This is a genomic window from Streptomyces sp. NPDC088246 (genome assembly GCF_044741025.1).
Lineage (GTDB): Bacteria > Actinomycetota > Actinomycetes > Streptomycetales > Streptomycetaceae > Streptomyces.
The window spans coordinates 1-114,010 of sequence record NZ_JBIURV010000002.1; the positions used below are offsets into that span (position 1 = coordinate 1).

General features: G+C 69.8%; 99 protein-coding genes, 12 pseudogenes and 1 riboswitch (1 of these 112 cut by a window edge). Of the genes and pseudogenes, 33 read left to right on the forward strand and 78 right to left on the reverse strand.

Annotation, left to right across the window (positions count from 1 at the left end; genetic code table 11):
• Positions 1-459: 459 nt before the first annotated feature.
• The 3 genes from ACIPEK_RS02555 to thyX all read right to left on the reverse strand — a co-directional run bounded on the left by ACIPEK_RS02555 (position 460) and on the right by thyX (position 4,063).
• Positions 460-2,145, reverse strand: coding sequence for a ribonuclease J (locus tag ACIPEK_RS02555; RefSeq protein WP_401989816.1), 1,686 nt, complete (start codon positions 2,143-2,145; stop codon positions 460-462).
• Between the two features lie 129 nt (positions 2,146-2,274).
• On the reverse strand, positions 2,275-3,174 hold the full coding sequence (gene dapA, locus ACIPEK_RS02560) for a 4-hydroxy-tetrahydrodipicolinate synthase (protein WP_327272565.1): 900 nt from the start codon (positions 3,172-3,174) through the stop codon (positions 2,275-2,277).
• A gap of 151 nt (positions 3,175-3,325) precedes the next feature.
• Positions 3,326-4,063, reverse strand: a complete 738-nt coding sequence (thyX, locus tag ACIPEK_RS02565) for an FAD-dependent thymidylate synthase (protein WP_351084661.1) — start codon at positions 4,061-4,063, stop codon at positions 3,326-3,328.
• Between the two features lie 186 nt (positions 4,064-4,249).
• Between thyX and ACIPEK_RS02570 the strand changes: the two genes are divergently transcribed.
• The gene (locus tag ACIPEK_RS02570) at positions 4,250-4,489 is read left to right on the forward strand and encodes a hypothetical protein (RefSeq protein WP_383978006.1); all 240 of its coding nucleotides are present in this window, start codon (positions 4,250-4,252) and stop codon (positions 4,487-4,489) included.
• 94 nt (positions 4,490-4,583) lie between these two features.
• Positions 4,584-5,135, forward strand: coding sequence for a hypothetical protein (locus tag ACIPEK_RS02575; RefSeq protein WP_401989819.1), 552 nt, complete (start codon positions 4,584-4,586; stop codon positions 5,133-5,135).
• Between the two features lie 110 nt (positions 5,136-5,245).
• Here ACIPEK_RS02575 and ACIPEK_RS02580 read toward each other — a convergent pair whose 3' ends face one another.
• The 7 genes and pseudogenes from ACIPEK_RS02580 to ACIPEK_RS02610 all read right to left on the reverse strand — a co-directional run.
• Positions 5,246-5,704 carry a hypothetical protein gene (locus ACIPEK_RS02580; protein ID WP_401989821.1) on the reverse strand — a complete coding sequence of 153 codons (459 nt, stop codon included), beginning with the start codon at positions 5,702-5,704 and terminating at the stop codon, positions 5,246-5,248.
• A gap of 12 nt (positions 5,705-5,716) precedes the next feature.
• Positions 5,717-6,469 carry a 4-hydroxy-tetrahydrodipicolinate reductase gene (dapB, locus tag ACIPEK_RS02585; protein ID WP_383079535.1) on the reverse strand — a complete coding sequence of 251 codons (753 nt, stop codon included), beginning with the start codon at positions 6,467-6,469 and terminating at the stop codon, positions 5,717-5,719.
• 24 nt (positions 6,470-6,493) lie between these two features.
• The gene (locus ACIPEK_RS02590) at positions 6,494-7,873 is read right to left on the reverse strand and encodes a M16 family metallopeptidase (protein ID WP_401989823.1); all 1,380 of its coding nucleotides are present in this window, start codon (positions 7,871-7,873) and stop codon (positions 6,494-6,496) included.
• Positions 7,870-10,083 carry a polyribonucleotide nucleotidyltransferase gene (locus ACIPEK_RS02595; protein WP_093898769.1) on the reverse strand — a complete coding sequence of 738 codons (2,214 nt, stop codon included), beginning with the start codon at positions 10,081-10,083 and terminating at the stop codon, positions 7,870-7,872. Before ACIPEK_RS02595 ends, ACIPEK_RS02590 begins: the two co-directional genes overlap by 4 nt.
• Before the next feature lie 333 nt (positions 10,084-10,416).
• The gene (gene rpsO / locus ACIPEK_RS02600) at positions 10,417-10,707 is read right to left on the reverse strand and encodes a 30S ribosomal protein S15 (RefSeq protein ID WP_003965855.1); all 291 of its coding nucleotides are present in this window, start codon (positions 10,705-10,707) and stop codon (positions 10,417-10,419) included.
• 278 nt (positions 10,708-10,985) lie between these two features.
• Positions 10,986-11,045: a hypothetical protein gene (locus ACIPEK_RS02605; RefSeq protein ID WP_401990752.1), complete on the reverse strand. Its 60-nt coding sequence runs from the start codon at positions 11,043-11,045 to the stop codon at positions 10,986-10,988.
• Positions 11,046-11,087: 42 nt separating this feature from the next.
• A pseudogene (locus ACIPEK_RS02610) lies at positions 11,088-11,406 on the reverse strand (type VII secretion integral membrane protein EccD); the annotation flags it as partial.
• 271 nt (positions 11,407-11,677) lie between these two features.
• On the opposite strand from ACIPEK_RS02610, the pseudogene ACIPEK_RS02615 reads away from it, so the two are divergent.
• Positions 11,678-11,938: pseudogene (locus tag ACIPEK_RS02615) on the forward strand (hypothetical protein); the annotation flags it as partial.
• 45 nt (positions 11,939-11,983) lie between these two features.
• On the opposite strand, the pseudogene ACIPEK_RS02620 reads toward ACIPEK_RS02615, so the two are convergent.
• From ACIPEK_RS02620 to ACIPEK_RS02630, 3 genes and pseudogenes are all read right to left on the reverse strand, one after another.
• A pseudogene (locus ACIPEK_RS02620) lies at positions 11,984-12,667 on the reverse strand (transposase).
• Positions 12,668-12,952: 285 nt separating this feature from the next.
• Entirely contained in the window at positions 12,953-13,264 is a 312-nt protein-coding gene (locus tag ACIPEK_RS02625; protein WP_401989825.1) for a zinc ribbon domain-containing protein, read from the reverse strand.
• 154 nt (positions 13,265-13,418) lie between these two features.
• Positions 13,419-13,862: pseudogene (locus ACIPEK_RS02630) on the reverse strand (hypothetical protein); the annotation flags it as partial.
• Here ACIPEK_RS02630 and ACIPEK_RS02635 point away from each other — a divergent pair.
• The 7 genes from ACIPEK_RS02635 (at position 13,861) to ACIPEK_RS02665 (ending at position 23,439) form a co-directional block, all read left to right on the forward strand.
• Entirely contained in the window at positions 13,861-14,094 is a 234-nt protein-coding gene (locus ACIPEK_RS02635; RefSeq protein WP_327272584.1) for a DUF397 domain-containing protein, read from the forward strand. The pseudogene ACIPEK_RS02630 and the gene ACIPEK_RS02635 overlap by 2 nt on opposite strands.
• 329 nt (positions 14,095-14,423) lie before the next feature.
• Complete coding sequence (locus tag ACIPEK_RS02640; protein WP_401989827.1) at positions 14,424-17,246, forward strand: SCO5717 family growth-regulating ATPase; 2,823 nt, start codon at positions 14,424-14,426, stop codon at positions 17,244-17,246.
• 197 nt (positions 17,247-17,443) lie between these two features.
• On the forward strand, positions 17,444-19,315 hold the full coding sequence (locus tag ACIPEK_RS02645; protein ID WP_401989829.1) for an ABC transporter substrate-binding protein: 1,872 nt from the start codon (positions 17,444-17,446) through the stop codon (positions 19,313-19,315).
• Between the two features lie 92 nt (positions 19,316-19,407).
• Entirely contained in the window at positions 19,408-20,490 is a 1,083-nt protein-coding gene (locus ACIPEK_RS02650; protein ID WP_401989831.1) for an ABC transporter permease, read from the forward strand.
• Positions 20,487-21,422 (forward strand): ABC transporter permease, encoded by a 936-nt coding sequence (locus tag ACIPEK_RS02655; protein WP_401989833.1) that lies wholly within the window; start codon positions 20,487-20,489, stop codon positions 21,420-21,422. The genes ACIPEK_RS02650 and ACIPEK_RS02655 overlap by 4 nt, the downstream gene beginning before the upstream one ends.
• Positions 21,419-22,447: an ABC transporter ATP-binding protein gene (locus tag ACIPEK_RS02660; protein WP_401989835.1), complete on the forward strand. Its 1,029-nt coding sequence runs from the start codon at positions 21,419-21,421 to the stop codon at positions 22,445-22,447. The genes ACIPEK_RS02655 and ACIPEK_RS02660 overlap by 4 nt, the downstream gene beginning before the upstream one ends.
• Positions 22,444-23,439, forward strand: a complete 996-nt coding sequence (locus tag ACIPEK_RS02665; RefSeq protein WP_401989837.1) for an oligopeptide/dipeptide ABC transporter ATP-binding protein — start codon at positions 22,444-22,446, stop codon at positions 23,437-23,439. Before ACIPEK_RS02660 ends, ACIPEK_RS02665 begins: the two co-directional genes overlap by 4 nt.
• Before the next feature lie 66 nt (positions 23,440-23,505).
• On the opposite strand, the pseudogene ACIPEK_RS02670 reads toward ACIPEK_RS02665, so the two are convergent.
• From ACIPEK_RS02670 to rimP, 10 genes and pseudogenes are all read right to left on the reverse strand, one after another.
• A pseudogene (locus ACIPEK_RS02670) lies at positions 23,506-23,778 on the reverse strand (XdhC family protein); the annotation flags it as partial.
• 2 nt (positions 23,779-23,780) lie between these two features.
• Positions 23,781-24,734, reverse strand: a complete 954-nt coding sequence (locus ACIPEK_RS02675; RefSeq protein WP_383079545.1) for a bifunctional riboflavin kinase/FAD synthetase — start codon at positions 24,732-24,734, stop codon at positions 23,781-23,783.
• A 43-nt stretch (positions 24,735-24,777) separates the two neighbouring features.
• Complete coding sequence (locus tag ACIPEK_RS02680) at positions 24,778-28,479, reverse strand: trypsin-like peptidase domain-containing protein (RefSeq protein WP_401989839.1); 3,702 nt, start codon at positions 28,477-28,479, stop codon at positions 24,778-24,780.
• A gap of 202 nt (positions 28,480-28,681) precedes the next feature.
• Positions 28,682-29,581, reverse strand: coding sequence for a tRNA pseudouridine(55) synthase TruB (gene truB, locus ACIPEK_RS02685; protein WP_401989841.1), 900 nt, complete (start codon positions 29,579-29,581; stop codon positions 28,682-28,684).
• Positions 29,578-30,030 (reverse strand): 30S ribosome-binding factor RbfA, encoded by a 453-nt coding sequence (gene rbfA / locus ACIPEK_RS02690; RefSeq protein WP_093894187.1) that lies wholly within the window; start codon positions 30,028-30,030, stop codon positions 29,578-29,580. Before rbfA ends, truB begins: the two co-directional genes overlap by 4 nt.
• Positions 30,031-30,055: 25 nt before the next feature.
• Positions 30,056-30,352, reverse strand: coding sequence for a DUF503 domain-containing protein (locus ACIPEK_RS02695; RefSeq protein WP_093894188.1), 297 nt, complete (start codon positions 30,350-30,352; stop codon positions 30,056-30,058).
• 137 nt (positions 30,353-30,489) lie between these two features.
• Entirely contained in the window at positions 30,490-33,597 is a 3,108-nt protein-coding gene (gene infB, locus ACIPEK_RS02700; protein ID WP_401989843.1) for a translation initiation factor IF-2, read from the reverse strand.
• Between the two features lie 147 nt (positions 33,598-33,744).
• Positions 33,745-34,023 carry a YlxR family protein gene (locus tag ACIPEK_RS02705; protein WP_401989845.1) on the reverse strand — a complete coding sequence of 93 codons (279 nt, stop codon included), beginning with the start codon at positions 34,021-34,023 and terminating at the stop codon, positions 33,745-33,747.
• A gap of 187 nt (positions 34,024-34,210) precedes the next feature.
• The gene (gene nusA / locus ACIPEK_RS02710; RefSeq protein WP_093896129.1) at positions 34,211-35,251 is read right to left on the reverse strand and encodes a transcription termination factor NusA; all 1,041 of its coding nucleotides are present in this window, start codon (positions 35,249-35,251) and stop codon (positions 34,211-34,213) included.
• A 2-nt stretch (positions 35,252-35,253) separates the two neighbouring features.
• A complete protein-coding gene (gene rimP / locus ACIPEK_RS02715; protein ID WP_401989847.1) occupies positions 35,254-35,751 on the reverse strand; it encodes a ribosome maturation factor RimP in 498 nt (165 codons plus the stop codon).
• A gap of 176 nt (positions 35,752-35,927) precedes the next feature.
• Here rimP and ACIPEK_RS02720 point away from each other — a divergent pair, with 176 nt between their 5' ends.
• From ACIPEK_RS02720 to ACIPEK_RS02730, 3 genes are read left to right on the forward strand one after another with little or no spacing between them, the layout of a single operon-like run.
• A complete protein-coding gene (locus ACIPEK_RS02720; protein ID WP_401989849.1) occupies positions 35,928-36,455 on the forward strand; it encodes a hypothetical protein in 528 nt (175 codons plus the stop codon).
• Positions 36,452-36,970 (forward strand): ferritin-like domain-containing protein, encoded by a 519-nt coding sequence (locus ACIPEK_RS02725; protein ID WP_401989851.1) that lies wholly within the window; start codon positions 36,452-36,454, stop codon positions 36,968-36,970. The genes ACIPEK_RS02720 and ACIPEK_RS02725 overlap by 4 nt, the downstream gene beginning before the upstream one ends.
• 28 nt (positions 36,971-36,998) lie before the next feature.
• On the forward strand, positions 36,999-37,904 hold the full coding sequence (locus ACIPEK_RS02730; RefSeq protein WP_401989853.1) for an aminoglycoside phosphotransferase family protein: 906 nt from the start codon (positions 36,999-37,001) through the stop codon (positions 37,902-37,904).
• Positions 37,905-37,966: 62 nt separating this feature from the next.
• On the opposite strand, the gene ACIPEK_RS02735 is transcribed toward ACIPEK_RS02730, so the two are convergent.
• From ACIPEK_RS02735 to ACIPEK_RS02775, 9 genes are all read right to left on the reverse strand, one after another.
• On the reverse strand, positions 37,967-39,667 hold the full coding sequence (locus ACIPEK_RS02735) for a proline--tRNA ligase (protein WP_401989855.1): 1,701 nt from the start codon (positions 39,665-39,667) through the stop codon (positions 37,967-37,969).
• An 80-nt stretch (positions 39,668-39,747) separates the two neighbouring features.
• On the reverse strand, positions 39,748-40,317 hold the full coding sequence (locus ACIPEK_RS02740) for a GNAT family N-acetyltransferase (RefSeq protein WP_383079553.1): 570 nt from the start codon (positions 40,315-40,317) through the stop codon (positions 39,748-39,750).
• A 64-nt stretch (positions 40,318-40,381) separates the two neighbouring features.
• On the reverse strand, positions 40,382-41,227 hold the full coding sequence (locus ACIPEK_RS02745) for a GNAT family N-acetyltransferase (RefSeq protein ID WP_401989857.1): 846 nt from the start codon (positions 41,225-41,227) through the stop codon (positions 40,382-40,384).
• A 167-nt stretch (positions 41,228-41,394) separates the two neighbouring features.
• Positions 41,395-42,549, reverse strand: coding sequence for a flavodoxin-dependent (E)-4-hydroxy-3-methylbut-2-enyl-diphosphate synthase (gene ispG, locus ACIPEK_RS02750; protein WP_401989859.1), 1,155 nt, complete (start codon positions 42,547-42,549; stop codon positions 41,395-41,397).
• A 181-nt stretch (positions 42,550-42,730) separates the two neighbouring features.
• Positions 42,731-44,041, reverse strand: a complete 1,311-nt coding sequence (locus ACIPEK_RS02755; RefSeq protein WP_383077381.1) for a M50 family metallopeptidase — start codon at positions 44,039-44,041, stop codon at positions 42,731-42,733.
• Complete coding sequence (gene dxr / locus ACIPEK_RS02760; protein WP_401990755.1) at positions 44,038-45,300, reverse strand: 1-deoxy-D-xylulose-5-phosphate reductoisomerase; 1,263 nt, start codon at positions 45,298-45,300, stop codon at positions 44,038-44,040. The genes ACIPEK_RS02755 and dxr overlap by 4 nt, the downstream gene beginning before the upstream one ends.
• 137 nt (positions 45,301-45,437) lie before the next feature.
• Positions 45,438-46,067, reverse strand: coding sequence for a hypothetical protein (locus tag ACIPEK_RS02765; RefSeq protein WP_401989861.1), 630 nt, complete (start codon positions 46,065-46,067; stop codon positions 45,438-45,440).
• A 34-nt stretch (positions 46,068-46,101) separates the two neighbouring features.
• Complete coding sequence (gene aroA / locus ACIPEK_RS02770; protein ID WP_401989863.1) at positions 46,102-47,349, reverse strand: 3-phosphoshikimate 1-carboxyvinyltransferase; 1,248 nt, start codon at positions 47,347-47,349, stop codon at positions 46,102-46,104.
• Between the two features lie 82 nt (positions 47,350-47,431).
• Entirely contained in the window at positions 47,432-49,378 is a 1,947-nt protein-coding gene (locus ACIPEK_RS02775) for an acyl-CoA dehydrogenase family protein (RefSeq protein ID WP_401989865.1), read from the reverse strand.
• A 776-nt stretch (positions 49,379-50,154) separates the two neighbouring features.
• On the opposite strand from ACIPEK_RS02775, the gene ACIPEK_RS02780 reads away from it, so the two are divergent.
• Positions 50,155-51,309: a PP2C family protein-serine/threonine phosphatase gene (locus ACIPEK_RS02780; protein ID WP_401989867.1), complete on the forward strand. Its 1,155-nt coding sequence runs from the start codon at positions 50,155-50,157 to the stop codon at positions 51,307-51,309.
• A 47-nt stretch (positions 51,310-51,356) separates the two neighbouring features.
• Here the strand turns inward: ACIPEK_RS02780 and ACIPEK_RS02785 are convergent, their stop codons facing one another.
• Positions 51,357-51,653 carry a hypothetical protein gene (locus tag ACIPEK_RS02785; RefSeq protein WP_401990826.1) on the reverse strand — a complete coding sequence of 99 codons (297 nt, stop codon included), beginning with the start codon at positions 51,651-51,653 and terminating at the stop codon, positions 51,357-51,359.
• 277 nt (positions 51,654-51,930) lie between these two features.
• Between ACIPEK_RS02785 and ACIPEK_RS02790 the strand changes: the two are divergent.
• Positions 51,931-52,399: pseudogene (locus tag ACIPEK_RS02790) on the forward strand (FAD-dependent monooxygenase); the annotation flags it as partial.
• Positions 52,400-52,428: 29 nt separating this feature from the next.
• Here ACIPEK_RS02790 and ACIPEK_RS02795 read toward each other — a convergent pair.
• Positions 52,429-52,587 (reverse strand): annotated as a pseudogene (locus ACIPEK_RS02795) (N-acetylmuramoyl-L-alanine amidase); the annotation flags it as partial.
• A gap of 165 nt (positions 52,588-52,752) precedes the next feature.
• On the opposite strand from ACIPEK_RS02795, the gene ACIPEK_RS02800 reads away from it, so the two are divergent.
• Positions 52,753-53,388 carry a GNAT family N-acetyltransferase gene (locus ACIPEK_RS02800; RefSeq protein ID WP_401989869.1) on the forward strand — a complete coding sequence of 212 codons (636 nt, stop codon included), beginning with the start codon at positions 52,753-52,755 and terminating at the stop codon, positions 53,386-53,388.
• A gap of 227 nt (positions 53,389-53,615) precedes the next feature.
• Here the strand turns inward: ACIPEK_RS02800 and ACIPEK_RS02805 are convergent, their stop codons facing one another.
• The gene (locus ACIPEK_RS02805) at positions 53,616-54,557 is read right to left on the reverse strand and encodes an N-acetylmuramoyl-L-alanine amidase (RefSeq protein WP_401989871.1); all 942 of its coding nucleotides are present in this window, start codon (positions 54,555-54,557) and stop codon (positions 53,616-53,618) included.
• Between the two features lie 210 nt (positions 54,558-54,767).
• Between ACIPEK_RS02805 and ACIPEK_RS02810 the strand changes: the two are divergent.
• A pseudogene (locus ACIPEK_RS02810) lies at positions 54,768-54,899 on the forward strand (helix-turn-helix domain-containing protein); the annotation flags it as partial.
• Between the two features lie 85 nt (positions 54,900-54,984).
• A pseudogene (locus ACIPEK_RS02815) lies at positions 54,985-55,320 on the forward strand (transposase); the annotation flags it as partial.
• Between the two features lie 186 nt (positions 55,321-55,506).
• Here the strand turns inward: ACIPEK_RS02815 and ACIPEK_RS02820 are convergent.
• From ACIPEK_RS02820 to ACIPEK_RS02830, 3 genes are all read right to left on the reverse strand, one after another.
• Entirely contained in the window at positions 55,507-56,952 is a 1,446-nt protein-coding gene (locus ACIPEK_RS02820) for an aldehyde dehydrogenase family protein (RefSeq protein WP_401989873.1), read from the reverse strand.
• 210 nt (positions 56,953-57,162) lie between these two features.
• Entirely contained in the window at positions 57,163-58,749 is a 1,587-nt protein-coding gene (locus ACIPEK_RS02825; protein ID WP_401989875.1) for a PucR family transcriptional regulator, read from the reverse strand.
• A gap of 123 nt (positions 58,750-58,872) precedes the next feature.
• Complete coding sequence (locus ACIPEK_RS02830; protein ID WP_401989877.1) at positions 58,873-61,266, reverse strand: ATP/GTP-binding protein; 2,394 nt, start codon at positions 61,264-61,266, stop codon at positions 58,873-58,875.
• 301 nt (positions 61,267-61,567) lie between these two features.
• On the opposite strand from ACIPEK_RS02830, the gene gabT reads away from it, so the two are divergent.
• Positions 61,568-62,908, forward strand: coding sequence for a 4-aminobutyrate--2-oxoglutarate transaminase (gene gabT, locus ACIPEK_RS02835; protein WP_383077345.1), 1,341 nt, complete (start codon positions 61,568-61,570; stop codon positions 62,906-62,908).
• Between the two features lie 147 nt (positions 62,909-63,055).
• Complete coding sequence (locus ACIPEK_RS02840; RefSeq protein ID WP_401989879.1) at positions 63,056-63,871, forward strand: phosphatase PAP2 family protein; 816 nt, start codon at positions 63,056-63,058, stop codon at positions 63,869-63,871.
• Positions 63,872-63,905: 34 nt separating this feature from the next.
• On the opposite strand, the pseudogene ACIPEK_RS02845 reads toward ACIPEK_RS02840, so the two are convergent.
• The 8 genes and pseudogenes from ACIPEK_RS02845 to ACIPEK_RS02880 form a co-directional block, all read right to left on the reverse strand.
• Positions 63,906-64,179: pseudogene (locus ACIPEK_RS02845) on the reverse strand (carbohydrate binding domain-containing protein); the annotation flags it as partial.
• Positions 64,180-64,348: 169 nt separating this feature from the next.
• Positions 64,349-64,811: pseudogene (locus ACIPEK_RS02850) on the reverse strand (hypothetical protein).
• A 146-nt stretch (positions 64,812-64,957) separates the two neighbouring features.
• Positions 64,958-66,373: an NAD(P)/FAD-dependent oxidoreductase gene (locus ACIPEK_RS02855; protein ID WP_383077343.1), complete on the reverse strand. Its 1,416-nt coding sequence runs from the start codon at positions 66,371-66,373 to the stop codon at positions 64,958-64,960.
• A 24-nt stretch (positions 66,374-66,397) separates the two neighbouring features.
• Positions 66,398-67,198: an ABC transporter permease gene (locus ACIPEK_RS02860; RefSeq protein ID WP_383077341.1), complete on the reverse strand. Its 801-nt coding sequence runs from the start codon at positions 67,196-67,198 to the stop codon at positions 66,398-66,400.
• Positions 67,198-68,124: an ABC transporter permease gene (locus ACIPEK_RS02865; RefSeq protein WP_383077339.1), complete on the reverse strand. Its 927-nt coding sequence runs from the start codon at positions 68,122-68,124 to the stop codon at positions 67,198-67,200. Before ACIPEK_RS02865 ends, ACIPEK_RS02860 begins: the two co-directional genes overlap by 1 nt.
• The gene (locus ACIPEK_RS02870) at positions 68,121-69,269 is read right to left on the reverse strand and encodes an ABC transporter ATP-binding protein (protein ID WP_383077337.1); all 1,149 of its coding nucleotides are present in this window, start codon (positions 69,267-69,269) and stop codon (positions 68,121-68,123) included. The genes ACIPEK_RS02865 and ACIPEK_RS02870 overlap by 4 nt, the downstream gene beginning before the upstream one ends.
• A 55-nt stretch (positions 69,270-69,324) precedes the next feature.
• Positions 69,325-70,575: a spermidine/putrescine ABC transporter substrate-binding protein gene (locus ACIPEK_RS02875; protein WP_383077335.1), complete on the reverse strand. Its 1,251-nt coding sequence runs from the start codon at positions 70,573-70,575 to the stop codon at positions 69,325-69,327.
• A gap of 42 nt (positions 70,576-70,617) precedes the next feature.
• A complete protein-coding gene (locus tag ACIPEK_RS02880) occupies positions 70,618-72,132 on the reverse strand; it encodes a gamma-aminobutyraldehyde dehydrogenase (protein WP_401989883.1) in 1,515 nt (504 codons plus the stop codon).
• 215 nt (positions 72,133-72,347) lie between these two features.
• Between ACIPEK_RS02880 and ACIPEK_RS02885 the strand changes: the two genes are divergently transcribed.
• Positions 72,348-72,887, forward strand: a complete 540-nt coding sequence (locus ACIPEK_RS02885) for an NADAR family protein (protein WP_401990757.1) — start codon at positions 72,348-72,350, stop codon at positions 72,885-72,887.
• A gap of 107 nt (positions 72,888-72,994) precedes the next feature.
• Here the strand turns inward: ACIPEK_RS02885 and ACIPEK_RS02890 are convergent, their stop codons facing one another.
• Positions 72,995-73,708: a DUF4190 domain-containing protein gene (locus tag ACIPEK_RS02890; RefSeq protein WP_401989885.1), complete on the reverse strand. Its 714-nt coding sequence runs from the start codon at positions 73,706-73,708 to the stop codon at positions 72,995-72,997.
• A gap of 134 nt (positions 73,709-73,842) precedes the next feature.
• Here ACIPEK_RS02890 and ACIPEK_RS02895 point away from each other — a divergent pair, with 134 nt between their 5' ends.
• From ACIPEK_RS02895 to ACIPEK_RS02920, 6 genes are all read left to right on the forward strand, one after another.
• Positions 73,843-74,877: an adenosine deaminase gene (locus tag ACIPEK_RS02895; protein ID WP_383077330.1), complete on the forward strand. Its 1,035-nt coding sequence runs from the start codon at positions 73,843-73,845 to the stop codon at positions 74,875-74,877.
• A 22-nt stretch (positions 74,878-74,899) separates the two neighbouring features.
• A complete protein-coding gene (locus ACIPEK_RS02900) occupies positions 74,900-75,604 on the forward strand; it encodes a glycerophosphodiester phosphodiesterase (RefSeq protein WP_401989887.1) in 705 nt (234 codons plus the stop codon).
• A 68-nt stretch (positions 75,605-75,672) separates the two neighbouring features.
• Positions 75,673-76,473, forward strand: a complete 801-nt coding sequence (locus ACIPEK_RS02905; protein WP_401989888.1) for an SAM-dependent methyltransferase — start codon at positions 75,673-75,675, stop codon at positions 76,471-76,473.
• The gene (locus ACIPEK_RS02910; protein ID WP_401989890.1) at positions 76,473-77,669 is read left to right on the forward strand and encodes a sensor histidine kinase; all 1,197 of its coding nucleotides are present in this window, start codon (positions 76,473-76,475) and stop codon (positions 77,667-77,669) included. The genes ACIPEK_RS02905 and ACIPEK_RS02910 overlap by 1 nt, the downstream gene beginning before the upstream one ends.
• A complete protein-coding gene (locus ACIPEK_RS02915; RefSeq protein ID WP_401989892.1) occupies positions 77,666-78,490 on the forward strand; it encodes a response regulator in 825 nt (274 codons plus the stop codon). The genes ACIPEK_RS02910 and ACIPEK_RS02915 overlap by 4 nt, the downstream gene beginning before the upstream one ends.
• Entirely contained in the window at positions 78,487-79,692 is a 1,206-nt protein-coding gene (locus ACIPEK_RS02920) for a serine hydrolase domain-containing protein (RefSeq protein ID WP_401989894.1), read from the forward strand. Before ACIPEK_RS02915 ends, ACIPEK_RS02920 begins: the two co-directional genes overlap by 4 nt.
• Here ACIPEK_RS02920 and ACIPEK_RS02925 read toward each other — a convergent pair.
• The 3 genes from ACIPEK_RS02925 to ACIPEK_RS02935 all read right to left on the reverse strand — a co-directional run bounded on the left by ACIPEK_RS02925 (position 79,661) and on the right by ACIPEK_RS02935 (position 83,133).
• Positions 79,661-80,236 (reverse strand): hypothetical protein, encoded by a 576-nt coding sequence (locus tag ACIPEK_RS02925; protein ID WP_383077319.1) that lies wholly within the window; start codon positions 80,234-80,236, stop codon positions 79,661-79,663. The two genes, ACIPEK_RS02920 and ACIPEK_RS02925, sit on opposite strands and share 32 nt — an antisense overlap.
• Before the next feature lie 54 nt (positions 80,237-80,290).
• Positions 80,291-81,454 carry a PotD/PotF family extracellular solute-binding protein gene (locus ACIPEK_RS02930; RefSeq protein WP_401990760.1) on the reverse strand — a complete coding sequence of 388 codons (1,164 nt, stop codon included), beginning with the start codon at positions 81,452-81,454 and terminating at the stop codon, positions 80,291-80,293.
• 239 nt (positions 81,455-81,693) lie between these two features.
• Positions 81,694-83,133 (reverse strand): gamma-aminobutyraldehyde dehydrogenase, encoded by a 1,440-nt coding sequence (locus ACIPEK_RS02935; protein WP_383077318.1) that lies wholly within the window; start codon positions 83,131-83,133, stop codon positions 81,694-81,696.
• Positions 83,134-83,311: 178 nt separating this feature from the next.
• Here ACIPEK_RS02935 and ACIPEK_RS02940 point away from each other — a divergent pair, with 178 nt between their 5' ends.
• From ACIPEK_RS02940 to ACIPEK_RS02960, 5 genes are all read left to right on the forward strand, one after another.
• Positions 83,312-83,803, forward strand: a complete 492-nt coding sequence (locus ACIPEK_RS02940; RefSeq protein ID WP_176740396.1) for an Lrp/AsnC family transcriptional regulator — start codon at positions 83,312-83,314, stop codon at positions 83,801-83,803.
• Positions 83,788-85,167: an aspartate aminotransferase family protein gene (locus ACIPEK_RS02945; protein WP_401989896.1), complete on the forward strand. Its 1,380-nt coding sequence runs from the start codon at positions 83,788-83,790 to the stop codon at positions 85,165-85,167. The genes ACIPEK_RS02940 and ACIPEK_RS02945 overlap by 16 nt, the downstream gene beginning before the upstream one ends.
• A 326-nt stretch (positions 85,168-85,493) precedes the next feature.
• Complete coding sequence (locus ACIPEK_RS02950; protein WP_401989898.1) at positions 85,494-86,231, forward strand: ABC transporter ATP-binding protein; 738 nt, start codon at positions 85,494-85,496, stop codon at positions 86,229-86,231.
• On the forward strand, positions 86,213-87,397 hold the full coding sequence (locus tag ACIPEK_RS02955; protein WP_401989900.1) for a hypothetical protein: 1,185 nt from the start codon (positions 86,213-86,215) through the stop codon (positions 87,395-87,397). The genes ACIPEK_RS02950 and ACIPEK_RS02955 overlap by 19 nt, the downstream gene beginning before the upstream one ends.
• A 55-nt stretch (positions 87,398-87,452) precedes the next feature.
• A complete protein-coding gene (locus tag ACIPEK_RS02960; RefSeq protein ID WP_401989902.1) occupies positions 87,453-88,577 on the forward strand; it encodes an LOG family protein in 1,125 nt (374 codons plus the stop codon).
• A 12-nt stretch (positions 88,578-88,589) separates the two neighbouring features.
• Here the strand turns inward: ACIPEK_RS02960 and ACIPEK_RS02965 are convergent, their stop codons facing one another.
• The 10 genes from ACIPEK_RS02965 to rpsB all read right to left on the reverse strand — a co-directional run bounded on the left by ACIPEK_RS02965 (position 88,590) and on the right by rpsB (position 99,243).
• Positions 88,590-89,042 carry an SRPBCC domain-containing protein gene (locus ACIPEK_RS02965; RefSeq protein WP_401989904.1) on the reverse strand — a complete coding sequence of 151 codons (453 nt, stop codon included), beginning with the start codon at positions 89,040-89,042 and terminating at the stop codon, positions 88,590-88,592.
• Between the two features lie 207 nt (positions 89,043-89,249).
• Positions 89,250-90,275 (reverse strand): ABC transporter ATP-binding protein, encoded by a 1,026-nt coding sequence (locus ACIPEK_RS02970; protein WP_401989906.1) that lies wholly within the window; start codon positions 90,273-90,275, stop codon positions 89,250-89,252.
• A 2-nt stretch (positions 90,276-90,277) separates the two neighbouring features.
• Positions 90,278-91,891, reverse strand: coding sequence for an ABC transporter permease (locus ACIPEK_RS02975; RefSeq protein WP_401990763.1), 1,614 nt, complete (start codon positions 91,889-91,891; stop codon positions 90,278-90,280).
• Positions 91,892-92,067: 176 nt separating this feature from the next.
• Positions 92,068-93,177 carry a thiamine ABC transporter substrate binding subunit gene (locus ACIPEK_RS02980; RefSeq protein ID WP_401989908.1) on the reverse strand — a complete coding sequence of 370 codons (1,110 nt, stop codon included), beginning with the start codon at positions 93,175-93,177 and terminating at the stop codon, positions 92,068-92,070.
• 74 nt (positions 93,178-93,251) lie between these two features.
• Positions 93,252-93,368: riboswitch (TPP riboswitch) on the reverse strand.
• Positions 93,369-93,409: 41 nt separating this feature from the next.
• The gene (gene rlmN, locus ACIPEK_RS02985) at positions 93,410-94,516 is read right to left on the reverse strand and encodes a 23S rRNA (adenine(2503)-C(2))-methyltransferase RlmN (RefSeq protein ID WP_093899078.1); all 1,107 of its coding nucleotides are present in this window, start codon (positions 94,514-94,516) and stop codon (positions 93,410-93,412) included.
• Between the two features lie 101 nt (positions 94,517-94,617).
• Entirely contained in the window at positions 94,618-95,703 is a 1,086-nt protein-coding gene (locus ACIPEK_RS02990) for a phosphatidate cytidylyltransferase (protein WP_401989909.1), read from the reverse strand.
• Positions 95,703-96,260 (reverse strand): ribosome recycling factor, encoded by a 558-nt coding sequence (gene frr, locus ACIPEK_RS02995; RefSeq protein WP_093899080.1) that lies wholly within the window; start codon positions 96,258-96,260, stop codon positions 95,703-95,705. The genes ACIPEK_RS02990 and frr overlap by 1 nt, the downstream gene beginning before the upstream one ends.
• Positions 96,261-96,440: 180 nt before the next feature.
• Entirely contained in the window at positions 96,441-97,217 is a 777-nt protein-coding gene (gene pyrH, locus ACIPEK_RS03000) for a UMP kinase (RefSeq protein ID WP_266357511.1), read from the reverse strand.
• A 160-nt stretch (positions 97,218-97,377) separates the two neighbouring features.
• On the reverse strand, positions 97,378-98,232 hold the full coding sequence (gene tsf, locus ACIPEK_RS03005) for a translation elongation factor Ts (protein ID WP_401989912.1): 855 nt from the start codon (positions 98,230-98,232) through the stop codon (positions 97,378-97,380).
• Between the two features lie 102 nt (positions 98,233-98,334).
• Positions 98,335-99,243 (reverse strand): 30S ribosomal protein S2, encoded by a 909-nt coding sequence (gene rpsB, locus ACIPEK_RS03010; RefSeq protein ID WP_401989914.1) that lies wholly within the window; start codon positions 99,241-99,243, stop codon positions 98,335-98,337.
• A 277-nt stretch (positions 99,244-99,520) separates the two neighbouring features.
• On the opposite strand from rpsB, the pseudogene ACIPEK_RS03015 reads away from it, so the two are divergent.
• Positions 99,521-100,033: pseudogene (locus tag ACIPEK_RS03015) on the forward strand (peptidoglycan DD-metalloendopeptidase family protein); the annotation flags it as partial.
• A gap of 215 nt (positions 100,034-100,248) precedes the next feature.
• On the opposite strand, the gene ACIPEK_RS03020 reads toward ACIPEK_RS03015, so the two are convergent.
• From ACIPEK_RS03020 to proS, 18 genes are all read right to left on the reverse strand, one after another.
• A complete protein-coding gene (locus ACIPEK_RS03020; protein WP_383076467.1) occupies positions 100,249-100,815 on the reverse strand; it encodes a TetR/AcrR family transcriptional regulator in 567 nt (188 codons plus the stop codon).
• A gap of 117 nt (positions 100,816-100,932) precedes the next feature.
• Complete coding sequence (gene whiG / locus ACIPEK_RS03025) at positions 100,933-101,769, reverse strand: RNA polymerase sigma factor WhiG (protein ID WP_093899085.1); 837 nt, start codon at positions 101,767-101,769, stop codon at positions 100,933-100,935.
• Between the two features lie 242 nt (positions 101,770-102,011).
• A complete protein-coding gene (gene dprA / locus ACIPEK_RS03030; RefSeq protein ID WP_401989916.1) occupies positions 102,012-103,250 on the reverse strand; it encodes a DNA-processing protein DprA in 1,239 nt (412 codons plus the stop codon).
• Entirely contained in the window at positions 103,247-104,872 is a 1,626-nt protein-coding gene (locus ACIPEK_RS03035) for a YifB family Mg chelatase-like AAA ATPase (RefSeq protein ID WP_401989918.1), read from the reverse strand. The genes dprA and ACIPEK_RS03035 overlap by 4 nt, the downstream gene beginning before the upstream one ends.
• Positions 104,872-105,231: a YraN family protein gene (locus ACIPEK_RS03040; protein WP_093899088.1), complete on the reverse strand. Its 360-nt coding sequence runs from the start codon at positions 105,229-105,231 to the stop codon at positions 104,872-104,874. Before ACIPEK_RS03040 ends, ACIPEK_RS03035 begins: the two co-directional genes overlap by 1 nt.
• A gap of 136 nt (positions 105,232-105,367) precedes the next feature.
• Positions 105,368-105,676, reverse strand: coding sequence for a DUF2469 domain-containing protein (locus ACIPEK_RS03045; protein WP_003965949.1), 309 nt, complete (start codon positions 105,674-105,676; stop codon positions 105,368-105,370).
• Positions 105,677-105,740: 64 nt separating this feature from the next.
• Positions 105,741-106,229 carry an NUDIX hydrolase gene (locus tag ACIPEK_RS03050; protein WP_401989920.1) on the reverse strand — a complete coding sequence of 163 codons (489 nt, stop codon included), beginning with the start codon at positions 106,227-106,229 and terminating at the stop codon, positions 105,741-105,743.
• Positions 106,219-106,965 carry a signal peptidase I gene (gene lepB, locus ACIPEK_RS03055; protein ID WP_401989922.1) on the reverse strand — a complete coding sequence of 249 codons (747 nt, stop codon included), beginning with the start codon at positions 106,963-106,965 and terminating at the stop codon, positions 106,219-106,221. Before lepB (ACIPEK_RS03055) ends, ACIPEK_RS03050 begins: the two co-directional genes overlap by 11 nt.
• Positions 106,966-107,016: 51 nt before the next feature.
• On the reverse strand, positions 107,017-107,931 hold the full coding sequence (gene lepB / locus ACIPEK_RS03060; RefSeq protein WP_401990766.1) for a signal peptidase I: 915 nt from the start codon (positions 107,929-107,931) through the stop codon (positions 107,017-107,019).
• The gene (lepB, locus tag ACIPEK_RS03065) at positions 107,831-108,907 is read right to left on the reverse strand and encodes a signal peptidase I (RefSeq protein WP_401989924.1); all 1,077 of its coding nucleotides are present in this window, start codon (positions 108,905-108,907) and stop codon (positions 107,831-107,833) included. The genes lepB (ACIPEK_RS03060) and lepB (ACIPEK_RS03065) overlap by 101 nt, the downstream gene beginning before the upstream one ends.
• A complete protein-coding gene (gene lepB / locus ACIPEK_RS03070; RefSeq protein WP_401989925.1) occupies positions 108,900-109,670 on the reverse strand; it encodes a signal peptidase I in 771 nt (256 codons plus the stop codon). Before lepB (ACIPEK_RS03070) ends, lepB (ACIPEK_RS03065) begins: the two co-directional genes overlap by 8 nt.
• 45 nt (positions 109,671-109,715) lie before the next feature.
• The gene (rplS, locus tag ACIPEK_RS03075; RefSeq protein WP_093899094.1) at positions 109,716-110,066 is read right to left on the reverse strand and encodes a 50S ribosomal protein L19; all 351 of its coding nucleotides are present in this window, start codon (positions 110,064-110,066) and stop codon (positions 109,716-109,718) included.
• A 129-nt stretch (positions 110,067-110,195) separates the two neighbouring features.
• Positions 110,196-111,017, reverse strand: coding sequence for a tRNA (guanosine(37)-N1)-methyltransferase TrmD (gene trmD / locus ACIPEK_RS03080; RefSeq protein ID WP_189279057.1), 822 nt, complete (start codon positions 111,015-111,017; stop codon positions 110,196-110,198).
• Complete coding sequence (rimM, locus tag ACIPEK_RS03085; RefSeq protein WP_401989928.1) at positions 111,017-111,601, reverse strand: ribosome maturation factor RimM; 585 nt, start codon at positions 111,599-111,601, stop codon at positions 111,017-111,019. The genes trmD and rimM overlap by 1 nt, the downstream gene beginning before the upstream one ends.
• Positions 111,602-111,680: 79 nt before the next feature.
• Positions 111,681-111,920 carry an RNA-binding protein gene (locus ACIPEK_RS03090; RefSeq protein WP_005311361.1) on the reverse strand — a complete coding sequence of 80 codons (240 nt, stop codon included), beginning with the start codon at positions 111,918-111,920 and terminating at the stop codon, positions 111,681-111,683.
• A gap of 2 nt (positions 111,921-111,922) precedes the next feature.
• Complete coding sequence (gene rpsP, locus ACIPEK_RS03095; RefSeq protein ID WP_030928571.1) at positions 111,923-112,366, reverse strand: 30S ribosomal protein S16; 444 nt, start codon at positions 112,364-112,366, stop codon at positions 111,923-111,925.
• Positions 112,367-112,523: 157 nt separating this feature from the next.
• Positions 112,524-113,117, reverse strand: a complete 594-nt coding sequence (locus ACIPEK_RS03100) for a hypothetical protein (protein WP_383076446.1) — start codon at positions 113,115-113,117, stop codon at positions 112,524-112,526.
• Between the two features lie 215 nt (positions 113,118-113,332).
• Positions 113,333-114,010 carry the 3' end of a proline--tRNA ligase gene (gene proS / locus ACIPEK_RS03105; protein ID WP_401989930.1) on the reverse strand. It continues 738 nt past the right edge of the window, so the window shows 678 of its 1,416 coding nt (coding positions 739-1,416); its start codon lies beyond the right edge, outside the window — the gene reads right to left on this strand; its stop codon occupies positions 113,333-113,335.

A 114,010-nucleotide genomic window follows, 5' to 3' on the forward strand; every position in this document is an offset into this window, starting at 1 on the left:
CAACATATCTGGCGTTGACTTTTGGCACGCTGTTGAGTTCTCAAGGAACGGACGCTTCCTTTGTACTCACCCTCTCGGGCTTTCCTCCGGGCTTTTCCCTTCGGTCTTGCGTTTCCGACTCTATCAGACTCTTTCGTGTCCGATTCCCGGTCGAAGCGGGGTCGCTTTCCAGTTCTTCGCTTTCGCGTTTCCCTTTCCGGCGGTTCCAACCTTACCAGACTTCTTTTCCGTTCCGTTTCCGGTCCGAATTTGAATTCTGGTGGCCTTTGGAGTGGCCTTTGCCTTTCGGCGGATCCGACTTTATCAGAAGTTCTGAGTCGGAATTCCCGCTCCGTTCGGAATGCCCACTGCACATGAGCGTGCGCGGTGCTTCCCGGTCAGGCGGAGCCGTAAACGTACTGGAGCGGGGCGCCCCGATGCAAATCGGGGGCCCCGCTCCGGAGTTCGCGACTGTCGGGGTCAGACCTCGACGACGACGGGAAGGATCATCGGTCGCCGGCGGTAGGTGTCGGAGACCCACTTGCCCACCGTGCGGCGGACCAGCTGCTGGAGCTGGTGGGGCTCCATCACGCCGTTCTGGGCGGACCTGTTGATCGCTTCCTCGATCTTCGGCACGACGGCGCTGAATGCCGAGTCGTCGATGCCGGAGCCGCGGGCATGGATGTCCGGCCCACCCGTGATCTTGCCGGAGGAGCTGTCGACCACGATGAAGACGGAGATGATGCCCTCCTCGCCGAGGATGCGGCGGTCCTTGAGGGAGGTCTCGGTGACGTCCCCGACCGAGAGACCGTCGACGTATACGTAACCCGCCTGGACCTTGCCGACGATCTTGGCCTTGCCGTCGATGAGGTCGACGACCACGCCGTCCTCGGCGATGACGATGTGGTCCTTGGGTACACCGGTGAGGGCGCCCAGTTCGGCGTTGGCCCTGAGGTGACGCCATTCGCCGTGGACCGGCATCAGGTTCTTCGGCTTACAGATGTTGTAGAAGTACAGCAGCTCACCGGCCGAGGCATGGCCCGAGACGTGGACCTTGGCGTTGCCCTTGTGAACGACGTTGGCGCCCCAGCGGGTCAGGCCGTTGATCACGCGGTACACCGCGTTCTCGTTGCCCGGGATCAGGGACGACGCAAGGATCACCGTGTCGCCCTGGACGATGCGGATCTGGTGGTCGCGGTTGGCCATACGGGACAGTGCGGCCATCGGCTCGCCCTGGGATCCCGTGCAGACCAGCACGACCTCGTCGTCCGGCAGGTCGTCGAGGGTCTTGACATCGACCACCAGGCCCGCGGGCACCTTCAGATAGCCGAGATCACGGGCAATGCCCATGTTGCGGACCATCGAGCGTCCGACGAAGGCGACCCGGCGGCCGTATTCGTGTGCCGCGTCGAGGATCTGCTGGATGCGGTGCACATGGCTGGCGAAGCTCGCCACGATGATGCGCTTCTGGGCGTTGGCGAAGACCGTGCGCAGAACGTTGGAGATGTCCCGCTCGGGCGGTACGAAACCGGGAACCTCCGCATTGGTCGAGTCGGAGAGGAGAAGGTCGATGCCTTCCTCGCTCAGCCGGGCGAACGCGTGCAGGTCGGTGAGCCGGCCGTCCAGCGGGAGCTGGTCCATCTTGAAGTCACCGGTCGCGACGGCCATGCCCGCAGGTGTGCGGATGGCTACCGCGAGAGCGTCCGGGATGGAGTGGTTGACCGCGATGAACTCGCAGTCGAAGACGCCGATGCGCTCGCGCTGGCCTTCCGCGACTTCGAGGGTGTACGGGCGGATGCGGTGCTCCTGAAGCTTCGCCTCGATCAGCGCGAGGGTCAGCTTGGAGCCGATGAGGGGGATGTCCGGCTTCAGCCGCAGCAGATAGGGGACACCACCGATGTGGTCCTCGTGGCCGTGCGTGAGGACAATGCCCTCGATGTCGTCGAGACGGTCCCGGATCGTGGTGAAGTCCGGCAGGATCAGGTCGATTCCGGGCTGCTCTTCCTCCGGGAAGAGAACTCCGCAGTCGACGATGAGCAGGCGGCCGCCGTACTCGAAGACCGTCATGTTGCGGCCGATTTCGCCGAGGCCGCCGAGCGGGGTGACCCGGAGGCCGCCCTTCGGGAGCTTCGGCGGGGTGCCGAGTTCGGGATGCGGATGACTCAAAAGACTCTCCTTACCATGCGCGCCACGTACCGCTTGGGCACGTGGCGCGCATGTCATTCGTGCACTTGCTGTTGTCTGTGTTGTCACTCTTGCGAGTGTTCTTCGCATATTCAGTTGTGAAGTCTGTGGTTACAGCTCTACCCCACCGGCGGCAAGATCGATCTTGAGCTGCGCCGTTTCCTGTGCGGTGAGTTCCACCAGGGGAAGGCGCAGGGGGCCTGCGGGGAGGCCCTGGAGGGCCAGCGCGGCCTTGGTGGTGATGACGCCCTGGGTACGGAACATGCCGGTGAAGACCGGCAGGAGCTTCTGGTGGATCTCCGTGGCCTTCTGGACGTCGCCGCCGAGGTACGCCTCGATGAGGGCGCGCAGGTCGGGGGTGACGACATGGCCGACGACGGAGACGAATCCGATGGCCCCGACCGAGAGGAGCGGCAGGTTCAGCATGTCGTCGCCGGAGTACCAGGCGAGACCGGACCGGGCGATGGCCCAGCTGGCGCGTCCGAGGTCGCCCTTGGCGTCCTTGTTGGCGACGATGCGCGGGTGCTCGGCGAGCCGTACCAGCGTCTCTGTGTCGATCGGCACACCGCTGCGGCCCGGAATGTCGTAGAGCATCACCGGCAGACCGGTGGCGTCGGCGATGGCCGTGAAGTGGCGGAAGATGCCTTCCTGCGGCGGCTTGTTGTAATACGGCGTCACCGCGAGGAGACCGTGGGCACCGGAGCGTTCGGCCGTGCGGGCGAGCTCGATGCTGTGACGGGTGTCGTTGGTGCCGATGCCGGCGACGACGTGGGCCCTGTCTCCCACTGCTTCCAGTACAGCCCTTACGAGCTGGTCTTTCTCCGCGTCGCTGGTGGTCGGGGACTCGCCGGTGGTGCCGTTGATGATCAGGCCGTCATTGCCTGCGTCCACCAGGTGGGCGGCGAGCCGCTGGGCACCGTCGAGGTCGAGTGCACCGTCCGCCGTGAAGGGCGTGACCATAGCGGTGAGGACCCGCCCGAAGGGGGTCTGCGGAGTGGAGATCGGAGCCATGGGTAACACGCTACTCGTTGCTCAGCGCTCAATGCCCCCTCGGGGGACACACAGTAGGAGCCCGGCACTGCCTGCTCGGGGGTTCAAGCAGTGCCGGGTCCGTTTGATCAGCCTAGATGAACTTCACGAAACGCCGCAATACGGACACCGCTTACGGGGCTACACGTCCGTTCTTGTTGAAGGCTGCATGGGTGAGCGGCATGAGCCGGGCCCAGTGCTCCTCCATCTGCTGGCCGACCATCTCGATTTCCCGCTGCGGGAACGACGGCACCTTCGCCAGCTCGTGCTGGGTGCGCAGGCCGAGGAAGTGCATCAGCGAGCGGGCGTTGCATGTGGCGTACATCGAGGAGAACAGGCCGACGGGGAGTACCGCGCGGGCGACCTCACGGGCCACTCCTGCGGCGAGCATCTCCTGGTACGCCTCGTACGCCTGGCGGTAGGAGTCCTCCATGATGCGGCCGGTGAGCTCCTGCTGGGCCTGGGTGCCCTCGACGAATTCGTACTTGCCGGGGCGGCCCTGCTGGACGAGCTTGCGGGACTCCCCCGGAACGTAGAAGACCGGTTCCAGCTCCCTGTAGCGGCCCGATTCCTCGTTGTACGACCAGCCGACGCGGTGGCGCATGAACTCGCGGAACACGAAGATCGGGGCGCTGATGAAGAAGGTCATCGAGTTGTGCTCGAACGGGCTGCCGTGCCGGTCACGCATCAGGAAGTTGATGAGCCCCTTGGAGCGCTCAGGGTCCTTGGTGACCTCCTCCAGGGACTGCTCACCGGCCGTGGAGACACGGGCCGCGAACAGGACGTCGGAGTCGCCTGCGGCGTGTTTCACCAGGTCAACGGTGACATCACTGCGGAAGCTGGGCTTTGCGGGCTCGGGGGTCTCGGTCACCGGCGGGGTCCTTCCAATTGCGTCGCTCGGGCGGCGCCCACTCTACGGGCCGCCGCTGACAACGAGGGCCGGAAGGGTCGTGCAGGGATTTCTTCGACGAATTCGGCAATTCGGGGCACCGAACGGGTCTGCCGTACGTCTGACCCAGTAGCAGCATCCGTAACAGAGTTCAAGGAGAGCTTCCTCATGTTCCGCCGGCGTGAATCCGTCCCGTTCTCGTTCGTAGCCGAGGCCGACCGATTCCGCAGTAACGTCACCCCGCCCCCGCGGGAGCGCACCACCGTCTCCCAGCTGGCCGGCCGTTCCCTTGTCGGGCTGACGGTCGTCGCAGGTCTCGTCGGTTCGCTGATCCTCGGCCTGCCCGCCCTGAGCCCCGCCCAGGGGCCGTCGCACGCCCAGCAGACCGAAGCTGCCCACGGGCGCTGACTCCTACGGGCCCCCTGGGGTGGTCTGGTCGGCGGCCTCCTCGGTAGCCTCACCGGGCACAGCAATCGAGCGTGCTTGTGAGTGAGGATCAGTCGTGCCCCTGCCCTTTCTGACGGCCGAACGCGCGTTTGACGCGAGCGCTGAGGACATCGCGCTGCCGTTCGACGACCACGACAGCTGGCGGCGTCCGTACCGCCCAGGACCCTGGCGGGTCGTGGCTGCGGCCTCCCTGCTGCTGCTCGCGTCGTTCATCCTGCTCGCGGGGATGATCACCGTGTTCGCCGGGGCGGTGCCGGGTGCCGCCGTATGTCTGGCGCTCGCCGTCGTGGTCATCGGCTGCGCCCTGCGGCTGTTGCGGGTCGGCGCCTGGGTGAGCCGTCACGGCGTGCGCCGGGTCTCCTTCTTCACGACGACGACCGTGCCGTGGAACCACGTCGCGGCCGTCCGTACGGTGCAGCAGCCGGTGAAGTGGCTCGGGTTTCCGCGCACGGTGCAGGGGCAGGCGTTGATCGTCGTACGCCAGGGGGGTGAGGCGATTTCGCCCCTGCTCACCGACAGCAACGCGGATTTTCTGGCGCGGGGTGAGGCGTTCGACCGTGCGGCCGACACGGTCGAGGCGTGGGGGGACGAGTATCGGCGGGGCTGAGGCGTCCGGCTACCGGGGCCGCCCGGTAGCCGTTTTGTCCTCAGGCGCCGGCCAGGCTTGATCCGGCTGGACGGGCTCGATGATTCGGTCGGACAGCCCGTCGGCCCGGTTCAGGGCGTGCTGGGCTGGGTGGGCTTCGTATGCAGGGCGATGGCGCGCTGCATGGCCTTTCGGGCGCGGGGGGTGTCCCTGGCGTCCTGGTAGGCGACGGCCAGGCGGAACCAGCAGCGCCAGTCGTCCGGCGAGTCCTCGGTCTCCTCGCGGCGGCGTGCGAACACGGCGTCGGCCGAGGCGCGGTCGATGCGGCCGGACGGAGTGCGGACCAGCTCGTCGACCGGCAGGCCGCCCTCCACGTCCAGTTCCGCGGCCAGCGCATTGGCCCGCGCCACGAACTGGGTGTTCTTCCAGAGGAACCAGATACCGATCACCGGCAGGATCAGCACCGCGACCCCGAAGGTGACCGTCAGCAGCGTGCCGTGCCGGATGAGCAGGACGCCACGGCTGCCGACCAGGGCGAAGTAGAAGACCAGGACGGCAGCGGTGACGAAGTAAGTGATTTTTGCGCGCATGACAGGGCTCAGTCAGTTCAGGTCGAGGAAGTGTTCCAGGCCGAACGTGAGGCCGGGAGTGGTCACCACGCGGCGTGTGCCGAGCAGGATGCCGGGCATGAAGCTGCTGTGGTGCAGGGAGTCGTGGCGGATGGTGAGCGTCTCGCCCTCACCGCCGAGCAGCACTTCCTGGTGGGCCAGGAGACCTCGGAGCCGGATCGCGTGGACCGGGACTCCGTCCACGTCCGCGCCGCGGGCGCCGTCCAGGGCTGTGGTGGTGGCGTCCGGCTGCGGGGCGCAGCCGGCCTTCCTCCGGGCCTCCGCGATCACCTGGGCAGTGCGGGTGGCGGTGCCCGAGGGGGCGTCGGCCTTGTTGGGGTGGTGCAGTTCGACGACCTCGACGGACTCGAAGTAGCGGGCGGCCTGCTCCGCGAACTTCATCGTGAGGACCGCGCCGATGGAGAAGTTCGGCGCGATGAGCACACCGGTCTCCGGAGAGCCGGAGAGCCAGGTGTTCAGCTGCGCGAGCCGTTCGTCGGACCAGCCCGTCGTACCGACGACGGCGTGGATGCCGTGCCGGATACAGAAGTCGAGATTGCCCATCACCGACGCGGGGGTGGTGAGCTCGACGACGACCTGGACGCCGGATTCCGCGAGGGTCTCCAGCTTGTCGCCACGCCCCAGGGCGGCCACCAGCTCCATGTCGTCGGCGGCCTCGACGGCTCGTACCGCCTCGGATCCGATACGGCCCTTGGCGCCGAGAACGGCCACGCGCAGCTTGCTCATTGCTCTGCTTCCTTAACGGTGGAGTTAGGAGACCGCTTCGTCGAGGCGGTCGGCCTGCTTGTCCTTGAGCGGGCCGATGACGGAGAGCGAGGGGCGGTGTCCGAGGACCTCGCCCGCCACCGCGCGGATGTCATCGGGGGTGACCTGCGCTATCCGGGCCAGCATGTCGTCGACCGACATCTGGTCGCCCCAGCACAGTTCGCTCTTGCCGATACGGTTCATCAGCGCGCCGGTGTCCTCCAGGCCGAGGACCGTGGAGCCGGAGAGCTGCCCGATGGCGCGGCTGATCTCCTCGTCGCTCAGCCCTTCGGACGCTACCCGGTCGAGTTCGTCCCGGCAGATCTTGAGGACGTCGTGGACCTGGCTGGGACGACAGCCCGCGTACACGCCGAAGAGTCCGCAGTCGGCGAAGCCCGAGGTGTACGAGTAGACGCTGTAGGCGAGGCCGCGCTTCTCCCGTACCTCCTGGAAAAGGCGTGAGCTCATGCCGCCGCCGAGGGCGGTGTTGAGTACGCCGAGCGCCCAGCGGCGGTCGTCGGTGCGGGCCAGGCCTGGAACGCCGAGAACGACATGGGCCTGCTCGGTCCTGCGGTTCAGCAGCTCGACGCGGCCCGCGGTGCGCAGGGTGCGGGAGCCATGGCGTGGGGCGACCGGGACGGCTTCGGTGCGGGCCAGGGCGCCCGCGCGCTCGAAGGCCTTGCGGACCTGGCGTACGACCGTGGCGTGGTCGATGTTGCCCGCGGCGGCGACGACCAGGTGCGTGGGGTCGTAGTGCTTCTTGTAGAAGCGGGCGATCCGGCCGCGGTCGAGCGCGTTGATGGTGTCGACGGTGCCGAGGACCGGGCGGCCGAGAGGGATGTCGCCGAGCAGCGTGTGCGCGAACAGGTCGTGCACGCAGTCGCCCGGGTCGTCCTCGGTCATCGCGATCTCTTCGAGGATGACGCCGCGCTCGGCGTCGACGTCCTCGGCGGTGATGAGCGAGCCGGTCAGCATGTCGCAGACGACGTCGATGGCCAGCGGCAGGTCGGTGTCGAGGACCCGCGCGTAGTAGCAGGTGTACTCCTTCGCCGTGAAGGCGTTCATCTCGCCGCCGACCGCGTCGATGGCGGCTGAGATGTCGAGGGCGCTGCGCCTGGCGGTGCCCTTGAAGAGGAGGTGTTCGAGGTAGTGCGTCGCACCGTTCAGGGCGGGGGTCTCATCGCGTGATCCGACGTTGGCCCAGATCCCGAAGGTGGCGGAGCGGACGGAGGGCAGCGTCTCGGTGACGACCCGGAGACCGCCGGGAAGGACGGTGCGGCGGACCGTACCGATGCCGTTGGTGCCCTTGAGAAGCGTTTGGGTACGGGCGACGGCCCGCGCCTTCGAGGAGGCGCGGGCCGTCGTCACGGAACTACGGGACGTCACTTGGCGGCGTCGTCCTTCTTCTCGTCCTCTTCACCCTCGATGACGGGGATCAGGGAGAGCTTGCCGCGGGAGTCGATCTCGGCGATCTCGACCTGGACCTTGGCTCCGACGCCGACCACGTCCTCGACGTTCTCCACGCGCTTGCCACCGGCGAGCTTGCGGATCTGCGAGATGTGCAGCAGGCCGTCCTTGCCCGGCATGAGGGACACGAACGCACCGAAGGTGGTGGTCTTGACGACCGTACCCAGGTAGCGCTCGCCGACCTCCGGCATGGTCGGGTTGGCGATCGAGTTGATCGTGGCGCGGGCGGCCTCGGCGGCCGGTCCGTCGGCGGCACCGATGTAGATGGTGCCGTCGTCCTCGATCGTGATGTCGGCGCCGGTGTCCTCCTGGATCTGGTTGATCATCTTGCCCTTGGGGCCGATGACCTCACCGATCTTGTCCACCGGGATCTTGACGGTGATGATCCGGGGGGCGTTCGGGGACATCTCGTCCGGGACGTCGATGGCCTCGTTCATCACATCGAGGATGTGGAGGCGGGCGTCGCGGGCCTGCTTCAGCGCGGCGGCCAGGACCGAGGCGGGGATGCCGTCGAGCTTGGTGTCGAGCTGGAGCGCGGTGACGAACTGCTTCGTACCGGCGACCTTGAAGTCCATGTCGCCGAAGGCGTCCTCCGCACCGAGGATGTCGGTGAGGGCGACGTAGTGGGTCTTGCCGTCGATCTCCTGGGAGATCAGGCCCATGGCGATACCGGCGACAGCGGCCTTGAGCGGCACACCGGCGTTCAGCAGCGACATGGTGGAGGCGCAGACCGAGCCCATGGACGTCGAGCCGTTGGAGCCCAGCGCCTCGGAGACCTGGCGGATCGCGTAGGGGAACTCCTCGCGCGTCGGCAGCACCGGCACGATGGCGCGCTCGGCGAGCGCGCCGTGGCCGATCTCGCGGCGCTTGGGCGAGCCCACGCGGCCGGTCTCACCGACGGAGTACGGCGGGAAGTTGTAGTTGTGCATGTAGCGCTTGCGGGTCACCGGGGAGAGGGTGTCCAGCTGCTGCTCCATACGGAGCATGTTGAGGGTGGTGACGCCCAGGATCTGGGTCTCGCCACGCTCGAACAGCGCCGAGCCGTGCACGCGCGGGATGGCCTCGACCTCGGCGGCGAGCGTACGGATGTCCGTGACGCCACGGCCGTCGATGCGGACCTTGTCCTTGATGACGCGCTCGCGGACCAGCTTCTTGGTCAGCGAACGGTACGCGGCGGAGATCTCCTTCTCGCGGCCTTCGAAGGCCGGGAGAAGCTTCTCGGCGGCGATCTCCTTGACGCGGTCCAGCTCGGCCTCGCGGTCCTGCTTCCCGGCGATGGTGAGCGCCTGGGCCAGCTCGGACGTGACGGCGGCGGCGAGCGCCTCGAAGACGTCGTCCTGGTAGTCCAGGAAGACCGGGAAGTCGCCGGTGGGCTTGGCAGCCTTGGCGGCGAGGTCCGACTGGGCCTTGCAGAGGACCTTGATGAAGGGCTTCGCGGCCTCGAGACCGGCGGCGACGACCTCTTCGGTCGGGGCCTCGGCGCCGTCCTTGACGAGCTGGATGGTCTTCTCGGTGGCCTCGGCCTCGACCATCATGATCGCGACGTCGCCGTCCTCCAGGACGCGACCGGCGACGACCATGTCGAAGACGGCGTCCTCGAGCTCGGTGTGCGTCGGGAAGGCGACCCACTGGCCCTTGATCAGGGCGACACGGGTGCCGCCGACCGGGCCGGAGAAGGGCAGGCCGGCCAGCTGCGTGGAGCAGGAGGCGGCGTTGATCGCGACCACGTCGTACAGGTGGTCGGGGTTGAGCGCCATGATCGTCTCGACGATCTGGATCTCGTTGCGCAGGCCCTTCTTGAAGGAGGGGCGCAGCGGGCGGTCGATCAGGCGGCAGGTGAGGATCGCGTCCTCGGAGGGCCGGCCCTCACGACGGAAGAAGGAGCCGGGGATCTTGCCCGCGGCGTACTGCCGCTCCTCGACGTCCACCGTCAGGGGGAAGAAGTCGAGCTGGTCCTTGGGCTTCTTGGAAGCCGTGGTGGCCGACAGCACCATGGTGTCGTCGTCCAGGTACGCAACGGCGGAGCCGGCGGCCTGCTTGGCCAGGCGGCCCGTCTCGAAGCGGATGGTGCGGGTGCCGAAGGTTCCGTTGTCGATAACGGCCTCGGCGTAGTGGGTCTCGTTCTCCACTAGCGTTTTCTCCGATACATATCGTCTTCTCGCCCCCACGCCCGTGTGGCGGGGGACAGTTGCGGAGAAGCGCTCCATCGGCGGGCCGGTCTTCGATCGAAGCACCCGGGTTGCTGTGTCCGGGGGCCACTACCGAGGACCGGCGGCGGGGAGTCTTCCTCTCGCTCGTCTGTGGGACGTTCTGCGACCAGGTTACTGAGATTCGGCTCAGCTTGGCATTCCGGCCGTGCGGGCGGGCCCGCCACATCCCGTACATGCATACGTACGCACAATCGTACGTACAACAAAGGGAGCGGCCCCCTCAGTCGTGGGAACCGCTCCCTTCACGGCGTTTTACTTGGCGCCGCCGGCCGCACCGCGGCGGATGCCGAGGCGGTCGACCAGGGCACGGAAGCGCTGGATGTCCTTCTTGGCCAGGTACTGCAGGAGGCGGCGACGCTGGCCGACCAGGATCAGCAGACCACGACGGGAGTGGTGGTCGTGCTTGTGCGTCTTGAGGTGCTCCGTCAGGTCCGAGATCCGGCGGGAGAGCATCGCGACCTGGACCTCGGGGGATCCGGTGTCACCCTCCTTCTGGGCGAACTCGGACATGATCTGCTTCTTCGTAGCGGCGTCGAGCGGCACGCGTACTCCTCTTTGATGTTCGATGCGTCCACGAGTGCCCCTGGTCTTGTTCGCAGGGGTTCTTCCGTTACTCGGGGGCGAAGGTCCGATGAGCGCAGATCCCAGGATGATCCGGGAGCGCGTACACAAACGGCCGTCACACAGCGTACCAGTCCGGCGGAGCCGGTTCGGTCGGGGGTGCGGTGGCCCGGGAGCGGCCGGGGAGCCGCTTTGTCCTCAATCGCCGGACGGGCGCTGCTGCCCGGCTGAGCCGGGTTCGGCCGGGCGGGCCACCAGGGTCAGCTGGTGAGGGCGCGGATCGAGTGGTAAAGATCGAAAACGGCGAGGCACAGGGGCATCAGCGTCAGGAGCACACACGCCTCGGCGATCTCCAGGAAGCGCCCCCAGAACCGCCGCGGTCTCGGCAGGCTCCATGCCGGTCGATATCGCGACGAAGGTCACCAGCAGGCCGATGGCGGCGGCGAACACGAACGCGACGAAGAGACCCTCCCCGCCGGGGGCGGCGATCATGAGGGTCTCCGCCGCGACCAGCACGGCGGCGCAGGCGAGCAGGAACTGGAGCCTGCCGATGCCCTGCCCCTCGCCAAACAACAGCAGCCCGGCACCGGAGACCGCGGCGTTCGCGAGCGCACCGATCCCCAGAGCCGTGGACGATCCCCGGTCGTCGTACACGCGCGCACGTACGCAGGCGAGCGCGAGCGGGTGCCGGCCTTGAGTGCGTCTCCCTCCATGACGTGGGCCGGGTTCCGCCGACCGGAGCGACCGCGGGCAGCCCGGTGGTGGTGCGCGACTGTGGCATGCGCCCGCCTGAGAGCCTGTCGGGTGACCTTCGATCGGATAGCGGACGCGGTCTGGTGCGTGCGATTCCAAGGCGCCGGGATGTCCTCGTAGCGGAGCTACTAGGGCATTTCGGCAACGCGGGAAGCGTGCGTGCCAGGGCGTGGCTGCCCGGTCAGAGGTCATCCGACAGGCTCTGAGCCCTGTGGCGCCCCGGTTGATGCGGGCGTCGACACTCGTGGGTATCCAGCGGGTCTCGCCCGCCGAGGCGGACCAGATCGGCCGGATCCTGGGGCTCGCGCGGGCCGAGAGCGAGGCCCTGCCCACCCTGGCGGACGGTGTCACGCTCTGGGTGGCGGGCCGCGAGCGCCACTGGGCGATGACCAGTGCGACGGATATCGAGAGCGGCCTGCTGGGCGCTGCTCGCCGGATGGAGTCAACGACCCGGGACTGAAGGACTTCGTTGGGAAATCCACAAACCGGTTGTGTGTCTGCGGTTTCAAGTGGTGAGTTCGAGGCGGGCCATGTGGGAGGTTCTGGTCGTGCCGAGCGGGGTGCCGGTGAGCCAGGCGTCGAGGCGGATGATGTTGATCCTGGTGGCGGCGAGGACGTTGCCGAGGTGCGTTTTGGGTCGTCCGGTGCAGCGGGTGCGGCGGATGCCGGTGCGGCGGACGGCTTGCGAGATGGTGCCTTCGCCGCCTGCCCGGATGTCGTACCGCTTATTCCGCTGTTCGGTTTGCTGTTCCTGGCGGCGCTGGTCCAGAGTTTCTCACTGCTCGCGGTTGAGCAGCGTCAGACTGCGTCCGTAGCGGCCCTTCTCGGAGGCCCGGGTGCAGGCCGGCCGAAGAGGGCAGGGACGGCAGTCGGTGGCGGCGAACTGGACCCGGGTGATCGGGGTGCCGCTGGATTTGACCTGGCCGGACCAACTGATGCTGACGGCGCCGCGTGGGCAGGTCACCTTGCGCCGGCCCCAGTCGACGGTGAACGCGCTCTGGGAGAGATCGGGGGCATCGCCGTCCGGCTCGCCGTGGTGGGCGTCCAGGCCGACCGGTCCCAGCAGGTCGATGCCGTGCTCGTCGCGGGCGGTGACGATGCGCGCGGCCGTGACATAGCCGGCGTCCATATCGTGCTCGCCTGGCCTCAACTCCCGTTCTGCCAGGCCCTGGTGGATGATCTCGGTCATCTCGGTGTCCGTGACCGTGGCGTCGGTGGTGGCCACGTGGGTGATCAGGTGTGGGGCGTCCGGGTCGCAGGTCTCGCTCAGGTGGGTCTTGTAGCCGCACCAGCCAGAGCCCCGCTTGGTCCCGTAACGGGCGTCACCCCACCCTTCGCTCCGACGAACAGAACGATCACGAAACCTCAGCGAGTTCAGCGAAGCCGGTTTGCGGATTTCCCAACGGAATCCTGAAGTCCTGGGCTTGCTGCTCGGGTCATCGATGGCTTCGATGAGTCCGGCTGCGTCCAGCTCTCACGCGATCAGCGTGAGGGCAGGGGCCGTTGACTCGGCCCCGCAGACCCACACGTACCACCCTCTGTGGGCGATGTCGTGGGACGAGTTGTGGTCTGCGTGCTCCACGAAGCCGCAGGACCGGCAGGCGAACACCGCCGGGGAGGACCGGTTGCCGCGTTCGGCATGATGACAGCGCGAGCACTCCTGGCTGGTGTACGCCGGATCGACATACACCACCGGCACCCCGGCCCTCTTGGCCTTGTAACCGATGAACACGCCGAGCTGCGCGAACGGCCAGGAGTGGAGCGTGGTGCTCGCCCAAGCTCTCAACTTCGTTCGAGCAGGGAGGTACCCCCTCGGGCTTGCTCAGCCGGGCCCGCTCGCGAATGCCCGTGAGTGTCTCCAGGGCGATTCCGCGACCGGTGCGTGCAGCCTCCACCACGATCCGCTTGCTGATCTCGTGGTTGATGTCCTTGTTACGGCGGGCCTCTCGGCCCGCGCACTTCTTCGCCCGCCGCTTCGCGGACTTTGTGCCCTTCTTCTGCAGCTTGGAGCTCAGCTTCCGGTCGTTGGCCCGCCTTCGGTTGACCCGGCGCCCCGAGTATTTGACGCCGTCACTCGTGGCGGCGATGTTCACGATCCCGAGGTCCACACCGATGAACGCGGTCAGGGTCGCTTCAAGCACCGACGCCCGCATGGGCGTCGGCAGCAGCTTGACCCGCACCACCAGGCGGCTATGTGGACACTCCGCGCCCGCAGGCACGACGCTGCGGCGCTCCGCGCCACCCACCAAGCACGCGATTCCTCCCGGGATCCCGGGGTTCATCGCGAGAATCCGCTGAATACTGTTTCGTTCGCGACCCCGGGCCTGCCGCTTCCAGGGAGGATGACCGGGAACGACACGGTTCGATCGAAGGGACGCCGACATGGGCACCCAGCAGGAAAAGGAAGAGCTCTACGCTCTCGACATCTCGGATGTGGAGTGGCTGAGCGCACCGGGAACCGAGAACGTCGAGGAACGGGTCGAGATCGCGCATCTGCCCGGCGGTGCAGTCGCCATGCGCTCGTCACTGGAACCGGAGACCGTGTTGCGGTACACGGAGGCCGAATGGCGCGCCTTCGTACTGGGCGCACGGGACGGTGAGTTCGACCTCACGTAGGCAAAGGTCAGGTGAAAGGGTGGCTGTCCGATACACGGCAGCCACCCTTTCACCACGCCTGGACATGTATCGAATTGGCCGCTTCGGTCTGTGTGCTCTGCCGTATTCCGTTCACTTGAGGGCAGTACGTGATGTACGGGACAGCTCTTGCAGTGCCGTACGGCCTGCCGGAGCGGGCCCCATGACGATTAGGGTGGGTCCGGGCGCGGCAGCAGAACCTGCGGGCAGGCGATGCGTGTCCCGGGGGGAGAGCCGGGCGGTTAGGAAGACGGAAACGGTCGCCCCCACCCACCACGGCACAAGGGTGCTCGACCACACCAGGAGGCAAAGTGAACGGCGATCGGGACGAGATCCGCGGGGGCTGGAACAAGCCCGTCGACGAGTCGTCCGACGCGGAGCCCGCCGAGATGACGGGTGAGTTCACCATCGACTACACCCCGCCCGCCTGGTACACGCAGAACGCGCCGGGGGACTCGTCGGGCGGTGCCGGATCGCACCTGGCGCCGCCTCCGCCACCCAACGGTGCGCCGTTGTCCGTGCCCGCGCAGCCGGTCGGGGGCGGCTTCGACCCCAACTGGGCTCCGGCGCCGCCCGCGCCGGCTCCGATTCCGGCTCCGGCTCCTGTTCCGGCTCCGGCTCCGGCTCCTGTTCCGGCTCCGGCTCCGGCTCCTGTTCATTCCGCGGCGGGGGACTCCGCTCCTTCTCCTGCTCCTGCGGAGGGGGCAGGGACGGCGGCTCCCGACGGGATGACGGACCCGTTCGGGGGCGGTGATGTGGAGAGTGGCGCGACCATGCGGTTCTCACCGGCCGCGCTGAAGCGGGAGATCGCGGAGCGCGAGGAGGCGTCGAGGAACGCGGACGGGGACGTCTCGGGTTCGGGATCCGGTTCCGTGGGGGCCGGTGCCGACGGTGCGGACGAGGGCGAGACCCCCAGTTCCGGTTCCGCGCAGGCGACGGACTCGGCCGGCGAGCCGAACGGCGCTGCCGCCACGGATTCCAGTGCCGATGCAGAGGCGACTGCCGAGACTCCGGACGACGCCACGAGCGGTGCCGCCGACGGACCGGAGGGCGCCGCGCCCTCGGACGCCGTCACGGACGCGGCACCCCGGGACGTACCGCCCTCCAACGCACCGCAGGACGCCCCGGCGTCCGCCATGCCGACCCCCTGGACCCCGGCGCCGCCGCAGGGCGGTCTGCCGCCGCTGCCACCCACCTTCCAGCCCGCCACGCCGCAGCCGTCCGCGCCCCAGTCGGCGCCGCAGTGGCCCGCCCGGACTCCGGCCGACCAGGCGTCCGGCGGCTACGGATTCCCGAACGCCGGAGCGCCTCAGCCTCCTCAGGCACCACAGCCGCCGCACGGTGGTTATGGATTCCCGCAGCAGCCCGCTCCCCCGCAGCAGCAGGGACCGGCGCAGGGCGGCTATGGATTCCCGCAGCAGCCCGCTCCCCCGCAGCAGCAGGGACCGGCGCAGGGTGGCTACGGGTTCCCGCAGCCACCCCAGACGCCGCACACACCACAAGCACCCCAGCCGCCGCAGGCTCCCCGGCAGCCCCAGGGTGCTTACGGCTTCCCCCAGCCGCCGCAGGCCCCCCAGCAGCCCCAGGCGCCCCAGTGGCCCGCGCAGCAGGGCGTTCCGCTGCCGCCGCAGGTCCCCCAGGCGCCCCAGCAGCCGGTCCAGGGCACGCCCGATCTGCCCGCTCAGGTCGCCCCGCAGCCGCCCGCGCACCAGCAGCCGGCCCACCCCCAGCCGCAGCAGCAGCCACAGGGACAGCCCGTCGACCCGCGGACCGGCGCCGCCTGGCCGACCCCGGTCACCCACGACCAGCGCGAGCGCTCCGTGCCCGGCGCCCCGCTCGGGTACACGGCGGCCGTGGAGCTCTCCTCCGACCGGCTGCTCCGGAACAAGCAGAAGGCGAAGAGCAGCCGTACGCCGTCCAGCGCGGCCCGCTTCAAGCTGGGCGGCAAGAAGGAGGAGGCCGAGCGGCAGCGCAAGCTCGACCTGATCCGTACGCCCGTGCTGTCCTGTTACCGGATCGCGGTCATCAGCCTCAAGGGCGGCGTCGGCAAGACCACGACGACCACCGCCCTCGGCTCGACCCTGGCCACCGAGCGTCAGGACAAGATCCTCGCCATCGACGCCAACCCGGACGCGGGCACGCTCGGCCGCCGGGTGCGCCGGGAGACCGGGGCCACCATCCGTGACCTGGTCCAGGCGATCCCGTACCTCAACTCGTACATGGACATCCGCCGCTTCACCTCGCAGGCGCCCTCCGGCCTGGAGATCATCGCCAACGACGTGGACCCGGCGGTCTCCACGGCGTTCAACGACGAGGACTACCGGCGCGCGATCGATGTGCTGGGCAAGCAGTACCCGATCATCCTGACCGACTCGGGCACCGGCCTGCTCTACAGCGCGATGCGCGGAGTGCTGGACCTCGCCGACCAGCTGATCATCATCTCGACGCCGTCGGTCGACGGTGCGTCAAGCGCGTCCACCACGCTGGACTGGCTGTCGGCGCACGGATACGCGGAGCTCGTGCAGCGCTCCATCACCGTCATCTCGGGGGTCCGCGAGACCGGCAAGATGATCAAGGTCGATGACATCGTGCAGCACTTCGAGACGCGCTGCCGCGGCGTGGTCGTCGTACCGTTCGACGAGCACCTGGCGGCCGGCGCGGAGGTCGATCTCGACATGATGCGGCCCAAGACCCGCGAGTCGTACTTCAACCTCTCCGCGATGGTCGCGGAGGACTTCGCGCGCGCCCAGCAGCAGCAGGGGCTCTGGACGTCGAGCGGCTCCAACCCGCCCCCGCAGTACGCCCCGCCGATGCCCGGCCAGCAGCAGTACTCCCCGCAGCAGCCGTACCCGCCGCAGCAACAGCCGTACCCGCCGCAGCAACAGCTGTACGGCGGGCAGCAGCATGCGCAGCCGTACCCCCCTCAGCCCGGTCCCGGAGTGCAACAGAACGGCTGGCAGCAGTCGTTGCCCTCCCAGGCGCAGTCCGCGGCGAGCCCGGCCGGACCGCCGCCGCCTCACCAGCAGCAGCCGGGTCAGCCGGGTCAACCCGGACAGCCGATCCCGCCCGAGCTGCAGGGTCCCGTACCGCCCGCGGGTTGGCCGCAGCAGCCGCCGCCAGCGCCTCAGCAGTAAGGCAACAGAGGTCTAAACCAATGAGGGCCCGCACCGTCTCCACGGTGCGGGCCCTCTGCGCATTCCCGCAGACCACACGCCGTTTCGGTGACCGTTGACGCGGCTCGACCCCCGCTGATAAACCTTCGCTTCACCAGCTGGCGAACCACAGATCAACCCGCCTTCTCCGTGCGAGTCATGACGCGAGGTCCCTGACGATGGTCGAAAGAGTTCCACCACCCTCTGCCCAGCCACGCTCACGTCTGCGTGTCCTCCTGGCCTCCGGGGCCGCTGCTCTGGCGCTGGCCGCCGGGTCCATCGTCCCGGGCGTGCCCCTCGGTGCCGCGCCGCAGCAGGCGCAGGCCGCCGACAGCGGCAACTCGACGCTGACCGTCGCCGTCGCACAGAGCGTCGACTCCCTGAGCCCGTTCCTCGCTCAGAAGCTGATGAGCACGAGCGTCAGCCGGCTCATGTACGACTTCCTGACGAACTACGACCCCAAGGACAACCACGCGGTCCCCGCCCTCGCCACCAAGTGGGAGCCGTCCGCGGACAAGTTGACCTGGACGTACACCATCCGGTCCGACTCCAAGTGGTCGGACGGCCGGCAGGCCACCGCCGAGGACGCGGCGTGGACGTTCAACAAGATGATGACCGACGAGGGCGCCGCGCAGGCCAACGGCAACTTCGTCGCGAACTTCAAGAAGGTGACGGCTCCGAGCCCGACACAGCTGGTCATCGAGCTCAAGGAGCCGCAGGCCACCATGGCCGCGCTCGATGTGCCGATAGTCCCGAAGCACATCTGGGAGAAGGTCGGTGACTTCTCCAAGTTCAACAACGACACGAAGTTCCCGATCGTCGGCAACGGGCCGTTCATCCTGACGGACTACAAGGTCGACCAGTACGTGAAGCTCAAGGCCAACAAGAGCTTCTGGCGCGGTGCGCCGAAGTTCGACGAGCTGGTCTTCAAGACGTACAAGGACCAGGACGCAGCGGTCGCCGCGCTGCGCAAGGGCGAGGTCTCCTTCGTCGCCGGCTCCCCCGCACTGACGCCCGCTCAGGCCGCGTCCCTCAAGGGCGAGAAGAACGTCAAGGTCAACGAGGGTCCGGGACGCCGCTTCTTCGCGCTGGCCACCAACCCGGGCGCTCAGACCAAGGACGGCAAGAAGTTCGGCGACGGCAACAAGGCCCTTCTCGATCAGAGGGTTCGCCAGGCCCTCTTCCTGTCCATCGACCGCAAGACCATCATCGACAAGGTCTTCCAGGGCCACGCCGTCGAGGGCCAGGGCTACATCCCGCCGCGCTTCTCCACGTACTTCTGGCAGCCCTCCGCCGACCAGAGCCTCGCGTACGACCCGGCCAAGGCCGCGAAGCTCCTCGACGAGGCGGGCTACCCGCTCAAGGGCGACCAGCGCGTCGGCAAGGACGGCAAGCCGCTCGACCTGCGCATCCTGTGCCACGCCACGGATCCGAACGACAAGGCGATCGGCAAGTACCTCAAGGAGTGGTGGGGCAAGCTCGGCATCGGGCTCAAGGTCGACTGTCTCGACGACGTCTCGGTGCCGTGGTACGCCGGTGAGTACGACCTCGCCTTCGACGGCTGGTCGGTCAACCCGGACCCGGACTTCGTCCTCGGCATCCACACCTGTGACGCCCTGCCGGCGAAGGCCAAGGAGAGCGCCACCACCGACAACTTCATCTGCGACAAGACGTACGACGAGCTCTACAAGAAGCAACTCGCCGAGTACGACCCGGCCAAGCGCGCGGACATCGTCAAGCAGATGCAGTCGTGGATGTACGACTCGGGGTACATGAACATCATCGCGTACCCGAACGCGGTCGAGGCCTACCGCACCGACCAGATCAAGTCGATCAAGACCATGCCCGAGGCGGCGGGCAACATCTACGGCCAGGACGGGTACTGGAGCTGGTGGTCGGCCGTTCCGGCGGGCAGCAGCAGTTCGGACAGCTCCGGCGGGTCCGGCTCCACCGGAGTCGTCGTAGGCATCATCGTGGTGGTCGTGGTACTCGCCGGTGGCGGACTGTTCATCGCGATGCGCCGCCGCACCACCGCGGACGACCGCGAGTAGTCACGCGGACGGGTTGAGAGGGGCCGGCCGGGGCGGCGTGCAGCCGCCCCGCCGGTTCCCTCTAAGTGCAGCACGAGTAACGAGAGTTCCCCATGACAGCTGAAAGCACTCCGGCGCTCGTGCAGATCGCGGATGCGGACACCGAAGGACCGGTTCAGGCCGGCCCGGCGGCCGCCCGCGGCCCACGGGCGCGTAACACCAAGGCCTACCTCCAGTACGTGGCGGCCAAGATCGTGGGAGCGGCCGTCTCCCTGTTCGCGGTCCTGGTCACCAGCTTCTTCCTGTTCCGGCTCATTCCCAGCGATCCGGTGAAGCAGATGACGGGCGGCCGTCCCGTCTCCGCCGAACAACTCCAGTCGTTGCGTCACCAGTTCGGCCTCGACCAGCCGATGTGGCGGCAGTTCACCAGCTACGTCGGCGACGCCCTCACGGGCGACTTCGGCACTTCGTTCCAGTTCCACGCGCCCGTCATCGACAAGATCACCGAGGCGCTCCCCGCGACCCTGCTCCTCACCGGCACGTCGTACGTCCTGTACACCGCGCTCGGCATCTGGCTCGGCACCCGTACCGCGTGGCGCAACGGCTCCACGAGCGACCGCTTCAACACCGCCTTCGCGCTGACGCTCTACTCGGTGCCGTCGTTCTGGCTGGGCCTGCTCCTGATCATCGTCTTCTCGGTGGGCATCGGACCGATCCCCGGGATGTTCCCGACCGGCGGAATGCAATCGGGCGGCGAGAGCGGATTCGCGTACATCCTCGATGTGGCGCATCACCTGGTCCTCCCGGTGATCACGCTGGTCGCGGTCGGGTACGCGCAGACGCTTCTGGTAATGCGCTCCTCGCTGCTGGACGAGATGGGCAGCGACTATCTGACCACGGCCCGCGCGAAGGGGCTGCGGGACGATGTCGTACGCCGCAAGCACGCCGTGCCGAACGCGATGCTGCCGACGTTCACGCTGATGTTCGTGAACCTCGGCACTGTGGTCGCCGGGCAGATCCTGGTCGAGACGGTGTTCTCCTGGCCGGGCCTCGGCGGTCTCTTCTACCAGGCGCTGAGCGTGCCTGATCTCCCCCTCGTGCAAGGGCTGTTCTTCACCTTCGCCACCGCGGTGATCCTGGCGAACACCCTTGCCGACGTGCTGTATCCGCTGCTCGATCCCCGGGTGGGCCGATGACGACCGAATCCATGCCCACGCCGACGAAGGCCGAACCGGCCGGGAACCCGCGCGCGCTCGCCCGCGCCCGCAAGCGGCAGTCCGCCGCCCGGTTCTGGCGGGAGTACCGCAAGCACAGGAGCGGACTGTGGGGGCTGGGCGCCCTCGTCCTGATCGCGCTGATCGCCGTCTTCGCGCCGCAGCTCGTCGGCGCCGATTCGCAGAGCGTCACCGGCGCGCCCGGTGGCGCGCTGGAGTCGCCGAGCGGTGAATTCCCGCTCGGTACGGACCAGTTCGGACGCAGCGTGCTGGCCCTGCTGGTCTGGGGCACCCGTGTCTCGTTGACGGTGGGCCTGCTCGCCGCGTTCCTGTGCGTCGCCATCGGCACGGTCGTCGGCATCGTCGCGGGGCACTTCCACGGCTGGTACTCGACGGTCCTGATGCGGATCACCGACTGGTTCCTGGTGATGCCGACCCTGGTCCTCGCGATCGCGCTCGCCACCGTGATGGACCGCTCGATGTGGACGGTCATCATCGCGATCGGCGTCACGACCTGGCCGACCACGGCCCGGCTGGTCCGCGCCCAGACCCTCGCCGTGGAGTCCCGCCCGTACATCGAGCGCGCCCGCGCCCTGGGCGGCGGCCACGGACACGTCATGGTCCGGCACGTGCTGCCGAACGTGATGCCGCTGGTGCTCGCGCAGACCACACTGGTGATCTCCAGCGCGATCCTCACGGAGGCCACCCTGGCCTTCCTCGGCCTCAGCGACCCGACCACCACCTCCTGGGGCGGCATGCTCCAGGACGCCCGCGAGGCGGGCGCGGTGAGCGCGGGCGACTGGTGGTACCTGGCACCGCCCGGGATCGCCATCGCCGTGGTGGCCCTGGCGTTCACGCTGTGCGGCCGCGCCATCGAGTCCGTCCTCAATCCCAAGCTGGGGGTGGCCCGTTGAGTACGACGAGCATCCAGAAGACGCCACTTCTCGACGTACGGGACCTCACGGTGACGTACGCCGGTGGAGCGCAGGCCGTCCGTGGCGTGAACCTCACCGTGAACGCGGGGCAGAAGCTCGGCATCGCCGGTGAGTCCGGCTGCGGGAAGTCCACGCTGGCGCTCGCGCTGCTGCGGCTGCTGCCCGCCGGGACGAAGGTCTCCGGCCAGATCCTGCTGAACGGCGAGGACGTCCTCACCATGAAGTGGGGGCAGGTCAGGGCGGTGCGCTGGGCGGGGGCCTCGATCGTGTTCCAGGGCGCGATGCACTCGCTCAACGCGGTGCACCGCATCGGGGAGCAGATCGCCGAGCCGATCCTGCTGCACAAGAAGGCGACGCAGGCCGGGGCCGCGAAGAAGGCCGGTGAACTCCTGGAACAGGTGGGTCTGCCGGCCGCCCGCGCGGACGCCTATCCGCACGAGCTCTCCGGCGGGCAGCGGCAGCGCGTGATGATCGCGATGGCGCTGGCCTGCGATCCGGGCCTGATCATCGCGGACGAACCGACCACGGCTCTCGATGTGATGATCCAGGCCCAGATCCTTCGGCTGATCGAGCAGTTGGTGTCCGAGCAGGACCTCGGCCTGATCATGATCAGCCATGACCTCGCGGTGCTGTCGGACACCTGCGACCGACTCGCGGTGATGTACGCGGGCCGGGTCGTGGAGGAGGGCCCGGCGTCCGAGGTCTACGAGAACGCGCACCACCCGTACGGCAAAGCCCTGTCCGGCGCCTTTCCGCGCATCGGCGACCCGGCCTCCCGGTTCGCGCCCCGCGGGCTGCCCGGCGATCCGCCGGACCCGTCGGCGCTGCCCGGCGGCTGCACCTTCCACCCGCGCTGCCCGGTGGCCCTGGACTCCTGCACGACGCAGGATCAGGAGCTGCGGGACGCGGGGCCACAGCGGCGGGCCGCCTGTGTGCTGGTGGAGCCGGGGGCGGCCGCGGCCGGGGCCCGGCCGGGTGCCGAGGAAGCAAGGAGCACATCATGACCACCACCACTCCCCTGCTCAGCGCCCAGGGGCTGAAGGTCACCTTCCCCGGCCGGCGCGGGGCTGCCCCGGCGCGTGCGGTGGACAGCGTCGACCTGGACATCCGGCCCGGCGAGATCGTCGCCCTGGTCGGCGAGTCGGGCTGCGGCAAGACGACGCTGGCGCGTTCGCTGCTGGGCCTCGTCCCGCCGACGTCCGGGCAGGTGACCTTCGGCGGGCAGCCGCTCGACTATGCGAGCCGGGCGCTGAAGGCGTACCGCAAGCGGGTCCAGCTGGTGCTCCAGGACCCCAGCGGTTCGCTCAACCCGAGGCACACGGTGTACGACGCCGTCGCCGAGGGTCTGCGGATCCACGGGTACGCGGGTGACGAGCGGGCGGCGGTGGCCGGGGCGCTGGCACGGGCGGGGCTGCGGCCCCCGGAGCGGTTCTTCCTGCGCTATCCGCACGAGCTGTCGGGCGGTCAGCGCCAGCGGGTCGTGATCGCGGGCGCGCTCGTGCTGGAGCCGGAACTCATCGTGGCCGACGAGCCGGTGGCCTCGCTGGACGCTTCGGTGCGCGGCGAGATCCTGGCCCTGCTGCTGCGGCTGCGGGACGAACTGGGTCTGTCCGCTCTGGTGGTCACGCACGACCTCGGCCTGGCGTGGAACATCGCCGACCGGGTCGCGGTGATGTACCTCGGGCGGATCGTGGAGACGGGCGAGGTGGAGCAGATCCTGACGGCTCCGCAGCACCCGTACACCCAGGCACTGTTGTCGGTGCTGCCGGAGGCCGCGGGCGATCCGGTGATTCTGACCGGTGAGCCGCCGGACCCGTCCAGGGTGCCGTCCGGGTGCCGGTTCCATGCCCGCTGCCAGGTGCTGGCCTCGGGCGAGGCCGAGCGGGCGGGTGTCGCGGACGCGTGCCGTACGAAGGACCTGCCGGTGCTCGCGGGCGGCGGGCAGACACAGGTGGCGTGCCACTGGGCGGGCGCGGCTGCGAAGGCGCGGGCGTAGCGGGGTGGCCTGGGCCTGTCCGGCGGATCGCCCTCGGACGGGCCCCGGCCGGCGGACGCCGCGCCGTCAGGCGCCGGGCGGACTGCCGGTTGCCCGGCCGTGGATCGCCCCGGTCAGCTCGCCGAGCGGCCTGCCCGTCCCGCCCCACCGGTGCTGGATGATCTCCGCGTCGATCGAGACGGCGGTCTCCTCCGGGGTGCGCGCACCGAGGTCCAGCCCGACGGGCGAGGCGAGCCGCGCCAGTTCGGCCGCGTCGACCCCGGCCTCCCGCAGCCGCACGGCCCGGTCCAGGTGGGTGCGCCGGCTGCCCATGACCCCGATGTACGCGGCAGGGGTGCGGTTCAGCCGCGCTCGTACGCGGAGATCAGCTCGCTGCACCGCTTCACATCGGCGGCCATGGCCACGAGCAGGTCGTCGATCGAGTCGAACTTCAGCATCCCGCGTACGTACGCGAGGAAGTCCACCGAGACGTGGAGCCCGTACAGGTCGAGGCCGACGCGGTCGATCGCGTACGCCTCCACCGTCCGCTCCGTACCGTCGAACTGCGGGTTCGTGCCGACCGAGATCGCGGCGGGCATCGCCTCGCCATTCACATTGAGCCAGCCCGCGTAGACGCCGTCGGCGGGGATCGCGGTGTGCGGCAGGGTCTCCACGTTGGCCGTGGGGAAGCCCATCTCACGGCCGCGCTGTGCGCCGCGGACCACGATGCCCTCGACCCGGTGCGGCCGGCCCAGGATCTCGGCGGCGCCCGCGACATCGCCCTCGGCGACCAGCCGTCGGGTGAGGGTGGAGGAGAACGGCCGGCCGCCGCCCGCCGCACCGCTCACATACAGGTCGATGACCTCGACGCCGTAGTCGTACGTCTCGCCGAACTCGGTGAGCAGCTGCACATTCCCGGCTGCCTTGTGACCGAAGCGGAAGTTGGGGCCCTCGATGACCAGCTGCGCGTGCAGCTTGTCGACAAGCACCTTCACGATGAAGTCGGCCGGCGCGAGCTTGGAGAACTCGGTGGTGAACGGCAGGATCAGCACCGCGTCCACCCCCAGCTCCGCCATCAGCTCGGCGCGCCGGTGGTGCGGGGCGAGCAGCGGCGGGTGGCTGCCGGGCCGTACGACCTCGCTGGGATGCGGGTCGAAGGTCACCACGACCGACGGCACACCCAGCTCGCGTGCCCGCTCCACGGCCCGCCCGATAATCAGCTGGTGTCCGCGGTGCACCCCGTCATAGGAGCCGATGGTGACGACGCTGCGTCCCCAGTCCTGGGGGATGTCCTCCAAGCCACGCCAGCGCTGCACTGTGACCGCTCCTCGCCCGAACCCGTGTACGTGAGATTGCCTGTTACGCAGGTCTAAGACTGCCATGCTCACGCCCCGCGGCCTGCATCGGCATCGTCTTGGGGCTTCCCAGCGCCTCCACCGTCCGCCGCGCGGCCGGGCCGACGAGCGCCGCCCACTCCTGCGGGGCGTCTGCCAGCCACCCGGTGACCAGGGCCGCGAATCCTGGCACGTCACGAGCGAGTTCGACCAGTCGGCGGTCGAAGCGGACCGCGCCCTCGGGGGTACGGACCAGCAGCATCCCGGTGCGGTGGACCAGGGCGCGGGTGCGGGCCGGTGCACGTCCGCCGGAGCCCGTCGCGGCAGCCCGCAGCAGGGCGTCGAGCACGGCCGGGTCGCGGTGGGCGTCCTGTTCGAATTCCAGCAGGACCTCCAGCAGCTCGCCCCTCAGCTGCCCGGAGGCGGGGCTGCCGGGCGCCGCGAGCACACCGGCGAGCCCGCCGCGCACCGGCGGTGGCACGGGACGGTCCCGCAGCAGTCCGGTCACCAGGGGCAGCAGCAGGGCGCGGGCGGCGGGTCCGTGCTCCAGCCTCCGGTCGATGTACGAGGCGGCGTGCACGGCGTCGTCCGGGTGGCTGTCGATGTACGCCCGCACGAGCCCGGCGGCGTGCAGGGCCAGCGCGGGGGCGTCGATCCCGGCGAGCGAGCACAGCACCTCGCCCGCCCCCTCGTCGGGCCGGGTGAGCCGCTGCCGGAACGCGGTGAGCACCTGCTCCGCATGGGAGGACAGTGCGATGGCGAGCGTGTGCGCGGGCAGCTGCGGCTCGCCCGCGACGAAGGCCCGCAGAGCCTGCGGGAGATAGCGGTCCCTGGTCTGCTGATCCTGCACGAGGAGGGTGAGCGCGGCCCCGTGCAGGGAGGCGTCGGCCGGTCGGGCCAGCAGGGCACGGGCGGCTCGGCGCAACAGTTCGCGATCGGCGTCGAGGGTGACGTGCGCCGCGGTGACCAGTGCGTACGAGGCGGCGGCGGTCCGGCGTGCGGGCCGGTCCCCGTCACGGGCCCATCTGTCGACGGCCCGGCAGAGCGCGGAGGGCTCGTCCTCGGCCAGCGCGGCGAGCAGCTCCTCGGCCCGGGGGTGGGCGGTCGAGACGAGTGCGTCGGTCAGATCGTCGACGGCCAGGTCCCGACGGGCGTAGAGCAGCGCCTGAGCGGCGGCGGCCACGGTCGGACGGATCGTCACGCCCTCATCGCCAGGGATGGGGCGCTCGTCGGTGAACCAGCCGCAGAGCAGCGGCTGCATGGTCCGGGGCTGCGCGACGAGCCGCCGCGCGACGGCATCCAGAAACCGCTCGCCGCTGTCGCCGTCGGGGTACGGGTCGCAGGTGCGGTCACCGTCATCACCACGGGGGTCGGCACGGCGCCGGCCGTCGGCGGGGACGAGACACCGGAACAGATCGATCCGGTCCGCCTCGGGCAGCCTCAGCCGCCGCCAGAACCACGGCCCGAACTCGGCATACACCCCCGCCCCCGGGCTCCCCGGCCCGCCCGTGGCCGTGCGCCGGACGATACGGTCGGCAAGCAGCCGCAGCACCCCGAGATGGGGCCGGGCATCGGGTACCCGGAGCAGAGTCTCCGAGAGCAGGTGCACCGCCCACCAGCGGGCGTCATGGGCGGCCTCGGCACCCGCCCCCGGCTCCGGCGGCATCCGGTCCAGGGCCTCGATCAGATCGGCCAGCCGGTGCGCCAGCGCGGCGGGGCCCTGGCGGCGGCCCAGCAACAGCAGGGCCTGGATCACCGGGCCGGTCCGATGGCGCGGTACGGGCAGGGTGCGGTGCCCCGTCGTCACCGCGGCTTCCATTGCCACTTCTGGCACGGGCGTCCGGCTGCGCCCCGAACGCGGTCCCCTGGGCTGCGGAACGCGCGGCTCCGCCGCCACCGCTCCCGGTCCCGGTCCCTTCTCCGCATGCCAGCGGTGGACCAGCGCGTGCAGCGCCGCGTCCAAGTCCAGGTGGGCGCCCTGCACCCAGTCCCCCAGCTCCTCGTGCGCGAAGCGGTAGCCCGCTCCCGCCGGGACGAGCAGCCCCTCGGTGAGAACCGCCGACGCCCAGCCCGTGCGCCACGGGAACACCTCCTCGAACGCCGCCCGGTCCAGCTCTCCCTGTCCGGGCCCCAGACAGCGCCGCGCCGCTTCGTGGACCTGCCCCGCCACCTGCGCGGCCAGCCGGCGGACCGCGGTGCCGCCGGGCGCCGGGCCCGATCCGGCTGCGATGCGGACCGCGATGCGCAGGCACATCAGGTCCAGGTGAGCGACGAAGACGTCCTCCGCGTCCGGCTGCCCGGCGACGTCCCCGGGCAGCGCCTCGCGCACCTCCGCGAGAAGACGCAGGGTGAGCGGGTGCCGGCCGTGGCCCGGGGCGAGCGCATCGGGCGGGATGGCGTACCGCTCCCGGGCCTGTTCGGCCTGGCTCGCGGTGAGGTCGCCGAGGCGGACCGCGGACGGCAGCCGCCTCGCAGGCCTGGCGGGGCGGTGCAGGGCACCGGGCGGGCAGAGCGCACCGGCCGTCTCCCAGTGCTCGGGCGTGCACGCGACCACGAGCCGCGCCCCGCACTCCCGCAGCCAGTCGACGGTGCCCGCGGTCCACCGGGCCAGCCCGTGGGCCAGCACGGGAGGCATCTCCTCGGGGCCGTCCAGCAGGACGAGCAGCGGGCTCCCGGACTCTTCGGCCAGCCCGGCCACCCGCTCGGGGGTGGCGCTCGCCATGTCGCCCCTCGCACCGGCGGCGGTGACGATCCGCCCGGCCCGCCGGAGCGTACGGGCGATCGCGTCGGCGACCGAGGCGTCGTCGGCCTGCAGATCGGCGCCGCGCAGCCAGAGGGTGGGTGCGGGTACGGCGCCGCGGGCCCGGCGGGCGGCGAGTGCGGCCAGTTCGGTGGTGCGGCCGGTGCCCGGCGCTCCGACGAGACCGAGGAGCACGGCGGGGCCGTGCGGTGCGGACGAGGGGTGGCCGGAGGCCGAGAAGGCGCTGAACTCCGCGATGACGTCCGGGCGTTCGACCGGATCGGAACAGCCGGCCGGCCCGTCTGCCGAGCCGAGCGATGTCGCGGTGAGGTGCAGGGCACCCGCGAGATTCAGGTCGCGTCCGTATCCGGGAACGCTCGTCGCGCTGCGCCGCAGCAGCTCGTCCAGCGGACCGTCGCTGCCCGCACCCCTGAGCGGCACCGCGAACCCTGCGGCGGCATGCCCGGCGCGCAGCGCGGTGCCCAGCACGGCGATGACCGCGCCGCTCTCCGGATCGAGGACGGGCCCGCCCACGGCCGCACCGCCGAGCCGCAGCGCGTCTCTGCCATCCGTACCGAGCGCCAGCTCCAATGCCGCACCGATCCGATGGGAGGTGCCGTTCGCGGCGTACGTCACCGGGGCGGTGCCGAGCACCCGCGCCTCGCGCCAGCCGTGGGCGGCGATCGTCACATACGTACCGGCGTCGATCCGGTCCCGTAAGGCGATCGGCGTCGGATCCACGCCGAGCGTGGAGCGCCCTGAGGTGCGCAGCAGGGCGAGGTCCAGTTCGGGCAGCGCGGTGACATCGGCGGCCTCGACGGGGCAGCTGCGACCGTCCGTTCCGTACAGAACGAGCCGGGTGAGGCCGTCGACCGCTTCGTGGCTGGTCACCACCGTGCCCCGGTCGTCGGCGACGAATCCGGTCCCCCGCGGCCGGCCGGCCGAATCGCAGATACGTACCAGCGCTGCCCGGTCCCCGCTTCCCATGGTCCGACGTTAGGCCGACGGTGATCGGCGCGAACACCACTCGGAGTAAAAGCGCCCCCGAATGCACCCCTGATTCACTCCGAGCGCCTGCTCGTTGGGGTGAATTCATGGCGTCCGATGGACAGAAACCATTGGGGGATCGTGGAGCGGGCACAGGGGCCCCGCCCGCTCCACGATGGGGTCCCAGGACCCGGGTCGCCGGTCAGGCGAAGACGGCGAGGCTCTTGGCCTTGCCCTTCTGTTCCTCGACGAGTACCAGGAACCGTCCGTCGGGCCCGAAGACCCCGACCGGTCCCGGCGGGAAGGCCGGCATGTCCAGCCGCACCCCGTGCAGCAGCAGCTTGGCGCGCTTCTCGTCCACGTCCCAGCGGGGGAACGCCGAGGCGGCGGCCTCGGCCACCGGCATCACGGTGAGCTCCTGCTGGTGCTGGTCGAGCGTCCGCGCCGCATCGAGGCCGTACGGCCCGACCCTGGTCCGCCGCAGCGCGGTCAGATGCCCGCCGACGCCGAGCCCGGCGCCGAGGTCGCGGGCGATCGCGCGGATGTACGTACCCGAGGAGCAGACGACGGAGACGACCAGGTCGACGACCGGCGTCCCGTCCTCGGCGACCGCCTCGCGGACGTCGTAGACGTTGAAGGACGAGATCGTCACCGGCCGGGCCGGGATCTCGAACTCCTCGCCGCCGCGCACCCGTGCGTAGGACCGCTTACCGTCGATCTTGATGGCGCTGACCTTGGACGGCACCTGCATGATCGGTCCGGTCAGGGCCGCCACCCCGGCGTCGATGCCCTCACGCGTCACACCGGACGCATCGGTGGACGAGGTGATCTCGCCCTCCGCATCGTCCGTGATGGTGTTCTGGCCGAGCCGGATCGTGCCGAGGTACTCCTTCTCGGTCAGCGCGAGATGGCCCAGCAGCTTGGTGGCCCTCTCCACACCGAGCACGAGAACGCCCGTCGCCATCGGATCCAGCGTGCCGGCATGGCCGACGCGGCGGGTCCGGGCGATGCCGCGCATCTTGGCGACGACGTCGTGCGAAGTGAAGCCGGACGGCTTGTCCACAATGACAAGGCCGTCCGGCGTCTTGTTCTGCGATGTCATTCGGAGGCGGTGTCCTCGTCGTTCTCGTCCTCCGCCTTGCGGTACGGGTCCGCGCCACCGGCGTACGTCGCGCCCGAGGACGCCTCGCGCACCCGTGCGTCCGAGGCCCGTGCCCGGTCGAGGAGGTCCTCGATCGCCTTGGCGTTCTCCGGGAGGGCGTCGGCCACGAAGGCCAGCGTGGGGGTGAACTTCGTCCCCGCCGCCGCTCCGACCGCCGAACGCAGGATGCCCTTGGCGCTCTCCAGGCCGGCCGCCGCGCTCGCCCGCTCCTCGTCGTCGCCGTAGACCGTGTAGAAGACCGTGGCCTCCCGCAGGTCACCGGTGACCCGGGTGTCCGTGATGGTCACGTGCGTACCCAGACGCGGGTCCTTGATACCGCGCTGCAGTTTCTCGGCGACCACCTCCTGGATGAGGTCCGCCAGCTTTTTCGCCCGCGCGTTGTCGGCCACTGGTCCGTCTCCTTCTTTGCCTTGCTCAATCGTCTTCGTCGCTGTGCAGCCGCCGTCGTACGGACAACAGCTCCACCTCGGGCCGGCCGGCGATCAGCCGCTCGCACCGGTCGAGTACGTCTGTGAGGTGTCCGGTGTCCCCGGAGACCACGGCGAGGCCGATCTCGGCCCTGCGATGGAGATCCTGACCGCCCACCTCCGCCGCACTCACCGCGTATTTGCGCTGGAGCTCGGCGACGATCGGACGGACGATGGAGCGCTTCTCCTTCAACGACCGTACGTCGCCGAGAAGCAGATCGAAGGACAGTGTCCCCACATACATGTATGTCCGGATGTCCCGCCGGTTCGGGTTCGTGCCCTGCCAGCGCTTGGCAGGGACACAAGAACCGTACACGGAACGGCCGGGGCCGATCGACGGAAATACGACCCGTCGACCGGCCCCGACTGTTGAGGTACGGGTCAGCCTCGCGGCTTCTCGCGCATCTCGTACGTCGCGATGACGTCGTCGATCTTGATGTCGTTGAAGTTTCCGAGGTTGATACCGCCCTCGAAGCCTTCGCGGATCTCGGTGACGTCGTCCTTGAAGCGGCGCAGACCGGAGATGTTGAGGTTCTCCGCGATGACCTTGCCATCGCGCAGCAGGCGCGCCTTGGTGTTGCGCTTGACCTCGCCGGACCGGACCAGCACACCGGCGATGTTGCCCAGCTTGGACGAGCGGAAGATCTCGCGGATCTCCGCCGTACCGAGCTCGACCTCTTCGTACTCCGGCTTGAGCATGCCCTTGAGGGCCGCTTCGATCTCTTCGATCGCCTGGTAGATGACCGAGTAGTACCGGACGTCCACGCCTTCGCGCTCGGCCATCTGCTGCGCACGCCCTGCGGCGCGCACGTTGAAGCCGATCACGATGGCGTCGGAGCCGGTCGCCAGGTCGATGTCCGACTCGGTGACCGCACCCACACCGCGGTGCAGGACCCGGATGTCGACCTCGTCACCGACGTCGAGCTGGAGCAGCGAGGACTCGAGAGCCTCCACCGAACCGGACGCGTCGCCCTTGATGATGAGGTTGAGTTCCTGGACCAGACCGGCCTTGAGCGCCTCGTCCAGGTTCTCCAGGGAGAACCGGACACCCTTGCGGGCGAAGTTGGCGTTGCGCTCACGGGCGGCACGCTTCTCGGCGATCTGACGGGCCGTACGGTCCTCGTCGACCACCAGGAAGTTGTCGCCGGCACCCGGGACGTTGGTGAGACCCAGCACGAGGACGGGGGTCGACGGACCCGCTTCCTCGACGTTGTTGCCGTTGTCGTCGAGCATCGCCCGGACACGGCCGTACGCGTCGCCGACCACCATCGTGTCGCCGATGCGCAGCGTGCCGCGCTGGACCAGGACGGTCGAAACGGCACCGCGGCCGCGGTCGAGGTGGGACTCGATCGCAATACCCTGCGCGTCCTGCTCCGGGTTGGCCCGCAGGTCGAGCGAGGCGTCGGCGGTGAGGACGACGGCCTCCAGAAGAGCCTCGATGTTGAGGCCCTGCTTGGCGGAGATGTCGACGAACATCGTGTCGCCGCCGTACTCCTCGGCCACCAGACCGAACTCGGTGAGCTGGCCGCGCACCTTGGTCGGGTCCGCGCCCTCGACGTCGATCTTGTTGACCGCGACCACGATCGGCACGTCGGCCGCCTTGGCGTGGTTCAGCGCCTCGATCGTCTGGGGCATCACACCGTCGTTCGCCGCCACCACGAGGATCGCGATGTCGGTGGACTTCGCACCACGGGCACGCATGGCGGTGAACGCCTCGTGACCCGGGGTGTCGATGAAGGTGATCCTGCGGTCCTCGCCGTTGACCTCGGAGGAGACCTGGTACGCACCGATGTGCTGCGTGATGCCGCCGGCCTCGCCCGCAACGACGTTCGTCTTGCGGATCGCGTCCAGAAGTCGGGTCTTACCGTGGTCGACGTGACCCATGACGGTCACGACCGGCGGACGCGAGACCAGAGCCTCTTCGCCGCCCTCGTCCTCGCCGAACTCGATGTCGAAGGACTCGAGCAGTTCGCGGTCCTCCTCCTCCGGGCTGACGATCTCCAGGACGTAGTTCATCTCGTCGGCGAGCAGCTTCAGCGTCTCGTCGGAGACCGACTGCGTCGCGGTGACCATCTCGCCGAGGTTCATCATCACGGCGACGAGCGACGCCGGGTTGGCGTTGATCTTCTCCGCGAAGTCGGTGAGGGAGGCACCGCGCGACAGCCGGACGGACTGTCCGTTGCCGCGAGGCAGCATGACGCCGCCCACCGACGGGGCCTGCATGGCCTCGTACTCCTGGCGCCTCTGCCGCTTCGACTTGCGACCACGACGCGCGGGACCGCCGGGACGGCCGAACGCACCCTGTGTGCCACCACGGCCACCGGGGCCGCCGGGACGTCCACCGAAGCCGGGACGACCGCCGAAGCCGCCGCCACCGCCGGGACGACCCGCACCGCCACCGCCACCGCCGCCACCGGGACGACCGGCGAAACCGCCGCCACCGCCACCGGGACCGGCCGGACGGCCTGCGAAGCCACCGCCACCACCGGGACGACCTGCGCCGCCGCCACCACCGGGACGACCGCCACCGCCGGGACCACGGCCACCGCCGGGGCCACCACCGGGACGCGGGCCCGCAGCGGGACGCTGCGGCATCATGCCCGGGTTCGGACGGTTACCACCGGGGGCACCGCCCGGACGGGGAGCCTGCGGACGGGGCATGCCGCCCGGGGTCGGACGGGCACCGCCCTGGCCCTGGGGACGCGGGGCACCGCCGGGGCCACCCTGGGGACGCGGGGCGCCCGGACGGTCCTGACCGCCGCCGGGACGCGGTGCGCCGCCGGGACGGGGCGCCTGCGGACGGGCCATGCCCGTCGAGCCGCCGGAGGTGAAGGGGTTGTTGCCCGGACGGGGACCCGCCGGACGGGCGCCGCCGGGGCGCTGGGCACCCTGGCCTGCGGGGCGGGCCGGACGGTCGCCGCCACGGCCACCGTCGCGCTCGCCACCACGGCCGCCGTCACGCTGACCGCCGGCCGGAGCCGGACGGGCGGGCCGGGGCCCGGGGGTGGCACCCGCGGGACGCGGGGCCTGCTGCGGCGCGGCCGGCTGGACCGGGGCCGGAGCGGAGAACTCTGCTGCGGGCACCGGGGTGACCGGAGCGGGCTTCGGCGCGGGCTTCGGACCCGGACGCGGGCCCGCCGACGGCGCGGCAGGCGTGACAGCGGAAGGGGTGCTGCTGGGAGCCTCGGCCACGGCCGGCTTGGGGGCCGGGGCGCCGGGCTTCGGGGCAGCGGGACGTGCCGCAGCGGCCGGGGAGGGCGCTGCGGGCTTTGCGGGCGTCACCTTGCGGGGCGCGCCAGGCTTTGCAGCGGACTTGCCGGCGTTGCCGCCGGGCCCCTGCAGTGCGTCAGTCAACTTGCGTACAACCGGCGCCTCGATCGTCGAGGACGCCGAACGGACGAATTCACCGAGCTCTTGGAGCTTGGCCATGACGACCTTGCTCTCGACGCCGAACTCCTTGGCGAGTTCGTATACCCGGACCTTAGCCACTTCGCTCCTTCTAGGTCCGGGTTACCGCCGGACCGTCGCTACTTCATGGGCGTACTCATCGCGTACTCATCGAGTGCTCATCGCAATCTCGACCTACTTCCAACTCGCGAGGTACCTGACCGCACGGGGTCCCGTGCCGTTCATTTCTTACGGTGTCACCCGCTCGACGAACCGCTGCACTGCGGCGGGGTCGAACGGCCCCTTGGCCTTGAAGGCCCGGGGGAATGCCCGGCGGCGAACCGCCAGGTCCAGACAGACAGAGACGGGGTGTACATATGCACCCCGGCCGGGCAGCGTACCGCGAGGATCGGGGACGCAGGCGTCCTCGTCCGCGACGATGCGCAGCAGCTCGCTCTTGGCCCCCCGCTCCCGGCATCCCACACAGGTTCGCTCAGGGCAAGCGCGGGCGTGCGTCCGGCCAGACACGTTGAAGTCTACCTCCCCGCACCGACCTCACCCCTTTGGGGCAAAAATCGAACGGATGTTGTCGTGTTCTCAGCGGCATGCCGCTGAGATCTATTCCCTGCGGCCCGCGCGACCGAGCCCCTGGCACCCCTTCCGGGGCGGCGCCAGGAGTCCGGCGCGGGCCGCAGCCCGGCGACCGCCGGGTCGGTCAGCGGCGCTCCGAACGCTCGCGGGCCCGCTCGGCCCGCTCCCGGTCGGCGACGTCGCGCTCGGCGTCGGTCTCGGTGTCCGGACGGATGTCGATGCGCCAGCCGGTGAGGCGGGCGGCGAGGCGGGCATTCTGCCCCTCCTTGCCGATCGCGAGCGACAGCTGGTAGTCCGGAACGGTGACCCGGGCGGACCGTGCGCCGAGGTCCACGACCTCGACCTGGCTCACCCGCGCGGGCGACAGGGCGTTGGCGACCATCTCGGCCGGGTCGTCCGACCAGTCCACGATGTCGATCTTCTCACCGTGCAGCTCGGCCATGACATTGCGCACCCGGCCGCCCATCGGGCCGATGCAGGCACCCTTGGCATTCAGCCCGGAACGGGTCGAACGGACCGCGATCTTGGTGCGGTGACCCGCCTCGCGGGCGATCGCGCAGATCTCGACGGAACCGTCCGCGATCTCCGGGACCTCCAGCGCGAAGAGCTTCTTCACCAGGTTGGGGTGGGTCCGCGACAGCGTCACGGACGGACCGCGCACGCCCTTGGCGACCCGGACGACATACGTACGCAGACGCAGGCCGTGGGTGTACTCCTCACCCGGCACCTGCTCCTGCACCGGCAGGATCGCTTCCAGCTTGCCGATGTCGACCAGGACGTTCTTCGGGTCCTTGCCCTGCTGGACGACGCCGGTGACGACATCGCCCTCGTGGCCCGCGTACTCGCCGAACGTCCTGTCGTCCTCGGCGTCGCGCAGTCGCTGCAGGATGACCTGCTTGGCGGTGGTCGCGGCGATCCGGCCGAAGCCGGACGGGGTGTCGTCGAACTCCTTGGCCTCCTGGCCCGGTTCGAGGTCGGCCGGGTCCTCCTTCGCCCACACCGTCACATGGCCGCGCTCGTCGAGCTTCACGCGCGCGCGGCGGTAGCTGCCGTCCGTACGGTGGTAGGCGATGAGGAGGGCCGACTCGATCGCCTCGACGAGCACGTCGAAGGGGATCTCCTTGTCCTGTGCCAAGCCCTTCAAGAGCTTCACATCGATGTCCACGGCTACGCCTCCTCTTCCTTCTTGTCCTTGCGGCTGAATTCGATCTCCACGCGCGCCTTGGTGATCTCGTCGAAGGCGACCCGGCGGGACGTGGGCCTGCGGCCCTTGACGCCCGGCACTTCGAGGTCGAGTCCTTCTTCGTCCACGGCGAGGATGCGAGCCACCAGCTCGCCTCCCTCGCGCAGGTGCAGCTTGGCCAGGCGGCCCGTGGCACGTACGTAGTGGCGGTGCTCCGTCAGCGGACGGTCGGCACCGGGCGAACTGACTTCGAGGACGTACTCGCCCTCGCCCATCGCGTCGGTCTCGTCGAGCTTCTCGGAGATCGCGCGGCTCAGCTCGGCGCAGGTGTCGAGCTCCACGCCTTCTTCGGAGTCCACGGTGATCCGCAGCACCCGGCGGCGGCCCGCCCGGGACACCTCGATCTCTTCGAGATCCAGCTGCTCGGCGCTGACGAGCGGTTCGAGCAGTCCGCGCAGCCTCTCGCTCTGGGTGGTGCTCATCCGGGTGACTCCTCGGCCGCGTGTGCTGTTGTGGGGATCTCGCGTGTCAGGTCAAAGGGTATCCGGTCCCGAGGGGTGTTGCCGTCCGCCTGCTCCGCTGCCGCGGGTACGCTCGCCTGCGGTGATCACTTCAGGACAGATCCAGTCAAGACAGGTCCAAGCCCGAAGGAGAACAAGTGCGGCGCACGGGGACGACGCGCAGAGGTGCGCTCACCGCGACGGGGGCGATCGTCATGGCGGCGGTGCTGGCCGGCTGCGGCGACGGGACCGGGCCCCGGAAGGGCTCCGCACGGGCCGACGCGGCGACCGCGGCCGAGCAGGCCGCCGCCGCACGGGCGGAGAAGACGCTCCGGGCGGGTGCCGCGCGTACCAGCAGGGAACTGCTCGCCCGGTACGAACAGGTGGTCAGGGCCTATCCGGCGACCGCCGCCGGGCTCTCGCCGCTGCGGGACGCCGTACGGGCCCATGCCCAGGCGCTGGTGCCTGATGGCGGCAAGACGCTCGTGTTCTCGCGGACACGCGCGACCGACGCCGAGGCCGCCCTCAAGGAGCTGGCCGCGGCGGAGCGCCGCACCGCGGACGCCCACACGGCGGCGCTGCTGAAAGCCCCGCCGGAGCTGGCCCGGCTGCTGGCGTCGATCGCGGCGGCCGGCGCGGCCCATGCTTATCTGCTGACCGAACTGGCCAAGGAGACCTCGTCATGAGCGCCGGGACACAGAAGGCGGCTCAGGCGGCCCTGGCCGCCGAACACGCGGCGGTGTACGGGTACGGGGTGGTCGGCGGCCGGGTCGCCGACGGCCGACGGGCCGAGGCCACTGCGGCCTACCACGCGCACCGGGCCCGGCGCGATGCGCTGGCACGGACCGTGCGTGACCTGGGCGGTGAACCTGTGGCGGCTCAGGCCGCGTACGCTCTGCCGTTCGCGGTGCCGGACCCGGCTGCGGCGGTGCGACTGGCCGCCCTGCTGGAGGACCGGGTCGCGGACGTGTACTCCGATCTCGTACGGGCCGCCGCGGGTCCGCTCAGGCGGGAGGCCGCGGATGCGCTGCGGGAGGCCGCGGTGCGTGCGGTCCGCTGGCGGGGCAGCGGCGTAACCTTTCCCGGGCTCGCCGAGCGGACCGCCGACGGGACCCGCGCGACGGCAGGGACCAACGCGAACGCCGGGTCCGACACGATCCACGGGACCGATGTGACGAATGGGACCGGCGCGACGCACTGAAGAAGCTCTGAAAGGGAACAAAGCACGTATGGGTTTCGAACCGCCGCAGCGTCTGGTGCGAGCGCTCGGCGAGTCGTACGGGGATGCGGCCGCCGCCGACTGGCTCGCGCGGCTTCCCGCGCTGGCCGAGGAAGCGCTGTCCTCGACCGGGCAGCAGCTGACCGTGGAACGGGTCGCCGCCCCCGGGGGCCGCAGCAGTCTGGTCCTGCTGGTGACATGCTCCGACGGCACCCCGGCCGCGCTGAAGATCGCTCCGTCCGGGGCCGCGCCCGAGCTGGAGCAAGCGGCGCTCGCTCACTGGAACGGCTGGGGCGCGGTGCAACTCCTCAACGGCGGCCCCGGCGCACTGCTGCTCGAACGACTGCATCCCGAGGTGTCGCTGCGCTCACTGCCGGAGGCGAAGGCGCTGCTGGAGGCGGCGGGGACGGTGCGCCGGCTCTGGGTCGAGCCGCCGGCCGGCCATGGATTCGAGACGGTCGCCGAGCGGACCGGGCGCCGTGCGGAGCCGATGCGCGCCTACGCCGCGGCCGACCCGAGCCTGGAGCCGCTGGTCACCGCGGCGCTCGCGGCGCGTGAGGAGCTTGTCGCCCACTCCCCCGAACTCCTGCTGCTGCACGGCAATTTCCGCCAGAGCAAGGTGCTCGCGGGCGAGCGGGTGCCCTGGCTGACGGTCGGACCGGAGCCGCTGGTCGGTGAGCGGGCCTACGATCTGGCGCGCCTGGTGCGTGACCGCGTCGAGGATCTGATCGCCTCCCCCGGCGGCCCGGTGACGGCCCGTCGGCGGATCAAGAAACTCGCCGATTCGCTGGACGTGGACCGGGAGCGGCTGCACGGCTGGACGCTGTTCCGCGCGGTGGAGTCGGGAACCCGGGCCCTGGCGGTCGGCCGTCGCCAGGAGGGCGAGCTGACGCTGGAGTTCGCGGGCTGGCTGTGAATGTCCTCGCAAAGCCGTAGGCCCCCGCGATGCGCGGGGGTCTACGGCTTTGCGTTGCGGTGTCAGCCCTGAACGGTCAAGCGGGCGATCGCCTCGTCGACCGTGAGCTCCTCGCGCTCGCCCGTACGGCGGTCCTTGAGCTCCAGGACGCCCTCTGCCGAGCGGCGGCCGGCGACCAGGATCTTCGGAATGCCGATCAGCTCGGCGTCGGTGAACTTCACACCGGGCGAGACGCCCGCGCGGTCGTCGACCATGACCCGCACACCGGCGGCGGCGAGCTTCTCGGCGACGTCGAGGGCCAGCTCCGTCTGGAGCGCCTTGCCCGCCGCGACGACATGGACATCGGCCGGGGCGATCTCGCGGGGCCAGCACAGCCCCTGCTCGTCGGCGGTCTGCTCGGCGAGCGCGGCGACGGCGCGGGAGACGCCGATGCCGTAGGAGCCCATGGTGACCCGGACCGGCTTGCCGTTCTGGCCGAGCACATCGAGCTGGAAGGCGTCCGCGAACTTGCGGCCCAGCTGGAAGATGTGGCCGATCTCGATGGCGCGGTCCAGCTTGAGGCCGGTGCCGCACTTGGGGCACGGGTCGCCCGCCTCGACGACGACGACGTCCAGGTAGTCGTCGACCTCGAAGTCACGGCCGGCGACGACGTTCTTCGCGTGGGTGCCGGGCTTGTTCGCGCCGGTGATCCAGGCGGTGCCGGCGGCAATGCGCGGGTCGGCGATGTAGCGGACCTTCTCCAGACCCTGCGGGCCGACGTAACCGCGTACCAGGTCGGCGCGGCCCTCGAAGTCCTCCGCGGTGACCAGTTCGACGACAGCGGGGGCAAGGTGCTCGCCGAGCTTGCCGAGGTCGACCTCGCGGTCGCCGGGCACGCCCACGGCGACGATCTCGCCGTCGACCTTGACCAGCAGGTTCTTCAGGGTCGCGGAGGCCGGGACGCCCAGGTGCGCGGCGAGCGTCTCGATGGTCGGGGTGTCGGGGGTGTCCAGCTCCTCGACGGGGCCGTGCGCCGAGCCTTCCACGGGGGCGGCCCTGAAGGTCACGGCCTCGGTGTTGGCGGCGTAGTCGCAGGCGGGACAGTCGGCGAAGGTGTCCTCACCGGCCGGGGCGGGGGCCAGGAACTCCTCGGAGGCCGAGCCGCCCATCGCACCGGAGACGGCGGAGACGATGCGGTGGTCGAGGCCGAGCCGCTCGAAGATCCGGATATAGGCGGCGCGGTGCAGCTGGTACGCCTCGACGAGCCCCTCGTCCGTGGTGTCGAAGGAGTACGAGTCCTTCATCTGGAACTCGCGGCCGCGCAGCACACCGGCGCGCGGGCGGGCCTCGTCCCGGTACTTGGTCTGGATCTGGTACAGGATCACGGGCAGGTCCTTGTAGGACGTGATCTGATCCTTGACGACCTGGGTGAAGATCTCTTCGTGGGTGGGGCCCAGGAGGTACTCGGCGCCCTTGCGGTCCTTGAGCTTGAAGAGCAGATCGCCGTACTCGTGGTAGCGGCCGCTGGCGTCGTACGACTCCTTGGGGAGCAGCGCGGGCAGCAGCACTTCCTGGCCGCCGATGGCGTCCATCTCCTCGCGCACGACGCGGGTGATGTTCTCCAGGACCTTCTTGCCGAGCGGCAGCCAGGTCCAGATTCCGGCCGCCGTGCGACGTACGTATCCGGCCCGGACGAGCAGCTTGTGGTTGAGCGTCTCGGCGTCCGCCGGGTCGTCGCGCAGTGTCTTGATCATCAATCGGGACATGCGCTGGACCTGGGCCATGATGAACTCCTGCTCGGAAGGGTGATGTGCAGGAGGTTAGCCGGGTGGTACGGGTGGGCGGAAATCGATTGGCTTCCGTCCTAGCCCTTGCGACGCAGCGGAAGCGGGGCTCCCATCACCGCGTATGGCTTGGGAGCGCTGGGAAAGAGCACCTGCCGGGCCAGGTCCTGGTAGCCGAGACTGCGATAGAGACCACGTGCCGGGCTCTCCGTGTCGATCGCGGAGAGGATGGACCGGGGCTGGTCGACGGCGTCCGTGATGGCGGTGATCAGCGCGCGGCCGATGCCGCGGTTCTGGAACTTCGGCAGGACGTGCAGCTCGGTGATGACGAACGAGTCGTCGAGCCAGTGCGCCGAGCCGGTGGCGCGGAGGTAGGGCTCGACGACGGTGGACCACCACTGGCCGCGTTCGTTCGGCATGCCGTAGACGAAGCCGACGAGCCTGCCGCCCGGGGTGGTGGCGCCCAGCGCGCGGGCGCAGGGGTGGTCGAGGTGTCTGAGGACGATGTGGCGCCGTACCTCGATCTCTTCCGGTCCCAGGCCGAAGGCGACAGCCTGCACCGCGAGCGCCTCGTCCACGCGCGCGGCGAGATCGATCGGTCCGATCCGGACGCTGGGTGTGTGGGGGCCGTCCCCGGAAACTGCTGCCATGCGCCGACCCTACTGGCCCGGGTGGGGTGGGTGGTACGGGTCGGTGGCACCGGCCGCCGGCCGGTCAGAACAGCACGCTCATGAACGCGCCGGCCTCGCGGAAGCCGACCCTGGTGTAGGCCTTGCGCGCAGGGGTGTTGTAGTCGTTCACGTACAGGCTGACGACGGGTGCGACATCGGCCAGTGCGTAGCGCAGGACCGCCGCCATGCCGGTCTCGGAGAGTCCTCGGCCGCGGTGTTCGGGGGCGACCCAGACACCCTGGATCTGGCAGGCCTGCGAGGTGGCCGCGCCGATCTCCGCCTTGAAGACGACCCGGCCGTCCTCGATCCGGGCGAACGAGCGGCCGGCGCCGATGAGCTCGGCGACGCGTGCCTGGTAGAGGAGTCCGCCGTCGCCCGCGAGCGGGGAAATGCCGACCTCCTCGGTGAACATCGCCACGCAGGCCGGCATCAGGACGTCCATCTCGTCCTTGCGGATCCGGCGGACCAGGGGGTCGGGTGCGACCTCTGCGGACGGGCTCTCGGTGATCATGAGCGGCTGATGGGCCCGGACCTCGCGGGCGGGGCCCCAGCCGGGTTCGAGGAGCCGCCACAGCTGGGTGGTGGGCTCTGCGGGGCCGACGATCGAGGAGCAGCGTCGGCCGACCCGGCGGGCCCGGTCGGCGAAGGCCCTGACAGATTCGGGGGTGGCACAGATCGGTACGAGGTTGGCGCCCGAGTAGCACAGCGAGCGCAGCCGTCCATCGGCGTACCAGCCCCACATCTCGCCGCCGAGGCGCCAGGGATCGAGACCTGCGATCTGGACCCGGGACGTCACGAAGGCATTGGCCACGGGTTCGCTCTCCAGGATGGCGAGAGCGGCGCCGAGGTCGCTGGGTTCGAGGACCCGGGTGGTGGTCTGCGTCAACACGAGGGGGCCTCACCATGCGGTCTGCTGATTTCCGCACTGTACCCAAAGAGGCTCATCGGCGCCGCCCGTGCCCGGGAACAGCGGCCGCGGTGGTCCATGAGGTCGCTCACGGCCGCGCCCCGCCGGGCGGTGTTCGTCCGGCGGGGCGCGGTGGTGCGAGTTCTGGTTCAGCTGATGGAGACCTGGGGCTCGCCCGAGGCGATGCCGTCCTTCTCCATCTGCTCCGCGATCTTCAGAGCTTCTTCGATCAGCGTCTCGACGATCTTCGACTCGGGCACGGTCTTGATGACCTCGCCCTTCACGAAGATCTGCCCCTTGCCGTTCCCGGAAGCGACACCCAGGTCCGCCTCACGGGCCTCACCCGGACCGTTGACGACACAGCCCATCACGGCCACCCGCAACGGCACCTCCATGCCCTCAAGACCCGCACTGACCTGATCCGCCAGCTTGTACACATCCACCTGCGCCCGGCCGCACGACGGACACGACACGATCTCCAGCCGCCGCTGCTTCAGATTCAGCGACTCCAGAATCTGCAGCCCGACCTTGACCTCCTCGGCCGGCGGCGCCGACAGCGACACCCGGATCGTGTCCCCGATCCCCTCGCTCAGCAGCGCACCGAACGCCACCGCCGACTTGATCGTCCCCTGGAACGCCGGCCCCGCCTCCGTCACCCCCAGATGCAGCGGATAATCGCACTGCGCCGCCAGCTGACGGTACGCATTGACCATCACCACCGGATCGTTGTGCTTCACCGAGATCTTGATGTCCCGGAAACCGTGCTCCTCGAAGAGCGACGCCTCCCACAACGCCGACTCCACCAACGCCTCCGGAGTCGCCTTCCCGTACTTCTTCAGCAGCCGCGCATCCAGCGAACCGGCATTCACACCGATCCGGATCGGCGTACCCGCATCCTTCGCGGCCCGCGCGATCTCCTTCACCTTGTCGTCGAACTGCTTGATGTTCCCCGGATTCACCCGCACCGCCGCACAGCCCGCATCAATCGCCGCGAACACATACTTCGGCTGGAAATGAATGTCCGCGATCACCGGAATCTGCGACTTCCTCGCGATCGTCGCCAGCGCGTCCGCATCGTCCTGCGTCGGACACGCCACCCGCACGATCTGACAGCCCGACGCCGTCAGCTCCGCGATCTGCTGCAACGTCGCACCGATGTCCGACGTACGCGTCGTGGTCATCGACTGCACCGACACCGGCGCATCCCCGCCGACCGCAACCGACCCGACCTGGATCTGGCGGCTGACCCTCCGGTCGGCGAGCTTGGTCGGAACGGACGGCATTCCGAGAGAAATCGCAGTCATGCGCTGAGCATCCCCAAGGTGTGGATCAAGGTCCCGAGATCGGCGGGCTCCAGGTTTCGAGGTTACGGCACCGGCGACACCCCGGAGCACACCGCGTCCGGGAGCGCCGCGCAACGCGGCGGGCCCGTACACACGCTGTGTGCCGGGCCGTCACCCATGGTTCACCGGGCCGGTCGGGAGATCAGGAGATCTTGACCGGGTTGACGATGTCGGCCACCAGCACCAGCAGTGTGAAGCAGATGAATACACCTGCGACGACATAGGCGACCGGCATCAGTTTGGCCACGTCGAAGGGGCCCGGGTCGGGGCGCCTGAAGACCCGGGCCACATTGCGGCGCAGGGCCTCCCAGAGCGCTCCGGCGATGTGCCCGCCGTCGAGCGGCAGCAGGGGCAGCATGTTGAAGAGGAACAGCGAGAGATTGAAGCCGGCCAGCAGGAACAGCATCATCGCGATCTGGTTCGTCGCCGGGACGTCGAGCGTCATCACCTCGCCGCCGATCCTGGCCGCACCGACCACGCCGACCGGGGAGTCCGCTGCGCGCTCACCGTCGCCGAAGGCCGCGCTCCACAGGTCCGGGATCTTGGAGGGCAGGGCGATGATCGAGTCGACGCCGTTCTCGATCATGTCTCCCATGCGGACGACCGAGTCGCCGAAGGAGAGCGGAACGATCTCGGTCTGGGCGGCGAAGCCGAGGTAGCCGGCCGTCACGTACTGACCGGGGACCACCTCTCCCTTGGAGTCCTTCTTCGCCACCGCGTTCTTCTTCAGCACCGCGTGGAGGGTCTGCTCCTGGCCGTCGCGCTGGACCGTGATCGTGGCGGGGCCGATGGTGTCGCGGATCTTGTCGGAGAGCGTGGCCCAGTCGTCGACCTTCTGGCCGTCGAAGGCGACGATCTTGTCGCCCTTCTTGAGTCCTGCGGCCTGTGCGGGCGAGACCGGGTCGGACTTCTTGCAGGTGTCGCGGTTCGTGCTCTGGGCGATCACGCACTTCTGGACACCCGCCACCTCGGTGGTCTGGGTCTGGAACCCGAAGGTCATCGCCACACCGAGGAAGATCGCGACGGCGAGGACCAGGTTCATGAACGGTCCGGCGAACATCACGATGATGCGCTTCCACGGCTTGCGCGTGTAGAAGAGCCGCTTCTCGTCACCTGGTTCGAGCTCTTCGAAGGCCGCGGACCTGGCGTCCTCGATCATGCCGCGCCACGGCGACGTGGAACGCGCCTCCAGGCGCCCGTCCGGACCCGGCGGGAACATGCCGATCATGCGGATGTAGCCGCCGGCCGGAATGGCCTTGATCCCGTACTCGGTGTCGCCCTTCTTCCGCGACCAGACCGTCGGTCCGAAGCCGACCATGTACTGGGGGACGCGGATGCCGAAGAGCTTCGCGGTCGACAGGTGCCCCAGCTCGTGCCAGGCGATCGAGAACAGCAGCCCGATGACGAAGACGACGATGCCCAGAATCGTCAACAGGACCGTCGTAATACTCATGCGCGCGCCTCCGCTGTCGCTTTCGCCGAGAGTTCACGGGCCCGGGCGCGTGCCCAGGTCTCCGCTTCGAGGACGTCTGCGACCGTGAGCGAAGTTCCCGTGGCGGGGGTGCCGTGTTCGGCCACCACCGCCGTGACCGTATCCATGATTCCGTTGAACGGCAGCCGTCCTGCCAGGAATGCGTCGACGCATTCCTCGTTCGCGGCGTTGAACACGGCCGGGGCGGTGGCGCCGAGCGTGCCCACGTGCCTGGCCAGTCCCACGGACGGGAAGGCCTCGTTGTCGAGGGGGAAGAACTCCCAGCTGGACGCCTTCGACCAGTCGAAGGCCGGTGCGGCGTCCGGGATGCGCTGGGGCCAGCCGAGGCCGATGGCGATCGGCCCCCTCATGTCCGGGGGTGTGGCCTGGGCGAGGGTGGAGCCGTCGGTGAACTCCACCATGGAGTGAACGTACGACTGGGGGTGGACCACGACCTCGATCCGGTCGAACGGAATGTCGTAGAGGAGATGCGCCTCGATGACTTCCAGTCCCTTGTTGACCAGGGTGGCGGAGTTGATCGTGATGACCGGTCCCATGGCCCAGGTCGGGTGCGCGAGGGCCTCGTCGCGGGTGACGCTCACGAGCTCGCTCCTGGTTCGTCCCCGGAAGGGGCCGCCGGACGCTGTGACGACGAGCTTGCGTACATCGGCCCTGGTCCCGGCGGCGAGCGCCTGGAAGAGGGCGGCGTGCTCGGAGTCGACGGGGATGATCTGGCCGGGCTCGGCCAGCGCCTTGACCAGCGGGCCGCCGACGATCAGCGACTCCTTGTTGGCCAGGGCGAGCGTGCGGCCCGCTTCGAGTGCGGCGAGCGTGGGGGCGAGACCGATCGATCCGGTGATTCCGTTGAGCACGGTGTGACAGTCGCCGGCGGCGAGCTGGGCGGCGGCCTCGGGCCCTGCCAGGATCTCGGGAAGCGGCTCGCCGGTCCCGTACTGCTCGCGCAGCGCCTCACGGAGGGCCGGTACGGCGTCCGGTGCGGCGACGGCCACGGTACGCACCCGCAGCTGCCGCGCCTGCTCGGCAAGGAGTGCGACCCGGCCGCCCGCGGCGGAGAGCGCGGTGACACGGAAGCGGTCGGGGTTGCGCAGCACCAGGTCGATGGCCTGGGTGCCGATGGAGCCGGTGGAGCCGAGGATGACGAGATCCCGGGGACCTTCCGTGGCATCGAAGACGACGTGCGGGTCGGCGAGGGGGGCAGGGCTGTCGCTCATGCCCCCCATTGTTGCCGCATCGGCTGTGAGTGTGGACAGTGCGTCCCCCGCGCCGGGCCGGCGCGGTCGGCCCGGCGCCGATCTCAGCCGTCCTGGCGCGGAACCGCCCACCGGGCCGCCGTGATCCGTGGAGTCGCCGGGGGCGGTCATTTCGACATGGGGTGAGCGCACAGGGTCTTCTTCTCCGCGCTGTACTCCAGGTACAGCAGCCAGTCCTTGCCCCAGCACTTGTCCCCGTCGGAGATCCAGTACTCGGCCTCGGGGGAACTGCAGCCGACCTCTTCGAGGTCCTGCTCGGGCCATTTCGCATGGTTGCGGATGCAGTCACCGGCGGTGAACGTGGGCTGGGTGTGCGGAATCAGCTTCGGGACCACGACCGCGCCCAGGGCCACGGCCAGGGCGGCCATGATGACCAGCGCGGGCGGCCGGGCCAGGACCCGGCGCCCCGGGGCGAGTTGGGGCCGCAGATTGCCCACCGGGTGAGGCAGGGCGCGGATCCGGGAGCGGGCGCCGATGTTCATCACCATCGTGACCGGTGCGGCGAACACCGACAGCAGACCCCACCAGCCCTGCCAGAGGGTCGCCGAGGTCATCCTGCGGTACGTGGCCGTTCCGCAGGTCCGGCAGAAGGTGCCCTCCTCGGTCAGGAAGCGCAGTGTGACGACGAGCCCGCGGTGTCCACGCACCACGGCGTGGACCGCCGGTATCGCGCCGCAGATGTGGCACGACGCAACGGATCCGTAGGAGGTCGGCGGGTGGTGGGGCGGCGTGGACATGAGAACTCCCGGAGACGGCGTGGGCCCGGGAACCCTAACGGTTCGTGAGTTCCGCGAACCCCGCGAAGGCCTCGTGGAACCCGGGAAACGTCTTCCGTACGCAACCGGGGTCGTCGAACGTGATGCCGGGCACCCGCAGGCCGGCGACGGCGAACGACATGACGATGCGGTGGTCGCCGTGGGTGGTGATCTCGGTGGGGCGGGGTGTGCCGGGGTGGATCTCGATCCAGTCCCGGCCCGTCTTGACCGTGATGCCCATCCGCCTGAGGTTCTGGGCGCAGGCCTCCAGCCGGTCGCACTCCTTCACCCGGGTGTTGCCCACGTCCTCGATGCGCACCGGCCCAGAGGCGAAGGGGGCGATCGCCGCCAGCGTCGGCATGGTGTCGGAGATGTCGCGCATGTTGACGGTGAGGCCCGCGAGGGTGCCACTGGAGCGGACGGTGGTGGCTTCGGCGGTGGTGTGCACCTCGGCACCCATGCGGCGCAGCACATCGACGAACCGGAGGTCGCCCTGGAGTGCGTCCGTGCCCAGGCCGGGGACGGTGATCTCACGGCCGGTGAGGGCCGCCGCGGCGAAGAAGTAACTCGCGGTGGAGGCGTCGGGCTCGATGGCGTAGGTGGTGGCCCGGTAGCCGCCGGGTGGCACGGTGAAGACGTTGTTGTCGTGGCCGCCGCGGGTCACCTCGACACCGAAGCTGCGCATCATCGCGAGGGTGATCTCGATGTACGGGGCGGAGACCAGGTCGGTGACGTTGATCCGGAGCCCCTGAGCGGTCAGCGGTCCGAGCATCAGGAGCGCGGTGAGGTACTGGGAGGACTCCCCCGCGTCCAGGGTGAGTTCGCCGCCCCTGATGCCGGATGCGCTGATCCGCAGCGGGTGGTGGCCCTCGGCCGCGTCGTGGCGCAGGTCGACACCGAGCGTGCGCAGGGCCTCGGTGAGCGGGGCGAGGGGGCGGCGGCGCATCTGGGCCGAGGCGTCGAAGCGGTACGTACCGGAGGCGGCGGCCGCGGCGAGGGTCGGCAGGAAGCGTGCCGTGGTGGCGCCGTCGCGGCAGTAGACGTCGGCGTCGGTGACGGCGGGGCCGGAGGGGCGGCCCTCGATGTGCCAGCGGTCCGCTTCCTGCCCGACGCGGTAGCCGAGGCGCGTGAGGCCCTCGGCGAACCCTTCGGTGTCGTCGGAGCGCAGGGGCCGTACGAGGGTGCTGGTGCCGTTCGCGGCGGCGGCCAGGAACAGGGCACGCGCGGTGACGGACTTGGAGCCGGGGATGTGGATGACGGTCACGGGCCGTCATCCTGCCGTACCCCGCACGGCCGGGCGGGGTACGTCCGGTGAGTGGACGTGCACCCGCCCGGCGGTCCGCGGTTCAGCGAACGGGGCGGTGGACGTTGTCCCGGACGGACGGCCCGGGAGTGGCGTCGGCGATCCACGGGCCTTCGCCGCTCGGATCGATGATGCCTTCCTCCAGCCACGTGTACGCGCCGGACAGGACGCCGTCGACCACGCGCCGGTCCAGGTCGTCGGTGTTGGACCACAGGCGGGTGAAGAGTTCCTCGACCCGGACGCGGGACTGGCGGCAGAAGGTGTCGGCGAGCCGGTAGGCCTCGCGGCCGTGGTCGTCGGAGGAGCGCAGCAGTTCGGCACGGACGCAGGCGGCGCTCATCGCGAAGAGTTCCGCGCCGATGTCGACGATCCTGCCGAGGAAGCCCTGCTTGGTCTCCATCCGGCCCTGCCAGCGCGACATGGCGTAGAAGGTGGAGCGCGCGAGCTTGCGGGCGGAGCGTTCGACGTAGCGCAGATGGGTGGACAGGTCCGGGTGTCCAGGTGGGTTGAATTCCCCGTACGTACGAGGGAGTTGTCCTGGCCCTGCGACGAGCTTGGGCAGCCAGCGGGCGTAGAAGCCGGCTGCGTTCGCGCCCGCTTTCGCCTTGGCGGAAAGGGGTTTGTCGGGGTCGATGATGTCCCCCGCGACCTTCAGATGGGCGTCGACGGCCTCACGGGCGATCAGCAGATGCATGATCTCGGTGGAGCCCTCGAAGATCCGGTTGATCCGCAGATCGCGCAGGAGCTGTTCGGCAGGGACGGCCCGTTCGCCGCGGGCGGCGAGGGACGCGGCTGTCTCGAAGCCCCGGCCGCCCCGGATCTGGACCAGTTCGTCGGCCATCAGACAGCCCATCTCGGAGCCGTACAGCTTGGCCAGGGCCGCTTCGATCCGGATGTCGTTGCGGTTCTCGTCCGCCATCTGGGAGGAGAGGTCGACCACCGCTTCGAGCGCGAAGGTGGTTGCGGCGATGAAGGAGATCTTGGCGCCGACAGCCTCGTGCCGGGCGACCGGCCTGCCCCACTGCTCACGGACCGCCGACCACTCGCGGGCGATCTTCAGACACCACTTCCCGGCGCCGACGCACATGGCGGGCAGGGAGAGCCGTCCCGTGTTGAGCGTGGTGAGGGCGATCTTGAGCCCTGCGCCTTCGGGGCCGATGCGGTTCGCGGCCGGGACCCGGACCCGGTGGAAGCGGGTGACGCCGTTCTCGAGGCCGCGCAGGCCCATGAAGGCGTTACGGTTCTCGACGGTGATGCCCGGGGAGTCCGCCTCGACGACGAAGGCCGTGATGCCGCCCTTGTGGCCTTCCGACTTCGGGACGCGGGCCATCACGACGAGGAGGTCGGCGACGACACCGTTCGTCGTCCACAGCTTCACGCCGTCGAGGATGTAGTCCGGTCCCTCCGGAACCGCCGAGGTGGCGAGCCTGGCCGGGTCGGAGCCGACGTCCGGTTCGGTGAGCAGGAACGCCGAGATGTCGGTGCTGGCCAACCGGGGCAGGAAGGTGTCCTTCTGTTCCTGGCTGCCGAAGAGTTTCAGCGGCTGCGGTACGCCGATGGACTGGTGGGCGGAGAGCAGTGCACCGATCGCGGGGCTGGCGGAGCCGACCAGGGCGAGGGCCTTGTTGTAGTAGACCTGGGTGAGGCCGAGGCCGCCGTACTTCGGGTCGATCTTCATCCCGAGCGCGCCGAGTTCCTTGAGGCCGTTGATCACCTCGTCGGGAATCCTCGCCTCACGCTCGATGAGGGCGCTGTCGATCCTGGTTTCGCAGAAGTCGCGCAGCCGGGCGAGGAACGCCTCGCCGCGCCGGACGTCGTCCGCGGCCGGCAGCGGATGCGGATGGATCAGGTCGAGCCGGAAGCGCCCGAGGAAGAGTTCCTTGGCGAAACTGGGCTTGTGCCAGTCCTGTTCGCGCGCGGCCTCGGCCACTTGGCGCGCTTCACGCTCGGTGACCTTGGGCGTGTTCTTCGGAGCGGATGGTGCGGACATGAGGAGCTCACCTCGCCGCTGTGTGGGGTGGGCGGAAGCGGCTGGTCCGCGCGGAGCGCGCACGGGCGCCTGCCGAGCTGTACCAACCGGTGCTACTTGTCCTGATGTACCCGATTACCGGCACTCCCACCATCCCCCGGACGCCGATCGGGTCGGGAGCCACTCCACTGGCCAGCCTCGCAGTGACACGGCGGCCGGGCCGTGAGCGGGGGAAGCAGAAACGGCCGGAGCCCCCGCACAGTGGGCCCCCACAACACCCTGACCTGCGGTTCCCCTCTGCCCTGCACGAATGCTCAGCGCTTCGGCCTGTATCGCGGCCCGTCCCGGCCCGCTTTGAGCCGCTTCGGCTCGCCGCCATGTCCCGCGGGAACACCTCACGGGAACCGCGCACACGAAGTAGTCCTGACCTGCGGGTACGCGTGCGCGTCCGCGCTGGTGCGGCCATGACCACACGGGTGCGGCCACACGATGGTCATGGCCTGACCAGGCAGGACCGGGGCACGATCCCGACATACACGGTCTTCCACCCGGTCCCGGCGGGCCAATGCCGCGCGAAGGTCCTGACATGCCATTGGCTGGAGCAATGGCCGGTCCGAAGCGTTGCAGGGCAGCAGGATGGACGTCTTGACCACGTCATGTGCCAGGAGTCCCGCGTGTACAGGCTGTTTGAGTGGAGCCGCCAGGAGCACCGTCCGCATGCAGGCCCACGCGGCGGCTCCGTCCTGCGACTGGGCAGCGTCCGTGCTCGCGCCGCTCGCTCTGCGACGGAGTGAGCAGTGAGGTGGCCGGGCCGCCCCGCGGCGGCGAGGGACTGGGCAGCGCGGCCCGGCGATGGGGGCCCGCAGGTGCCGGCCGCGCCCGCATGGATGCGCTGGCTGCCCGCCTTCTATATCGCGGGCATCCTGGTGCTCGAACCCCTCACGCCCGTGCAGTGGCCGGTGAGCTTCCTGCTCATCGCCCTCCCCGTGATCGCCGCCTTCGCCCACGGCCCCGCTGCCGTCGCCGGCGTCACCGTGTTCGCGATCGCCTTCGAAGGAGTCCTGGCCGGCACCCCGTGCTGCGCGGGCCGCCCGGTGAGCTACGTGTGGGAGCGCCACTACGTGGCCACCTACCTGAGCACCGCTGTGGTCGGCGTCCTCGGAACAATCCTGGCTGCCCACCGCGTGCGCCGGGAACGCACCCTCGCCAACGTGCGCTTCGTGGCCGAGATCGCGCAGCGTGTCCTGCTCAGCCCGGTCCCTCACCGCATCGGCCCCATTCTGGTCGAAGCCCTCTACCTGTCCGCCGCCGCGGAAGCACGCATCGGCGGTGACCTGTATGAGGCCGTCCCCACCACGTACGGACTCCGCCTTGTCATCGGCGACGTCCGCGGCAAGGGACTCCTCGCCGTCGAGACGGCCGCCACGCTCCTCGGCGCCTTTCGCGAGGCCGCCCACGACGAACCCGACCTCGCCGCCGTTGCCCGCCGGGCGGAGACGAGCATGAATCGCAGGGCCGCCCGCCTGGCCGGAAACGACGTGGGCGAGCGCTTCGTCACCGCTGTCTTCGCGGAGATCCCTCACCGTCACGTGGTCCGCATCGTCAACTGCGGCCATCCCCCGCCCCTCCTCATCCGCTCCGACGGGGTCACCGAGCTGGAGACGGCCGACCCCGCACCGCCCCTCAACCTGGGCATGCTCCTCACGGAGGCCTACCGGGTCGACGAGTACCCCTTCGGTCCCGGCGACCAGCTGCTGCTCTACACCGACGGCGTCACCGAAGCACGCGACCACACCGGGGCCTTCTACCCCCTCCCCCAGCGTGTCCTCTCCTGGGGTCCTCTCCAGCCCCGGGAACTCCTAGACCGCCTCCACCACGATCTCCTCATCTACAGCAACAACCACCTCCACGACGACACCGCGGCCCTCGCCATCTACCACCTGCCCGACTAGGTAGAAGTGCCCTGAAGATCTTGAAATCCCGCCCGCCTTGCACCGGTTCACACCGATTGATATTTTCCGGCGATCCGGTGCGAACGTGACAGCGAGAGCAAGAACGCAAGACGCGCCGCCGGATCTGCAGCACGGTATACCGGCACCCGGCAGGCCCAGGCGTGCGCAGACTCGGGGACATGGCCGCAGGCGACGAGCCAGACGGCCCAGGCTGCTGCGTCGAGCCAGGACGCGCCGAGCGGCATCCACCCCAGTCCACGCATCGCCGCAGCGGCCAACCGGATGCAGAAGCGTCGAAAGCCATGCAGCCAGTCGATGGAGCGCGCCTTCGGCGAGTACGGCAAGGCCCCGACGGTATACGGAACTGCTGCGTCGGCACCTCGCCCGAAGTGAGCACCCCGCTCGTCGCGGGGCGGGCAAGTGCAGGACCGTGAGCAGCAAGTCGTGGACGAGTCCAGCGTACGGGCGGGATCGGACAACTCCCGTGAGACGGCGCCTCCTTCCTGCCCTGGACGACAGTGTGGGCCGTCCGTCAGGCCAAGGAGACAGTTGCCCCGCCCGCACCCCGGCCATTGCCGGCCTCGGGTACGGGCGCGCCCCGCCCGCAGCTGGTCGGCGCGTCGTCGGCGATTCCGCAACTGGCACGACCCGCTCCCCGCCCTGCTCGACGCGACCCGGCCCGCCGCCGTGCTGCACCACGACATCAACGAACTCCGCACGCCGCTCCCCTCGTACACGGTCGGCCGGATCGCACTGCTCGGCGACGCGGCACACGCAATGACTCCCAACCTCGGACAGGGTGCCTGCCAGGCGCTGGAGGACGCGGTCACCCTGGCCGCCGCGCTCGCCACCGGCCCCACCGTCGAAGCCGGGCTCGCCCGGTACGACGCCGAACGCCGAGCGCGCAGCCAGGCAGTCGCTCGGGCCGCCCTGCAGGCCGGGCGGCTGGGCGGCTGGGCGGCTGGGCCAGCAGCTCTCCCACCCACTGGCCGTCGCCCTGCGCAACACGGCGATGAGGCTGACACCCTCCCGCGCCGCAATGCGCATGATCCTTCGGCACCACGACTGGGCCCCACCACAGCTGAGCTGACCGCACCCACGCCCCGCCGGACACCTTCTGAGCGGGAGGTCGGGCCACGGGTCCTTGCCGTCGCCGAGGTCCTCGCACTCAAAACCGTAGAAGCGCCGGTTCCCGTCGGTGTTCGCCTCGTTGTCCGGCGGCAGGCGCTTTTCGGCGATGACCGCCTGGAGCACGTCGCCGCCACCGAGGCCGGCTTCTGGTCTCCCTGCATGCAAAGCGCCGACCGTGCTGCCGATCCCGGTCGCGGCTGACGTGTCAACCTGCGGCGTTCACCAGAAGGGTGCCGCCACTGCATACGGAGATGTAACGTGCACACCGGGCAAGTAACTATTACTCAACTGCTGGTGGCACGGGAGGATTTGATGGTTGCGGAGTTAGTCGAGACCTGGGTGGCGGGCTGGGCCGTATCGCGGCGGACGCCGCCGCCGGTCGAGATGCCCTGGGGGTTCTACATCGCGGTGGCCGACAGCCCGGATGAAGTGGGACGCCATGTCCTGCCCGAGGCCGATGAGTTGCGGGTCCGCAGCGCCTCCGCCTCGGTGGCCGTGCCGCGGACCTGGATGAAGATGCCCGTGGAGCCAGAGGTGACCGAGCCGTGGCTGTCCCCCGGGTGGGTGGTGGCGTATGAGGAGACCGGACACCTGATGGTCACCGACCTCATGGCCGCCCATCGGGTCGAGCCAGAGGGATACACCGTGACGGTGGAGACCGTCGGAGCCGTCGTCTTCGCGCGGGTGCTGGACGCGGCGGGCGAGCAGGCGGCCCAGGGGCAGATGGCGGTGCTCGGGGATGCGGCAGTCGTGGACCGAGTGCGGACCGAGGATGCCCACCGTCGGCGCGGGCTGGGGCAGTTGGTGATGCGCACGCTCGCCGACCATGCCCTGAAGGAGGGCGCCGGCCTCGGAGTCCTCGGCGCGACCGCCGCCGGGCGCGCGCTGTACGAGACGCTGGGCTGGAAGAAGCACGCGACCATGGCGGAGTGCGTCTACCGGCCCTGAAGCCCGAAGCGTCAGCCGCCCTCGGGCCAGATTCTCCCGGACGCGGTGATCGCGGTAAGGACGGTGAGGAGTGCGGCGCTGCCGGCGAGCGAGAGCCCCTGGCCTCAGTCGACGTCGAGGACACCGGTGGTGTCGAGGCCGAGCGTTGCGATGAAGGTCTTCGCGTCGGTTCCGCACAGTGCGCCCCGCCGTCGCGATCCAGAACGTGGCAGTGGAGATCGACGCCATCAGGTCTCCCTGGTGTTGATGTCGACGTCGATGACGGCCCGCTCGATCGCGGCCTCCACCGCGGCGACGACGGTCTCGGTGTCGGCGCCCGTGCCGACCTGACCGGCGAGCGCGGTGATCGCGGCGGTCTGGGCAGCCATCCGCTTGTCCATGGAACGGATGCGGGCCTGCATGTCCTTCAAGATGGACTGCGGCTGCCACGTGGGGTTCGTCCCGTGGTCTGCCGCGTCCGTCGGGCCGCCGATCGCATCGGTCTTCCAGACGGCGTCGAAAATGTCGCGCTTGGTGATCCCTGCCATGGGGTCCTCCTCATTCGGGTTCCAGCTCGCGGGGTGCTTGAGCCGCTCAGCCACATCGGCGCGGAGCTCGGCCATGGTGAAACCACGGGGGTCGACCTTGTCGTTCGACCACTCCAGGTGGCCGATCACAGACTTCGCCGACCAGCCGTGCGCCCGGCACAACGCCGCCTGCACCCGGACGATCGCGTCGTACTGCGCCTTGGGCCAGGGGTCCTTGCCGTCGCCGAGGTTCTCGCACTCCCAGCCGTAGAAGCGCGCGTTGCCGTCGGTTCCGTTCGCATTGCCCTTCGTGGGCGGGGTCGGCCGGCTGCCGTACGACTCGGCGATCACCTGCTCCAGAACGCGCGGGTCACCGCCGCCCGCGTGATTCGCGCGGCCCCAGCCGACCAGGTGCACCCGGCCGTCCTTCGCGACCATCCCGTGACACAGCGGACCGGGCAGGGACGCGTACCCGTCCCGGACCATGGCCACGGTCGCCGCGGTCCCCGTCGTGACCGTGTGGTGCACCATGCTGCCGTTGACCGGACCCCATGCACCCTTCGAGTTCCGGTTGTGCGTACGCCAGTTGCCGACCTCGACCACGCGCACTCCCTCGGCACGCAAAGCGGATATGACCTGAGCAGCAGACATCGGGTTTGCCATGCGATTTCCCTATCCTGCGGTATGGACGACGCTGCGGAACATTCCCCTGGTAACCGTTCTGCCCCTCGTCGGTTCCTTCTACCTTCTCCACCCCGACATACGGACCCCGCCACATGGAATCCGCAGCGGTGGCCGTGCACTTCGTGCCCGCCGGTGGTGCGCGTCCACGTGATCCGCGTCGGCTTCACTGTCAGCGCGTAGCCGGTGCTGATGTCCGCCCAGGGGCGGACGGTCAAGGACATCACCACGCTGATGCAGGTTGGCGAGGACCACGTCCGCGATGTCATCCACGCCTTCAACGAGCAGGGGTTCGACGCGCTGGACCCGAGATGGAGTGAGGGACGCCCCAAGACCCCGCCCGCCGACGGGCGGGTGATATGCGTCGACGAGTTCGGACCGCTGAACCTGATGCCCCCACAAGGGCAAGGTGCGGGAACCGGCAAGGCGTCCGCGCAGGCTGCGGGCCACCTACAACCGCTACGGCGGCGTGCGGCACATGCTCGCCGCCCTCCATCCGGCCACCGGCAAGCTGTGCTGCCGCATCCGCCCGGGCAAACGGTGGCGGGAGTTCCTCGGCCTCCTCAAGGCCCTGCGCACCGGCTGGCCTGGGGAGAAGCTGTACCTGGTACTGGGCAACTTCCCCCCGCACAAGCACGCCAAGGTCCGCGCCCGGGCTGCGGACGACGACATCGAGCTGGTCTTCCTGCCGACGTACAGCTCCTCGCCGAACCGGATCGAGGCCGAGTTCGCGGCCCTGCGCTACTTCGCCCTCAACGGCACCGACCGTCGCAGCCACGCCGAGCAGAACGCGGCCATCGCCGCCTACGTACGCAGGAACGGCCGGAGCCCCCGCACAGTGGGCTCCGGCCGTTCATCTGCCGCCTGCTGTCGTGCTGTCCAGGCGGATCACAGGCGACGCTGGTGGATCGGTTCGATCCTGTTCATGGACCTACAGGGCGAGGCCGGTGAGGACCAGCACGCGCTCGTAGGTGTAGTCGTCCATGGCGTAGCGGACACCCTCACGGCCGACGCCGGACTGCTTGGCGCCGCCGTACGGCATCTGGTCCGCGCGGTAGGAGGGGACGTCGCCGATGATCACGCCGCCGACCTCGAGGGCGCGGTGGGCACGGAAGGCGGTCTGCAGGTCGTGCGTGAACACGCCTGCCTGCAGGCCGTACTTGGAGGAGTTGACCGCTGCGAACGCCTCGGCCTCGCCGTCCACCTTCTGCACGGACAGCACCGGTCCGAAGACCTCCTCGCAGGAGAGGGTGACGTTGTCCGGGAGTTCGGCGAGCACGGTCGGCGCGTAGGTGGCACCGTCCCGCTTGCCGCCGGTGAGCAGCTGGGCGCCGGCCTCCACGGCCTCGTCGACCCAGGACTCGACGCGCTTGGCGGCGTCCTCACTGACCAGCGGGCCGACATCGGTGGCGGCGTCGGACGGGTCGCCGGTGACCTGGGCCTCGACGGCCGCGACGATCTTCGGGAGGAGCCGGTCGTAGACCGCGGCGTCCGCGATGACGCGCTGCACCGAGATGCAGGACTGGCCGCCCTGGTAGTTGGAGAAGGTCGCGATACGGGTCGCGGCCCAGTCCAGGTCCTCGTCGGAGGCGTAGTCGCCGAGGACGACCGCAGCGCCGTTGCCGCCGAGCTCCAGGGTGCAGTGCTTGCGCGGCACCGACTCCATGATCGAGTAGCCGACGGGGCCGGAACCTGTGAAGGAGATGACCGGCAGGCGCTCGTCCTGGACCAGGGCGGGCATCCGGTCGTTGGGGACCGTCAGCACGGACCACGAACCGGCCGGCAGATCGGTCTCGGCCAGCAGCTCACCCAGGATCAGAGACGAGATCGGGGTGGCCGGGGCGGGCTTCAGGATGATCGGGGCACCGACGGCGATGGCCGGGGCGACCTTGTGGGCGCTCAGGTTCAGCGGGAAGTTGAAGGGTGCGATGCCGAGGACCGTGCCGCGCGGGAAGCGACGGGTCAGGCCGAGGCGGCCGGTGCCACCGGCGTCGGTGTCGAGGCGCTGCGCGTCACCGCCGTTGAAGCGGCGGGCCTCCTCGGAGGCGAACCGGAACACGGAGACGGCACGGCCGACCTCGCCGCGCGCCCACTTGATCGGCTTGCCGTTCTCGGCGGAGATCAGCTGGGCGATCTCCTCCGTGCGCTCCACCAGGCGCCGTACGACGTGATCGAGCGCGGCGGCCCGTACGTGGGCCGGGGTCGCGGCGAACTCCTCGCGCACGGCGTGCGCGGCCGCGACGGCCTCCTCGATCTGCGCGTCGGTCGGCACGCTGACGGTGCCGACGAGACGGCCGTCCCAGGGGTTGGTGACGTCGAAGCTGTCCTCGCCGGTGGCCTGGCGGCCGGCGAGCCAGAAGGCGTGGGTGGAAGTCATGGAGGTTCCGGCCCTTCGGAGTCGTGGGGTGTGCTGCCCCCACCGTAGGGCCGTGCGGCCGACCTGGCGTTTGTCCGGTGTGGAGCAGAGCGCGGCGGGTGCACGCCGATTTGTCGGATGCGTCGGCGTGAGCAGGGGTACATGGCCTTCCGGCACCGGCTACGGCGTCGGCGGGGGAGCTCGTTGCCCTTCCGCCGACGACGTCAACAGCTACGGCTCCGGCGTCGACGGGGAACTCGTGGCCTTCAGCGCCAGCCACAGCTCCATCCGGACGTCCGGATCGTCCAGTGAGCGGCCCAGGATCTCCTCCACCCGGCGCATCCGGTAGCGCAGGGTGTGGCGGTGCACGCCCAGGTCCGCCGCTGCCGCGTCCCACTGGCCGTGGTGGGAGAGCCAGGCCCGCAGCGAGGCGACCAGGTCGCCGCGGCCCTTGGCATCGTGTTCGTGCAGGGCGCGGAGCATTCCGTCGGCGAAGGCCCGTACGGCGTCGTCCGCCAGCAGCGGCAGCACCGAGCCGGTCGCCAGCTCCTCGTGCTCGACCAGCACCCTGCCCCGGCGGCGGGCCACCGACAGGGCCTGCTCCGCCTGCTTGTACGCGGCGGAGACTGCGATGGGGCCCGCTGGCGCGGACAGGCCGACGACCACCTGGCCCTCCTCCGCCGTCGCCGGTTCGCGCGGGGGCCGCGCCTCCTGGGCCTCCTGCGCCTCCGCGTACGCCGCACAGGCCGCGACCGCCGCTCCGCCGTCCGCGGCCAGGACGACGAGCCGTTCGCCCTCGGGCACGGCCAGCAGGGCCTCTCCGGTCCGGAAGGCCGCCGCCTCCATCGCCTCGCCGAGCGGGGCCGGTGTCGAGGGGGCGGACGCCTCCGCGATGAGCAGCCGGAACGGGGCGTCGAGCAGCCCGCCGTACAGATCCCCGGCGACGGCCCGTGCGTGGTCCGGCTGGCCGGCGAGCAGCATGCGCAGCACCGCCGCGCCCAGTCGCTGCTCCGCGCCCTGGAGGGACCGGGAGCGGGCGGTGGTCAGGGTCAGCAGCGCGACCGCCGAGTGCACGGCGTACCGCTCGGCGGTGCCCAGTGCCGCGCCGGTACCGACGGCCAGCGCGCCCCGGACCCGGCGGCCGGTGCCCAGGGACTGGAGCTCGACCCGGTCGTCGGTGCCGCCGACGACCATGCTGGCCGGGGCGGGGCGCTCCCGCAGCCGTTCCACATCGGGGGTGAGCCGGGCGGCCCGTCGGGCGGCCCAGTCGGGGGCCGCGGCGACGACCGCGCCGGAGGCGTCGTACAGCGCCGCCCAGCCATCGACGTGCGCGGCGAGACGGTTGAGGATTTCGCCGGGGCCGTCGCCCGCGAGTGCGGCCTTCGTCAGCTCCCGCTGGGCCTCGAACCCCGCTGTCACCGCCCGGTACTGATCTGCGGCGATCTCCGACGACACGGCCTTGGCGATGGCGAGGAACGGGGTGCGGCGCGGCACTTCGAGAAGCGGCAGTCCCGTTTCCTCGGCGGCGTCGATCAGCGCCTGCGGTACGTCGTCGTAGTGGACGCCGACGGCGAAGCCCAGCCCGACGACTCCGGCCCCGGCCAGCCGCCGCACGTACCGGCGCATCGCCTCGGGATTCCCGGCGTCGAGGTTGGTGGCGGTGACGAGCAGGAGCTCACCGCCCTCCATGTACGGGACGGGGTCGGTCAGCTCGCTGGCGTGCGCCCAGCGGACGGGCGCGTCGAGCCGGTCCGCCCCCGCACGCACCGTGAGTTTGAGCGCCGAATGCTGGACGAGCGAGGCGAGAGTGGGGGGCATGGGGACCGCGGGACCTCAGGGAGTCGATTTTCGCCGTCCCGTACGAACGGCTCCTACCGATTCTGCCAGGGCGGCAGGGTCCGCCGTAACCGCTCCGGCGCCGCGGGCAACTCTGCGTACCGCTCAGCCGTTCAGATCCACCAGCAGGGGCGGCGTGTGCTCCCCCCGTACGGTCGTCAGAGACAGCACCGCGTGTCCGGCGGGTACCCGGTGGGCCAGTTCGGAGGCCGACCAGCGTTCCCGCTCGACCTGGCGCACGGTCACCGCGTCCGTGGTGACCGCCTTGCCGGTGACCAGTTTGCGGAAGGCGTGGATGGCCCGGGTCATCGGCTGGTCGGCGAAGACGGTGCGCTGGGTGACGTCGCGGGTCTCGACCCACTCCGTTCCCCAGGCCTCGGCGAACTTCTTCCCGTCCCACGTCGTGATTCCGGAGAACGCCATCCGGCAGCCGACCGCACCGAGCAGCGCCGTGTGCAGTTGCTCCGGTACGTCGTCGAGGGTGCGCAGGGTGAGTACGGCCCCGGCGTGCGCGGAGCGCAGCCGCTGGATTCCGCGGACGGTGTCAGGGGTCAGGGTGTGGGTCGCGTCATCGAGGATCAGACAGGCGAAGAGGGAACGGTCGGTACGGGCCGCGGCGCTCGCGGTGAACTGGGCGAGTACCAGACGCGCCAGTACCCGGGACGCCTCGGCGTGGCCGCGTTCGGGCAGATCGATACGGACCCGGAGCGGGTGTTCCAGGGCGCGCAGCGAGAAGGGGCGGGCCTTGCCCGTGGTGTCGAAGAACTCGGTGAAGGCGGGCCGGTCGAGCAGGGCGACGCGGTCGGCGAGAGCCGGGCCCGGATCGCCGGGCGCACCGGACTGGCGGGCGCGGCCGTCGAGCTCGCGCTGCATGCCGGGGTGTCCCGTCGCGTCGAGCGCCTCTCGCAGAGCGGCGAGGGCACCGGGCACACCGTCCAGGAGTTCCCGCAGCTCCGGCACGGAGGGGAAACGGCCGTGGGCGGCCCGGAAGGGGCCGAGGAGCTGGGCGAGGGCCGTGGCGGCGCGTCTGCTGTCCACCTCGGGAAGGTCACCGACCAGGCCGTCGGCGAGGACGGTCGCGGCCTCGTCGGGGTCGGTGGTGCCGCCGTACAGATCGAGATCGTGCACGGATGACGGGTCGCCGACCTTGATGACGACGTCGAACCCCTGGTCGCCGCCGAGCTGGGTACCGGCGGCGCACACGGCGACGACGGCGGCCTGTCCGGCGAGCGCCTGCAGCGCGAGGGATTCGACGACGGGCCGGATCAGTGCCCGGCTCTTGCCCGCGCCGGGCGGGCCGACGGCGAGCAGGGACGTGCCCAGCAGCCCGGGATCGAGGGCGATGCCGCTGCCGCGGCGGGCGTACGGGTTGCGCTCGCCGCCCTCGACGGTGCCGAGCCTGACCTGCTGGACCAGCAGATCGTGCCGGGCGGCGCGTACCGGGAGGTCACGTGCGCCGGAGGGGTGGGTACAGGCGGCGGAGCCGTTGCGCAGCACGGTGTCGGTGAAGGCGGAGAGCCTGGAGTGGTCGGCGCGCACGGATGTCCAGGCGCGGCGGATGCGGGCGTAGTCGACATCGTTCATCCGCCCGGACCGGGTTTCCCTGGCGAGCGCGGCGGCGGCCTGGTGCTGTCCGGCGGCACGCAGATCGGGCCACTCGGCCGGGTCCTCCTCGCTGCCTTCGACGATGGCGTCCGCACCGCCGGGCGCGTGCGGCCTCGCCGGGTCGCGGCCGTCCCGGCCGGGAGCCGGCTGCCCGGAGCGGCTGCGGCGCCACAGCTCGGCCCATCGCCCGAGCCTGGCGAACGGCCACACGATCACCAGGGTGAGCAGGGCGTACAGCCCGTAGCTGATCAGCGTGGACTGCGTGCGGTCGTGGCCCAGCCAGCCATGCGGCACCACGCCGAAGACCAGTCCCATCCCCGGCACGGTCCCGTTCCAGACGAGGAGCCAGACCAGCAGCGCACCGATCGCCGCACCGCCCGCCCGTGCGGCGGCCCCCCTGGCGGCGACGCACCGCTCGAAGGCGGCGGGCCAATTGCCCAGCCGGCCGAATCCGTAGACGAGGCCCCCGATGATCAGCAGACGGTAGATGTCGAGCGCACGGACCGCGCCCCGGGTCTGTGGCTCGTCGCCGAACGGCCCCCACCAGTCGCCGGGGGTGAAGAGCTTGAGCGGAACCCGCCAGTACGGGATGTAGTTGTTGCGCCAGAGCGACCAGAGCAGGATGCAGGCCAGCAACGAGATCACCGCGCCGCTCACCAGCGTGCGGTCCGGGGTGCGCTCCTTCTCCTCGGCGGGCCGGGGGGCGTGACCGAGCCGCCAGACACCGGGTTCCGCGGCGGGCCTCGGGGTGCGGAGCCAGTCCCCGAGGGAGGGGCCCGAGGCGGGGGCGTAGCCCGGCCTGGGCGGCAGTCCGGGCGGTGGCGGGCCGGCCGGGCGCGGCACCGGATGACCGGAGCGGGTGCCGCTTGAGTCGTACGTGCCCTCGGTGTCCATGTGCTGTCCCTCGTCCCCTGACCAGCGCCGACCGGTAACTCCGGGCGCAGGCGCCCGAAGTCATCAATCTAGTGCCCCGTACCACCCCGTCGGACGCGGTCCGGCGGGAAGCCTTCGGCCGTGCCCCGGGGCGTTGCCTCCCGCCCGTGCACCGCCGCAGCCCGGCCCCCGCACCCCGTCGCTATGTCCGTGGCGGACAACCGGGTCCGGCCACCACTCCCGAACGGAACATGCCGGACCCCGGGCCTCGCCCATAGCCTGCAGAGAGAGAAGCGTCCGAAACACCCCACAGGAGCCCCTCATGACCGCAATTCCGCAGGAGCGCCGCGTCGTCACTGCCATTCCCGGCCCGAAGTCGGTGGAGCTGCAGGCCCGCCGTCTCGCGACGGTCGCCGCAGGTGTGGGCTCCACCCTGCCGGTGTTCACCGCCCGCGCCGGTGGCGGGATCATCGAGGACGTGGACGGCAACCGTCTGATCGACCTCGGTTCCGGAATCGCCGTGACGTCGGTCGGCGCCTCCGCCGAGGCCGTCGTACGCCGTGCGTCCGCGCAGCTCGCCGACTTCACCCACACCTGTTTCATGGTCACGCCGTACGAGGGGTACGTCGAGGTCTGTGAGCAGCTCGCCGAGCTGACGCCGGGCGACCACGCCAAGAAGTCCGCGCTGTTCAACTCGGGCGCCGAGGCCGTCGAGAACGCCGTGAAGATCGCCCGCGTGTACACCAAGCGCACCGCGGTCGTCGTCTTCGACCACGGCTACCACGGCCGCACCAACCTCACGATGGCGCTGACCGCCAAGAACATGCCGTACAAGCAGGGCTTCGGCCCGTTCGCGCCCGAGGTCTACCGGGTGCCGGTGGCGTACGGCTACCGCTGGCCGACCGGTGCCGAGAACGCCGGCGCCGAGGCGTCCGCTCAGGCCATCGACCAGATCACCAAGCAGATCGGCGCGGACAACGTCGCCGCGATCATCATCGAGCCGGTGCTCGGCGAGGGCGGCTTCATCGAGCCGGCCAAGGGCTTCCTCCCGGCGATCGCGCAGTTCGCCAAGGACAACGGCATCGTCTTCGTCGCCGACGAGATCCAGTCCGGCTTCTGCCGTACCGGTCAGTGGTTCGCCTGTGAGGACGAGGGCATCGTCCCCGACCTGATCACCACCGCCAAGGGCATCGCGGGCGGTCTGCCGCTCTCCGCCGTGACCGGCCGCGCCGAGATCATGGACGCCGCCCACGCCGGTGGCCTCGGCGGCACCTACGGCGGAAACCCGGTGGCCTGCGCGGGCGCGCTCGGTGCCATCGAGACGATGCGCGAGCTGGACCTGAACGGCAAGGCGAAGCGCATCGAGGAGGTCATGAAGGGCCGCCTCGCCGAGATGCAGGCGAAGCTGCCGAACGGCGATGTCATCGGTGACATCCGCGGCCGCGGTGCGATGATCGCGATCGAGCTGGTGAAGTCCGGCACGAAGGACCCGAACCCGGAGGCCGCCGCGAAGCTCGCCAAGGCCTGCCACGCCGAGGGTGTGCTGGTCCTGACCTGTGGCACGTACGGCAACGTCCTGCGCTTCCTGCCTCCGCTGGTGATCGGCGAGGACCTGCTGAACGAGGCTCTCGACGTCATCGAGCAGGCTTTCGGCCAGATCTGACCTGTGCGAACCCCGGCGGTGACGGAAGGCGTTTTCGCCGGGGATGCAGGGGCCCGCGTGAGGGCCTGTGAAGAACGTGTGGGGGGCCGATGGCGGGATCCGTTTCCGTCTGTCGGTCCCCCGTCGGCTGACGTACGGTTTCTGCAGATGAGAGAAACACCCCGCCCGCAGGGGACTGCCGGCGACGCCGGGCCGGAGCTTCCCCAGCACCGTCCTGGCCGTGCCTTCGCGCACACCACTGGAGCCTCTGGCTCCGGAACTCCTCACCGATCGGATGGCCGCTCGCCCCAAACCCCCCGGGGCGCGCGGCAAACCGATCCGACCGGCCGCCCCGGAACCACCCCCCCTGTTCCCGGGCGGCCGGCTCTTCTCATTTCTCTGGTCTCTTCCCTCCTGGCACTCCTCGCGCTCACCACCTGGCAGGTCGCAACCGACGGTCCACTGCGCTCGCTGGACGAGCAGACCGGCCGGGCCCTCGTGGGACACGGCCCCGCCCGGCTGACCGAATTCTTCGCCGACCTCGGCAATATGCAGCTCGCACTCCCGGTCCTGGGCTGCGCGATCGTCTGGGCCCTGGTGCGCGGCGCCCGCCGTGAGCCGTTGTACGCGGCGCTCACCATGGCGGCGGTGCCCCTGCTGGTCGTCCCGCTGAAGGACTGGATCGCCCGCCCGGGACCCCTGACCGACGCCACCGGCTACTACCCGTCCGGCCATGCGGCGACGGCCGCGGTGGCGTACGGGGCGGCGGCGTTGCTGACCTCGCCGTATGCGAGCCGGTCGTGGATGATGCCCGTCGCCGCCGTCTCGCTGACAGCGGCGACGGGCATCGGTCTGGTGCTGCGCGGCTATCACTGGCCGCTGGATGTGCTGGGCAGCTGGTTCCTGTGCGGGCTGCTGCTCCTGCCGCTGGGCCTCAGCTGCCGAAGTAGGCGTCGAAGTTCTTCGAGAACTCCCCGTTGTTGAAGCGGTCCCAGTTGATCGACCACGTCATCAGTCCGGTCACGGACTGGGAACACTTGGCGTTGTCGCTGCCGGCCGGGGTCGCTCTCAGCGCCGAAGTGCCGCTGTGAACCGGTGTACTGACGGCGGCTCCGCTGCCGCCGGTACGGCTCCAGCCGTCCAGGCCGGCCTCGAAGCCGCCGTTGCGCGCCAGGTCGGAGTCGGCGGCGGCGGACGGTGCGGTGGCGGCCAGGCCGCCGGCGGCGAGCAGGGCCGCCGAGAAAGCGGCCAGAAGTCCGGTAAACGGGCGGGGGTCCCGTGCGTTCAACAATGGCCTCCGCGCATGGGGGGAATTGGGCACGGCGGCCACAACATGGTCCAGACCAATCAGGTTGTCAAGACCTCTGGCAGCACTCCGGGCCCCCCGGGTTGCTGCCTGCGGCGTCCGCCGTTCTCTGCGCCCGATCCCCGCAGCCCCCGCCTCCGGTCCCTGCCGTTCCCTCAGTCCGCGCCGCTCTCGGCCCTCCCCGCCGCCGCCTCATGTGTCGCAAGCTCCAGAAGTATCGCGTCGGTGAGCGTTCCCGAGCCGTCCGGCGGGATCAGCCGGCGCACCCCGCCCGTGGCCTCCCGCCCGGGGTGCGGCACGACTGTCCAGGTCCCCTCCCCCGCCCCGCTCCCCGTACACCGGTGCCGACCCAGCGGGTGACGGTGCCAGGCGGCACGAAGAAGCCCATGCGGGCAGCGCCGAAATCGGCGAGAACCGGCCCAGGGTCGATGAGACGGGTGAGCACATCGAGCGTGGGACAGCCCGGCTCCCCCGGAAGAATCAGTACGTCCCAGCGTCGGCCGGCGGGAAGGAGCGCGCCCCCTGGGGATTGCGCTCCCACTCCCGCCGGCAGGCGTCCGGCTCCGGTGCCACCGATGCGAGCCACTCGACTGCTGCTCCGACCCCCGCGCCGGCCATGACCGGTCCCCATTCCGTGTGCACCGGCCATGCATTGCCGGCGCTTCCGCACGGGAGGGAGTGGTGGCACCGGTCCATTACGCGGGTTCGGGCCATCGGTCGGCAGTGAACCGGATCACGCCCCTGAGGGCGGGGGTCCGCCGTGCTCAGCTGTCGAAGCCGAGCCCCAGCCGGTCCATCGTCCGCAGCCACAGATTGCGATGCCCGCCATTGCTGTCCGCCCTGGCCAGGGACCGCTTGGTGAGCTCGATCCCGGCCCAGGCGAAGGGCTCCGGCGGGAACGGCATCGGCTTGCTGCGGACCATTTCCAGAGCGGTCCGCTCATTCTGTTCGCCCGCCAGCAGATCGAGCATCACATCGGCCCCGAACCGGGTGGCTCCGACGCCGAGTCCGGTATATCCGGCGGCATAGGCGACCCGGCCCTGATGGGCCGTACCGAAGAATGCGGAAAAGCGGGAACAGGTGTCAATCGCCCCGCCCCAGGCATGGCTGAAACGGACCCCGGCCAGCTGCGGGAAACAGTCGAAGAACTGGCCCGCGAGCTTGAGGAAGGTCTCCGGTCGCTGATCGAGATCGGCGCTCAGCCGGCCCCCGTACGGATAGATCGCGTCATAGCCACCCCACAGAATCCGGTTGTCGGCCGACATCCGGAAGTAGTGGAACTGATTGGCGCTGTCGCCCAGTCCCTGCCGGTTCTTCCAGCCGATCGAGGCGAGCTGGTCGGCGGTGAGAGGCTCGGTCATCAGCGCGTAGTCGTAGACCGGCACGGTGTACGGGCGTACCCGCTTGACCAGCGAAGGGAAGATGTTCGTGCCGAGGGCGACACGGCGTGCGAAGACCCTCCCGTACGGCGTGCGGACCGCCATTCCGGTGGTCGACCTGGCCAGTTCGAGGCCCCGGGTGTGCTCGTACATCCGCACTCCGAGGTCGAGACAGGCCCGCTTCAGCCCCCAGGCCAGCTTCGCGGGATGCAGCATGGCGACCCCGCGCCGGTCCCAGAGCCCGCCCAGGAACGTGGGCGAGTCGACCTCGGCGCGCAGCGCGTCCCGGTCCAGGAATTCCACCCCCGTGAAGCCGAGCCTTTCGGCCTCCTGGTGCCATTCCTGAAGCTCTGCGAGCTGGTGGGGTTCGGTGGCGACATCGATTTCGCCGGTGCGCTCGAATTCGCAGTCGATGGAGTAGCGGGCGACGGCGGCCTCGATGGCATCGAGGTTCCGCTCGCCCAGCTCCTCCAGCTTCCTGATCTCGTCCGGCCAGCGCTCCAGGCCGTTGGGCAGACCATGGGTGAGGGAGGCGGCGCAGAATCCGCCGTTGCGGCCCGAGGCGGCCCAGCCCACCTCGTGCCCCTCGATCAGTACGACGTCCCGCTCCGGGTCGCGTTCCTTGGCGATCAGCGCGGTCCACAGTCCGCTGTAGCCGCCGCCGATGACGAGAAGATCGCAGTGCTCGTCACCGGTGAGCGCGGGCAGCGCTTCGGGCCTGCCGGGGTCGTCGAGCCAGAACGAGACCGGCTTGGCGTCGGAGAGTGATTGTGCAGCAGTACGCATGGCGACCGGGGCCATGGTTTCCAACTCCTTCGTGGCTTTCTATCGTGCGTTGTTCTTCCGCCGGTTCGCGATCAGCTGGCCGGCGACAACCACCGTGACGGCAATGATGAACATCGCCGTACCGATGACGTTGATCTGCACGGGCGTGCCGCGCTGTGCCGATCCCCAGACGAACATGGGGAAGGTCACGGTGGAGCCCGCGTTGAAATTGGTGATGATGAAATCGTCGAAGGAGAGCGCGAAGGCGAGCAGCGCTCCCGCCGCGATTCCGGGGGCGGCGATCGGCAGCGTCACCCGCAGGAAGGTCTGCACGGGTCCCGCGTACAGATCGCGGGCCGCCTCCTCCAGCCGCGGGTCCATCGACATCACACGCGCCTTGACGGCCGTCACCACGAAGCTCAGGCAGAACATGATGTGCGCGATGAGGATCGTCCAGAAGCCCAGCTGTGCGCCCATGTTGAGGAAGAGCGTGAGCAGCGAGGCGGCCATGACGACCTCGGGCATCGCCATCGGCAGGAAGATCAGCGAGTTGATCGCGCCGCGCGCCCGGAAGCGGTAGCGGACCAGCGCGAAGGAGATCATCGTGCCCAGGACGGTAGCGCCGACGGTTGCCCAGGTGGCGATCTGCAGGGACAGCGAGAGCGAGCCGCACATGTCGGCGACGCCGCAGGGGTCCTTCCAGGCGTCCAGGGAGAAGTGCTGCCAGGCGTAGTTGAAGCGCCCCTTCGGCTTGTTGAACGAGAACACCATCACGACGACGTTCGGAAGGATCATGTAGGCGAGGGTCAGCAGACCCGCGATGACGATCAGATTCCGGCGTATCCAGCGCAGTACGGGCATCAGACCAGGTCCTCCGTCCCGGAGCGGCGGATGTAGACGGTGACCATGATCAGGACGACCGCCATGAGGATGAAGGAGAGCGCGGCCGCCGTCGGATAGTCGAGGACGCGCAGGAACTGGGTCTGGATGACGCTGCCGACCATCTTGGTGTCGGTGGAGCCCAGCAGTTCCGCGTTGACGTAGTCACCGCTGGCCGGGATGAAGGTCAGCAGAGTTCCGGAGACGACTCCCGGCATGGAGAGCGGGAAGGTCACCTTTCGGAAGGTGGTGGCGGGGGTGGCGTACAGATCGCCGGCCGCCTCGTGCAGCCTGCCGTCGATCCGCTCCAGCGAGGTGTAGAGCGGCAGGATCATGAACGGCAGGAAGTTGTACGTGAGACCGCAGACCACCGCCATCGGCGTGGCCAGCACCCGGTTCGACTCGGTCCAGCCGAGCCAGCTGGTGACGTCCAGGATGTGCAGCGTGTTCAGTACGTCCACGACCGCGCCGCCGTCCGCGAGGATCGTCTTCCAGGCGAGCGTACGGATCAGGAAGCTGGTGAAGAACGGCGCGATGACCAGCACCAGGACGACATTGCGCCAGCGGCCCGCCTTGAAGGCGATGAGGTACGCGAGCGGGTAGCCGAGCAGCAGGCACAGGAGCGTGGCGGTGCCCGCGTACAGCAGGGACCGGATGAATTGCGGGTAGTAGTCCTTCAGCGCGTCCCAGTAGGTCTGGAAGTGCCAGGTGACCTCGAATCCCTTCTCCAGGGATCCCGTCTGTACGGAGGTCGATGCCTGGTAGACCATCGGCAGCGCGAAGAAGACGACGAGCCACAGGATGCCGGGGAGCAGCAGCCAGTAGGGGACGAGGCGCTTGCGGGCGGAGGCCTTACGTACTTTCGGCTCCGTGAGCGGCGCGACAGGTGGCGCCTGGGTGACGGTCACGCCGCGTCCTCCACCGTCTCCACACCGGCGTCGATGTCCTGACTGGCGTCCAGGCCGAAGGTGTGCGCGGGGTTCCAGTGCAGGACGACCTCGGCACCGGGGGCGAGCCGGGCATCACGCTCGATGTTCTGCTCGTACACCTGCAGCGCCTTGCCCGCCGGGCTCTCCACCACGTACTGCGTGGACACTCCGATGAAGCTGGAGTCGACGATCCGGCCGGTGACCCGGTTGCGGCCGTCGGCTATCTCGTCCGCGTCGTCGGCGTGCGCGAGCGAGATCTTCTCCGGGCGTACGCCGAGCAGCAGCTTGCCGCCGTTGGCGGTCGGGGCCGAACATCGCTCGGTGGGCAGCCGCAGCTTTCCGCCGCCGGCCGCCACGACGATGTCCGTGCCCGCGGAGACGATCTCGCCCTCGATGAGGTTGGACGTGCCGAGGAAGTTGGCGACGAAGGTCGTCTTCGGGTTCTCGTACAGATCGGCGGGGGCGCCGAGCTGCTCGACCCGGCCCCCGTTCATCACCGCGACGGTGTCGGCCATGGTCATGGCCTCCTCCTGGTCGTGGGTGACGTGGATGAACGTGATGCCGACCTCGGTCTGGATGCGCTTGAGCTCCAGCTGCATCTGGCGGCGCAGCTTGAGGTCGAGGGCGCCGAGCGGCTCGTCGAGGAGGAGTACCTGCGGGTGGTTGATCAGGGCGCGGGCGACGGCGACGCGCTGCTGCTGGCCGCCGGAGAGCTGGTGCGGTTTGCGCTTGGCGAAGTCGCCGAGCTGGACGAGCTCCAGCATCTCGTCGACCTGCTTCTTCACCGACTTGATGCCGCGCCGGCGCAGACCGAAGGCGACGTTCTCGGTGATGTCGAGGTGCGGGAAGAGCGCATAGCTCTGGAAGACCGTGTTGACGGGCCGCTTGTACGGGGGCAGGTCGGTGATGTCCCGGCCGCCGAGCGAGACGGTGCCGGTGGTCGCCTCTTCCAGGCCCGCGATCATCCGCAGGGTGGTGGTCTTGCCGCAGCCGGACGCGCCGAGCAGCGCGAAGAAGGAGCCCTGCGGGACGGTCAGATCGAGCGGTTTGACGGCGGCGAAGGAGCCGTACGTCTTGCTGATCCCGGTGAGGCGGACGTCGCCGCCTGTCTGCTGCTGTGTCATGGATCGCGGTCCCATTGGTGTCAGGGGAGATCGGGGAAAGGAATGCGCGCGGCGGTCAGGCACCGATGAGTTTGGCGAACTTCTCCTCGTACGCCGTCTCTTCCTCGGCCGTCAGGGAGCGGAAGGCGTGCGACTTGGCCGCCATCTCCTTGTCCGGAAGGATCAGGACGTTGTCGGCCATCGCCTTGTCGATCTTCGCCAGTTCGTCGCGGACTCCGTCGACCGGACAGACGAAGTTGATGTACGCGGCAAGCTGGGCGGCGACCGTCGGCTCGTAGTAGTAGTCGATGAGCTTCTCGGCGTTGGTCTTGTGTCTGGCCTTCACCGGGACGAGCAGGTTGTCGCTGGATATGACGTATCCGGCGGCCGGGACGGCGTACTTGATGTCCGGGTTTCCGGCCTGGAGCTGAATGATGTCACCGGCCCAGGCGACACAGGCGGCGATGTCACCCTTGTCGAGGTCGGCCGTGTAGTCGTTGCCGGTGAACCGCCGGATCTGGTTCTTGTCGACGCCCTTCTGGAGCCGGCCGATCGCGGCGTCGTAGTCGGCGTCGGTGAACGTGCCGAGGTCCTTGCCCATGTCGAGCAGGGTCAGACCGATGGAGTCGCGCATCTCCGAGAGGAAGCTGACCCGTCCTTTGAGCTTCGGGTCGTCGAGCAGCTGGCTGACGGAATCGACCTTGCGGCCCCCGGTCGCCTTGGAGTTGTAGGCGATGACGGCGGGGATGCCCGCCCACGGGTACGAGTAGGCGCGGCCGGGGTCCCAGTCCGGGGAGCGGAACTGCGCCGACAGGTTCGCGTAGGCGTGCGGCAGGTGCGAGGGGTCGAGCTTCTGCGCCCAGCCGAGTCGGACGATACGGGCGGCGAGCCAGTCGGTGACACAGATGATGTCGCGGCCGGTGTCCTGGCCGGCCGCGAGCTGCGGCTTGATCTTGCCGAAGAACTCGACGTTGTCGTTGATGTCCTCGGTGTACTTGACCTTGATCCCGGTGCGCTCCGTGAACGCCTCCAGGGTGGGCCGGTGCTTGCCGTCGTCGGTGACGTCCATGTACTCGGTCCAGTTGGAGAAGTTGACCTGCTTCTCCTTGGCCGAGTGGTCGTCGGAGGCCGCCGCGGCGTCCCCCTCCCGCTTCGCCGGCGGGATGCCGCAGGCGCTCAGTGTGCCGAGACCGCCGATCGCGAGCGCCCCCATGCCGGAGGCGCGCAGCAGCGATCGGCGGGTCAGGGCGCCCCGGCCGCCGGTCAGACTGCGTCGCATCGCGGCCAGTTGGGCCGCGGAGAGACGCTCGGGCTCGTACTGCTCCATGCGCGTTGCCCTTTCGGGTGTGTGTGGCCGGGGTCGGCCGGCTTATCGGTCCCCGAAGATCGTGCGGTGCCAGTCCTTTTCGGCGACCGCGGTGTTGTCGTACATGACGTGCTTGACCTGGGTGTACTCCTCGAAGGAGTACGCCGACATGTCCTTGCCGAAGCCGCTGGCCTTGTATCCGCCGTGCGGCATCTCGCTGATGATCGGAATGTGGTCGTTGATCCAGACGCAGCCCGCCTTGATCTCGCGGGTGGCGCGGTTCGCCCGGTACAGGTCGCGGCTCCAGGCGGAGGCGGCGAGTCCGTACGGGGTGTCGTTGGCGAGGCGGATGCCCTCGTCGTCGGTGTCGAAGGGCAGCACGACCAGGACCGGGCCGAAGATCTCCGACTGGACGATCTCACTGTCCTGTGCGGCACCGGCGACCAGGGTCGGCCGGTAGTAGGCACCGGCCGCCAGTTCGCCGCCGGGGGCCTCGCCGCCGGTCACGACGGTGGCGTAGGCGCGGGCTCGCTCGACGAATCCGGCGACCCGGTCCCGCTGGGCGTGGCTGATCAGCGGGCCGAGGTCGGTCGACGGGTCGAAGGGGTCGCCGAGCCGGACGGTTTCCATCAGCTCGGCGACGCCCTGCACGAAGGCGTCGTAGAGCGGGCGCTGGACATAGGCGCGGGTGGCGGCGGTGCAGTCCTGGCCGGTGTTGATGAGCGCTCCGGCGACCGCGCCGTTGACCGCGGCTTCGAGGTCGGCGTCGTCGAAGACCACGAAGGGAGCCTTGCCGCCGAGTTCGAGGTGCAGGCGCTTGACGGTGGAGGTGGCGATCTCCGCGACCCGCTTGCCGACGGCGGTGGAGCCGGTGAATGAGGTCATGACGACGTCCGGGTGGCCGACGAGATGCTCGCCGGCCTCCTTGCCCGCCCCCGTGACGATGTTGATCACGCCGTCGGGGATACCCGCCTCCGTGGCCGCCTGGGCGAACATGAGCGAGGTCAGCGGGGTGATCTCGGCGGGCTTCAGCACGATCGTGTTTCCTGCGGCGATGGCTGGGAGGATCTTCCAGGCGGCCATCTGGAGCGGGTAGTTCCAGGGCGCGATGGAGCCGACGACGCCGATCGCCTCACGGCGCACGTAGGAGGTGTGGTCGCCGTCGTACTCGGCGGCCGACTTGCCCTCCAGATGGCGGGCGGCGCCCGCGAAGAAGGAGGTGTTGTCGACGGTGCCGGGCACATCGAACTCGGTGGAGAGCTTGATCGGCTTGCCGCACTGGAGGGACTCGACGTAGGCGAAGTCGTCGGCCTGCTCGGCGAGGACGGCGGCGAAGCGGTGCATCGCCTCGGCCCGCTCCGCCGGAGTCGCGCCCGACCAGCCGGGGAACGCCTCGCGTGCGGCGGCGACGGCCGCGTCGACATCGGCGGTGCCCGCCAGTTCGTAGGTGTGGACGGTCTCGCCCGTCGCCGGGTTCACCACCTCGTGATGACGTCCCGATGTACCGGACCGCAGCTTTCCGCCGATGAATTGTGCGCCGTCCGCGAAGCGGTCCCGCACCTGGATGCCGTTGCCCATGACGCTCTCCTCCGCCGCTGTCCCCGGAATGTGGGGCGGCGTAGCCTTTGCTCGATTTGACTGCCGATCCTGACAGAGCGGCTCGACCCCAACAAGTGATTCCGTTGTTGCCTTTTGGTTACGCAACGGAATCTGTCGACCATGTGTCGTGTCGTTGCGGAATTCCCCGTACGGAGTGTCAGTGGCGGATGCCAGACTCGCGTGTCATGGAACGCATGCACGATCTCCTGGCTCGGACCGAGCGCGGCGAGAAGGTGAAGTACCTGCACTTCTGGGGGCATCGCCCGCGGCCCGACGGCAGCATCGGTGCGAGCTGTCTCAGTCAGTGGTGGCCGGCCCCCTTCACGGTCGACGGGGTGACGTATGCGTCGGCCGAGCACTGGATGATGGCCGCCAAGGCGCGACTCTTCGGCGACGCCGAGTCGGAGACCAGGGCCGTGTCGGCGAAGAGCCCTGCCCAGGCGAAGAAGGTGGGCCGGCTGGTCCGCGGTTTCGACGAGGCGGTGTGGGAGCGCGAGCGGTACGCACTGGTGGTGGCCGGCAGCATCCACAAGTTCGCCCAGACCCCGGAGCTGCGGGAGTTCCTGCTGAACACCGGGGACAGGGTGCTGGTCGAGGCGAGCCCGATGGACCGGATCTGGGGCATCGGGCTGGCGGCGGACGACCCGCGTGCGGAGAATCCGACGACCTGGCGGGGGCTGAATCTGCTGGGGTTCGCGCTGATGGACGCGCGGGCGGAGCTGCGCGCTCCATGAGGCGGCCGGGATGACCGAGGGCCGGGCGGGCCGGGCTCCGGCCCACCCGGCCCTCGGGTGGAGACTGCTGTCGTTACTACGAGGGTTCGGTGCGGGGCACCGACGGACTACGACGCGTAGGGCTCCTCGTAGACGGTCTGGTCGCCGGTCGTGCCGCCCTCCTCGAAGTTGCCGCTCGCCATGCCCCAGATCATGAGTGCGAGGAACGCCCCGCTGATGACGATGCCGATCGATCCGAGGATGATTCCGGCGAGCGCCATGCCGCCGTTGGTCGCCTCGTTCCGCCTGGCCCGGCCCCGGCCGATGATGCCGAAGATCAGCGCGAGGACACCGAGGACGACCCCCAGGCCCCACATGCAGAACCCCACGACAGCGATGATGCCGAGCACCATCGCGGCGATGCCGAGGCCGTTCGCGGGCGCCGGGCCGGCCCAGGGCGTCTGGCCGTAGCCGGGGTAGCCCGGGTAGCCGGCGCCGTACGGAGGGACGGGTGGCGCCGGGTAGCCGTACTGTCCCCCCGCCGGCGGGACCTGCTGGCCCGGTCCGTTCGGTGCGATCGGCGGCGGCGGCACCTCCCCGGGGCCGAACCCGGCCCCGGAGCCGGGCACCGGCCCGGTCTGCCCTCCCGGGCCGAACCCCGGTCCCGTGGCGGGCGCGGGACCGTCCTCCACACCCGGCATCGAGGTCGCCGTCGGCTGATCGTGCACAGCAGGCGGCCGGGGATCACCGGCCTGCTTCTCCAGCGGCACCCTGCTGTCCGGCGGAGCCCACGGATCGCGCGGCGCGGCCCCGCCCGCGGGCTGCTCTGTGTTGTCTGACATGTGCCTCCCCCATCGTGATCCCGTCATGCTACGGCCCAGCACCGTCCGGCAGGACGCGGCCTACGATGATCCCCGTCCCCTGCCCGGCCGACCGCGCCCGGCACCCGAACCGTCCCACGCCCCCGGAGTATCCGATGACCGATCTGCACCCCTTCATCGCGGGGCTGCCCAAGGCGGAACTGCATGTCCACCACGTCGGGTCCGCCTCGCCCCGTATCGTCGCCGAGCTGGCCGCGCACCACCCCGACTCCAAGGTCCCCACCGACCCCGAGGCACTGGCCGACTACTTCACGTTCACGGACTTCAGCCACTTCATCGACGTGTATCTCTCCGTCGTGGACCTGATCCGCACCCCGGAGGACGTCCGGCTGCTGACCTTCGAGGTCGCCCGTGACATGGCCCGGCAGAACATCCGTTACGCGGAGCTGACCGTCACCCCGTTCAGCTCGACCCGGCGCGGCATCCCGGAGCAGGGGTTCATGGAGGCGATAGAGGACGCCCGCAAGGCCGCCGAGGCCGAGCTCGGGGTCGTACTGCGCTGGTGCTTCGACATTCCCGGCGAGGCCGGGCTCGAATCAGCCGAGGAGACCACCCGGCTCGCCGTGGACCTCCGTCCCGAGGGGCTCGTCTCGTTCGGGCTCGGCGGCCCGGAGGTCGGCGTGGAGCGCCCGCAGTTCAAGCCCTACTTCGACCGGGCGATCGCCGAGGGCCTGCACTCCGTGCCGCACGCCGGGGAGACCACCGGGCCGCAGACCGTCTGGGACGCGCTGACCCATCTGCGCGCCGAACGCATCGGCCACGGCACCAACTCCGTCCAGGACCCGAACCTGCTGGCCCACCTCGCCGAGCACCGCATCCCGCTGGAGGTCTGCCCGACCTCGAACATCGCGACCCGCGCGGTGGCCGACATCGAGCAGCACCCGGTCAGGGAGATGGTGCAGGCGGGCGTCCTGGTCACCATCAACAGCGACGACCCGCCGATGTTCGGCACGGACCTCAACAACGAGTACGGGGTGGCCGCCCGTCTCCTCGGTCTGGACGAGCGGGGTCTCGCGGCGCTGGCGAAGAACGCGGTCGAGGCGTCGTACCTCGACGCGGCCGGCAAGCGGACGCTGGCCGCCGAGATCGACACGTACACGACGAACTGGCTGGAGCGCACCGGCCGCTGACCCCGGTGGCCACAATGGCCTCATGGCCACCACTGTCACCGCCGTAGCCCATCGCGGCGATCCGTACCGTGTCCGCGAGAACACGCTGCCCTCGATCCGCTCCGCCCTCGAACGGGGGGCGGACGCGGTCGAGGTCGATGTGCGAGTCACCCGCGACGGTGTACCGGTCCTGCTGCACGACTCCACGCTGAAGCGCCTGTGGGGCCATGACGTGCGTCTCGACCGGCTGACCCACGAGGAGCTCACCGAGCTGACCGCGGGCGGTGTGCCCACACTGCGCGACGCGCTGCTCGCCGCCGGGACGCACCGCGTCATGGTCGATCTGCCCGGCTCCACCGATGATTCGGTACGCAGGATCGTCGGCGTGGTGCGCGAGTGCGGGGCCGGTGAGCGGGCGTACTACTGCGCGGGCCCGGATGCCATGCTGCGGGTGCGCGCCGCCGATCCGTCCGCGGAGATCGCCCTGACCTGGACGACACTCGCGCCACCACGCGCCGCGCTGCTGGACGCGGTGCGGCCGAGGTGGCTGAACTACCGGTTCGGTCTGGTGGACCGGGAGCTGACGGACCGTCTCCACCGGGACGGACTGCTGGTCTCCGCCTGGACGGCCGACACCAGGCGCACCATGCGCCGCCTCGTCCGGCAGGGGGTCGACTCGATCACCACCAACCGGGTCGACGCCCTGCAGAGGGTCCTCACCAACTCCTCGGCCACCGGCTCCACTTGATCGGTCCGGCATCATGGACAGCGCCGCATCCGCCGTGATGCCAGGCCGGGAGCCAGAGGAGCAGAGACGTGACCGAAGCCCGCACCACCCCTCTCGACGACCGCATCCGTTGCGACATCGCCCACAACGCGCGGGTCTGGAACCACTGGCTCGGCGGCAAGGACAACTACCCTGCGGACCGCGCCGTCGGCGACCAGGTCACCGGCATGTATCCGAGCATCGGCGAAGTGGCACGCGCCGACCGGGCGTTTCTGGGGCGGGCCGTCCGGTATCTCGCCGGTGACGCGGGGATCGGCCAGTTCCTCGACATAGGCACCGTCCTGCCGACCGCCGGCAACACACACGAGGCCGCCCAGCACTCCGCCCCTGACTCCCGCATCGTGTACGTCGACAACGACCCGATCGTGCCGGCGCACGCCCGCGCGTTGCTCACCAGCTCACCGGAGGGCGCGACCGAGTACATCGAGGCGGACGCACGCCACCCGGAGCAGATCCTGCGGGTCGTCGAACCGACGCTGGACCTGAAGAAGCCGGTCGCGGTCATGCTGCTCGGCGTCCTCAACTTCGTCCTCGACACGGACGAGGCGCAGCACATCGTACGGACGCTGATGGACGCGATGCCGTCCGGCAGCCATCTGGTGCTCACCCACCCCACGCTGGAGCTGGGCGGCGAGGGCAACGAGGCGGCGATGCGGTTCTGGAACGAGAACGCCACCCCGCCGATCACCGCGCGCAGCCGCGCCGAGTTCGCCGCGTTCCTGACGGGGCTCGAACTCGTGGAGCCGGGCATCGTTTCGTGCGCACGCTGGCGCGCGGGGCCCGGTGCGGTGGAGGTCGCCCAGTTCGGCGCGGTGGCGCGGAAGCCGTAATGGACATACGGGGGGTGTGGGCGCGCGCCCGGGAGCTGTGGAACACCGGCCCCTGGGCGACGGACATCGGGGTGGCCCTGCTGGTGCAGGCCGCCGTGTCGATGCCGTGGGTCGTCCCCCGGGATCCCGGTCTGGAGCCGGCGACGGCGACGGCGTATCTGCTGACCACCCTCACCGTGGTGCCGCTGGTGTGGCGGCGCCGGGCGCCGGTGCGCGTACTCCTCGCCGTCTTCGCGGCCCAGGCGCTGTACGGGCTCGCCGTCGACGGCCCCGGACAGACGCTGCCGTACACGGGCCTGGTCGCCCTCTACACCGTGGCGGCGCTCTCGCCGTCGCCCGGGCGCCAGGTCCTCGGAGCCCTGACCCTCGCCGTGGTCTTCCCGTCGACCGCGTTCAACACGGGTGAGGCGCGTGAGCTGGTGTTCTCGCTCATCGTCTTCGCCGCGGCGTACGCCTTCGGCCGGTTCACCCACACCCGGCAGGCGTACACCCGGGCCGTGGAGGACCGGGCCAGGCAGCTGGAGCTGACGCACCGGATAGAGGCGGAACGGGCCGCGGCCCGTGAACGGGCGCGGATCGCACGGGAGATGCACGACATACTGTCCCACGCGGTGAGCCTGATGATCGTGCAGGCGGAGGCGGGTCCGGTGGCGGTCCGTACGGCGCCGGAGCGCGCGGAGGCGGCGTTCGAGGCAATCTCGGAGACGGGCCGGGACGCGATGGTGCAGCTGCGCCGGATGCTCGGTGTGCTGCGTGAGAGGGAGGCGGACCCGGAGTCACCGCGCGAGCCCCAGCCCGCACTGGCCGCGCTGCCCGGCCTCGTCGAGCGGGTCCGCGGCAGTGGTCTGGAGGTCTCCTTCGAGGTCATGGGCCCGGCCCGGCCGTTGGCGCTGGACACCGAGGTCGCGGTCCACCGGATCGTGCAGGAGGCCCTGACGAACGTGGTCAGGCACGCCGCCGCCCGGACGGTGTCCGTGCGGCTGGTCCACGGCCCCGCCGAGCTGGTCGTCCGCATCGTCGACGACGGGCGCGGTCCCGGCACGGGGACCGGCGCCGGACTCGGCCTGGTGGGCATCGCCGAACGGGCGGCCGCCCACGGCGGAACGGCCCGCACCGGCCCCGGCCCGGACGGCCGGGGGTTCCGGGTGGAGGTCACCCTGCCCCTAGTAACGTCCCGGGTGGAGGTGGGCAGTTGACGATTCGCGTGATGGTGGCCGACGACCAGGAGCTGGTACGCAGCGGCTTCGCGATGATCCTGGACGCACAGGCGGACATCGAGGTCGTCGCGGAGGCCGGTGACGGTGCGCAGGCGGTCGAGGCGGTGCGCCGGCTGAAGCCCGAAGTCGCCCTGCTGGACATCCGGATGCCGGTCATGGACGGGATCGAGGCCTGCCGCACCATCAGCGCGGAGACCGGCTGCCGGACGGTCATGCTCACCACGTTCGACTCCGACGAGTACGTCTACGAGGCTCTGCACGCGGGCGCGAGCGGCTTTCTGCTCAAGGATGTCCGCAGGGACGATCTGGTGCACGCGGTACGGGTGGTGGCGGCCGGCGACTCCCTGCTCGCCCCCTCGGTGGCCCGTCGGCTGATCGCCGACTACACCTCCCGCCCCGTCGGCGGCGCCGTCTCCTCCGAACGGCTCGATGTACTGACCGCCCGCGAGCGCGAGACGCTGCTGCATCTGGCCCGCGGTCTGTCGAACGGGGAGATCGCGGCAGCACTGGTCGTCAGCGAGCACACGGTGAAGACCCATGTGGGCAATGTGCTCGCCAAACTGGGGCTGCGCGACCGCATCCAAGCAGTGATCTGCGCGTACGAGACCGGTCTTGTCGCTCCCTCGCCGGAGGGAGCCGAAGCACTCCTCTCCCCCGCACAGGTGAGAAGAACTCCCTCCCGAGACCCCCCGCTCCGGGGATCCGCCGAGGCCCGGCGCTCACCAGGATGGAATCCGACAACAGCGACGGCGCAGCGACTGGGCCGTCATGGATTCCACGCCCCGGAGGCCCCACGATGAACGCCCGCACCCGCACCGCCCTCGCCGCCGCCCTGGTCCTCGGTCTCGCGGCGGGTCCGGCCGCTCCGGCTCTGGCCGCAGGCGCCCCGAAGCCCGCCGCCACGAGCACCGCGGCAAAGGCCCCGGCGTACGGCGCCCCGGACGCGAAGGCGCTGGCCGCCGCCATCGCCGGGCTGCCGGGCGACACCGCGACGGCTGCGCTGGCACGGCTCTCGGGCACCTCCGGTGCCTGGCGCGGCAGCTCCGGCCTCCATGATCTGAGGTCCGGCAGCCCGGCCGACCCGGATGCCCGGTTCCGGGCGGGTTCGGTGACCAAGGTCTTCACGGCGGCCACGCTGCTCCAGCTCGCCACCGAGAAGAGGGTCGACCTGGACCGGCCGGTGCGGGCCTATCTGCCCGAGCTGATCCCGGCGGCGTACGAGAAGGTCACCGTGCGTCAGTTGCTGAACCACACCAGCGGTCTGCCCTCCGCCGACTTCGCCGGCACGACTGTGGAGGAGTGGTACGAGAACCGCTTCCTGGTCCACACCCCGCGGGGGATGGTCGCATCGGCGACGGCGAAGCCGCCGGAGTTCCCGGCCGGGAAGCGCCAGCACTACCTGAACATCAACTACACCGTGGCCGGGCTGCTGATCGAGAGGGTCACCGGCCACACCTACGAGAGCGAGGTCACCCGCCGCATCATCGAGCCTCTCGGTCTGCACGGCACTTCGTACCCCGGCGCCGATCCCCTCATCCACGGCCCGCACAACCACGGCTACCAGACGATGAGGCTCGACGACGGAACGACCGGACTACGCGATGTGAGCGTCTGGGGCGCGACCGACGGCTGGGCGGCGGGCGACATCATCTCCACCACCGCCGATCTGGAGCGGTTCACCAAGGCCCTGTTCCGCGGCCGGGTGGTGCGCGGGCCGTTGCTGGAGGAGATGTTCACCCTGCCCGGGCCCTCGGTCCGTGACTACGAGTCCGGCGCGCCCGCGGCGTACAGCGCGGGCCTGACCTCGTGGCGGCTGGGCGGCCACGAGGTCTGGGGCAAGACCGGTGGCCGCTGGGGTTACAACGCGGGAATAGGGGGCACCCGCGATCTCTCCCGCACCCTCGTCTACAGCGTGAACTCCACGGACGCGAAGGGACAGGGCACCAACGACGTCGTGATGGGCCTGATCGTCAGCGCCTTCGGAGCCCCGGCGCGGGAGTGACTCGGACGGCCGTCGCGGCGGAGAGCGGTTCCGGTGCCGGTGTCTGCGGCAGGGCCTCCAGCCGCTTGATCATGCGGCGTACGACGAGCAGCGGGATCACCCCGAAGACCCCGAACGACATGTCGATGACCGACCACCAGAAGGGGATGTCCCGGATCGGTCCGCAGATCAGGGCCAGCGGGATGATGCCGGCGCAGGCGATCATGCCGAACTCGATGACCCAGATGTTGCGGACCGGATCGCGGTACGGACCGTAGAAGGCGACCGCGATGACCAGATGGGCGAAGGCCAGCCAGTCGGTGCCGTACAGCACGAAGGGGTACTTCGCGTCGGCCTCGTCGAGTCCGGTCCGGACGCGGGTGATCCACTCCATCAGGGCGGGGAAGTGCTCGGGGACGGGCGAGGCCGAGGAGCTCAGCAGCTCCTCGGCCCAGCGGAGTTCGTGGACGAGCGGGAAGGCGGTCAGCCCGCTCAGTACCAGACAGACGATGAAGACGACCAACCACACGCGTATACGCCTCTGCAGGGCGCGTCGCTCGCTCATGTCCGCAGCGTACGCCGGGATTTACTGGCTCTTTACGTCACCCCTGGCAGGGCTTCACAAGCCGACGATGGAGTTCCACTTCTTGGCGAACTCGGTGCGTTCCTCCGAGGTGATGTCCCGGGCGATCGCCAGCCGTTTGCGCATGGCGTCGTCGGGGAAGATCAGCGGGTCCTCGGCGAGCGCGGCGGCCTCCTCGTCCTTGGAGGAGGCCAGCACCTCGCGGGCGGCCGGGACGGGGCAGACGTAGTTCACCCAGGTCGCCAGCTCCGCGGCCACCTCCGGCTCGTAGTAGTAGTCGATGAGCTTCTCGGCGTTGCGCTTGTGGCGGGCGAGGTTGGGGATCATGAGGGACTCCGCCCAGAGTTCGGCGCCCTCCTCCGGCACCACGAACTCGATCTCCGGGTTGTCTGCCTGGAGCTGGATGACATCGCCGGAGTAGGCCTGGCAGGCGAGCACATCGCCGGTCGACAGGTCCTTGATGTAGTCGTTGCCGGTGAAGCGGCGGATGTGCCTCTTCTTCACCAGCTTCTCCACCTGCTCGCACACCTCGTAGAAGTCGTCCCGCTTCCAGCGGGTGATGTCGACGCCGTTGCCCTGCATCAGAAGGGCGAAGGACTCGTCGAGCCCGGACAGCAGCGTCACCTTGCCACGCAGGTCGTCCGCCCACAGATCGCTCAGGTGCTTGATCTCCCGGCCGAGCTTCTTGCGGTTGTACGCGATGCCGGTGATCCCGGACTGCCAGGGGACGCTGTGCATCCGGCCCTTGTCGAAGGCGGGCGAACGCAGCTGCGGATCCAGGTACTTGGCGACATTGGGCTGCTTGGCCCGGTCCATCTCCTGCACCCAGCCGAGCCGGACGAACCGGGCGGCCATCCAGTCGCTGATGACGATCAGGTCCCGGCCGGTCTCCTGGTGGTTCATCAGGGCCGGGCTGATCTTTCCGAAGAACTCGTCGTTGTCGTTGATCTCCTCGGTGTACGTGACGGAGATCCCGGTCCGCTTGCTGAACGCGTCGAGCGTGGGCCGCTTCGACGTGTCCTCGTCGTCGGTGTCGATGTACAGGGGCCAGTTCGCGAAGTGCAGGAAGTGGTCACGCGCCGATGTGTCGCGACCGGCGCGGTCACCGGGCTCCACATAGGCGGCGGGCACTCCGCAGCCGGCCAGCGTGACACCGCCCGCTGTGGCCCCGAAGGCGCGCAGCAGGGACCGGCGGGACATGAGGTTCTTCGGGGTTGCTCGCACCTGCGCAGAATGCCGGTCGGGCGACGGCGCGGGCAATGGACCAACCGTCCAGCAGCACACGCTCCGTCCGCACACCCTGTCGATGCCGTCGCCGGTTCCGGCGCCAATGCCGGTGCCGGTGCCGGTGCCGGTGCCGGTGCCGGTGCCGGTGCCGGTGCCGAACGGAAACGGCCCCGGACTCATGCCCGGGGCCGCTCACCGCAACTGACGAACGCTCAGCCGTCGAGCGAGGTCATGACGTGCTTGATGCGGGTGTAGTCCTCGAAACCGTACGCGGAGAGGTCCTTGCCGTAGCCGGACTTCTTGAACCCGCCGTGCGGCATCTCGGCGACGAGCGGAATGTGGGTGTTGATCCACACACAGCCGAAGTCGAGGTTCTTGGACATCCGCATGGCGCGGGAGTGGTCCTTGGTCCACACCGAGGAGGCCAGGGCGTACTCGACACCGTTGGCGTACTCGACGGCCTGGGTCTCGTCCGTGAACTTCTGGACGGTGATGACCGGGCCGAAGACCTCGTTCTGGATGATCTCGTCGTCCTGCTGGAGGCCGGAGACGACGGTCGGGGCGTAGAAGTAGCCCTTCTCGCCGACCCGGTGGCCACCCGCCTCGACCTTGGCGTGGGCGGGGAGCCGCTCGATGAAGCCGCTGACCTGCTTCAGCTGGTTGGCGTTGTTGAGCGGGCCGTACAGCACGTCCTCGTCGTCCGGCTGCCCCGTCTTGGTGTCGGCGGCGGCCTTGGCGAGGGCGGTGACGAACTCGTCGTGGATCGACTCGTGGACCAGGACGCGGGTCGCGGCCGTACAGTCCTGGCCCGCGTTGAAGAAGCCCGCGACGGAGATGCCCTCGACGGCCTTGGCGATGTCGGTGTCCTCGAACACGACGACCGGGGCCTTGCCGCCGAGCTCCAGGTGCACTCGCTTGACGTCCTTGGCGGCGGACTCGGCGACCTGCATGCCGGCCCGTACCGAACCGGTGATGGAGGCCATCGCCGGGGTCGGGTGCTCGACCATCGCGCGGCCGGTGTCGCGGTCCCCGCAGATGACGTTGAAGACGCCCTTGGGGAGGATCTGGCCGATGATCTCGGCGATCAGCACGGTCGACGCCGGGGTGGTGTCGGACGGCTTGATGACGACGGTGTTGCCCGCGGCGAGCGCCGGGGCGAACTTCCAGACGGCCATCATCATCGGGTAGTTCCACGGCGCGACCTGCGCGCAGACGCCGACCGGCTCGCGGCGGATGATCGAGGTGAGGCCCTCCATGTACTCGCCGGCCGAGCGGCCTTCGAGCATCCGCGCGGCACCCGCGAAGAAGCGGATCTGGTCCACCATCGGCGGGATCTCTTCGGTGCGGGTGAGCTCGATCGGCTTGCCCGTGTTCTCCGACTCGGCGGCGATGAGGTCCTCGGCGCGCTCCTCGAAGGCGTCCGCGATCTTCAGCAGGGCCTTCTGGCGCTCGGCGGGCGTGGCGTCGCGCCAGGCGGGGAAAGCGGCCGCGGCGGCGTCCATCGCGGCATCGACATCGGCCTGGCCGGAGAGCGGCGAGGTCGCGTAGACCTCTTCCGTCGCCGGGTTGACCACGTCGATGGTCCGCCCGTCAGCGGCGTCCCGGAACTCTCCGTTGATGTAGTTGCGCAGACGGCGCACCTCGGTGGTCACAACCACCCCTCCTGTCGACACGTCCAATGGATGAGATGACCAGCCTAGTCGCTCAGGTATCGCTTTCGACATGCCCAACCGCCGTGAACTTCGGATTCAGTGAGATCTGGACCCCCAGACAACGAATTTCATCGATTCGGGGTTGCCAGACAGACGAGTCCCGGTGCACAGTGGATGCGTGGCCAGTCGCAGCGCAGACTCCAGGACCGGGAACGGATCGTCCCCAGCGGTCGATGCCGTATCCCTCGCAATCATCGAGCAGCTCCAGGAGGACGGGCGTCGTCCGTACGCCGCGATCGGCAAGGCCGTCGGCCTCTCCGAGGCGGCCGTGCGGCAGCGCGTCCAGAAGCTGCTCGACCAGGGCGTGATGCAGATCGTCGCCGTCACGGACCCGCTCACCGTGGGATTCCGACGACAGGCGATGGTCGGCATCAATGTCGACGGCGACCTCGATCCCGTCGCCGAGGCGCTGTCGGCCATGGCCGAGTGCGAGTACGTGGTGATGACCGCGGGCTCGTTCGACCTGATGGTGGAGATCGTCTGCGAGGACGACGACCACCTGCTGGAAACGATCAACAAACGCATCCGGGCCATCCCCGGTGTGCGCTCCACCGAGAGCTTTGTGTACCTGAAGCTCAAGAAGCAGACCTATATGTGGGGAACCCGATAGCCGTGAGCAAGGACCTCAGCCGAACCGCGTACGACCACCTGTGGATGCATTTCACCCGCATGTCGGACTACGAGAACGCGCCCGTTCCCACCATCGTGCGTGGCGAGGGCACCTACATCTACGACGACCAGGGCAAGCGCTACCTCGACGGCCTGTCCGGCCTGTTCGTGGTCAACGCCGGTCACGGCCGTCACGAGCTCGCCGAGGCGGCGTACAAGCAGGGCCAGGAGCTGGGCTTCTTCCCGGTCTGGTCCTACGCCCACCCGAAGGCCGTCGAGCTCGCCGAGCGCCTCGCCGACTACGCGCCGGGCGACCTCAACAAGGTCTTCTTCACCACCGGTGGCGGCGAGGCCGTGGAGACCGCCTGGAAGCTGGCCAAGCAGTACTTCAAGCTCCAGGGCAAGCCGACCAAGTACAAGGTCATCTCGCGTGCGGTCGCCTACCACGGCACCCCGCAGGGCGCCCTGTCGATCACCGGCCTGCCGGCCCTGAAGGCCCCCTTCGAGCCGCTGGTCCCCGGCGCGCACAAGGTGCCGAACACGAACATCTACCGCGCCCCGATCCACGGCGACGACCCGGAGGCCTTCGGCCGCTGGGCCGCCGACCAGATCGAGCAGGAGATCCTCTTCGAGGGCCCGGACACCGTCGCCGCGGTCTTCCTGGAGCCGGTACAGAACGCGGGCGGCTGCTTCCCGCCGCCGCCCGGATACTTCCAGCGCGTGCGCGAGATCTGCGACAAGCACGACGTGCTGCTCGTCTCGGACGAGGTCATCTGCGCCTTCGGCCGTCTCGGCACGATGTTCGCCTGCGACAAGTTCGGCTACGTGCCGGACATGATCACCTGCGCCAAGGGCATGACCTCGGGCTACTCCCCGATCGGTGCCTGCATCGTCTCGGACCGCATCGCCGCGCCGTTCTACGAGGGTGACAACACCTTCCTGCACGGCTACACCTTCGGTGGCCACCCGGTCTCCGCGGCGGTCGGCCTCGCGAACCTCGACATCTTCGAGCGCGAGGGCCTCAACCAGCACGTGCTGGACAACGAGAACGCCTTCTACACGACGCTGCAGAAGCTGCTCGACCTGCCGATCGTCGGCGACGTCCGCGGCAACGGCTTCTTCTACGGCATCGAGCTGGTGAAGGACAAGGCCACCAAGGAGACCTTCACCGACGAGGAGACCGAGCGCGTCCTGTACGGCTTCCTCTCCAAGGCGCTGTACGACAACGGCCTGTACTGCCGGGCCGACGACCGCGGCGACCCGGTCGTCCAGCTCGCGCCGCCGCTGGTCTCCGACCAGTCGACGTTCGACGAGATCGAGGGCATTCTGCGGACCGTCCTCACCGAGGCGTGGACCAAGCTCTGACCGGCGGTCCGATCGGCTGACCGGCCACGGACCGGGCAGCCGATCGCCCCTGTCCGCCCGACGGGCCAGGATCTGTCCGGCCGTGATCCGCCGGACGGCCCTGTGGCTTGACCACCGGCTGACCACCGCTTGACCGGCTTCCAGCGGTCATTTCATACGGTCCACACGGCCCGGATGCGCCCATTCGAGTGGGATGGAGCGCACCCGGGCCGTGTGCTGTGCCCACACCGCGGTTCGAATCCTTACGGTGCCGAGTGACCGATCGGCCCCCTCTTCGTTCCCCCGTAAGGGGGACGGGACATACGATCTGAACCGAGGTGTACGCCATGGTGGCCCCGCCGGACAACGACGTGATCTGGGCGCGTTCCCTGCACCACTCCCACAACGGCTCACCCGCGCTCGGTGGCGTCTCCATGGGTGTCCACGACGGCGAGATCCTCGCCGTGACCGGCCCCAGGGGCAGCGGCAAGACGACCCTGCTGCACTGCCTCTCCGGTCAACTGGTGCCCCAGCAGGGCGAGGTGTGGTTCAACAGCGTCCCCGTCCATACCATGGGCCCCCGCTTGCGCGAACGGCTGCGCCGCGACAAGTTCGGCTGGATCGCCCCCGAGCCCCAGCTCGTACCGGAGCTGAACACCTGGGAGAACGTGGCACTTCCGCTGCTGCTTCGCGGCGCCCCGCGCCGGGAGGCGAAGAAGACCGGCCTGGAGTGGCTGGAGCGGCTGGACATCGGTGCGTGCGCCAAGAAGCGACCGCACACGCTGCTCCAGGGGCAGCGCCAGCGGATCGCCGTGGCCCGCGCGCTGGCCGCCTCCCCCTCGGTGATCTTCGCCGACGAGCCGACCGCGACCCTGCACCGCACCGACCGGACGCATGTGCTGCGCACCCTCACCAGCGCGGCCCGCTCGCACGGCATCACGGTCGTGCTCGCCACCCATGACGCGGAGGTCGCCGCCCTCGCCGACCGTACGGTCCCGCTGCTGGACGGCCGCCCCGTCGCCACCGTCGCCCTGCCCGGCGTATCCGATGCGGAGGGCAGGGCCGCGTGCTCGCTCTCCGTCTAGCCCGGGGTTCCCATCCGCTGGTCCTGATGCGGCGGCTGCTGGTCGCGGCCGCCTCCGCCGGGGTCGGCTTCCTGCTGCTGTGCGCCCTGGGCTACGCATCGGGGCACCCGGCGCACTCCGCCGCGGCCGTGCTGCGGCTGCTGTGGTGCTTCGTACCGTTCGCCGCCACCGTGCAGCTCGCGGTCGCGGTGGCCCGTACGGACCCGAGCACCCGGCCACGCTCCGGGCTGTCCGCCGTGGGCCTCGGGCCGGTCAGGCTCACCGCGCTCGCCGCAGTCTCCACAGCCGTCTCCTGCACCCTCGGGTCGATGGTGGCGCTGCTGTTCTTCCTGCATCTGCGCGGCGATCTGTCCGGGCTGCCGTTCGACGGTGCGGCGGCGGGACTGCTCGACGCGGACGCCCCGCTGCCGCTCGCGGCCGTGCTCATGCTGCTGGCCCTGGTCCCGGTGGCCGCGGCGACGGCGAGCGGGCTGGTGCTGCGCACCCGGCCGGTCCAGGCAGCGGTCCCGGACAGCATCTCCTCGGACGACGCGCCGGAGGACCGGCCGCCCACTCCGGCGGCGCCCCCGACCGGGCTGCCGTGGGGTGTGGCACTGATCGCGGCCGGTCTCGCCGTAGAGGCCTACCTGAGCCGCGGCGACGGGCGCAGCCTGTTCCCGCTCCCCGGCAGGTTCGACGCCACCCCGGCCGGAGTGCTGGCGGGGTGGACGCTGACGGCGATCGGCCTGGCCGTGGCAGGCCCCGGCCTGGCACATCTCTGCGGGCGGCTGCTGCAGGTGGTGCGCCCCGGCGCCGTACGGCTGCTGGCCGGCCGGATGCTGATGGGCGAGGCGCGCCGGATCGGCGGGCCGCTCGGTGTGGTCTGTGCGGTGCTCTCCTCGCTGATCGCCGCCTACGCGCTGTACGGGACGGGGCCACGCCCCTTCGGCCCGCTCACGGCACTGGGCGCGGCGCTCGTCCTCGGCTGCACGTCGGCGACGCTGCTGACCTCGGCGTTGGAGGCGAAGCAGGCCCGCACCCGGACGGCGCAGGCGCTGTCGCGGCTGGGTGCCCCGGCCTCGGTGCTGTGGGCCGCGACGGCCCTTCGCGCCGCCGCGCTGCTGGTCGTCTTCGCCCCGTTGACCTGGCTGGTCGCCGAGCTGGCGGCGCTGCCGCTGACGGCCTGAGGACGCCGCGTCCCGGCCACGCCCGCGCACCTCGGCCGCTACGTAGCATGACAACGTGGACAACCCGGACGACAGCAAACCCGTACCCGGCCCGGAGATCGAGTCGCTCGCCGAATTCGACGCGGCGGTCGCCTCCGGGAGGCTGGCCGGACACCGGGTCCAGTCCGTCGACCTGACGGACCGGGGCGCCGCCCTGCTGGCCGCCGATACGGCCGGTGCCGTCTTCCTCGGCTGTCTGATGACGCCCGGAACGGCGGCGAAGGTACGGGCCGACGGTGCGTTCGTCTTCCCGCCGGTGCCCGGACTGCCCTTCGATCCGTACCGCGGCCTGCTCTACTCCCCCGACGCGCTCTACGAAGGGCTGACGGACGGCGGGTATGCGGCGACGCCCGATGCCCGCGCGTACCGCTGGCTCCAGGAGACCCGGGCGAGCGGCGACACCTTCGCGTCGATGCTGCGTGCGCTCCACGACGACGCGGTCTCCGACGCGCTGGACGAACACCTCGCCGGCGCTTTGGTCGTCGGGGTGATGGGCGGACATACGACGGCCCGCGGCAGCGCGGAGTACGCGGCCGCGGCCCGGCTGGGCCGGACGCTGGCCCGGAGCGGCCTGACGGTGGCCACCGGTGGCGGGCCGGGCGCGATGGAGGCCGCGAACCTCGGGGCGTACGCGGCGCCGCACCCCGATCCGATGCTGGACAAGGCCTGCGAACTCCTGGCCGCCGCCCCCTCGTTCACCCCGTCGGTCACCGACTGGGCGCTGGCCGCCTTCGCCGTACGGGAGCGCTGGCCGGGTGGCGGTGGCTCGGTCTCGATCCCCACCTGGTTCTACGGACATGAGCCGCCGAACCCGTTCGCGGATCACATCGCCAAGTACTTCGCCAACGCACTGCGCGAGGACGGGCTGCTCGCCCGCTCCTCGGCGGGCGTGATCTTCCTGCCGGGCGCGGCCGGCACCGTACAGGAGATCTTCGACAACGCGACGCCGAACTACTACGGCTCCCGCGGCAGGCCGACCCCGATGGTACTGGTCGGCCGCGCGCACTGGACGAGGGAACTGCCCGCGTGGCCGCCGCTGCGCGCACTGGCCGACAGTCGGCCGATGGAGTCCCGTATCGCGCTCGTCGGCACGGTGGACGAGGCCGCCGAGGCACTCGCCCGGTTGTCGGCGAAGCGGTAGGCCTGGGCCGATTCAGAGGGACGCGAGACGGGCCACGAGCGCGTCGAAGAAGGCCTCCCAGCCGTCCTCGGCGGCTGCGTACTGCTCTGCCGTGAGGTTGCCGCCGCGCTGCTTGAAGACCATTTCGGTGGTCTTGTCACCGCGGTCGGTGAAGGTGACGGTGACGGTCTCGCCCTCGATGTCGGCGGGTGCGGTGGCGTCCTTCAGCGTGAACACCAGCCGCTCGGGTGCAAGGACCTCGCGGTAGACCCCATGGAAGGGCATCTCGGTGCCCGGCACCACGATGACCAGGCTCCAGGCACCGCCCGGCCTGACATCCATCGACACCCTGTCGAGCGGCACCTCGGCATCCCCGCCGTACCAGGCGGCGAAGTGCTCGGGCGTCGTCCAGGCCTCGAAGACCAGTTCCCGCGAGGCGTCGAGGATGCGGGTGATGTCGATGCCCTCGCGTGCTGACTCGGTCATTGTTCCCGTCCTTCCCGGAGTCGTTCCGGATCTGCCGCATGTCCTCCTACAGCTTGCACGGACACCACTGCGCAGGCCCGCCGCGTGTGATCGGTCCGGGCCGCTCCAGCAGTTCCGGAGGCCGGGAGACGGCGGGCGGGATCGTCGGATACGGCTCGGCCGGTCAAGTGAACCCGGCCGTGTCCTTTGCCGGACGCGCGAGGCCGGTCACAAGACGGCGGGCAGGACGACGGTCTCCGCCGCGTCGAAGCCGACCCCGACCGTCGCGCCCTCCTCCGGGGCGTCCCGCAGCGCACACTCCGCCTCCAGGACCGGACCGACCACCGGCGTCAGCTGTACGGCGACATGGTTGCCCCGGAACGTTCGCGTCCCGACCGTGCAGCGCAGCCCCCCGTCCGGGGAGCCGATCCGGACCCCGGCCGGACGCACCAGCAGATCGCACGCCCCCTGCGGCGACCCCTTGGGCACCGGCACCGTGCCCCACACCGTGTCGGCGGCCGTGCCGGCCACCGTCGCCTCCACCACGTTGTCGAAGCCGAGGAACCGGGCGACGAAGGCGGAGGCGGGCTGCTGCCAGACCTCCAGCGGCGTGCCCACCTGGGCGATCCGCCCGCCGCGCATCACCACCACCCGGTCGGCGAGGGCGAACGCCTCGCCCTGGTCGTGGGTGACGGCGAGCACCGTCGTACCCAACCGTCCGAAGAGCGTGCGCAGTTCGACGACGAGCCGTTCACGCAGGCCGCGGTCGAGCTGGCCGAGCGGCTCGTCCAGCATCAGCAGCTTCGGGCTCGGCGCGAGCGCCCGCGCGAGGGCGACGCGCTGCTGCTCACCGCCGGACAGCGCGGCCACGGCCCGCCGTTCGGAGCCGGGCAGGCCCACCAGGTCGAGGAGTTCACGGACTTTGCGCTCCTGATCGCGCCGCGACACCCCGTGCATCCGCAGCCCGAAGGCGACATTGGCGCCGACATCCCGGTGCGGGAAGAGCTGGTGGTCCTGGAACATCAGGCCGAGTCCGCGCCGGTGCACCGGCACCCCGGCCTGGTCCGCACCGTCCAGCAGCACCCGGCCGCCGTCCGGCGGGTGCAGTCCGGCGACCACCCGCAGCAGGGTCGACTTGCCGCTGCCGCTCGGCCCCAGCACGCACACGACCTCGTGCTCGGCGACCTCCAGATCCACCCTGTCGAGTGCCGCCCGCTCACCGAAGCGAACCGTGGCCGATTCCAGTGTCAGCATTTCTAGAACTCCCCGGATCGGTCCGTGCGGATACGTTCGAGCAGCAGCAGCGAGAGGGCGCAGACCACCATCAGAATGGTGCTGAGGGCCATCGCCTGGCCGTAGTTGAGCTCCCCGGCCCGCCCCAGCAGCCGGGCCACGGCCACCGGCAGTGTCGGGCGGTCGGGCCGTGCGATGAACACCGTCGCGCCGAACTCACCGAGCGACACGGCGAACGCGAACCCGGCCGCGACCAGCAACGCCCGCCGCACCAGCGGCAGATCGACCTCCCGCCAGGCCCGCAGGGGTGAAGCCCCGAGCACCGCGGCCGCCTCCCTCAGCCGGCCGTCCACCGCCCGCAGGACCGGCAGCATGGTCCGTACGACGAAGGGCACACCGACCAGCGCCTGGGCGAGCGGCACGAGAATCCATGAAGTCCGCAGATCCAGCGGCGGCTTGTCCAGGGTGATCAGAAAGCCGAACCCGACGGTGACGGCGGACACCCCGAGCGGCAGCATCAGCAAGGCGTCGAAGCCGCGGACGAGCCGCCCCGCGCGCCGGGTCAGCGCCGCGGCGGCGAGCCCGCCGATGACCAGCGCGATGACGGTCGCGACCAGTGCGTACTGCACTGAGTTCCAGATCGCTTCGAGCGGGGCGACCAGGAACGTACCGCCGCCGGCGTCGGCGGACCGCAGGGCGCGGTAGAAGTCGAAGCCATGGCCGCCGGGAGTGTCCAGCGAGCGCTCGACCAGCACCCCGAGCGGCAGCAGTATCAGCACGAGCACGGTCAGCAGCACCCCGCAGAGCAGCACCCACTGCCCGGCGCCGCGCGGCCTGCGGGCGGTCTGTGCCGGGTCGACCAGCTTCAGCGCGGTCTCCCTGCGCCGTACGGTCCACGCGTGGACGGCGAGGATCGCGCCGACCGCGGCGAACTGCACCAGCGTCAGCACGGCGGCCGTCGGCAGGGCCAACAGCTGGGCGGTCTGCCGGTAGATCTCCACCTCCAGCGTGGAGTACCCCGGGCCGCCGAGGATCTGTACGACCCCGAAGGAGGTGAAGGTGAAGAGGAAGACCATCAGCGCGGCGGCGGCCACGGCGGGCGCGAGGGCCGGCAGGGTGACCCGCCGCCAGGCGGCGAACCGCCCGGCGCCCAGCACCCGGGCGGCCTCCTCCTGCCGTGGGTCGAGTTGTGACCACAGCCCGCCCACGGTCCGCACGACCACCGCGTAGTTGAAGAAGACATGGGCGAGCAGAATCGCCCAGACGGTGGTGTCGAGCCGTATGCCCCAGAGTTCGTCGAGGAACCCGCCGCGTCCCAGCAGCGCCAGGAAGGCGGTCCCGACGACGACGGTCGGCAGGACGAACGGCACGGTGACGACCGCCCGCAGCAGTTGTTTGCCGGGGAAGTCGAAGCGGGCGAAGACATAGGCGCCGGGCAGCGCGATCAGCAGGGTCAGCGCGGTCGAGGCGAGCGCCTGCCAGGTGGTGAACCAGAGGACGTCGCGAATGTCCGGCCGGGTCAGCACCTCGCCGATCCGGCCGAACTGCCAGACACCGTCCGCCTTCAGCCCGCGGCCGACGATCGCGGCGACCGGGTAGGCGAAGAACAGCGCGAAGAACGCGACGGGCACGGCCATCAGGCCGAGCCGCACCACGCTCGCGCGCCAGGCCTTTGCGCGCGCCGGGTTCGCGCGCGCGGAGCGGGCGCGCGGCCTCTTCCCGCGCGGCCCCTCCCCGTGCCCGCTCTTCCCGTGCTCGCTCTTCCCGTGCTCGCTCCTCCCGCCCGCGTCCGTTCCGCGTACGGGAGTCTTCGCTACTTCACTACGAGCGAGGACCACGACTGAACCCACTGCTCACGGTTCTTGGAAATCTCGTCGGGGGCGACGGTCGTCGGCCTGTCCACCGTCGCGCCGAACTTCGTGAAGAGTTCCGGCAGTTCCGCACTCTTGGTGACCGGGTTGACGAACATGTTGAGTGGCATGTCCTCCTGGAACTTCTTGCTGATCAGGAAGTCCAGCAGGGCCTTGCCGCCCGCCTCGTTCTTCGCGCCGTCCAGCAGACCCGCGAACTCGATCTGACGGAAGCAGGTCCCGGTGGCGACCCCGGTCGGGGCCTCGGCCGGCTGCGGCTTCGCGTACAGCACCTCGACGGGCGGGCTGGAGGCGTACGAGACGACGAGCGGCCGGTCGGCCTTGGCCTTCTTGCCGCCCGCGGAGCCGGAGAACTCCTCGTTGTACGCCTGCTCCCAGCCGTCGACGACCTTGACGCCGTTGCTCTTCAGCTTCTTCCAGTAGTCCTGGTAGCCCTTCTCGCCGTAGGTGGCGATGGTGCCGAGGAGGAAGCCGAGGCCGGGCGAGGAGGTCCCGGCGTTCTCCGTGACGAGGAGGTTCTTGTACTCGGGCTTCGCCAGGTCGTCGAAGGACCGAGGCGGCGCAAGCTTCTTGTCGGCGAAGTACTTCTTGTCGTAGTTGATGCAGATGTCGCCGGTGTCGACCGGGGTGACCCGGTGCTCGGCGTCCAGTTGGATGCCGGCCGCCACCTGGTCGAGGCCCTTCGCCTCGTACGGCATGAAGAGACCGCTGTCGAGAGCGCGGGAGAGCAGGGTGTTGTCGACGCCGAAGAACACATCGCCGCGCGGGGAGCCCTTGGTCAGGATCTCCTGGTTGAGCGCAACACCCGCGTCACCGCTCTTCAGCACCTTGACGGTGTAGCCGGTCTCTTCCGTGAACTCCTTGAGCACATCCTTGGAGGCGTTGAAGGAGTCATGGCTGACGAGAGTCACGGTCTTCGAGCCGGAGCTCTTCGTGGAGCCGGAACCGGAGTCCGACTCGCCGGAACTCCCGCATCCGGCAAGTGCCGTGACACCGAGCGCGGCGACGACAGCCGTCGCCGCAAGCTGCTTGGTTCTGCGTGTGGTGCTCATTGTGGATTCCTCCTGGGTTTTGGCCAGGAAGAGACGCGGCCCCACCCCTGGAGAAGCGGGCAGGGCGCAACAGCATGAGTTGATGACCGAACTTCCTACCCGGAATGACCCGGGCGAGGTTCAGAGGGTCTGCGGCCGACCTGTTCTCGGTGCCGCACTCTCAGCGCTGTGGCGCTCCCCTGTCGGAATATGAAGTTGATTTCAGGCCCAGGCTACACGGGCCGTTCCGGCCTCAGCGCTCGGCTGCCGCCAACTGCCCGCAGGCCCCGTCGATCTCCTGACCGCGGGTGTCCCGCACGGTCACCGGCACTCCGTGTGCCGCGATCGCCTCGACGAACGCCTTCTCGTCCTCGGGCCGCGAGGCGGTCCACTTGGAGCCGGGCGTCGGGTTCAGCGGGATCAGATTGACGTGCACACGCTTGCCCTTGAGGAGCCGGCCGAGCCGGTCACCGCGCCACGCCTGGTCGTTGATGTCCCGGATCAGCGCGTACTCGATGGAGATGCGGCGGCCGGACTTCTCCGCGTACTCCCACGCGGCGTCCAGCACCTCGCCCACCTTCCAGCGCGTGTTCACGGGGACGAGCGTGTCGCGCAGCTCGTCGTCCGGTGCGTGCAGGGAGACGGCGAGGCGGCACTTGAAGCCCTCGTCGGCGAAGCGGAGCATCGCGGGCACCAGGCCCACGGTGGAGACGGTGATCCCGCGCTGCGAGAGCCCCAGCCCATCCGGTTCCGGGTCGGTCAGCCGGCGGATCGCGCCGACCACCCGGTTGTAGTTGGCCAGCGGCTCGCCCATGCCCATGAAGACGATGTTGGAGAGCCGCGCCGGACCGCCGGGGACCTCCCCGTCGCGCAGCGCGCGCATGCCGTCCACGATCTGGTGGACGATCTCCGCGGTCGACAGATTGCGGTCGAGACCGGCCTGTCCCGTGGCGCAGAACGGGCAGTTCATCCCGCATCCCGCCTGCGACGAGATGCACATCGTCACCCGCTCCGGGTAACGCATCAGGACGGACTCGACAAGTGTCCCGTCGTGCAGCTTCCACAGCGTCTTACGGGTGGTGTCGTCGTCACAGCTGATGTGGCGGACCACCGACATCAGGTCGGGGAACATCGCCTCGGCGAGCTTGTCCCGCGAACCGGCCGGGATGTTGGTCCACTCGGCCGGGTCGTGCGCGTACCGCGCGAAGTAGTGCTGTGAGAGCTGCTGGGCGCGGAACGGCTTCTCGCCGATCGCGGCGACGGCTTCCTTGCGCTCGGCGGGCGTGAGGTCGGCGAGGTGCCGCGGCGGCTTCTTGGCTCCGCGGGGCGCGACGAAAGTGAGTTCTCCGGGCTTAGGCATGGTTCATCCAGTGTCGCAGACAGAACAGTGAGGGCCCGCCGCCCTGTGGACAACGGACCCTCACTCGCAAAAGCCCAGGTCAGAACGGTAGAGCTCAGGTATCAGCCGGAACCCACGAACAGCACCAGCAGCAGCCAGACCACCGGGGCGGTCGGCAGCAGCGAGTCCAGCCGGTCCATGATGCCGCCGTGGCCCGGCAGCAGCGTGCCCATGTCCTTGATCCCGAGGTCCCGCTTGATCATCGACTCGCCCAGGTCACCGAGAGTGGCACTGGCCGCGACCGCGAGTCCCAGCAGCAGTCCCTGCCACCAGGAACCGCCGTCGATCAGGAACTGCATGCACAGCGCACCGGCGACCATCGCGAAGGCGACGGCCCCGAACAGGCCCTCGCGGGTCTTTCCGGGGCTGATGCGCGGTGCGAGCTTGTGCTTGCCGAAGCGCCAGCCGACGGCGTACGCACCCGTGTCGCTGACCACGGTCAGCAGGAGGAAGGTGAGCACCCGCTGAGGGCCGTCGTCCGCGGTAAGGAGCATGGCGACGAAGGTGGCCAGGAACGGTACGTAGAACGCGGCGAACACGCCGGCCGTGACGTCCTTGAGGTAGCCCTCGGGAGGCTCGGTCATCCGCCAGACGAGCACCGCGAGTGCGGTCAGCGCCATCGCCACCCAGGCGCCCTCGGCACCCCGTGCGTATCCGGCCACCACCATCGCCGCGCCACCGACCGCCAGCGGGATGAGCGGCGCCTTGATGCCCTTGCGCTCCTCCAGCCGGGAGGTGAGCTCCCACAGCCCCACGACGACGGCGACGGCGACCACACCGACGAAGACGGCTTTCACGATGAACAGCGAGGCGACGATGACGGCGCCGAGCCCCACACCGACCCCTATCGCGGATCGCAGATCACGGCCCGCACGTTTCTTCTGCGGGGGCGGTGGCGCGGTGGACATGGGCTCCTGCGGCTTCTCGTCACGGAACAGGGGGCCGCCGCTCAGGCGTGCGGCCCCCTGGCCCCGGTCATCACGGTCGTCAGCGTCTCTACCTGCGTCGGGAACGTCCGGCACTATGGGCATGGGCCGAGTCTGCTGGGCGTCATGCACATCGTATGCAGGACCCGCCGGGGCGGCCTGCGTCTCGGGCGCACCCCAGCGGCCGGCTCCCTGCGGGGCGCCCCAGGAAGAGTCGTTCATCAGACTTCGAGCAGCTCGGCTTCCTTGTGCTTGAGCAGCTCGTCAACCTGTGCGACGTACTTCGCGGTGGTGTCGTCGAGCTCCTTCTCGGCGCGACGCACCTCGTCCTCGCCGGACTCCTTGTCCTTGACCAGCTTGTCGAGCGTCTCCTTGGCCTTGCGGCGCACGGCCCGGATGGAGATCTTGGAGTCCTCGGCCTTCGTCTTCGCGACCTTGATGTAGTCGCGGCGACGCTCCTCGGTGAGGTCCGGGAAGGTCACCCGGATGATATTGCCGTCATTGCTCGGGTTGACGCCGAGGTCCGAGTCGCGGATGGCCTGCTCGATGTTGCGCAGCGCGCTCTTGTCGAACGGCGTCACGACGGCCATGCGCGGCTCGGGCACCGAGAACGAGGCGAGCTGGTTGATCGGGGTCAGCGCGCCGTAGTAGTCGGCGACGATCTTGTTGAACATCGCCGGGTGCGCACGGCCGGTACGGATCGCGGCGAAGTCCTCTTTCGCGACGACGACGGCCTTCTCCATCTTCTCCTCGGCCTCAAGGAGGGTTTCTTCGATCACCACGTGCTCCTGCGTGTCTTGAGTGGGCCCGGCGTGCTCGGGCCCGGCGGGTCCTGCGTCGCGTCCTCACCTGCACGGTGTCCGACCGGCAGGCCGTTGTCCATCCTTCGGGACCTGTCCCGGGGTGTTCCCCGCAGGCCCCGGACCTTCCCTCGACTTCCCCGGAAGGTCCCCCGGTTCTCAGGCCCGGGTGCCCTGGTCACTCACGAGCGTGCCGATCTTCTCACCCTTGACCGCGCGGGCGATATTGCCCGTGGCGGTCAGCTCGAAGACGAGGATCGGCAGCTGGTTGTCACGGCAGAGCGTGATGGCGGTGGCGTCGGCGATCTTGAGATCGCGGGCGAGCACCTCGCTGTACTCAAGGGCGTCGAACTTCACCGCGTCGGGGTTGGTCTTCGGGTCGGAGTCGTAGACCCCGTCCACCCCGTTCTTGCCCATCAGCAGACCCTGGGCATCGATCTCCAGGGCGCGCTGGGCGGCAGTGGTGTCGGTGGAGAAGTACGGCATCCCCATGCCGGCGCCGAAGATGACGACACGGCCCTTCTCCAGGTGGCGCACGGCGCGCAGCGGGATGTACGGCTCCGCGACCTGCCCCATGGTGATGGCGGTCTGGACGCGGGAGTCGATGCCCTCCTTCTCCAGGAAGTCCTGGAGCGCCAGGCAGTTCATGACCGTGCCGAGCATGCCCATGTAGTCGGAGCGGGCCCGGTCCATGCCGCGCTGCTGGAGCTCGGCACCGCGGAAGAAGTTGCCGCCGCCGATGACGACCGCGATTTGCGCGCCGTCGCGGACGACTGCCGCGATTTCCCGGGCGATGGCGTGTACGACGTCGGGGTCGACACCGAGACCCCCGCCGCCGGCGAACGCCTCTCCGGACAGCTTCAGCATGAAGCGCCCGGGTACCTTGCCGTCGTCGCGCTTGTGGTCACCTGTTGCGGCGTCCGCGCCCTTGTTCATGGAGATTCTCCTCGTGCACATACGAAGAAGGCCATTGCCGGTGGGTCTGGTGTCCCTCAGCGGCAATGGCCTCCTCGTCAAGATCTGCGGTCGTACGGCATGTGTGCGGCCGACGACTGCACCAGACCCTATCGGGGTCCACCGTTGTTCGCGGACGGACTCAGATGCCGACCTTGATGCGCGAGAAGCGCTTCAGGGTGACACCGGCCTCGTCCAGAACCTTCTGGACGGACTTCTTGTTGTCCTTGGCGAACGCCTGCTCCAGGACGACGACTTCCTTGAAGAAGCCGTTGACGCGACCCTCGACGATCTTCGGAAGGGCGGCCTCGGGCTTGCCCTCCTCGCGAGAGGTGGCCTCGGCGACACGACGCTCGTTCTCGACCGTCTCGGCCGGGACCTCGTCGCGGTTGAGGTACTTCGGGGCGAAGGCGGCGATGTGCTGCGCGACGTCCTTGGCGACCGCTGCAACTGCCTCGTCCGAGGCGGTCCCCTTGTCGAGATCGACCAGCACACCGACCTGCGGCGGGAGGTCGGGCATCGTGCGGTGCATGTACGCAGCCACGTAACCGCCGGTGAACTGCGCGAAGCGGTCCAGGACGATCTTCTCGCCGAGGTTGGCGTTGGCCTCGTCGACGTATGCCTGAACGGTCTTGCCGGCCTCGATCTCGGAGGCGAGCAGCGCGGCCAGGTCGGCCGGGGAGGTCGCGGCAACGTGGGCGGCGAGCGAGTTGGCCACGGTCTGGAACTTCTCGCCCTTGGCGACGAAGTCCGTCTCGCACTTCAGCTCGAGCAGAACGCCGGAGGTCTTGTCCTCGGAGATGAGGGAGACGACGGCGCCGTTCTCGGCAGAACGGCCCTCGCGCTTGGCGACGCCCTTCTGACCCTTGATACGGAGCGCCTCGACGGCCTTGTCGACGTTGCCCTCGGCCTCGTCGAGCGCCTTCTTGCAGTCCATCATGCCGGCGCCGGTCAGCTCGCGGAGCTTCTTGACGTCAGCGGCGGTGTAGTTCGCCATGAGTCTGTGTTTCTCTCTCGAAGTCTGAAAGATCTACGGGTGGACGGCGGGGGCAGTGCTCGTGGCACCGGCCCCCGCCGTCATTCAGCCGTGACAGAGGTGTCAGGCCTGCTCGGCGTCCGCGGCCGGAGCCTCGACAGCGGGGGCCTCGGCAGCGGCCTCGGCCGGCGTCTCGGCGGCGTCCGCGACCTTCTCGGTCTCGGCAGAGGTCTGCACCTCGGCGTCGGCCTTCTTGTCGCCCTCGAGCAGGTCGCGCTCCCACTCGGCGAGCGGCTCGCCGGCGGCCTTCTCGCCCGGCTTCGAGTCACCGGTGGCGGCACCGGAACGGGCGATGAGGCCCTCGGCGACGGCGTCGGCGATCACGCGGGTGAGCAGGGTGACGGAGCGGATCGCGTCGTCGTTGCCCGGAATCTTGTAGTCGACCTCGTCGGGGTCGCAGTTGGTGTCGAGGATCGCGACGACCGGGATGTGGAGCTTGCGCGCCTCACCGACGGCGATGTGCTCCTTCTTGGTGTCGACGATCCAGACGGCGCTCGGCACCTTCTGCATCTCGCGGATACCACCGAGGGTCTTCTCCAGCTTGGCCTTCTCGCGGGAGAGAACCAGGAGCTCCTTCTTGGTGAGGCCGGAGGCGGCCACGTCCTCGAAGTCGATGAGCTCGAGCTCCTTCAGACGCTGAAGGCGCTTGTAGACGGTGGAGAAGTTGGTGAGCATGCCACCGAGCCAACGCTGGTTGACGTACGGCATGCCGACGCGCGTCGCCTGCTCGGCGATGGCCTCCTGGGCCTGCTTCTTGGTACCGACGAACATGATGGAGCCGCCGTGGGCGACGGTCTCCTTGACGAACTCGTAGGCGCGGTCGATGTACGACAGCGACTGGAGCAGGTCGATGATGTAGATGCCGTTGCGCTCGGTGAAGATGAAGCGCTTCATCTTCGGGTTCCAGCGACGGGTCTGGTGACCGAAGTGGACGCCGCTTTCCAGCAGCTCCCGCATCGTGACGACGGCCATGGCCGTACTCCTTGAGGTGCTCGGTTGTCGCGACCGCAGGATTGCTGTCGCGCCTGACGCCCCGACGCGCCGTGCCACAAGGGACCGAGGAGCGCGGCCACCGTCCGCAGAGAGGGAGGTGGCGGGGCGTGCGAAGTCGACCCGGTGACCCGGATCGCCATAGGAAGTGTACGGGACAGGTCGGGTGCCGGGTGACGGCGCTGTCCACAACCGGTCGGTAGTCCACAGATCCGGTTCATGATCCCCGCGATTCCGAGCGGTGCGGGACGGTTCTGCCATGCGATGCACACCGGATCCGACCGTTTCCCTTTTCAGGCACAGATTCCGATTCTGCGACGCCGCGCTCGTGGCGGTGCTGGTCCTTCTCCCAGCGCTGTGCGGCACGCCGGTCGCGGCAGCCGAAGAGCCGGCGCCCGCGCCTGTTCCCGCGCCTGTTCCCGCACCCGCACCCGCGTCCCCAGCGGCGCCCCGGCCGGACGGTGACCGGTTGTGGCCGCTTACCGGGCGGCCTGCGGTCGCACGGGGATGGGAGCCGCCGGCGAGTACCTACGGACGAGGCCACCGCGGGGTGGATCTCGACGCAGAGCCGGGCACGGCGGTGCTCGCCGCGGCCTCGGGCCGGGTCTCGTTCGCAGGGCGTGTGGCGGGGCGTGGGGTGATGGCGATCGAGGTGGCCGGGACCGGCGCTCCGCCGCTGCGGACCACGTACGAGCCGGTGCGTGCGCTGGTCGCGAAGGACGAGAAGGTGACGGCAGGACAAGTAGTGGCGGTCGTGGAGGCGGGGCCCTTCCACTGCGCATCGGGCTGTCTGCACTGGGGACTGCGGCGCGCTGACGCATATCTGGATCCGTTGTCGCTGCTGCCGCCGGAGCTGCTGCGACGGGGCCCGTCCCGGCTGCTGCCGGTGTTCGGCGTGCCGGAACCCCGGCCCGCGGCCGAGGGGTCCGGGGACGGACTCGCCGCCCCCGGCGTTCTGTTCGTCGGTGCCGCGGCGCGGCACCGACGTCAGTCCCGTACGCCCTGTACGCCTCGCAGGACCATGGCGACGGCGGTGTCCGCGATCACGGCCGGCTCCTCCGCCACGCCGAGTTCGATACGCCTCACCGCGGCGTCCACCGAGCCCTGCAGCAGCATCGCCGCCAGTCTCGGCTGCTCGTGGCCGAGATCGCCGAGCGCCTCGACGATCATGGCGATGAGCCCGCCGTGCGCGGCCCGGATCTTCTCGCGTGCGCCCGCGTCCAGCTCGCTCGCCGAGATCGCGACGACCGCCCGGTGGCGGCGGTCTCCGACGAGGTCGAGCTGCCGTCGCACGTAGGCCTCGATCTTTCCCACGGGCGTGGTGGCCTGCTCCATCGCGTTCTCGACCTCGGCCGCCCAGACGGGGAAGTCGACGGCGCAGAGCTCTTCGACGACGGCCGCACGGGAGCGGAAGTACTCATAGACGGAGGACCGGGCGAGGCCCGTGCGTTCGGCGAGGGCGGGGAAGGTCAATGCCTCCGTACCTCCCTCGGACAGCAGGGAGCGGGCAGCGTCCAGGAGGGCGCCGCGCTGCATGGTCCGGTGCTCGGCCACCGAGGCCGCTCGAATCCTGGGCACGCATCCACTCTACGGCGACCGGTGTCCGGGAGGGCGGGTGTGGCCCCGATCAGTGGCCGAAGCAGCCATGGCCGTCGGCAGCCGCTGGTGGCATCAGCGTCCGGCGTCGGCCAGTTTCGCGCGCAGTTGCAGCACCGACTTGGTGTGGATCTGGCTCACACGGCTCTCGGTCACCCCGAGCACATTGCCGATCTCGGCGAGGGTGAGGCCCTCGTAGTAGTAGAGCGTGACGACCGTCTTCTCGCGCTCCGGAAGCGTGTTGATCGCCCGGGCGAGCAGCCGTCTGAGCTCACGGTCCTCGGCGACCTCCACCGGATTGTCGGCGGCGGTGTCCTCCAGCGTGTCCATCAGGCTCAGCCGGTCACCGCCCTCGCCGCCGACATGCAGCAGTTCCTCCAGCGCGACCACGTTCGCCAGCGACAACTGGCTGAAAACCGCGTGCAGTTCCTCCAGCGCGATGCCCATCTCCGCAGCGACCTCCGGCTCGGAAGGCGTGCGTCGCAGCTGCGCCTCCAGCGTGGCATAGGCGCGTTCCACGGCTCGCGCCTTCTGGCGCACCGAGCGTGGGATCCAGTCCAGCGCACGGAGTTCGTCGATCATCGCGCCACGGATGCGGGTGATGGCGTACGTCTCGAATTTGATCGCGCGCTCGATGTCGAACTTCTCGATCGCGTCGATCAGTCCGAACACCCCTGAGGAGACGAAGTCCGCCTGCTCGACATTGGAAGGCAGGCCCACACTCACCCGGCCCGCGACGTACTTCACCAACGGCGAGTAGTGCAGGATCAGCTGCTCCCGCAGCCGCTCGTCGCCCGTGGACTTGTATGAACGCCACAACTCGTCGAGCGAGGAGGGGGCGGGGGGGCGCACAGTGCCACGCGCAGCCGGTGGTACTGCCGCGCGGTCAGACCCGGAGGTGTGCTGGGGCATGTGGTGCCTTGAGCCGTTCTGCCGTGAAGTGCTGGGGGACTTATGTCTGAGTCGGAATTCATGTGAGCGTAGCGTGACTGAGGCGTCGCGGTCCGCGCAGGACAGCGGATCGGCGCTGTGCGATTCCGGCCGATCGAACATGACTGAGGTCCGGGGCCGTCGCCACGTGCGCCGGCCCCGGAGGCGTCGCTGAAGGATCCGCCGAGGTCATCGGCATCACCTTTTCACCCGAATGCTCCAGGTCAAGTACCGCCTCGCCGCGCGTCGCCATTGCATGTCGGTCTCGGCGTCAACCGCCATCCATCGCCATCACGTTCGACGAACCCCAGTGAGTGCAGTTCGTACAGTCTGCCGAGCGCTTCATCGATGCTGGTTCCCGCACCGCGGGCCACATCGCGCCCGCCGACGGCGCCGCGGGACGGCAGCGCGTCAAGAACCCTGGCGGAGACCGCGTCCAGCAGGTCCCTGGGGTGTACGGGGCCGCGTCTGGCCGGAGCGAGTTCGCCGATGTCCCCCACCAGTTCGGCGACTTCCGAGGCATCCGTCACCAGGATTCCCTCCCCCCGGAGGAGTTCATGGACTCCCGCTGACAACCCGCTGGTGGCGGGGCCCGGCACGCCCATGGTGAAGCGGCCGAGCCGCTGCGCACTGCGTGCGGTGACCAGCGAACCGCTGCGGTATTCGGCCTCGACCACGACCGTCCCGCGCGTCAACGCGGCGATGACCCGGTTCCGGAGAATGAATCTGCGGCTGGTCGGATGATCGGACGGTGGTAATTCGCCGATGACGAGCCCCTGTTCCGCCATGCGTCCGATCAACTCGGCATGCCCCCGGGGATAGGCGACGTCCACCCCGCAGGCCAGGACCGCCATCGTCGCCCCGTCAACGGCGAGCGCGCCACGATGGGCTGCCCCGTCCACCCCGAACGCCGCTCCCGACACGACCACCCACCCCAGCTCCGCGAGCCCCGCGCCGAGGCTCGCCGCCATATGGGATCCGTACGGTGTGCAGGCACGGCTGCCGACCACGGCGACCGAGCGCAGTGCCCAGAGCCGCAGATCGCGCGGCCCCCGCACCCAGAGGCCGGTCGGCCTGGCGTCTGCCAGGTCGTCGAGCTGGCTGGGCCATTCCCGGTCGCCGGGGCAGACGAACCGCCCACCGAGCGCGGCGACCGCTGCCAGGTCCCGCTCGGGCTCGGCGCGCTCGGCCCGTAACCGGTATCCCTCCAGACGTTTCGGAGTCATTCCGCTCAGCCGCTCCGCGGCCCCGTCCCTGGTGGTGATCCGCCGTAACAGCTCGACGGCACCGCACGCGCGCAGCCAGCGGCCGCCGCGCTCGTCCCCCGGCTCCAGGATGCGGGTCAGCGCAGCCCGCGCCAGCCGTTCCCGATCACTCACCGCCACCCCCGGCCCCGTGCCCCGCGCCGGGTCCCGCGCCGGAAGGCACCCCGGTTCCTGCCCAGGGTCCGGCCACGGATTCATGACGCTCCGGCCTTCGTCAAGGCGCCCCGTGGGATCCCGGTCCGCAGTTCCAGCGCCACCGCGATGTCGGAGGCGTCCGGGCGGTCGGCACCGCGCAGATCGGCGACCGTCCACGCCACCCTGAGCACCCGGTCCAGGCCCCGTGCGGTGAGCGCGCCCCGTTCCATGTCCCGTTCGGCCTCCATCAGCGCGCCCGGTGCCACGACCAGCCGGGTCCGCAACTCATGGCCGGGCACCTCGCTGTTGGTGGTCCACACGGTGCCGGCCAACCGGTCCGCCGCCCGCGCCCTGGCCTCCCGGACCCGGGCCGCGACGGTGGCCGTCGACTCACCCCTGCCGCCCTGCCCCATCAGGTCCTCGCGCCTGACCGGGTCGACAACCACCCTCAGATCCACCCGGTCCAGCAACGGCCCGGAGAGTCTGGCCTGATAGCGCCGGACCATCGAGGGCGCGCACTCGCAACCGGCACCGCTGAGGGTGTGACGGCCGCACGGGCAGGGATTGGCGGCCAGCACCATCAGGAATCTGGCGGGCAACCGCACCACCCCGGCGCTGCGCGCCACCACCACATGCCCCGACTCCAGCGGCTGGCGCAGCGCATCCAGCGCCCGCACGGAGAATTCCGGCGCCTCGTCCAGAAAGAGAATCCCCCGGTGGGCCAGAGAGACCGCACCGGGCCGCGGCAGCCCGTTCCCCCCGCCCACCAGCGACTGCATGGTCGCCGAGTGGTGCGGTGCGCAGTACGGCGCACGGGTGACCAGTGGTTCCCCCGGCGGCAGAATGCCTGCCACCGAGTGCACCGCGGTGACTTCCAAGGACTCCTTCCTGGTCAGCGTCGGCAGAATCGCCGGCAGCCTTTCGGCCAGCATGGTCTTGCCGGCGCCCGGCGGTCCGGAGAGCAGCAGGTGGTGACCGCCCGCCGCGGCAACCTCCAGCGCCTTGCGGGGCCGCTCCTGCCCCGCCACATCCGCCAGATCCGGCGGGTTGCCCTCACCCTGCCCGGGCACCCGGGCGAGCCCGGTGCCGATACCCGCGCCGGGCACCATCAGCCCGGCCAGCATGGTGTCGGGGCGCCCCTCGTCGTGAGCCTGCCGCTCGTCCGGCACCGGCTCGTCGCAGAGCACCGCGATCAGCTGCCGCAGGCTCCGTACCCCGAGGACCGAGACCCCGGGCACCAGCGCCGCCTCCCCCGCGGTCTGCTCGGGCACGACGACCTGGCGGTACCCGGCCTCTGCCGCGGCGAGCACGGCAGGCAGCACGCCGCGCACCGGCCGCACCCGGCCGTCCAGCCCGAGTTCACCGATCATCACCACATCGGCGATGGAGGCCGGGTCGATCCGCTCGGCCGCGCCCAGCACCGCACAGGCAACCGCCAGATCGAAACCGGAGCCGCCTTTGGGTACGGAGGCCGGTGACAGGCCCACCGTGAGTTTCTTCTGCGGCCACTCGGCCCCTGCGTTCACAACAGCGGCCCTGACCCGGTCCCGGCTCTCCACCAGGCTCTTGTCCGGCAGCCCCACCAGGGTGAATGCGGCCACCCCCGCCTCCAGGTCCGCCTGGACCTCCACCACCACACCCTCGACGCCGACGAGCGCCACCGAACACGCCCGAGCGAACCCCATCAGGCCACCCCCCGCGCATGCTGGGCGACGGGTGCTCCGCGCCTGGGCAGCACGACGCCGACCAGGTCGATCCGGACCCCACCGGGCGGCGGACCGCCATGCCGGTGGAGCCAGATCCCGGCCAGCCGTCGCAGCCGCTCAGCCTTGACCGGTGTGACGGCTGCCATCGGATGCTCGAAGGCACCTGCCCTGCGGGTCTTCACCTCGCAGACCACGAGTGCGTCGCCGTCCATCGCGACGATGTCGATCTCACCGGCACGACAGCGCCAGTTCCGTTCCAGTACGGACATGCCGGCGTCGGTCAGCAGCCGCGCCGCCAGATCCTCGCCGTACCGCCCGAGTGCCCCCCGTGCGTTCATATCGGCACCACCTCCGGCACCGACTCTGACGCGTCCGGTCCCAGCTGGTGGATCTTGGTGGACAACTCCGGGATTGTGGATAACTCAGCCACCCGGAAGTGGGAATCCATCCCCCTGAAGAGCACGCAAAATGGGCTCAGCCACCCGGAAGTTCGAGATCGCTCTTGTTGAGCTCCTCGATGTTGACGTCCTTGAACGTCAGCACCCGTACCTGCTTGACGAACCGTGCGGGCCGGTACATGTCCCAGACCCAGGCATCCGCCATGGATACTTCGAAAAACACCTCACCCTGAACCGAGTGCACCTGCATCTCGTAGTCGTTGGTGAGGTAGAAACGCCGTTCGGTCTCGATCACATATTTGAACAGACCGACGACGTCTCGGTACTCCCGGTAGAGCTTCAGCTCCATCTCGGTCTCGTACTTTTCGAGGTCCTCGGCGCTCATTGGCATGTTCCCCTTCAGCCGTGCGTGCCCCCATTGTGCGCCAGGCTCCGGCACCCCTGGGCGCTTAGGCGATTTCGGGAGCCAGAACCAGTGGCGTACGCGGAGGACCCTCGTCGAGCAGCGTGCGCAGCAGCTCGGCGAGTCTGGTCGGGTACACCGTCTCACGCGCCACCGACAGTTCGGCGGAGGTCCACCACCTCAGACCTGCGACGCTGCGCTGCTCCAGCCCGGTCAGCCCACTGGTATCGGTGGCGGTCTGCGTCGTACGTGCCAGGAAGTACCACTCGTCCTGGTTCCAGCGGCGCCCGTCGAACGGGAACGAGCACATCCGCTGCCAGAGCAGCGGGCCCAGCTCGACATCGGTGATCCCGGTCTCCTCCGCGAGCTCCCGCAGCGCGGCCTGTTCCCGGGTCTCGTCGCCCTCCAGACCGCCGCCGGGGGTGAACCACCAGGTGCTCTCGGGGTCCTCCGGCTCGAACCCGTGTATCAGAAGAATGCGGTCGTCGGGGTCCAGGAGCACCACCCTGGCGGCCTTCCGCTCCTCAACAAGCATCGGCAGTCACCCTTTCGCGCTTGCTCCGTGCCGACCGCGCGGACCGTGCCGCGATCGGGCCGGATGCGGCACCGACGAGGATGAGCACCACACCCGCCACCACGGCCCCGAGCTGCAGCTGCAGCGGTCCGGGCGACGACACCCCACCGGGAAAAGAGGCGAAGGTCTGCGGCCGTCCGACCATCCCGCCCAGCGGCCAGGCAATGGCGTCCACCCGGGCCTGCACCGCGCTGCGCGGCACGGAGCCCTGCCCCGGGTCGTCCAGGTGGACCCGGGAGTCCAGCGAGGCGCTGCGCTCGTCCCCGAGCAGGAAGAGCTGCCCCTTGGGAACATCGGCCGTGAAGTCGTTCACCGAAGCGAGGCCCTTGGTCTGCAGATACGGTTCCTCAATGGGTTTGCCGTTGACGGTGAGACGGCCCTTGTCGCAGCAGGCGATCTTGTCGCCGCCGATCCCGACGACCCGCTTCACCATTGGCATGTCACCCCACACCGGATCGGTGAAGACCACCACGTCGCCCCGGTGCACCTCGCTGCCGTCGATCCGCTGTGCGAGCACCCGGTCGCCGGCGTGCACCGTCGGTGTCATCGACTCGGTCGGCACGGTGTACGGCTTGTACACCACGGCTCCCCAGGCGAAGCCGCCGAGGAAGAGCACACAGCCGACGGCCACGGCCAGCCCCGACAGCATGCTGCCGAGCCGGCCGTGGCCGTCACCCGTACGTCCTGTTCCACTCATCCCAGCGTCCCCCACCTCGGAGATCGACAATCGCTGATCCGAGTCGGCACCCTACCCGGCGGTACGCTCGCTGGTCAGCCTCCTGCGACGCCACAACACGAGCGGCAGCGCTCCGGCTGCACCGAGTGCTCCCGGAGCCAGGCCCATCGCCGTGTTGATCCCCGACCGGTCATTGATCCCCGGCTGGTCGAAGGTCTTCGGGACGGGCAGGGTCGCCCAGCGGTTGATCGGCCACGCCACGACGATGGCCCGGCCGACGACCTCGTCGTTGGAGACCGTGCCGCCGCCCGGCAGCTCCTGGTGGTAGCGGGAGTCGAGGGAGTTCTGGCGGTGGTCGCCCATCACCCAGATCCGGCCCTCGGGCACCTTGATCGGGCCGAACGGCTCGTCATTGCAGGGGGTGTTCCCCGGGAAGATGAACGACTGGTCGTCCAGCGCCTTGCCATTGACGATGACCGGGCCGTTCTTCTTGCACTCCACCGTGTCGCCGCCGACTCCGATGACCCGCTTGATCAGGTCCTTCTCCTCGACGGACGGCATCAGTCCGATGAAGCTGAGGAACTTCTGCACCACATTCGGATTGGGCGTCCGGGTGTCCTCCAGCCAGCCGCCCGGGTCGTGGAAGACCACGACCTCGCCACGCTTGGGCTCCGCGCCGAACCAAGGGGTCAGCTTGTCGACCAGCACCCGGTCGCCCCGCTGGAGCGTGTCCTGCATCGAGTCCGAGGGGATCGAGAACGCCTGCACCAGAAACGTCTTGATCAGCAGCGCGAGAACCAGCGCGATGCCGATGAGCAGGGGCAGCTCCTTCCAGAAGGAGCGTGGCTTCTTCTGGGACGTACTACCGCCGTTCGGAGATTGGCCGTCACCCTCCGTGTTGTCCGCCGCTCCGGCGGACTGGCCGCTCTCCGGATTCTCCGGCCGGTCCTCGGGTTCGTCGTGTCCGGATCGTGCGCCGACCGCCAAATCCCCCACATCCACTCCTTACTCCGTGCCACCGCCTGCGCCCTAGCCGGTGCAGGCCCACCACTCCCATAACGAGCGGGAGTTCCGCAGGGGTCGGGAGAGGGATCATTCCATCGGGATCCTTGGACGACACACTATTCGACAGGCCCGACGCAGCAGCCGTCCCGGCGCGCGCGTCAGGGACGGAGTCGAATGTCGCCGGTTCCTCCAGTTTTCGCCAGTGCCCGAAAGGCCAGGCGATCACCACAGCCCGTCCCACGACCTCGTCCTCGGAAACCGTGCCGTGTTCCGGCTCGTCCAGGTGATAGCGCGAATCGGCCGAATCGGACCGATGGTCGCCCATCACAAAGATCCGCCCGGCCGGAACCTTTACCTCGAATTTGATGAGGGAGGGCGGATTGCCGGGATGCAGATAGGGCTCGTCCAGCGGTACGCCGTTGACGGTGATCCGGCCGTTCTTGTCGCAGCACTTCACCGTGTCGCCGCCGACCGCGACCACCCGTTTGATCAGATCCTGTTCGTCGTCGGACGGCAGCAGCCCGATGAAGGTCAGTGCCTCCTTCACCTGCTTGACGACGACGGGCGAGTCCTTCTTCCCGGCATTCTCCTGCTTCAGCCAGTCACCCGGGTCCTTGAAGACGACGACATCGCCGCGCTGAGGCCTGGATCCGAACCAGGGCGTCAGCTTGTCCACGAGCACCCGGTCGCCGATCCGGATGGTCTGCTCCATCGACCCCGACGGGATCACGAAGGCCTGCACCAGGAAGGTCTTGAGCACGAGCGCGATCACCAGCGCCACGGTGATGAGAAGGGGGATCTCCCGCACGGCCGACCTGCGTCGCCGCCGCTTGACCTTGCGGGCCAGTTTGCGCCGTTCCGCCCTGGTCGGCAGCGAGCGCGCGGCAGTCGGCCGACTGCCGGTCGGCAGCGGTATCTCGGCGTCGGACCCGTCCTGCCGCCGCCCGCGGTTACCCATGGGCCCTGCCCGTCGGCCGAACGCCGACGAAGGCGGAGCTGTCCGGCAGCGAGCCCTGTCGGCCCAGCGGCCAGCCGATCCAGTCCACCCTGCCGATCACCATGTCGAACGGGACCATGCCACCGCCCGGTTCTCCCAGGTGGTCACGTGAGTCGCGGGAATTGCTGCGGTGGTCGCCCATCATCCACAGCGTGCCGTCGGGCACGACGATGTCGAAGCGCACCCCGGACGGCGCATCTCCCGGATACAGGTAGCCCTCATCGACCGGCCGGCCATTCACCTCGACCCTTCCGCGCCTGTCGCAGCAGACCACCCGGTCGCCTCCCACGCCCACCACCCGCTTCACGTAGTCGGTCTCGGCAGGCTCTGCCAGCCCCAAGGACGCTGCCACACCGTGCAGCAGCCCGGTGACGGGATTCTCCTGGGGAGCTTCCTGCACGAACGATCCGGTGCCGTCGAATACCACCACATCGCCGCGCTTCGGGACGGAGCCGAAACGGTACGCCAATTTGTTGACCAGCACCCGGTCCCCCACTCGCAGTGTCGGCTCCATCGAGCCGCTGGGAATCAGGAAGGGCTGCACCACGAAGGCGCTGAGGAGCAGCACGAAGACCGAGCAGACGGCTCCGAGTGCGGCGGTCCGCCGCCACGAGATCGAGGCGGTCAACCGGTCCGGGATACGCGAGGAGCGCGGCCCCTCCTCCGACCCTGCTGCGGGTGCGGAGGAGCGGTCGCGCTCCGAGGGCTTGGCTTCCGTGTCCATCGGGGCCAGAGCTTATCCGGCCGTCCTGTGGACCTGGGAGTCAGCTCAGTTGTCGCGCTTCTCCTTGATCTTCGCGGCCTTGCCGCGCAGCTCACGGAGGTAGTACAGCTTGGCGCGACGGACGTCACCGCGGGTGACGAGCTCGATCTTCTCGAAGATCGGGCTGTGCACCGGGAAGGTGCGCTCGACGCCGACGCTGAAGGAGACCTTGCGGACCGTGAAGGTCTCGCTGACGCCCGAACCCTGGCGGCGGATGACTACGCCCTTGAACTGCTGGATACGGGAGCGGTTGCCCTCGATCACTCGGACGTGGACGTTGACGGTGTCACCGGGGCGGAACGCCGGGACGTCGGTACGCAGCGATGCGGCGTTGACGCCATCGAGCAGGGAAGCCATGTTGTCTGCTTTCTTCGCCGATGCCACAGGTCATCGACGGGAGATAGTAAGGAGATGGGGGTGCTGATCGCGTCGGGCGGGCGTCGTTCCCCCTGTGGCAGGGGCGCACACCGGACGTACAGCAGCGGCCTATTCTTCCACGGCCTCGGGCCTGCGCCAAAATCGGCCACCGGGCTCCGGCGACCAGCCGAGGATGGAGAGGATCTCGCGGTCCTTCTTGTCGAAGCCGCTCGCCTCGCAGCGCTCGATGAGATCGGGCCGGTTGCGCGCGGTGCGACGGAACGCCTCGTCCCGCCGCCAGCGTGCGATCTTCCCGTGATGACCACTGAGCAGGACATCCGGGATGCCCCTGCCGCGCCACTCGGGCGGCTTGGTGTAGACGGGCCCCTCCAGCAGGTTGGCCATCTCGCCGGGGGCGAAGGAGTCGTCCCGGTGCGATTCGGCGTTGCCGAGCACGCCGGGCAGCAGCCGGGCCACCGCCTCCGTGATCACCAGCACCGCGGCTTCCCCGCCGGCCAGCACATAGTCCCCGATGGACACCTCGACGACCGGCATGCGGGTCGCGTACTCGTCCATCACCCGCCGGTCGATGCCCTCGTAGCGGGCCGGCGTGAAGATCAGCCAAGGCCGCTCGGAGAGCTCGACGGCGAGCTCCTGGGTGAACGGACGGCCGCTGGGTGTGGGCACCACGAGGACCGGGGAGTGCGCCCCGGCCTCGTACCCGCCCGCCAGGGCGTCGTCCAGCGCCTCGCCCCACGGCTCGGTCTTCATGACCATGCCGGGGCCGCCGCCGTACGGGGTGTCGTCGACCGTGTTGTGCCGGTCGTACGTCCAGTCCCGCAGGTCGTGCACGTGCACATCGAGGCGGCCGCGCGCACGGGCCTTGCCGACGAGGGAGACGTTCAGCGGTTCCAGGTACTCCGGGAAGATCGTGACGACGTCGAGGCGCATCAGGCGTCCTTCCCGGACTCGGGCGCCTCGTCCTCGTCGCCCTCTTCGTCGCGCGAGGAGGCGATCACGGCCTGGCTCTCGTCGATCAGACCGGGCGGCGGGGTGATCACCGCGCGCTGCTCTTCCAGGTCGATCTCGGTGACGATCTCCTCGACGAACGGGATCATCACCTCGCTGCCGTCCGGCCGCTCGACGATGAAGAGATCCTGGGACGGCAGATGCGTGATCTCGGTGATCCGGCCGATCTCGGTGCCGTCGGCGAGGACCACGTCGAGGTCCATGAGCTGATGATCGTAGAACTCCTCGGGGTCCTCGGGGAGTTCCGCCGGGTCGACCTCGGCGATCAGGAGCGTGTTGCGCAGGGCCTCGGCAGCCGTACGGTCACGTACGCCCTCGAAGCGGAGCAGCAGCCGTCCGCTGTGCACCCGGCCGGTCTCGATCGTCAGCGGTCCGACGGTGGCCGGTTCGGTGGCGAGCACGGCCCCGGGCGCGAGCCGCAGCTCCGGTTCGTCCGTACGCACCTCGACGGTGACCTCGCCCTTGATGCCGTGGGCACGGCCGATCCGCGCGACTACCAACTGCACCTTGTGTCTCTCCTGTCATACGACGACGGGCCGGGGCGGGCGCATGGCCCTCCCCGGCCCGTGCCGGTGTTCAACTCTGTCAGCGAACCTGATCCACATCGACGAGGTCGACGCGGATGCCACGGCCGCCGATGGCGCCCACGACGGTACGCAGTGCGCGTGCGGTGCGGCCGTTGCGGCCGATCACCTTACCGAGGTCGTCGGGGTGGACCCGGACCTCGAGTACGCGACCACGTCGCAGGTTGCGCGAGGCGACCTGCACATCGTCGGGGTTGTCGACGATGCCCTTCACGAGGTGCTCGAGAGCCTCCTCGAGCATGCTCAGGCCTCGGTCGACTCGGCGGGCGCAGCCGCGTCAGCAGCCTCGTCCGCCTTCTTGTCGGCCTTCTTCGCCTTCTGCGTGATGGCCTCGCCCTTGGACTCCTCGCCGGTGTCCTTGGCCAGGGCCTCGAACAGGGCGCGCTTGTCGGCCTTGGGCTCCGGCTGCAGCAGCGGCGCGGGGGCCGGGAGACCCTTGTGGGCCTGCCAGTCGCCGGTGAGCTTCAGGATCGCGAGAACCGGCTCGGTCGGCTGGGCGCCGACGGACAGCCAGTACTGCGCACGCTCCGAGTTGACCTCGATGCGCGAGGGATTCTGCACCGGGTGGTACAGGCCGATCTCCTCGATGGCCCGGCCATCACGGCGGGTACGGGAGTCGGCGACGACGATGCGGTAGTGAGGCGAACGGATCTTGCCCAGACGCTTCAGCTTGATCTTGACTGCCACGGAAGTGGTGTCTCCTGGTCTATGACGTGGTTGGGCACAACGAAGATGCCACGTGGGGTTGCGGTACTCGGGTGCCCGATGGACGCGTCAGCCGGAGGAGAGAGGGGTCCTGTGCGACTGTCGAGTACAGCTTGCCATTGTGCCACACCACATCGGGTCACCCCACCGCGACCGCGGCTTCCGGGATACGGAACGGCTTTCCGCAGCCACCGCAGACGATCGGCGCCTGCGCCAGGACCGACGGGACGACTCGCACATTGCGTCCGCAGTCGCAGACGGCCTTGACGCGGACGCCTCCGCCGGAGGAGCCGTGCCGGGCGGCCGGGCCACGGAAGGAACGCTTGGTGTCGGCGGCGGTGGCGACCGTATGCGCCTTGAGGGCGCGCTGCAGCCGCTCGTTCGTCGGGCGGTATCTGCGCTTGGCCTCGGGGTTGAGCGTGACCAGCGAGAAGCCACTGCTGGGGTGCGGCTCCTCGGCATGGTCGAGGCCCAGCTCCTCGGCGATCGCGAGGAATCGACGGTTGTGGTAACGGCCGGCTCGAGAGGTGTCGCGGACACCTCTCGCGGCGGCGATGCCATGGACTGCCTCGTGCAGCAGTCGTTCGAAGGAGAGCTCGGCGCCACAGGCGGACGAGGACTCTCCGATCAGGGACTCGGGCGCGGCTAGATCCGGCAGCTCGGGGTGGTACCGCTGAATGTCGGCCCACGCCTGTGCCAGCTCTGCGGCAAGTACAGGTGGTGTCGTGCTCACGTCGTGACAACGAGCGCGAGTGCCCAGGTGTTCCGATTCCGGGCCATCCCAAATAATTTGCACGTACCAGTCAGTTGCCGTTGATGCGTCGTGACGAGGGCGGGTGCGCAGATCTGCGGAGAAGTCTCACAGCTCACACCAAGGTGGTACGTAGCGACCCGTACGCCCGGACGCGTAGGAGGCAACCGTACGCCGGAGTGCCGAGCGGCTCCGCGTCAGTAGGCGCGGGCCACCAGGGCGACAGTACCGGGGGCGTCGTCCGCGTCCGGCACCGACCCGTCCTCGGCGACCAGGCACCGTACGGACACCCCGTGCTCCGCGAGCCGGGCCTCCCCCGCCGCACCGAGGGCCGACCAGTCGATACGCGCCCAGCCGCCCGCGGCCGCCGCCTCCACCGCCTCTTCGACGGACGCGACGTCACTGGTGGACGACTCGCGCCGGCTCCGGGACTCCCTCAGCAGTGCCGCCTGGTCCTCCTCGAGAACCGCCGGAAGCAGCGCGGGCAGGGCCTCGATCGCGACCGGCTCCTTTCCGCCGGGGATGCGCCGGGCCAGCATCGCGGTGCTGTCCTCCAGATCGCGCGGGCCGATCTCGATCCGTACCGGCACGCCCTTCAGCTCCCAGTCGACCGCGCGGCGGCCGAACGGGGTGTCGGTGCGGTCGTCGACCTCGGTCCTGATCCCGGCGGCGCGCAGCCGCTCCCCGATGGACCGGACCGCGGTCAGCACCGCTTCGTCCCCCTTGATCGCGAGGACGACCGCCTGGACGGGCGCGAGCCGCGGCGGCACCCGGAGGCCGTGATCGTCACCGTGCGCCATGATCAGCCCGCCGACCATCCGGGTCGACGAGCCCCATGAGGTCTGCCAGACCAGTTCCTGCCTGCCTTCCCTGGA

What these genes read in the sequence shown, in the direction of transcription:
- ACIPEK_RS02870 (WP_383077337.1), bottom strand. Translation starts at nt 69,269, where the DNA reads ATGACACAGCAGCAGACAGGCGGCGACGTCCGCCTCACCGGGATCAGC.
- dxr (WP_401990755.1), bottom strand. Translation starts at nt 45,300, where the DNA reads ATGGGGGGCATGAGCGACAGCCCTGCCCCCCTCGCCGACCCGCACGTC.
- ACIPEK_RS02570 (WP_383978006.1), top strand. Translation starts at nt 4,250, where the DNA reads ATGTTCCGCCGGCGTGAATCCGTCCCGTTCTCGTTCGTAGCCGAGGCC.
- ACIPEK_RS02665 (WP_401989837.1), top strand. Translation starts at nt 22,444, where the DNA reads ATGACCACCACCACTCCCCTGCTCAGCGCCCAGGGGCTGAAGGTCACC.
- ACIPEK_RS02695 (WP_093894188.1), bottom strand. Translation starts at nt 30,352, where the DNA reads ATGTATGTGGGGACACTGTCCTTCGATCTGCTTCTCGGCGACGTACGG.
- ACIPEK_RS02860 (WP_383077341.1), bottom strand. Translation starts at nt 67,198, where the DNA reads ATGCCCGTACTGCGCTGGATACGCCGGAATCTGATCGTCATCGCGGGT.
- ACIPEK_RS02975 (WP_401990763.1), bottom strand. Translation starts at nt 91,891, where the DNA reads ATGGCCGTGCCCGTCGCGTTCTTCGCGCTGTTCTTCGCCTACCCGGTC.
- rpsB (WP_401989914.1), bottom strand. Translation starts at nt 99,243, where the DNA reads ATGGCCGTCGTCACGATGCGGGAGCTGCTGGAAAGCGGCGTCCACTTC.
- ispG (WP_401989859.1), bottom strand. Translation starts at nt 42,549, where the DNA reads ATGACTGCGATTTCTCTCGGAATGCCGTCCGTTCCGACCAAGCTCGCC.
- ACIPEK_RS02825 (WP_401989875.1), bottom strand. Translation starts at nt 58,749, where the DNA reads ATGCCCCCCACTCTCGCCTCGCTCGTCCAGCATTCGGCGCTCAAACTC.
- ACIPEK_RS02950 (WP_401989898.1), top strand. Translation starts at nt 85,494, where the DNA reads ATGGTGGCCCCGCCGGACAACGACGTGATCTGGGCGCGTTCCCTGCAC.
- ACIPEK_RS02635 (WP_327272584.1), top strand. Translation starts at nt 13,861, where the DNA reads ATGGGCACCCAGCAGGAAAAGGAAGAGCTCTACGCTCTCGACATCTCG.
- ACIPEK_RS02965 (WP_401989904.1), bottom strand. Translation starts at nt 89,042, where the DNA reads ATGACCGAGTCAGCACGCGAGGGCATCGACATCACCCGCATCCTCGAC.
- ACIPEK_RS02755 (WP_383077381.1), bottom strand. Translation starts at nt 44,041, where the DNA reads ATGAGTATTACGACGGTCCTGTTGACGATTCTGGGCATCGTCGTCTTC.
- ACIPEK_RS02880 (WP_401989883.1), bottom strand. Translation starts at nt 72,132, where the DNA reads ATGGGCAACGGCATCCAGGTGCGGGACCGCTTCGCGGACGGCGCACAA.
- dapB (WP_383079535.1), bottom strand. Translation starts at nt 6,469, where the DNA reads ATGAGCAAGCTGCGCGTGGCCGTTCTCGGCGCCAAGGGCCGTATCGGA.
- ACIPEK_RS02740 (WP_383079553.1), bottom strand. Translation starts at nt 40,317, where the DNA reads ATGGCAGCAGTTTCCGGGGACGGCCCCCACACACCCAGCGTCCGGATC.
- ACIPEK_RS02910 (WP_401989890.1), top strand. Translation starts at nt 76,473, where the DNA reads ATGGACATACGGGGGGTGTGGGCGCGCGCCCGGGAGCTGTGGAACACC.
- ACIPEK_RS02840 (WP_401989879.1), top strand. Translation starts at nt 63,056, where the DNA reads ATGAGAGAAACACCCCGCCCGCAGGGGACTGCCGGCGACGCCGGGCCG.
- trmD (WP_189279057.1), bottom strand. Translation starts at nt 111,017, where the DNA reads ATGCGCCTCGACGTCGTCACGATCTTCCCGGAGTACCTGGAACCGCTG.
- ACIPEK_RS02830 (WP_401989877.1), bottom strand. Translation starts at nt 61,266, where the DNA reads ATGGACACCGAGGGCACGTACGACTCAAGCGGCACCCGCTCCGGTCAT.
- ACIPEK_RS03045 (WP_003965949.1), bottom strand. Translation starts at nt 105,676, where the DNA reads ATGAGCGCCGAGGACCTCGAAAAGTACGAGACCGAGATGGAGCTGAAG.
- whiG (WP_093899085.1), bottom strand. Translation starts at nt 101,769, where the DNA reads ATGCCCCAGCACACCTCCGGGTCTGACCGCGCGGCAGTACCACCGGCT.
- tsf (WP_401989912.1), bottom strand. Translation starts at nt 98,232, where the DNA reads ATGGCGAACTACACCGCCGCTGACGTCAAGAAGCTCCGCGAGCTGACC.
- ACIPEK_RS02680 (WP_401989839.1), bottom strand. Translation starts at nt 28,479, where the DNA reads ATGGGAAGCGGGGACCGGGCAGCGCTGGTACGTATCTGCGATTCGGCC.
- ACIPEK_RS02900 (WP_401989887.1), top strand. Translation starts at nt 74,900, where the DNA reads ATGGCCACCACTGTCACCGCCGTAGCCCATCGCGGCGATCCGTACCGT.
- ACIPEK_RS02920 (WP_401989894.1), top strand. Translation starts at nt 78,487, where the DNA reads ATGAACGCCCGCACCCGCACCGCCCTCGCCGCCGCCCTGGTCCTCGGT.
- ACIPEK_RS02875 (WP_383077335.1), bottom strand. Translation starts at nt 70,575, where the DNA reads ATGGAGCAGTACGAGCCCGAGCGTCTCTCCGCGGCCCAACTGGCCGCG.
- lepB (WP_401989924.1), bottom strand. Translation starts at nt 108,907, where the DNA reads ATGGGTAACCGCGGGCGGCGGCAGGACGGGTCCGACGCCGAGATACCG.
- ACIPEK_RS02800 (WP_401989869.1), top strand. Translation starts at nt 52,753, where the DNA reads ATGGTTGCGGAGTTAGTCGAGACCTGGGTGGCGGGCTGGGCCGTATCG.
- gabT (WP_383077345.1), top strand. Translation starts at nt 61,568, where the DNA reads ATGACCGCAATTCCGCAGGAGCGCCGCGTCGTCACTGCCATTCCCGGC.
- dapA (WP_327272565.1), bottom strand. Translation starts at nt 3,174, where the DNA reads ATGGCTCCGATCTCCACTCCGCAGACCCCCTTCGGGCGGGTCCTCACC.
- lepB (WP_401989925.1), bottom strand. Translation starts at nt 109,670, where the DNA reads ATGGACACGGAAGCCAAGCCCTCGGAGCGCGACCGCTCCTCCGCACCC.
- ACIPEK_RS02655 (WP_401989833.1), top strand. Translation starts at nt 20,487, where the DNA reads ATGACGACCGAATCCATGCCCACGCCGACGAAGGCCGAACCGGCCGGG.
- ACIPEK_RS02895 (WP_383077330.1), top strand. Translation starts at nt 73,843, where the DNA reads ATGACCGATCTGCACCCCTTCATCGCGGGGCTGCCCAAGGCGGAACTG.
- ACIPEK_RS02805 (WP_401989871.1), bottom strand. Translation starts at nt 54,557, where the DNA reads ATGGCAAACCCGATGTCTGCTGCTCAGGTCATATCCGCTTTGCGTGCC.
- ACIPEK_RS02775 (WP_401989865.1), bottom strand. Translation starts at nt 49,378, where the DNA reads ATGTCCGCACCATCCGCTCCGAAGAACACGCCCAAGGTCACCGAGCGT.
- ACIPEK_RS02725 (WP_401989851.1), top strand. Translation starts at nt 36,452, where the DNA reads ATGAGCGCCGGGACACAGAAGGCGGCTCAGGCGGCCCTGGCCGCCGAA.
- ACIPEK_RS03090 (WP_005311361.1), bottom strand. Translation starts at nt 111,920, where the DNA reads ATGCTCGAGGAGGCTCTCGAGCACCTCGTGAAGGGCATCGTCGACAAC.
- rimP (WP_401989847.1), bottom strand. Translation starts at nt 35,751, where the DNA reads ATGAGCACCACCCAGAGCGAGAGGCTGCGCGGACTGCTCGAACCGCTC.
- ACIPEK_RS02820 (WP_401989873.1), bottom strand. Translation starts at nt 56,952, where the DNA reads ATGACTTCCACCCACGCCTTCTGGCTCGCCGGCCGCCAGGCCACCGGC.
- rplS (WP_093899094.1), bottom strand. Translation starts at nt 110,066, where the DNA reads ATGGCTTCCCTGCTCGATGGCGTCAACGCCGCATCGCTGCGTACCGAC.
- ACIPEK_RS02645 (WP_401989829.1), top strand. Translation starts at nt 17,444, where the DNA reads ATGGTCGAAAGAGTTCCACCACCCTCTGCCCAGCCACGCTCACGTCTG.
- ACIPEK_RS03050 (WP_401989920.1), bottom strand. Translation starts at nt 106,229, where the DNA reads ATGCTTGTTGAGGAGCGGAAGGCCGCCAGGGTGGTGCTCCTGGACCCC.
- ACIPEK_RS02925 (WP_383077319.1), bottom strand. Translation starts at nt 80,236, where the DNA reads ATGAGCGAGCGACGCGCCCTGCAGAGGCGTATACGCGTGTGGTTGGTC.
- ACIPEK_RS02930 (WP_401990760.1), bottom strand. Translation starts at nt 81,454, where the DNA reads ATGTCCCGCCGGTCCCTGCTGCGCGCCTTCGGGGCCACAGCGGGCGGT.
- rlmN (WP_093899078.1), bottom strand. Translation starts at nt 94,516, where the DNA reads ATGCCTAAGCCCGGAGAACTCACTTTCGTCGCGCCCCGCGGAGCCAAG.
- ACIPEK_RS03040 (WP_093899088.1), bottom strand. Translation starts at nt 105,231, where the DNA reads ATGAACGCACGGGGGGCACTCGGGCGGTACGGCGAGGATCTGGCGGCG.
- truB (WP_401989841.1), bottom strand. Translation starts at nt 29,581, where the DNA reads ATGACATCGCAGAACAAGACGCCGGACGGCCTTGTCATTGTGGACAAG.
- ACIPEK_RS02855 (WP_383077343.1), bottom strand. Translation starts at nt 66,373, where the DNA reads ATGGCCCCGGTCGCCATGCGTACTGCTGCACAATCACTCTCCGACGCC.
- ACIPEK_RS02970 (WP_401989906.1), bottom strand. Translation starts at nt 90,275, where the DNA reads ATGCTGACACTGGAATCGGCCACGGTTCGCTTCGGTGAGCGGGCGGCA.
- ACIPEK_RS02890 (WP_401989885.1), bottom strand. Translation starts at nt 73,708, where the DNA reads ATGTCAGACAACACAGAGCAGCCCGCGGGCGGGGCCGCGCCGCGCGAT.
- ACIPEK_RS02735 (WP_401989855.1), bottom strand. Translation starts at nt 39,667, where the DNA reads ATGGCCCAGGTCCAGCGCATGTCCCGATTGATGATCAAGACACTGCGC.
- lepB (WP_401989922.1), bottom strand. Translation starts at nt 106,965, where the DNA reads ATGAGTGGAACAGGACGTACGGGTGACGGCCACGGCCGGCTCGGCAGC.
- ACIPEK_RS02650 (WP_401989831.1), top strand. Translation starts at nt 19,408, where the DNA reads ATGACAGCTGAAAGCACTCCGGCGCTCGTGCAGATCGCGGATGCGGAC.
- ACIPEK_RS02980 (WP_401989908.1), bottom strand. Translation starts at nt 93,177, where the DNA reads ATGAGCACCACACGCAGAACCAAGCAGCTTGCGGCGACGGCTGTCGTC.
- ACIPEK_RS02580 (WP_401989821.1), bottom strand. Translation starts at nt 5,704, where the DNA reads ATGCGCGCAAAAATCACTTACTTCGTCACCGCTGCCGTCCTGGTCTTC.
- ACIPEK_RS03035 (WP_401989918.1), bottom strand. Translation starts at nt 104,872, where the DNA reads ATGGGGTTCGCTCGGGCGTGTTCGGTGGCGCTCGTCGGCGTCGAGGGT.
- ACIPEK_RS02730 (WP_401989853.1), top strand. Translation starts at nt 36,999, where the DNA reads ATGGGTTTCGAACCGCCGCAGCGTCTGGTGCGAGCGCTCGGCGAGTCG.
- dprA (WP_401989916.1), bottom strand. Translation starts at nt 103,250, where the DNA reads ATGAATCCGTGGCCGGACCCTGGGCAGGAACCGGGGTGCCTTCCGGCG.
- ACIPEK_RS02885 (WP_401990757.1), top strand. Translation starts at nt 72,348, where the DNA reads ATGCACGATCTCCTGGCTCGGACCGAGCGCGGCGAGAAGGTGAAGTAC.
- ACIPEK_RS02765 (WP_401989861.1), bottom strand. Translation starts at nt 46,067, where the DNA reads ATGTCCACGCCGCCCCACCACCCGCCGACCTCCTACGGATCCGTTGCG.
- pyrH (WP_266357511.1), bottom strand. Translation starts at nt 97,217, where the DNA reads ATGAACAAGGGCGCGGACGCCGCAACAGGTGACCACAAGCGCGACGAC.
- ACIPEK_RS02990 (WP_401989909.1), bottom strand. Translation starts at nt 95,703, where the DNA reads ATGAACGACTCTTCCTGGGGCGCCCCGCAGGGAGCCGGCCGCTGGGGT.